Annotated in this window: 113 protein-coding genes and 12 tRNA genes (1 of these 125 cut by a window edge); 75 read left to right on the top strand and 50 right to left on the bottom strand. The window is 72.2% G+C overall.

Annotation, left to right across the window (positions count from 1 at the left end; translation table 11 throughout):
* The 3 genes from ACQPXB_RS31365 to ACQPXB_RS31355 form a co-directional block, all read left to right on the top strand.
* Positions 1–464, top strand: the 3' portion of a protein-coding gene (locus ACQPXB_RS31365) for a hypothetical protein (RefSeq protein WP_366582123.1). It extends 190 nt beyond the left edge of the window; 464 of the gene's 654 nt are visible here — the last part of the coding sequence; the start codon falls outside the window, past its left edge; it ends in the stop codon at positions 462–464.
* Between the two features lies 1 nt (position 465).
* Positions 466–918 (top strand): hypothetical protein, encoded by a 453-nt coding sequence (locus ACQPXB_RS31360; RefSeq protein WP_432845426.1) that lies wholly within the window; start codon positions 466–468, stop codon positions 916–918.
* 117 nt (positions 919–1,035) lie between these two features.
* Positions 1,036–1,542: a mycothiol transferase gene (locus ACQPXB_RS31355; protein WP_366582121.1), complete on the top strand. Its 507-nt coding sequence runs from the start codon at positions 1,036–1,038 to the stop codon at positions 1,540–1,542.
* On the opposite strand, the gene soxR is transcribed toward ACQPXB_RS31355, so the two are convergent.
* Positions 1,515–2,012 (bottom strand): redox-sensitive transcriptional activator SoxR, encoded by a 498-nt coding sequence (soxR, locus tag ACQPXB_RS31350; protein WP_366582120.1) that lies wholly within the window; start codon positions 2,010–2,012, stop codon positions 1,515–1,517. The two genes, ACQPXB_RS31355 and soxR, sit on opposite strands and share 28 nt — an antisense overlap.
* Positions 2,013–2,124: 112 nt before the next feature.
* On the opposite strand from soxR, the gene ACQPXB_RS31345 reads away from it, so the two are divergent.
* Positions 2,125–2,706: an NADPH-dependent FMN reductase gene (locus ACQPXB_RS31345; protein ID WP_432845425.1), complete on the top strand. Its 582-nt coding sequence runs from the start codon at positions 2,125–2,127 to the stop codon at positions 2,704–2,706.
* Positions 2,707–2,731: 25 nt separating this feature from the next.
* Here the strand turns inward: ACQPXB_RS31345 and ACQPXB_RS31340 are convergent, their stop codons facing one another.
* From ACQPXB_RS31340 to ACQPXB_RS31330, 3 genes are read right to left on the bottom strand one after another with little or no spacing between them, the layout of a single operon-like run.
* Positions 2,732–3,214 carry a hypothetical protein gene (locus ACQPXB_RS31340; protein ID WP_366582118.1) on the bottom strand — a complete coding sequence of 161 codons (483 nt, stop codon included), beginning with the start codon at positions 3,212–3,214 and terminating at the stop codon, positions 2,732–2,734.
* Entirely contained in the window at positions 3,211–4,641 is a 1,431-nt protein-coding gene (locus tag ACQPXB_RS31335; RefSeq protein WP_432845424.1) for an ATP-binding protein, read from the bottom strand. The genes ACQPXB_RS31340 and ACQPXB_RS31335 overlap by 4 nt, the downstream gene beginning before the upstream one ends.
* On the bottom strand, positions 4,638–5,324 hold the full coding sequence (locus ACQPXB_RS31330; RefSeq protein WP_386950019.1) for a response regulator: 687 nt from the start codon (positions 5,322–5,324) through the stop codon (positions 4,638–4,640). The genes ACQPXB_RS31335 and ACQPXB_RS31330 overlap by 4 nt, the downstream gene beginning before the upstream one ends.
* A gap of 111 nt (positions 5,325–5,435) precedes the next feature.
* Here ACQPXB_RS31330 and ACQPXB_RS31325 point away from each other — a divergent pair, with 111 nt between their 5' ends.
* Positions 5,436–6,341 carry a phosphatase PAP2 family protein gene (locus ACQPXB_RS31325; protein ID WP_432845423.1) on the top strand — a complete coding sequence of 302 codons (906 nt, stop codon included), beginning with the start codon at positions 5,436–5,438 and terminating at the stop codon, positions 6,339–6,341.
* Between the two features lie 73 nt (positions 6,342–6,414).
* On the top strand, positions 6,415–7,806 hold the full coding sequence (locus ACQPXB_RS31320) for a pyridoxal phosphate-dependent decarboxylase family protein (RefSeq protein WP_432845422.1): 1,392 nt from the start codon (positions 6,415–6,417) through the stop codon (positions 7,804–7,806).
* Here ACQPXB_RS31320 and ACQPXB_RS31315 read toward each other — a convergent pair.
* Both ACQPXB_RS31315 and ACQPXB_RS31310 read right to left on the bottom strand, forming a co-directional pair.
* Positions 7,784–8,755, bottom strand: a complete 972-nt coding sequence (locus ACQPXB_RS31315) for a pirin family protein (protein ID WP_366582113.1) — start codon at positions 8,753–8,755, stop codon at positions 7,784–7,786. The genes ACQPXB_RS31320 and ACQPXB_RS31315 overlap by 23 nt on opposite strands.
* A gap of 111 nt (positions 8,756–8,866) precedes the next feature.
* Entirely contained in the window at positions 8,867–9,322 is a 456-nt protein-coding gene (locus ACQPXB_RS31310; protein WP_432845421.1) for a hypothetical protein, read from the bottom strand.
* Positions 9,323–9,385: 63 nt separating this feature from the next.
* On the opposite strand from ACQPXB_RS31310, the gene ACQPXB_RS31305 reads away from it, so the two are divergent.
* Positions 9,386–10,213: an alpha/beta fold hydrolase gene (locus ACQPXB_RS31305; RefSeq protein ID WP_432845419.1), complete on the top strand. Its 828-nt coding sequence runs from the start codon at positions 9,386–9,388 to the stop codon at positions 10,211–10,213.
* Between the two features lie 15 nt (positions 10,214–10,228).
* On the opposite strand, the gene ACQPXB_RS31300 is transcribed toward ACQPXB_RS31305, so the two are convergent.
* The 8 genes from ACQPXB_RS31300 to ACQPXB_RS31265 form a co-directional block, all read right to left on the bottom strand.
* Positions 10,229–11,155, bottom strand: coding sequence for a Ku protein (locus tag ACQPXB_RS31300; RefSeq protein WP_432845418.1), 927 nt, complete (start codon positions 11,153–11,155; stop codon positions 10,229–10,231).
* Positions 11,156–11,217: 62 nt separating this feature from the next.
* Positions 11,218–11,637 (bottom strand): DUF6292 family protein, encoded by a 420-nt coding sequence (locus tag ACQPXB_RS31295; RefSeq protein WP_366582109.1) that lies wholly within the window; start codon positions 11,635–11,637, stop codon positions 11,218–11,220.
* Between the two features lie 183 nt (positions 11,638–11,820).
* Positions 11,821–12,195, bottom strand: a complete 375-nt coding sequence (locus tag ACQPXB_RS31290; protein ID WP_366582108.1) for a response regulator — start codon at positions 12,193–12,195, stop codon at positions 11,821–11,823.
* Positions 12,192–13,619, bottom strand: a complete 1,428-nt coding sequence (locus ACQPXB_RS31285; protein ID WP_366582107.1) for a PAS domain-containing sensor histidine kinase — start codon at positions 13,617–13,619, stop codon at positions 12,192–12,194. The genes ACQPXB_RS31290 and ACQPXB_RS31285 overlap by 4 nt, the downstream gene beginning before the upstream one ends.
* 43 nt (positions 13,620–13,662) lie before the next feature.
* On the bottom strand, positions 13,663–14,052 hold the full coding sequence (locus tag ACQPXB_RS31280) for an ATP-binding protein (protein WP_432845417.1): 390 nt from the start codon (positions 14,050–14,052) through the stop codon (positions 13,663–13,665).
* Positions 14,053–14,123: 71 nt separating this feature from the next.
* On the bottom strand, positions 14,124–14,774 hold the full coding sequence (locus ACQPXB_RS31275) for a response regulator transcription factor (protein WP_366582105.1): 651 nt from the start codon (positions 14,772–14,774) through the stop codon (positions 14,124–14,126).
* A 95-nt stretch (positions 14,775–14,869) separates the two neighbouring features.
* Positions 14,870–15,970: a carboxylate-amine ligase gene (locus ACQPXB_RS31270; protein WP_366582104.1), complete on the bottom strand. Its 1,101-nt coding sequence runs from the start codon at positions 15,968–15,970 to the stop codon at positions 14,870–14,872.
* Between the two features lie 17 nt (positions 15,971–15,987).
* Complete coding sequence (locus ACQPXB_RS31265) at positions 15,988–17,181, bottom strand: peptidase dimerization domain-containing protein (RefSeq protein WP_366582103.1); 1,194 nt, start codon at positions 17,179–17,181, stop codon at positions 15,988–15,990.
* A gap of 129 nt (positions 17,182–17,310) precedes the next feature.
* Here ACQPXB_RS31265 and ACQPXB_RS31260 point away from each other — a divergent pair, with 129 nt between their 5' ends.
* A complete protein-coding gene (locus ACQPXB_RS31260) occupies positions 17,311–18,237 on the top strand; it encodes a hypothetical protein (RefSeq protein ID WP_432845416.1) in 927 nt (308 codons plus the stop codon).
* Positions 18,238–18,982: 745 nt separating this feature from the next.
* On the opposite strand, the gene ACQPXB_RS31255 is transcribed toward ACQPXB_RS31260, so the two are convergent.
* The 6 genes from ACQPXB_RS31255 to ACQPXB_RS31230 all read right to left on the bottom strand — a co-directional run bounded on the left by ACQPXB_RS31255 (position 18,983) and on the right by ACQPXB_RS31230 (position 25,867).
* Entirely contained in the window at positions 18,983–19,906 is a 924-nt protein-coding gene (locus ACQPXB_RS31255) for an FUSC family protein (protein WP_432845415.1), read from the bottom strand.
* Between the two features lie 196 nt (positions 19,907–20,102).
* On the bottom strand, positions 20,103–20,816 hold the full coding sequence (locus tag ACQPXB_RS31250; protein ID WP_366581129.1) for a TetR/AcrR family transcriptional regulator: 714 nt from the start codon (positions 20,814–20,816) through the stop codon (positions 20,103–20,105).
* Positions 20,817–20,915: 99 nt separating this feature from the next.
* Positions 20,916–22,433: a pyruvate, phosphate dikinase gene (locus ACQPXB_RS31245; RefSeq protein ID WP_432845414.1), complete on the bottom strand. Its 1,518-nt coding sequence runs from the start codon at positions 22,431–22,433 to the stop codon at positions 20,916–20,918.
* Entirely contained in the window at positions 22,430–23,239 is an 810-nt protein-coding gene (locus ACQPXB_RS31240; protein WP_432845413.1) for an SDR family oxidoreductase, read from the bottom strand. The genes ACQPXB_RS31245 and ACQPXB_RS31240 overlap by 4 nt, the downstream gene beginning before the upstream one ends.
* Positions 23,236–24,657, bottom strand: a complete 1,422-nt coding sequence (locus ACQPXB_RS31235) for an aldehyde dehydrogenase family protein (protein WP_432845412.1) — start codon at positions 24,655–24,657, stop codon at positions 23,236–23,238. Before ACQPXB_RS31235 ends, ACQPXB_RS31240 begins: the two co-directional genes overlap by 4 nt.
* Complete coding sequence (locus tag ACQPXB_RS31230; RefSeq protein ID WP_366581137.1) at positions 24,650–25,867, bottom strand: cytochrome P450; 1,218 nt, start codon at positions 25,865–25,867, stop codon at positions 24,650–24,652. The genes ACQPXB_RS31235 and ACQPXB_RS31230 overlap by 8 nt, the downstream gene beginning before the upstream one ends.
* 150 nt (positions 25,868–26,017) lie before the next feature.
* On the opposite strand from ACQPXB_RS31230, the gene ACQPXB_RS31225 reads away from it, so the two are divergent.
* The gene (locus ACQPXB_RS31225) at positions 26,018–27,541 is read left to right on the top strand and encodes an AMP-binding protein (protein WP_432845411.1); all 1,524 of its coding nucleotides are present in this window, start codon (positions 26,018–26,020) and stop codon (positions 27,539–27,541) included.
* A 3-nt stretch (positions 27,542–27,544) separates the two neighbouring features.
* Complete coding sequence (locus ACQPXB_RS31220; RefSeq protein ID WP_432845410.1) at positions 27,545–28,165, top strand: MarR family transcriptional regulator; 621 nt, start codon at positions 27,545–27,547, stop codon at positions 28,163–28,165.
* Between the two features lie 69 nt (positions 28,166–28,234).
* Here ACQPXB_RS31220 and ACQPXB_RS31215 read toward each other — a convergent pair whose 3' ends face one another.
* The 3 genes from ACQPXB_RS31215 to ACQPXB_RS31205 are packed head-to-tail and all read right to left on the bottom strand — an operon-like array spanning position 28,235 to position 31,371.
* Positions 28,235–29,974, bottom strand: coding sequence for a PEP-utilizing enzyme (locus ACQPXB_RS31215; RefSeq protein ID WP_432845409.1), 1,740 nt, complete (start codon positions 29,972–29,974; stop codon positions 28,235–28,237).
* 56 nt (positions 29,975–30,030) lie between these two features.
* Positions 30,031–31,179, bottom strand: a complete 1,149-nt coding sequence (locus tag ACQPXB_RS31210) for an NAD(P)/FAD-dependent oxidoreductase (RefSeq protein WP_432845408.1) — start codon at positions 31,177–31,179, stop codon at positions 30,031–30,033.
* A gap of 3 nt (positions 31,180–31,182) precedes the next feature.
* Entirely contained in the window at positions 31,183–31,371 is a 189-nt protein-coding gene (locus ACQPXB_RS31205) for a ferredoxin (protein ID WP_432845407.1), read from the bottom strand.
* Positions 31,372–31,563: 192 nt separating this feature from the next.
* Between ACQPXB_RS31205 and surE the strand changes: the two genes are divergently transcribed.
* Both surE and ACQPXB_RS31195 read left to right on the top strand, forming a co-directional pair.
* Positions 31,564–32,340, top strand: a complete 777-nt coding sequence (surE, locus tag ACQPXB_RS31200; protein WP_432845406.1) for a 5'/3'-nucleotidase SurE — start codon at positions 31,564–31,566, stop codon at positions 32,338–32,340.
* 39 nt (positions 32,341–32,379) lie between these two features.
* Positions 32,380–33,261, top strand: coding sequence for an SMP-30/gluconolactonase/LRE family protein (locus tag ACQPXB_RS31195; RefSeq protein ID WP_432845405.1), 882 nt, complete (start codon positions 32,380–32,382; stop codon positions 33,259–33,261).
* Here ACQPXB_RS31195 and ACQPXB_RS31190 read toward each other — a convergent pair.
* Together ACQPXB_RS31190 and ACQPXB_RS31185 are read right to left on the bottom strand one after the other, a co-directional pair.
* Entirely contained in the window at positions 33,236–33,727 is a 492-nt protein-coding gene (locus ACQPXB_RS31190; protein WP_432845404.1) for a GNAT family N-acetyltransferase, read from the bottom strand. The genes ACQPXB_RS31195 and ACQPXB_RS31190 overlap by 26 nt on opposite strands.
* Positions 33,728–33,803: 76 nt before the next feature.
* Positions 33,804–34,253 carry an Lrp/AsnC family transcriptional regulator gene (locus ACQPXB_RS31185; protein WP_366581154.1) on the bottom strand — a complete coding sequence of 150 codons (450 nt, stop codon included), beginning with the start codon at positions 34,251–34,253 and terminating at the stop codon, positions 33,804–33,806.
* Between the two features lie 126 nt (positions 34,254–34,379).
* Here ACQPXB_RS31185 and ACQPXB_RS31180 point away from each other — a divergent pair, with 126 nt between their 5' ends.
* From ACQPXB_RS31180 to ACQPXB_RS31170, 3 genes are all read left to right on the top strand, one after another.
* Entirely contained in the window at positions 34,380–37,892 is a 3,513-nt protein-coding gene (locus ACQPXB_RS31180; protein WP_432856855.1) for an indolepyruvate ferredoxin oxidoreductase family protein, read from the top strand.
* Positions 37,893–38,005: 113 nt separating this feature from the next.
* Positions 38,006–39,859, top strand: coding sequence for an FUSC family protein (locus tag ACQPXB_RS31175; protein ID WP_432845403.1), 1,854 nt, complete (start codon positions 38,006–38,008; stop codon positions 39,857–39,859).
* A 147-nt stretch (positions 39,860–40,006) separates the two neighbouring features.
* Positions 40,007–40,423 (top strand): hypothetical protein, encoded by a 417-nt coding sequence (locus tag ACQPXB_RS31170; RefSeq protein WP_432845402.1) that lies wholly within the window; start codon positions 40,007–40,009, stop codon positions 40,421–40,423.
* 66 nt (positions 40,424–40,489) lie between these two features.
* Here the strand turns inward: ACQPXB_RS31170 and ACQPXB_RS31165 are convergent, their stop codons facing one another.
* Both ACQPXB_RS31165 and ACQPXB_RS31160 read right to left on the bottom strand, forming a co-directional pair.
* The gene (locus tag ACQPXB_RS31165; RefSeq protein WP_432845401.1) at positions 40,490–41,797 is read right to left on the bottom strand and encodes an MFS transporter; all 1,308 of its coding nucleotides are present in this window, start codon (positions 41,795–41,797) and stop codon (positions 40,490–40,492) included.
* A 30-nt stretch (positions 41,798–41,827) separates the two neighbouring features.
* Positions 41,828–42,757 carry a dihydrodipicolinate synthase family protein gene (locus tag ACQPXB_RS31160; RefSeq protein WP_366581163.1) on the bottom strand — a complete coding sequence of 310 codons (930 nt, stop codon included), beginning with the start codon at positions 42,755–42,757 and terminating at the stop codon, positions 41,828–41,830.
* Between the two features lie 88 nt (positions 42,758–42,845).
* Here ACQPXB_RS31160 and ACQPXB_RS31155 point away from each other — a divergent pair, with 88 nt between their 5' ends.
* The 6 genes from ACQPXB_RS31155 (at position 42,846) to ACQPXB_RS31130 (ending at position 47,746) form a co-directional block, all read left to right on the top strand.
* A complete protein-coding gene (locus tag ACQPXB_RS31155; protein ID WP_432845400.1) occupies positions 42,846–43,871 on the top strand; it encodes a LacI family DNA-binding transcriptional regulator in 1,026 nt (341 codons plus the stop codon).
* A 115-nt stretch (positions 43,872–43,986) separates the two neighbouring features.
* Positions 43,987–44,688 carry a phosphatase PAP2 family protein gene (locus tag ACQPXB_RS31150; protein WP_366581167.1) on the top strand — a complete coding sequence of 234 codons (702 nt, stop codon included), beginning with the start codon at positions 43,987–43,989 and terminating at the stop codon, positions 44,686–44,688.
* 117 nt (positions 44,689–44,805) lie between these two features.
* A complete protein-coding gene (murC, locus tag ACQPXB_RS31145; RefSeq protein ID WP_432845399.1) occupies positions 44,806–46,191 on the top strand; it encodes a UDP-N-acetylmuramate--L-alanine ligase in 1,386 nt (461 codons plus the stop codon).
* Between the two features lie 68 nt (positions 46,192–46,259).
* On the top strand, positions 46,260–47,045 hold the full coding sequence (locus tag ACQPXB_RS31140; protein ID WP_432845398.1) for a nucleotidyltransferase domain-containing protein: 786 nt from the start codon (positions 46,260–46,262) through the stop codon (positions 47,043–47,045).
* Between the two features lie 72 nt (positions 47,046–47,117).
* Entirely contained in the window at positions 47,118–47,483 is a 366-nt protein-coding gene (locus tag ACQPXB_RS31135) for a hypothetical protein (protein ID WP_386949962.1), read from the top strand.
* Positions 47,484–47,503: 20 nt separating this feature from the next.
* On the top strand, positions 47,504–47,746 hold the full coding sequence (locus ACQPXB_RS31130; RefSeq protein WP_386949960.1) for a hypothetical protein: 243 nt from the start codon (positions 47,504–47,506) through the stop codon (positions 47,744–47,746).
* Between the two features lie 54 nt (positions 47,747–47,800).
* On the opposite strand, the gene ACQPXB_RS31125 is transcribed toward ACQPXB_RS31130, so the two are convergent.
* Genes ACQPXB_RS31125 through ligD (ACQPXB_RS31115) form a run of 3 tightly spaced genes read right to left on the bottom strand, consistent with a single transcriptional unit; the run spans position 47,801 to position 50,009 of the window.
* The gene (locus tag ACQPXB_RS31125) at positions 47,801–48,169 is read right to left on the bottom strand and encodes a DUF5313 family protein (protein ID WP_432845397.1); all 369 of its coding nucleotides are present in this window, start codon (positions 48,167–48,169) and stop codon (positions 47,801–47,803) included.
* 32 nt (positions 48,170–48,201) lie between these two features.
* Entirely contained in the window at positions 48,202–49,068 is an 867-nt protein-coding gene (gene ligD / locus ACQPXB_RS31120; protein WP_432845396.1) for a non-homologous end-joining DNA ligase, read from the bottom strand.
* Positions 49,065–50,009: a non-homologous end-joining DNA ligase gene (gene ligD, locus ACQPXB_RS31115; RefSeq protein WP_432845395.1), complete on the bottom strand. Its 945-nt coding sequence runs from the start codon at positions 50,007–50,009 to the stop codon at positions 49,065–49,067. The genes ligD (ACQPXB_RS31120) and ligD (ACQPXB_RS31115) overlap by 4 nt, the downstream gene beginning before the upstream one ends.
* 211 nt (positions 50,010–50,220) lie before the next feature.
* Between ligD (ACQPXB_RS31115) and ACQPXB_RS31110 the strand changes: the two genes are divergently transcribed.
* The 6 genes from ACQPXB_RS31110 (at position 50,221) to ACQPXB_RS31085 (ending at position 55,808) form a co-directional block, all read left to right on the top strand.
* Positions 50,221–51,156 carry an alpha/beta hydrolase family protein gene (locus ACQPXB_RS31110; RefSeq protein ID WP_366581177.1) on the top strand — a complete coding sequence of 312 codons (936 nt, stop codon included), beginning with the start codon at positions 50,221–50,223 and terminating at the stop codon, positions 51,154–51,156.
* On the top strand, positions 51,141–51,929 hold the full coding sequence (locus ACQPXB_RS31105) for an ABC transporter ATP-binding protein (protein ID WP_432845394.1): 789 nt from the start codon (positions 51,141–51,143) through the stop codon (positions 51,927–51,929). The genes ACQPXB_RS31110 and ACQPXB_RS31105 overlap by 16 nt, the downstream gene beginning before the upstream one ends.
* Positions 51,904–52,773 (top strand): ABC transporter permease, encoded by an 870-nt coding sequence (locus ACQPXB_RS31100; RefSeq protein WP_432845393.1) that lies wholly within the window; start codon positions 51,904–51,906, stop codon positions 52,771–52,773. The genes ACQPXB_RS31105 and ACQPXB_RS31100 overlap by 26 nt, the downstream gene beginning before the upstream one ends.
* 415 nt (positions 52,774–53,188) lie before the next feature.
* On the top strand, positions 53,189–53,914 hold the full coding sequence (locus ACQPXB_RS31095) for an ABC transporter substrate-binding protein (protein WP_432845392.1): 726 nt from the start codon (positions 53,189–53,191) through the stop codon (positions 53,912–53,914).
* Between the two features lie 40 nt (positions 53,915–53,954).
* Positions 53,955–55,133: a CaiB/BaiF CoA transferase family protein gene (locus ACQPXB_RS31090; protein WP_432845391.1), complete on the top strand. Its 1,179-nt coding sequence runs from the start codon at positions 53,955–53,957 to the stop codon at positions 55,131–55,133.
* A gap of 57 nt (positions 55,134–55,190) precedes the next feature.
* A complete protein-coding gene (locus tag ACQPXB_RS31085) occupies positions 55,191–55,808 on the top strand; it encodes a TetR/AcrR family transcriptional regulator (protein ID WP_366581185.1) in 618 nt (205 codons plus the stop codon).
* 79 nt (positions 55,809–55,887) lie between these two features.
* On the opposite strand, the gene ACQPXB_RS31080 is transcribed toward ACQPXB_RS31085, so the two are convergent.
* The gene (locus tag ACQPXB_RS31080; RefSeq protein ID WP_432845390.1) at positions 55,888–56,583 is read right to left on the bottom strand and encodes a type 1 glutamine amidotransferase domain-containing protein; all 696 of its coding nucleotides are present in this window, start codon (positions 56,581–56,583) and stop codon (positions 55,888–55,890) included.
* Positions 56,584–56,681: 98 nt separating this feature from the next.
* A complete protein-coding gene (locus tag ACQPXB_RS31075) occupies positions 56,682–57,710 on the bottom strand; it encodes an NAD(P)H-dependent flavin oxidoreductase (protein WP_432845389.1) in 1,029 nt (342 codons plus the stop codon).
* 449 nt (positions 57,711–58,159) lie between these two features.
* On the opposite strand from ACQPXB_RS31075, the gene ACQPXB_RS31070 reads away from it, so the two are divergent.
* The 16 genes from ACQPXB_RS31070 to ACQPXB_RS30995 all read left to right on the top strand — a co-directional run bounded on the left by ACQPXB_RS31070 (position 58,160) and on the right by ACQPXB_RS30995 (position 61,314).
* On the top strand, positions 58,160–58,357 hold the full coding sequence (locus tag ACQPXB_RS31070; protein ID WP_432845388.1) for a hypothetical protein: 198 nt from the start codon (positions 58,160–58,162) through the stop codon (positions 58,355–58,357).
* A 111-nt stretch (positions 58,358–58,468) separates the two neighbouring features.
* Positions 58,469–58,639 carry a hypothetical protein gene (locus tag ACQPXB_RS31065; RefSeq protein WP_366581190.1) on the top strand — a complete coding sequence of 57 codons (171 nt, stop codon included), beginning with the start codon at positions 58,469–58,471 and terminating at the stop codon, positions 58,637–58,639.
* A gap of 185 nt (positions 58,640–58,824) precedes the next feature.
* A tRNA-Tyr gene (locus tag ACQPXB_RS31060) sits at positions 58,825–58,909 on the top strand.
* A gap of 5 nt (positions 58,910–58,914) precedes the next feature.
* Positions 58,915–58,989: transfer RNA gene (locus ACQPXB_RS31055), tRNA-Glu, on the top strand.
* A gap of 1 nt (position 58,990) precedes the next feature.
* Positions 58,991–59,064 (top strand) — tRNA-Arg (locus ACQPXB_RS31050).
* 13 nt (positions 59,065–59,077) lie between these two features.
* Positions 59,078–59,150, top strand: a tRNA-Asp gene (locus ACQPXB_RS31045).
* 135 nt (positions 59,151–59,285) lie between these two features.
* Positions 59,286–59,357: transfer RNA gene (locus tag ACQPXB_RS31040), tRNA-Glu, on the top strand.
* Between the two features lies 1 nt (position 59,358).
* A tRNA-Leu gene (locus tag ACQPXB_RS31035) sits at positions 59,359–59,432 on the top strand.
* Positions 59,433–59,475: 43 nt separating this feature from the next.
* Positions 59,476–59,549: transfer RNA gene (locus tag ACQPXB_RS31030), tRNA-Leu, on the top strand.
* A gap of 5 nt (positions 59,550–59,554) precedes the next feature.
* Positions 59,555–59,627, top strand: a tRNA-Gln gene (locus ACQPXB_RS31025).
* 10 nt (positions 59,628–59,637) lie between these two features.
* Positions 59,638–59,709, top strand: a tRNA-Gln gene (locus tag ACQPXB_RS31020).
* Positions 59,710–59,727: 18 nt separating this feature from the next.
* A tRNA-Ser gene (locus ACQPXB_RS31015) sits at positions 59,728–59,817 on the top strand.
* Positions 59,818–59,852: 35 nt separating this feature from the next.
* Positions 59,853–59,942: transfer RNA gene (locus tag ACQPXB_RS31010), tRNA-Ser, on the top strand.
* A 26-nt stretch (positions 59,943–59,968) separates the two neighbouring features.
* Positions 59,969–60,040: transfer RNA gene (locus ACQPXB_RS31005), tRNA-Arg, on the top strand.
* A 217-nt stretch (positions 60,041–60,257) separates the two neighbouring features.
* Positions 60,258–60,704 (top strand): hypothetical protein, encoded by a 447-nt coding sequence (locus ACQPXB_RS31000; protein WP_432845387.1) that lies wholly within the window; start codon positions 60,258–60,260, stop codon positions 60,702–60,704.
* A gap of 25 nt (positions 60,705–60,729) precedes the next feature.
* Positions 60,730–61,314, top strand: coding sequence for a uracil-DNA glycosylase family protein (locus ACQPXB_RS30995; protein ID WP_432845386.1), 585 nt, complete (start codon positions 60,730–60,732; stop codon positions 61,312–61,314).
* Positions 61,315–61,323: 9 nt separating this feature from the next.
* On the opposite strand, the gene ACQPXB_RS30990 is transcribed toward ACQPXB_RS30995, so the two are convergent.
* Together ACQPXB_RS30990 and ACQPXB_RS30985 are read right to left on the bottom strand one after the other, a co-directional pair.
* Positions 61,324–62,235 (bottom strand): glutaminase, encoded by a 912-nt coding sequence (locus ACQPXB_RS30990; protein WP_432845385.1) that lies wholly within the window; start codon positions 62,233–62,235, stop codon positions 61,324–61,326.
* A 48-nt stretch (positions 62,236–62,283) separates the two neighbouring features.
* Positions 62,284–62,733 carry a group II truncated hemoglobin gene (locus tag ACQPXB_RS30985; protein ID WP_366581197.1) on the bottom strand — a complete coding sequence of 150 codons (450 nt, stop codon included), beginning with the start codon at positions 62,731–62,733 and terminating at the stop codon, positions 62,284–62,286.
* A 275-nt stretch (positions 62,734–63,008) separates the two neighbouring features.
* On the opposite strand from ACQPXB_RS30985, the gene ACQPXB_RS30980 reads away from it, so the two are divergent.
* Positions 63,009–63,860 (top strand): hypothetical protein, encoded by an 852-nt coding sequence (locus ACQPXB_RS30980; protein WP_432845384.1) that lies wholly within the window; start codon positions 63,009–63,011, stop codon positions 63,858–63,860.
* Positions 63,861–63,925: 65 nt separating this feature from the next.
* Positions 63,926–64,813 carry an alpha/beta fold hydrolase gene (locus tag ACQPXB_RS30975; protein ID WP_432845383.1) on the top strand — a complete coding sequence of 296 codons (888 nt, stop codon included), beginning with the start codon at positions 63,926–63,928 and terminating at the stop codon, positions 64,811–64,813.
* A 38-nt stretch (positions 64,814–64,851) separates the two neighbouring features.
* Here the strand turns inward: ACQPXB_RS30975 and ACQPXB_RS30970 are convergent, their stop codons facing one another.
* Positions 64,852–66,612 carry a sulfatase gene (locus ACQPXB_RS30970; protein WP_432845382.1) on the bottom strand — a complete coding sequence of 587 codons (1,761 nt, stop codon included), beginning with the start codon at positions 66,610–66,612 and terminating at the stop codon, positions 64,852–64,854.
* A 161-nt stretch (positions 66,613–66,773) separates the two neighbouring features.
* Between ACQPXB_RS30970 and ACQPXB_RS30965 the strand changes: the two genes are divergently transcribed.
* Both ACQPXB_RS30965 and ACQPXB_RS30960 read left to right on the top strand, forming a co-directional pair.
* The gene (locus ACQPXB_RS30965) at positions 66,774–67,205 is read left to right on the top strand and encodes an OsmC family protein (RefSeq protein ID WP_366581207.1); all 432 of its coding nucleotides are present in this window, start codon (positions 66,774–66,776) and stop codon (positions 67,203–67,205) included.
* A gap of 162 nt (positions 67,206–67,367) precedes the next feature.
* Positions 67,368–68,102 (top strand): VIT1/CCC1 transporter family protein, encoded by a 735-nt coding sequence (locus ACQPXB_RS30960; RefSeq protein ID WP_366581209.1) that lies wholly within the window; start codon positions 67,368–67,370, stop codon positions 68,100–68,102.
* A gap of 12 nt (positions 68,103–68,114) precedes the next feature.
* On the opposite strand, the gene ACQPXB_RS30955 is transcribed toward ACQPXB_RS30960, so the two are convergent.
* Entirely contained in the window at positions 68,115–68,798 is a 684-nt protein-coding gene (locus tag ACQPXB_RS30955) for an SDR family NAD(P)-dependent oxidoreductase (protein WP_432845381.1), read from the bottom strand.
* A gap of 101 nt (positions 68,799–68,899) precedes the next feature.
* On the opposite strand from ACQPXB_RS30955, the gene ACQPXB_RS30950 reads away from it, so the two are divergent.
* The gene (locus tag ACQPXB_RS30950) at positions 68,900–69,745 is read left to right on the top strand and encodes a helix-turn-helix transcriptional regulator (protein WP_432845380.1); all 846 of its coding nucleotides are present in this window, start codon (positions 68,900–68,902) and stop codon (positions 69,743–69,745) included.
* Between the two features lie 3 nt (positions 69,746–69,748).
* Here ACQPXB_RS30950 and ACQPXB_RS30945 read toward each other — a convergent pair whose 3' ends face one another.
* Positions 69,749–70,531 carry an inositol monophosphatase family protein gene (locus ACQPXB_RS30945; protein WP_432845379.1) on the bottom strand — a complete coding sequence of 261 codons (783 nt, stop codon included), beginning with the start codon at positions 70,529–70,531 and terminating at the stop codon, positions 69,749–69,751.
* Between the two features lie 83 nt (positions 70,532–70,614).
* Here ACQPXB_RS30945 and ACQPXB_RS30940 point away from each other — a divergent pair, with 83 nt between their 5' ends.
* Complete coding sequence (locus tag ACQPXB_RS30940; protein WP_432845378.1) at positions 70,615–71,550, top strand: AsnC family transcriptional regulator; 936 nt, start codon at positions 70,615–70,617, stop codon at positions 71,548–71,550.
* Between the two features lie 3 nt (positions 71,551–71,553).
* Here ACQPXB_RS30940 and ACQPXB_RS30935 read toward each other — a convergent pair whose 3' ends face one another.
* Together ACQPXB_RS30935 and ACQPXB_RS30930 are read right to left on the bottom strand one after the other, a co-directional pair.
* Positions 71,554–73,176 (bottom strand): class I adenylate-forming enzyme family protein, encoded by a 1,623-nt coding sequence (locus ACQPXB_RS30935; RefSeq protein WP_432845377.1) that lies wholly within the window; start codon positions 73,174–73,176, stop codon positions 71,554–71,556.
* Between the two features lie 16 nt (positions 73,177–73,192).
* On the bottom strand, positions 73,193–74,842 hold the full coding sequence (locus ACQPXB_RS30930) for a class I adenylate-forming enzyme family protein (protein ID WP_432845376.1): 1,650 nt from the start codon (positions 74,840–74,842) through the stop codon (positions 73,193–73,195).
* A gap of 125 nt (positions 74,843–74,967) precedes the next feature.
* Here ACQPXB_RS30930 and ACQPXB_RS30925 point away from each other — a divergent pair, with 125 nt between their 5' ends.
* From ACQPXB_RS30925 to ACQPXB_RS30915, 3 genes are read left to right on the top strand one after another with little or no spacing between them, the layout of a single operon-like run.
* Positions 74,968–76,353: a phytoene desaturase family protein gene (locus tag ACQPXB_RS30925; protein WP_432845375.1), complete on the top strand. Its 1,386-nt coding sequence runs from the start codon at positions 74,968–74,970 to the stop codon at positions 76,351–76,353.
* Positions 76,354–77,475: an LLM class flavin-dependent oxidoreductase gene (locus ACQPXB_RS30920; RefSeq protein ID WP_366581222.1), complete on the top strand. Its 1,122-nt coding sequence runs from the start codon at positions 76,354–76,356 to the stop codon at positions 77,473–77,475. It begins immediately after the preceding gene.
* Positions 77,472–77,843, top strand: a complete 372-nt coding sequence (locus tag ACQPXB_RS30915) for a nuclear transport factor 2 family protein (protein WP_432845374.1) — start codon at positions 77,472–77,474, stop codon at positions 77,841–77,843. Before ACQPXB_RS30920 ends, ACQPXB_RS30915 begins: the two co-directional genes overlap by 4 nt.
* Here ACQPXB_RS30915 and ACQPXB_RS30910 read toward each other — a convergent pair.
* Entirely contained in the window at positions 77,838–78,947 is a 1,110-nt protein-coding gene (locus ACQPXB_RS30910) for a hypothetical protein (RefSeq protein WP_432845373.1), read from the bottom strand. The genes ACQPXB_RS30915 and ACQPXB_RS30910 overlap by 6 nt on opposite strands.
* Positions 78,948–79,143: 196 nt before the next feature.
* Here ACQPXB_RS30910 and ACQPXB_RS30905 point away from each other — a divergent pair, with 196 nt between their 5' ends.
* The 7 genes from ACQPXB_RS30905 to ACQPXB_RS30875 are packed head-to-tail and all read left to right on the top strand — an operon-like array spanning position 79,144 to position 84,790.
* The gene (locus tag ACQPXB_RS30905) at positions 79,144–79,311 is read left to right on the top strand and encodes a hypothetical protein (RefSeq protein WP_432845372.1); all 168 of its coding nucleotides are present in this window, start codon (positions 79,144–79,146) and stop codon (positions 79,309–79,311) included.
* Positions 79,308–79,718: a nuclear transport factor 2 family protein gene (locus tag ACQPXB_RS30900; protein ID WP_366581229.1), complete on the top strand. Its 411-nt coding sequence runs from the start codon at positions 79,308–79,310 to the stop codon at positions 79,716–79,718. Before ACQPXB_RS30905 ends, ACQPXB_RS30900 begins: the two co-directional genes overlap by 4 nt.
* A gap of 31 nt (positions 79,719–79,749) precedes the next feature.
* Positions 79,750–81,315, top strand: coding sequence for a class I adenylate-forming enzyme family protein (locus tag ACQPXB_RS30895; protein ID WP_386949890.1), 1,566 nt, complete (start codon positions 79,750–79,752; stop codon positions 81,313–81,315).
* Positions 81,312–81,764, top strand: a complete 453-nt coding sequence (locus ACQPXB_RS30890; protein ID WP_432845371.1) for a VOC family protein — start codon at positions 81,312–81,314, stop codon at positions 81,762–81,764. Before ACQPXB_RS30895 ends, ACQPXB_RS30890 begins: the two co-directional genes overlap by 4 nt.
* A gap of 22 nt (positions 81,765–81,786) precedes the next feature.
* Positions 81,787–83,139, top strand: a complete 1,353-nt coding sequence (locus ACQPXB_RS30885) for a phytoene desaturase family protein (protein WP_432845370.1) — start codon at positions 81,787–81,789, stop codon at positions 83,137–83,139.
* A 60-nt stretch (positions 83,140–83,199) separates the two neighbouring features.
* Positions 83,200–83,961, top strand: a complete 762-nt coding sequence (locus ACQPXB_RS30880; protein WP_432845369.1) for an SDR family NAD(P)-dependent oxidoreductase — start codon at positions 83,200–83,202, stop codon at positions 83,959–83,961.
* Positions 83,962–83,989: 28 nt separating this feature from the next.
* A complete protein-coding gene (locus ACQPXB_RS30875; protein ID WP_432845368.1) occupies positions 83,990–84,790 on the top strand; it encodes an SDR family NAD(P)-dependent oxidoreductase in 801 nt (266 codons plus the stop codon).
* A 9-nt stretch (positions 84,791–84,799) separates the two neighbouring features.
* Here ACQPXB_RS30875 and ACQPXB_RS30870 read toward each other — a convergent pair whose 3' ends face one another.
* Complete coding sequence (locus ACQPXB_RS30870) at positions 84,800–86,563, bottom strand: acetyl/propionyl/methylcrotonyl-CoA carboxylase subunit alpha (protein ID WP_432845367.1); 1,764 nt, start codon at positions 86,561–86,563, stop codon at positions 84,800–84,802.
* A 159-nt stretch (positions 86,564–86,722) separates the two neighbouring features.
* Here ACQPXB_RS30870 and ACQPXB_RS30865 point away from each other — a divergent pair, with 159 nt between their 5' ends.
* From ACQPXB_RS30865 to ACQPXB_RS30835, 7 genes are all read left to right on the top strand, one after another.
* Positions 86,723–88,303 carry an acyl-CoA carboxylase subunit beta gene (locus tag ACQPXB_RS30865; protein ID WP_432845366.1) on the top strand — a complete coding sequence of 527 codons (1,581 nt, stop codon included), beginning with the start codon at positions 86,723–86,725 and terminating at the stop codon, positions 88,301–88,303.
* Positions 88,300–89,109 (top strand): enoyl-CoA hydratase/isomerase family protein, encoded by an 810-nt coding sequence (locus tag ACQPXB_RS30860; RefSeq protein WP_432845365.1) that lies wholly within the window; start codon positions 88,300–88,302, stop codon positions 89,107–89,109. The genes ACQPXB_RS30865 and ACQPXB_RS30860 overlap by 4 nt, the downstream gene beginning before the upstream one ends.
* On the top strand, positions 89,109–89,924 hold the full coding sequence (locus ACQPXB_RS30855; protein ID WP_432845364.1) for a nuclear transport factor 2 family protein: 816 nt from the start codon (positions 89,109–89,111) through the stop codon (positions 89,922–89,924). Before ACQPXB_RS30860 ends, ACQPXB_RS30855 begins: the two co-directional genes overlap by 1 nt.
* A gap of 10 nt (positions 89,925–89,934) precedes the next feature.
* Positions 89,935–91,224 (top strand): cytochrome P450, encoded by a 1,290-nt coding sequence (locus ACQPXB_RS30850; protein ID WP_432845363.1) that lies wholly within the window; start codon positions 89,935–89,937, stop codon positions 91,222–91,224.
* Complete coding sequence (locus ACQPXB_RS30845; RefSeq protein ID WP_366581245.1) at positions 91,221–91,415, top strand: ferredoxin; 195 nt, start codon at positions 91,221–91,223, stop codon at positions 91,413–91,415. Before ACQPXB_RS30850 ends, ACQPXB_RS30845 begins: the two co-directional genes overlap by 4 nt.
* Positions 91,412–93,328 (top strand): FAD-dependent oxidoreductase, encoded by a 1,917-nt coding sequence (locus ACQPXB_RS30840; RefSeq protein WP_432845362.1) that lies wholly within the window; start codon positions 91,412–91,414, stop codon positions 93,326–93,328. Before ACQPXB_RS30845 ends, ACQPXB_RS30840 begins: the two co-directional genes overlap by 4 nt.
* A gap of 153 nt (positions 93,329–93,481) precedes the next feature.
* Positions 93,482–94,174, top strand: coding sequence for a TetR/AcrR family transcriptional regulator (locus ACQPXB_RS30835; RefSeq protein WP_432845361.1), 693 nt, complete (start codon positions 93,482–93,484; stop codon positions 94,172–94,174).
* A 42-nt stretch (positions 94,175–94,216) separates the two neighbouring features.
* On the opposite strand, the gene ACQPXB_RS30830 is transcribed toward ACQPXB_RS30835, so the two are convergent.
* The 3 genes from ACQPXB_RS30830 to ACQPXB_RS30820 all read right to left on the bottom strand — a co-directional run bounded on the left by ACQPXB_RS30830 (position 94,217) and on the right by ACQPXB_RS30820 (position 97,244).
* A complete protein-coding gene (locus ACQPXB_RS30830; protein WP_432845360.1) occupies positions 94,217–95,017 on the bottom strand; it encodes an alpha/beta fold hydrolase in 801 nt (266 codons plus the stop codon).
* Between the two features lie 91 nt (positions 95,018–95,108).
* Positions 95,109–96,257 carry an acyl-CoA dehydrogenase family protein gene (locus tag ACQPXB_RS30825; protein ID WP_432845359.1) on the bottom strand — a complete coding sequence of 383 codons (1,149 nt, stop codon included), beginning with the start codon at positions 96,255–96,257 and terminating at the stop codon, positions 95,109–95,111.
* Positions 96,258–96,509: 252 nt separating this feature from the next.
* Entirely contained in the window at positions 96,510–97,244 is a 735-nt protein-coding gene (locus ACQPXB_RS30820) for a LysM peptidoglycan-binding domain-containing protein (protein ID WP_386949874.1), read from the bottom strand.
* 442 nt (positions 97,245–97,686) lie between these two features.
* On the opposite strand from ACQPXB_RS30820, the gene ACQPXB_RS30815 reads away from it, so the two are divergent.
* Positions 97,687–98,292, top strand: a complete 606-nt coding sequence (locus ACQPXB_RS30815; RefSeq protein WP_386949871.1) for a nitroreductase family protein — start codon at positions 97,687–97,689, stop codon at positions 98,290–98,292.
* Positions 98,293–98,307: 15 nt separating this feature from the next.
* Here the strand turns inward: ACQPXB_RS30815 and ACQPXB_RS30810 are convergent, their stop codons facing one another.
* Positions 98,308–99,036 carry an SDR family NAD(P)-dependent oxidoreductase gene (locus tag ACQPXB_RS30810; RefSeq protein WP_432845358.1) on the bottom strand — a complete coding sequence of 243 codons (729 nt, stop codon included), beginning with the start codon at positions 99,034–99,036 and terminating at the stop codon, positions 98,308–98,310.
* Positions 99,037–99,115: 79 nt separating this feature from the next.
* Here ACQPXB_RS30810 and ACQPXB_RS30805 point away from each other — a divergent pair, with 79 nt between their 5' ends.
* Both ACQPXB_RS30805 and ACQPXB_RS30800 read left to right on the top strand, forming a co-directional pair.
* Entirely contained in the window at positions 99,116–99,814 is a 699-nt protein-coding gene (locus tag ACQPXB_RS30805; RefSeq protein WP_432845357.1) for a TetR/AcrR family transcriptional regulator, read from the top strand.
* An 888-nt stretch (positions 99,815–100,702) separates the two neighbouring features.
* Complete coding sequence (locus tag ACQPXB_RS30800) at positions 100,703–102,193, top strand: glycosyltransferase family 39 protein (RefSeq protein ID WP_432845356.1); 1,491 nt, start codon at positions 100,703–100,705, stop codon at positions 102,191–102,193.
* Between the two features lie 4 nt (positions 102,194–102,197).
* Here the strand turns inward: ACQPXB_RS30800 and ACQPXB_RS30795 are convergent, their stop codons facing one another.
* Positions 102,198–103,067 (bottom strand): LysR family transcriptional regulator, encoded by an 870-nt coding sequence (locus tag ACQPXB_RS30795; protein WP_366581263.1) that lies wholly within the window; start codon positions 103,065–103,067, stop codon positions 102,198–102,200.
* A gap of 78 nt (positions 103,068–103,145) precedes the next feature.
* On the opposite strand from ACQPXB_RS30795, the gene ACQPXB_RS30790 reads away from it, so the two are divergent.
* Together ACQPXB_RS30790 and ACQPXB_RS30785 are read left to right on the top strand one after the other, a co-directional pair.
* Positions 103,146–104,045 (top strand): EamA family transporter, encoded by a 900-nt coding sequence (locus ACQPXB_RS30790; RefSeq protein ID WP_432845355.1) that lies wholly within the window; start codon positions 103,146–103,148, stop codon positions 104,043–104,045.
* Positions 104,042–104,686 carry an NAD(P)-dependent oxidoreductase gene (locus tag ACQPXB_RS30785; RefSeq protein ID WP_432845354.1) on the top strand — a complete coding sequence of 215 codons (645 nt, stop codon included), beginning with the start codon at positions 104,042–104,044 and terminating at the stop codon, positions 104,684–104,686. The genes ACQPXB_RS30790 and ACQPXB_RS30785 overlap by 4 nt, the downstream gene beginning before the upstream one ends.
* Before the next feature lie 8 nt (positions 104,687–104,694).
* Here ACQPXB_RS30785 and ACQPXB_RS30780 read toward each other — a convergent pair whose 3' ends face one another.
* Complete coding sequence (locus ACQPXB_RS30780; RefSeq protein ID WP_432845353.1) at positions 104,695–105,228, bottom strand: DinB family protein; 534 nt, start codon at positions 105,226–105,228, stop codon at positions 104,695–104,697.
* 76 nt (positions 105,229–105,304) lie between these two features.
* Here ACQPXB_RS30780 and ACQPXB_RS30775 point away from each other — a divergent pair, with 76 nt between their 5' ends.
* From ACQPXB_RS30775 to ACQPXB_RS30765, 3 genes are all read left to right on the top strand, one after another.
* Positions 105,305–105,592, top strand: a complete 288-nt coding sequence (locus tag ACQPXB_RS30775) for a hypothetical protein (RefSeq protein WP_432845352.1) — start codon at positions 105,305–105,307, stop codon at positions 105,590–105,592.
* A 119-nt stretch (positions 105,593–105,711) separates the two neighbouring features.
* The gene (locus ACQPXB_RS30770; RefSeq protein ID WP_432845351.1) at positions 105,712–106,620 is read left to right on the top strand and encodes an LLM class flavin-dependent oxidoreductase; all 909 of its coding nucleotides are present in this window, start codon (positions 105,712–105,714) and stop codon (positions 106,618–106,620) included.
* A gap of 68 nt (positions 106,621–106,688) precedes the next feature.
* Complete coding sequence (locus ACQPXB_RS30765; RefSeq protein WP_432845350.1) at positions 106,689–107,132, top strand: hypothetical protein; 444 nt, start codon at positions 106,689–106,691, stop codon at positions 107,130–107,132.
* 119 nt (positions 107,133–107,251) lie between these two features.
* On the opposite strand, the gene ACQPXB_RS30760 is transcribed toward ACQPXB_RS30765, so the two are convergent.
* A complete protein-coding gene (locus ACQPXB_RS30760; protein WP_432845349.1) occupies positions 107,252–107,836 on the bottom strand; it encodes a TetR/AcrR family transcriptional regulator in 585 nt (194 codons plus the stop codon).
* A 106-nt stretch (positions 107,837–107,942) separates the two neighbouring features.
* On the opposite strand from ACQPXB_RS30760, the gene ACQPXB_RS30755 reads away from it, so the two are divergent.
* Positions 107,943–108,992: an aldo/keto reductase gene (locus ACQPXB_RS30755; protein WP_432845348.1), complete on the top strand. Its 1,050-nt coding sequence runs from the start codon at positions 107,943–107,945 to the stop codon at positions 108,990–108,992.
* A gap of 65 nt (positions 108,993–109,057) precedes the next feature.
* Here the strand turns inward: ACQPXB_RS30755 and ACQPXB_RS30750 are convergent, their stop codons facing one another.
* Together ACQPXB_RS30750 and ACQPXB_RS30745 are read right to left on the bottom strand one after the other, a co-directional pair.
* Positions 109,058–109,339 carry a hypothetical protein gene (locus ACQPXB_RS30750; RefSeq protein ID WP_432845347.1) on the bottom strand — a complete coding sequence of 94 codons (282 nt, stop codon included), beginning with the start codon at positions 109,337–109,339 and terminating at the stop codon, positions 109,058–109,060.
* 28 nt (positions 109,340–109,367) lie between these two features.
* Complete coding sequence (locus tag ACQPXB_RS30745; RefSeq protein ID WP_366581283.1) at positions 109,368–109,727, bottom strand: HPF/RaiA family ribosome-associated protein; 360 nt, start codon at positions 109,725–109,727, stop codon at positions 109,368–109,370.
* Positions 109,728–109,790 lie beyond the last annotated feature (63 nt).

Here is a 109,790-nt window from a genome sequence, read left to right as displayed (position 1 = left end):
GCCACCGGGACCTCGACATCCGGCCGCTCTCGGCGTCGGCACGCGAGCGCTACGCCCAGCACTGGTCGCTGATCCAGGAGAAGTTCGTGGACCAGCCCGCGGGTGCGCTCGACGAGGCCGACGACCTGCTCGTGGCCGTGATGTCCGAGCGCGGCTACCCGACCGAGGGCTACGACCAGCAGCTTTCCGATCTGTCCGTGCGCCACTCGCGCACGCTGGAGCACTACCGCGCGGCGCACGAGACGCATCGCCGCCACGCGGAGACGGCACTGTCCACAGAGGAACTGCGCTCGGCGATGGTCCACTACCGCACCGTGTTCGAGGACCTGCTGACCGACGACACCGGTGCCGAAAGCCGTGGCGACACGCGCACCGACGACGACACCGTCGAGCGCCGCCGCGAGCACACCGCCGCGCGCGGCGGCAACCACCGCGGCGCCCACGAGCGGAACGGAGAACGCTGACATGACCGGCCAGGAGACCCGGGGACTGAGCACCGCTGACCTGGCGGGTGCGGCCGAACAGCCCCGAACTGAGGAACGCCGGGACACCCGCTCCCGTGAAGTGTCCGATGTGGACACCGAGGTGCGAGAAGCGCAAGATCGTGGCGCGGACCGGAACACCGCGGACCGAGGCGCCCGCACCGATGGCGCCCCGCCGCTGTTCGAAGGCGGCGACGTCGACCGCTTCCGCCACCGCTGGCAGGAAGTGCAGACCGGCTTCGTCGACGACCCGCGCCGCGCGGTGCGCGACGCCGACGAGCTCGTCGCCTCCGTGATCAGCTCGCTAGCCGAGACCTTCGCCGAGCACAAGGGTGAGCTGGAAGCGCAGTGGCGCGACGGCGAGCCCGCCACGGAGGACCTGCGGATCGCGCTGCGCCGCTACCGCTCGTTCTTCGACCAGCTGCTCGGCACGTAACAGGGCCGCCGGCTCGGCCCGCCGCCGCGCCCGACCGCCGGAATTCGGTGGTGGCGCGGCGGTTTGCGTGCGGCATGATCGGGGTAGCAGGCAGGAACGAACCGAGGAGGACTACGGATGAACGTGGCCGATCTGCTCGTGGACGGCTTCGGCCGGATCCAGGAGGTCGTGCACCAGTCGGTCGACGGCCTGACCGGCGACCAGCTCGTCGCGCGGCCCGGGCCGGGCGCCAACTCGATCGCCTGGCTGGTCTGGCACCTCACGCGGGTGCAGGACGACCACGTGGCCGACGTCGCGGGCACCGAGCAGATCTGGACGGCGCAGGACTGGCACCGCCGCTTCGGCCTGCCCTTCCCGCCTGCCGACACGGGGTACGCGCACAGCAGCGACGACGTCGCGGCCGTGCAGGTGGACGACCCCAAGCTGCTGACCGGCTACTACGACGCCGTGCACGAGCAGACCGTGGCGTGGGTCGGCGGCCTCGACGGCAAGGCGCTCGACGCCGTCGTCGACGAGGGCTGGGACCCGCCGGTGACGCTGGGCGTGCGGCTGGTCAGCGTGCTCTCCGACGACCTGCAGCACGCCGGGCAGGCCGCCTACGTGCGCGGTCTCGTGCTGGGCTGAGGGTCCGCGTAGCCGTCCCCGCGATGGTCCGGAAGCCTTCGCGGCCCGGGACCCTCGCGGCCGAGGCGGTCGCCGGGGTTCGCGAGCCGGCACTTGGTGAGCGACATGCAGCCGCAGCCGATGCAGTCGGTGAGCTGGTCGCGCAGCTGCTCCAGCTGCCGGATGCGCTCGTCGAGGTCCTCGCGCCAGCAGTGGGAGATGCGCGCCCAGTCGGTGCGGGTCGGGGTGCGGTCGTCCGGCAGCAGCGCGAGAACCTCGCGGATCTGCGACAACGGCATGCCCACCCGCTGCGACATCCGGATGAACGTGACGCGCCGCAACGTGTCGCGGCGGTAGCGGCGCTGGTTGCCCGCCGTGCGCCGGCTGCGGATCAGCTTCTCGTCCTCGTAGAAGCGCAGGGCCGACGCGGGCACCCCCGTGCGGTGCGCCAGCTCGCCCACGGTCAGCTCGGGCAGCTCGGTCTTGGTCATGGCAGCGAGGATAGAGGCGCGCGGACGGGTTGACTTCAAGGGAGCTTGAAGTTCCAGACTCGGTTCCCGTGCGGGACACCCGGTCCCGCACGGGGATTCGAGGAGGACCATCGTGTCGGAAGTTCCCGTCCGGGTTGCCGTGATCGTCGGCAGATTCCGGGAAGGACGGTTCGCGCCGACGGTCGCGAACTGGTTCACCGGCGAGGCCGCCGCGCACGGCGGGTTCGAGGTGGACGTGGTCGACTGCGCCGATCCGGCCCTGCCACTGGCGTTTCCGGCGTTCGGGTCCGAGCCCGCGCCGGAGGTGGGGCGCCTGGCGGCCCGGCTCGCCGCGGCCGACGCGTTCGTGGTCATCACGCCGGAGTACAACCACAGCTACCCGGCCTCGCTCAAGAACGCCGTCGACTGGTTCCGCTCCGAGTGGCAGGCCAAACCCGTCGCTTTCGTGGCGTACGGCGGGCTTTCCGGCGGCCTGCGCGCGGTGGAGCACCTGCGTCCGGTCTTCGCCGAGCTGCACGCCGTGACCATCCGCGACACGGTGAGCTTCCACGGCGCCCACGGAAGATTCGACGAGTCCGGCAGCCCCACCGACGCCGAAACCACCGGTGCGGCGGTGAAGCAGCTGCTCGACCAGCTGGAGTGGTGGGCGCGTTCGCTGGCCGACGCGCGGGCCTCGCGGGCATACCCCGTCTGAAGACAGGGGCTCGGGAAGACAGGGCTCAGAAGGTGCAGAGCGCCGGGCCGATCCGCGAATCGGGCGTGACCACCGAAACGCCGCGCAGGTCCACGGGCAGCCCCGCCGCCGACATCGCGGCGACCGTGGTGCAGACCACTTGGTCCACGCCGAGGTAGAGCGGCTTGATCGCGAACGGGATGGTCACCGTCGGCGGCACGCTGGTGGTGTCGATGGAGACCTGGCCGTCGCCGGGGAACAGCAGCGAGTAGTAGCCGCTCTTCTGCTCGGCCGGGGTCGGGCCCTGGAACAGCTCGTTCACCGCCAGCTCCGGCGTGACCGGGCTGCCCCAGCTGCGCACGACGGGCGTCAGCTGGCCGTCGACCAGGAAGTACAGCGTGAGCTGGTTGGCGCGGGCGCTGGGGCCCAGCGCGGTCGGGGCGGGGCCGGCGGGCACGACGACGGTGGGCTGGATGCCGCACGCGCTCACGAGCAGGAGCACGGCGAGTGCGGCCACGAGCTTCTTCATCGCGCCTCTCCGGGCCGGGGGTGGCGGGGCAGCCACAGGGTGAACCGCGCGCCGGAACCGGTGTCGGCGGCCTCGACGTCGCCGCCGTGCAGCCGGGCGTTCTCGCGCGCGATGGACAGGCCGAGCCCGCTGCCCTCCGAGCGCGCCCGCGCGGAGTCGGCCTTGGTGAAGCGGTCGAACACGTGCGGCAGCACGGCCTCGGGGATGCCGGGACCGTGGTCGGTGACCTCCAGTGTCACGGTGTGGGCGTCGGCGGCCAGGTGCACCTCGACCGGCGGCTCGCCGTGGCGCAGGGCGTTGCCGACGAGGTTCGCGACGACGATGTCGAGCCGGCGCGGGTCGACCGTCGCGACGACGCCGGCCGGCAGGTCGGTGACGATCCCGTCGGCGGCCGTCCAGCCGCGGGCGGCGAGGCTGTCGGTCACGCCCTGCGCGACGTCCCACTCCTCCAGCCGCAGCTCGGCGCGCCCGGCGTCGAAGCGGGAGATCTCCACCAGGTCCTGCACGAGCCGGGTCAGCCGGCGGGTCTCGGCCGAGACCAGGCGCGCGGCGACGGCGGTGTCGGCGGGCAGCTGCTCGGCGTCCTCGTCGAGCACGTCGGTGACCGCGTTCATCGCGGCGAGCGGGGTGCGCAGCTCGTGGGAGACGTCGGCGACGAAGCGGCGCGCGTCGGCCTCCATCTCCCGCAGCGTGCCGACGGTGCGCTCCAGCTCGGCCGCGGTGCTGTTGAACGTGGTCACGAGCTGGGCCAGCTCGTCGGAGCCCTTGGCGCGCAGGCGGACGTCGAGCTGCCCGTGGCCGAGCTTGCGGGCGGCGGTGTTCAGCGCGCGCACCGGGCGCAGCACCTGCCGGGCGGCCAGCAGCGCCAGCGCGACGGCGATCGGCAGCGCGAGGGCGGCCGTCTGCCACGCGCGGGTGGCCAGCCGGTCGATCGCGGTCTGCTGGGCGGCCAGCGACACCATGGAGTAGACCTCGACGCCGGTGTGCGCCACCCCGTTGTCGCCGCGCTGCAGCACGGGCATCCCGACCAGCAGCAGCGGGGTGCCGCCCGTGATCACCCGCTTGAACTGGATCGTGCCGCCGGTCGCGACCTCCTGGCGCAGATCGGCGGGCAGCGTGGCCGGATCGAACCCCGACCGGGAACGCAGGTCGCCGTAGATCGCGACGGTGGTGCCCTTGAGATTGTCGGCGAGGTTGTCGAGCTGGCGCTGGTCCGGCGGCAGCGTCATCTGCGGCAGGTACGCGGTGACCTGGTCGCGCAGCTGGACCATGGCCGGGTCCTGCACACCCTGCAGGATGGTCGTGCGCGCCGTCACGTAGCTCGCGCCGGCCGCCGCGGCCGCGCCGACCAGGGTCATCGCCGCGAAGGACAGCACCAGGCGCGGCCGCAGTCCCGAGAGCCACGGCCGCAGCCGGGGAACCCTCACGAGCGGCCGAACCGGTAGCCGAAGCCCCGCACGGTCTGGACGTGGTCGGGCCGCGCCGGCACGTCCTCGATCTTGGACCGCAGCCGCTGCACGCAGGCGTCGACCAGGCGCGAGTCGCCGAGGTAGTCGTGGTCCCACACCGCGGTGAGCAGCTGCTGGCGGCTGTAGACCTGGCCCGGCGTGCGGGAGATCTCGAGCAGCAGCTTGAGCTCGGTCGGCGTGAGCGCCACCTGCTCGCCCCGTTTCGTCACGAGCATGCCGGCGCGGTCGATCACCAGCTCGCCGTGGCGCTCGACCTCGCCCGCGCGCGCGTCGTGATCGCTGACCGCGCGGCGCAGCACCGCGCGGATCCGCGCGTCGAGCACCCGCGGCTCCACCGGTTTCACCACGTAGTCGTCGGCGCCGGCCTCCAGGCCCGCGACCACGTCGAAGTCGTCGCTGCGCGCGGTCAGCATGATGATGGGCACCTCGCCAAGGGCGCGCATCCGGCGGCAGGTCTCGAACCCGTCCATCCCGGGCAGCATCAGGTCGAGCACCACGATGTCGGGCAGGTGCTTGCGCACCTGGTCCAGCCCCGCCTCGCCCGAGCCCGCGGTGTGCACCGCGTGGCCCTGCCTGCGCAGGGCCAGCTGCAGCCCTTCCCGTACGGCCGCGTCGTCCTCGACCACCAACACCTCTGCCACCCCGGCCATTATTCGGAAAACCGCAGCGTGGGGCGAACCGGGGCGATCTTGTAGCAAAACCATGACACGGCACTGACGCGACCACTAAATCCCGCGCCGAGACTCGGGTCCATGGCAGTGACGTTCCCCGAGGCACCCCCGATCACCCCGTCCGGCTCCCCGCGCCACGCGCTCGAGGTGCGGACCCCGTCGCGCACCGTGCTGCTCGTCGCGAGCGCGGTGGGCTGCGCGGTCGCGTTCGTCGTGGCGTACCTGCTCTTCGTGCGCACGGCGGCGGGCCAGGAGGCGGAGAACGGCGTGGTGCACAGCGCGCAGGCCACCGGATCGTCCACTGTGGACTGGGCCGCGCCGCTGCGTGACGTGGATCTCGTGGTGCTGCTCGGCGCGGTCGCGGTGCTGGTGCTCGTGCTGGCACTGGTGCGGCGCCGGTTCGCCCTGGGCGTGACGGCGCTGGTGCTGCTGGCGACCCCGCTGGTCGCCGCGCAGCTGCTCAAGATCTACGTGCTCGACCGGCCCGCCGGCCTCGACGGCTACGCGGTCGCGAGCCACAACAGCTTCCCGAGCGGGCACGTCAGCGCGGCGACGGCGGTGCTGTTCGCGCTGGCGGTGGTGCTGCCCGCCCGGATGCGCACCTGGGTGCTCGCCGTGGGTTCACCCGGCGTCGCCTGGGTCGCCGCGGCGACCGTCGCGCTCGGCTGGCACCGGCTTTCCGACACCGTGGGCGGCTGCCTTCTCGTGGCCGCAGTGGTGTGCGCCGGCGCGGCGGTCGTCTCGGCCCGGCGGCCCGACGGGCGGCGGGTCCCGGTGCTCGCCACGCTGGTGGCTTCGGCGGGCCCGACGGTCGTGGTGCTCGCCGGGTTCGCGGTCCTGGCCTCGGCCACGTCGGAGGCCGCGCAGTTCGTGGCCGCGCTGGTGCTGGCGGGCGTGTCGGCCGTGGCGCTGGTGCTGCTGGTCGCCGGTCCGGTGCGCAAGGTGAACTTCGACCCGGGCCGGGCGCGGACGCGGCTGAGCCGCTGAGCGGGCCAGTTCCCGGGGATTGGCCTGCGACGGCCGCCGCCGCGCGCGGCTAGGGTCGCCGCAGGAGGTGGCTGTGTACTCGAAGCTGGGCGAAGACCTCGCCGGCCTGCCCGCGCTGCTCGACGCCGCGCGTGCGCAGGCCGGCGAGCTGCTCGCGGGGGTGGCGGACCGTCCGGTGGCGGTGCCGCCGAGGACGGTCGAACCCGCGGAGCTGCCGGAGAACGGCGTGGGGGCGCGGGCCGCGCTCGCGGAGTTCGGGCGCCGCTGGGCGCCGGGGTTCGCCGCGAGTGCCGGGCCGCGGTACCTGGGGTTCGTCACGGGCGGCGCGACGCCCGCGGCGGTGGCCGGCGACTGGCTCACGGCCGCGGCGGACCAGAACCCCGTGTCGTCGCTGGATTCCTCGGCTTCGGACCTCGAACGCGAGACGGTGGGCTGGCTCGCGAAGCTGTTCGGGCTGGGGCCCGAGTTCAGCGGCGCGTTCGTCTCCGGCGCGACGATGTCCAATGTGGTCGGTCTGGCGATCGGGCGCGAGTGGCTGGGGGAGCGGCTGGGCGTCACGGTCGCCGACGCCGGGGTCGTGGCGCTCGGCCCGGTCGAGGTGCTGAGCGGGTCGCCGCACTCCAGCGCGCTCAAGGCGATGTCCGTGCTGGGCCTCGGCCGCTCGGCCCTGCGGCCGGTGACCGTGCGGCCCGGGCGCGAGGCCGTGGACGTCGAGGCACTCGAGCGGGAGCTCGCCGCGCTGGGCGGGCGGCCCGCGATCGTGATCGCCAACGCCGGCACGGTCAACACCGTCGACTTCGACGACCTGCGGGCGATCGCCGCGCTCAAGGCGAAGTACCCGTTCTGGCTGCACGTCGACGCGGCGTTCGGCGGGTTCGCGGCGCTCTCGCCGGAGCACGCGGGACTCGTCGACGGGCTGGAGCTGGCCGACTCGGTGTGCGTCGACCTGCACAAGTGGCTCAACGTGCCCTACGACTCGGCGATCCAGTTCAGCCGCCGCCTCGACCTGCAGGTGCGCGTGTTCCAGAACTCCGCCGCCTACCTCGGCCACCCGGGCGAGAACCCGGACTTCGTGCACCGCACGCCCGAATCGTCGCGGCGGCTGCGTGCGCTGGCCGCGTGGTGCACGCTCGCCGCGTACGGCCGGGCGGGGCACCGCGAGATCGTCGAACGCTGCGTCGCCCACGCCCGGGACCTCGGCGAGCGCCTGGCCGAGACGCCGCAGTGGCGGCTGCTCGCGCCGGTGCGGCTCAACGTCGTGTGCTTCACACTGGCCGAAGACCCGACGCAGGAGCGCATCGACGCCGTGGTGCGCGCCGTCGCCGCCGGGGGCGAGACGTTCGTGACGCCGACGGTCTACGCGGGCGTGCCCGCGCTGCGGGCCGCGTTCAGCAACTGGCGGACCGAGCGCGAGGACGTGGACCGGATCTTCGCCGCGCTGGTCAGGGGTTCCGGCGCGGCTTGATCCGCACTCCCGGCAGCACGGGCGCGGGCAGCCGCGCGGGGTCGCCGGGCACCTCGGGGATCGCGCCGAACTGCGGCGATTCCGCCTGCCACGCCTCGCGGTACTCCACGATCTCCTCGTGCGTGCGGGCCACGAAGTTCCACCACATCACGATCTCCTCGCCGAACGGCGGCCCGCCGAGCAGCATCACGCGAGCGCGGCCTTCGCCGGTGTTCGCGAGCTCGAGCGTGGCGCGGCCGGTGCCGAGGTACCCGAGGTCGGTGCTGTGCAGCGCCGAGCCGGCGAAGGCGACCTCGCCGGTGTCGACGAGCACGCCGTGCTCGTACTCGGGGTCGACGTCCAGCGTGACGTGGGCGCCGGGCTCCAGGACCAGCTCGGCGCCGAGCAGCGGCGTGAACGTCTTGACCGGCGACGTCTCGCCCGCGAGCGTGCCGAGGAAAACGCGCGCGGTGGCGCCGCCGAGGTCGGTGGCGGGCGGGGCGTAGTGCTGGAAGTCGCGCTCGGCGTGGCGGTGGGCGTCGGGCAGCGCGACCCACAGCTGCACGCCGTGCAGCGTGGTGGTCTCCGGTGTCGAGACCTCGGAGTGGCAGATGCCGTGGCCGCCGGTCATGAGGTTCAGCTCGCCCGGGCGGATCATCGCGTGGGAGCCGAGGCTGTCGCGGTGCTCGATCTCGCCGGCGAACAGCCAGCTCACGGTCTGCAGCCCGGTGTGCGGGTGCGAGCCGACGGACATGCCGCCCGTGGTCCTCGGGTCGTCGGGCCCGTAGTGGTCGGCGAAGCACCAGGCGCCCACCAGCGAACGCTTGCGCTGCGGCAGCGTGCGGCGCACCTTCATCGCGCGCGGCCCGCCCAGCGGCACGTCCCGCGCGCCGAGGACCTCGACGCCGCCGTGGCCGGCCGCGTCGTCCCCGCAGTCCAGCACGGGTGGCTCGGTCTCGACGTTGCTCATCCTGGTGCCTCCACTCGCGCGGCCGGTTCACCGAAACCTTAGCGGGAAGGCTTGTGCCGCGTCGTTTTCGAGGCGGCGTGGGTTCGAGGGGCAGTGGGGTCGAGACCGTGCTCAGTCGGGGGAGTGAGGCGTGGCCTCGTGTCCGGGCAGCCCGGGCGTGCGGTTCTCGCGCTTCACCCGGGCCTCGGCGAGGTGGCGGACGCCGCGGGTGAGCTCGCGCACGCGCGTCTCGTGGTCGCGGAACACGCGGTAGTAGGTGGTGTCGTACTCCTCCACGATCTGGAACGTCCAGCGCCCGTGCAGCACGTTGCGGCCCAGCAGGTGCTCGGCGAGGCGGTCGGCGTGGCCGGAGTGGCCGGCCGCGCGCAGCATGGCGATGCCGTCGGAGAGCTTCTCGTCAGCGGAGCCGCTGAGCTGGTGGAACTCGTAGAGCCGGCCGCGGGCGATCTCGACGGTCTCCATCGCCTCGGTGATCTTGCCGACGGCTTCGAGCGTCGCGCGGTCGGGTTCCAGCTGCTCGGCCGCGGTGTCGTCGAGCCGGAGGTCGGGGTGCGCGTCTGGGTCCATACCTCGCGAGGTACCCCGTGAACGCCGTTCCCTCACGCACCCGAGCCGCTAGAGTCGCGCCGCATGGGGACCTCACATGATCTGACTCTCGCCGGCGACCGTGTGCTGCGCGTGCACGACAGCGGCCGCGGCGACACCCTCACCGTGGTCTGGTTCCACGGCACGCCGCAGACCGGAGCGCTGCTGGCACCTGTCCTGCAGGCCGCGGACGCGCGCGGGATCCGTGTCGTCTCCTACGGCCGCCCCGGCTACGGCGGGTCGACGGTGGTGCCGGGCCGCACCATCGGGTCCGCGGCCGAGGACGTGCGCGTGCTCGCCGACGCGCTGGGGCTCGGCCGCTTCGCGGTGGTCGGGGCTTCGGGCGGCGGGTCGCACGCGCTGGGGGCTGCGGCGCAACTGCCGGATCGCGTCACCGCGGCCGTGGCGCTGGCCGGGGTCGCGCCGTACACCGAGGAGTTCGACTGGTTCGCCGGGATGGCCGACCCGACCTCGCTGCGCGCCGCGCGTGAAGGCCGCGAAGCGCGGATGGCCCACGCGCTGGCGCACGAGTTCGACCCGGAGAGCTTCGTCGCGACCGACTGGGCCGCGCTGGACGGCGCGTGGGGACCGCTCGGCGCGGACGCCGGGGAAGCCGGCGGCGCGGGCCACGACGGTGAGGTCGACGACGACGTCGCCTACGCGTCGGGCTGGGGCTTCGAACTCGCCGAGGTGCGTGTGCCGGTCCTGCTGGCGCAGGGCGGCGCCGACCGCGTGATTCCCGCGTCGCACGCGCAGCACCTGCTGGCCCACCTGCCCGACGCCGAGCTGTGGCTGCGGCCCCGCGACGGGCACATCTCGATCCTCAACGCGTTGCCCACCGCGCTGGACTGGCTGCTCGCGTTACCCCGGTGAACGCCGAGGCGACGGTCAGGACGCCTCTTCCAGCGCCCGTTCCAGATCCGCGCGCTTCATCTTCGAGCGGCCCTTGATCTCGCGTTCCTTGGCCAGCTCGTCGAGCTGCGCCTTGGTGAGGTCCGCGAGCTGCGGCCCCTTGTCCTTCTTGCCGCGCCGCTTCCCGTTCTTCACGCTGCGCTGCAGGGCCTCGAACAGGTCGACCACCTTCGTCGGCTCCGCGGCCTCGGCGGCCGGCGTGACCTTGTCGCCCTTGCGCTTGGCCTCGATGAGCTCGTGGACGCGGTCGGTGTAGGTGTCGCGGTAGTCCTCGGGCCGCCAGTCCTCGGTGAGCGCGTCGATGAGGTTCACGGCCATGTCGAACTCCTTGCCGCGCGCCGGCGCCTTCTCCGGCAGGTCCGGCAGCGACTTCTCCCGGTCCCGCAGGTCCGCGGCGAAGTGCAACGTGTCGAGCAGCATCACGCCGTCGCCGGCCCGCACCAGCGCCAGGTACTCGCGCCCGCGCAGCACGAACTTGGCCACGCCCGCCTTGTCCGTCTTCGCCATCGCCGCCAGCAGCAGCGAGTACGGCTTGTCGTAGTCGGAGCCCGCGGGGGCGAGCCAGTAGGTGCGGTCGAAGAACATCGGGTCGATGTCGGCGAGGTCGGCGAACGCCTCCACGTCGAGCGACTTGCTGCGCCCGGGCGCGATCTCGTCGAGTTCCTCGGGCTCCACCAGCACGTAGTCGCCGTCGTCGAGCTCGTAGCCCTTCACGATCTCGGCCAGCTCCACCTCGTCGCCGGTGCGCTCGTTCACGCGCCGGTAGCGGATGCGGTCGCTCGTGCCGCGCTCGAACTGGCGGAAGTGCACGGTGTGGTCCTCGATCGCGCTGTAGAGCCGCACCGGCACCGTCACCAGGCCGAGGGTCAGCGAGCCGCTCCAGACGGGCCGTTTCGGTGCCATGACGCACTCCTTTCCCGACCGGGGACTACCCGCTTTCGCCCGCGCCGACGCATCACCCCGCGTCAGGCCAGGCGGTCCAGCAGTTCGTCGTGCCCGCCCGCGCGGCGCAGCTTGCGCGGGTCGGGGCGGCCGAGGGAGTGGTCGGCCGCGCGCAGCGCCCCCAGGAAGCGCTCGACGGCGGCGGGTTCGGCGAGCACGTCGTCACCGTCGAGGTAGGCCAGCACGATCAGGTCCTCCCCGCACGAGGCCTCGATCGCCGCCGACCAGCCGTGCACCTCGTCCCACAGCAGCGCCAGGTCCCGGTCGGGGAAGCGGCCCAGCCGCCGGTCGAGGGCGATGTAGGCCGAGACGGGCAGGTCGAGGTCGACCGTGCAGGACTCCAGTCCCACGCCCACCGCGGCGGCCACCCGCGCGAGGTAGCCGCGCAACGCGCGGTCGAAGCGGTGGTCCACGCCGAGGTCCGCATCCACGAAGCTGCTCACGACGCAACCCTCTCTGTCGCCGGGGAAGGGGATCGCCCTGTGGGGCGAGCATCGGCTACCCCGTTCCGGGTCGCCTCACACCCCATTTTCGGGTGAATTTCCTGCCACACGGGCGATCCCGCGCAAGTGGCTCCGATCGGACGCACGCGGTCCCGGCGACCGGGACCCTTCGTGAGCGCGTGGCTACCGTCCGGCCAGCCGCCGCACCGCCGCGACGATCTCGCGGTTCGGCACACCCTTCGTGAGGTACTCGACGGCACCCGCGGTCTCCATGGAGGCCATGGACGCGTGGTCGGAGTAGGCGGAGAACGCGAGCACCGCCGTTCCCGGGCAGCGGGTCACGATCTCGCGCGCGGCGCGGGCCCCGCCACCGCCGGGCATGCGCACGTCGAGCACCGCGACGGCGGGCCGGTGGCGCTCGGCGAGCGTGATCGCGTCTTCCGCGTCGCGCCCGACGCCGACGACCTCGATGTCGGGCTGCTCCTCGAGCACTTCGCGCAGGGCGTCGCGGATCATGTCGTCGTCGTCGCTGATCACGACGCGCAGGGGGCCGGTCACCGCTGCTCGTCCGGGGCGCTCGGCAGCCAGAACTCCACACTCGTCCCTTCGCCGGGCTTGCTGGACATGGACCACCAGCCGTGGGCCGACTCGGCGCGTTCGCGCATCTCGATCAGCCCGAAGTGGTCGCGGCCCGGGTCGGTGCCGGTCACGGCGGTGCCGATCCCGTCGTCGGTCACGCGGAAGAGTGTGCCCCTGTCCACTGTGGACAACGAAACCTCCACTCGTGACGCGCGGGCGTGCTTGTGCACGTTGGTGAGCGCTTCCTGGCAGATCCGGTATCCCGTCACGGCGGCTTCCGAGGTGGGTTCGGCCGTGAGGTCGTGGCGCAGCGTGTACTGGAGCCCCCAGCCGGGCAGGACCTCTTCGAGGTGACCGGTGAGCGCGACCACGAGCCCGTGGCGGTCCAGGTCGGGCGGCCGCAGCCGGGAGACGAGCGCGCGCAGCCGGCCCACCGCCGCGCGCACCGACTCGTCGAGCGCGTGCACCCCTTCGCGGTGTTCCTCGGGCAGCCGGTCGGCCAGCAGCTGCAACCGCATGCCGACGGCGACCATCGACTGAATCGAGTCGTCGTGCACGTCCCACGCGATGCGCCGGCGCTCGACCTCCTGGGCGTCGACGAGGTGCCCGACCAGCCGGCGCCGCTGCACCAGGGCCTGTTCGGCGGCGCGGCGTTCGCTCATGTCGCGGGTGACCTTGCCGAAGCCGCGGTGGTTGCCGGCGTCGTCGAACAGGGCGGTGATGACGACGTTGGCCCAGAAGCGGGTGCCGTCCTTGCGGATGCGCCAGCCCTCGTCTTCCAGGCGCCCTTCGGCGAGGGCGGTTTCGAGCTCGCGCGCGGGTTTGCGGGCGGCGATATCCTCGGCGGGGTAGAAGACCGAGAAGTGCCGGCCGATGATCTCGTCGGCGTGATAACCGTTGATGCGCTGGGCGCCGGCGTTCCAGCTGACGATGCGGCCGCCGGTGTCGAGCATGAAGATGCCGTAGTCGGAGACGTCCTGCACCAGCAAGCGGAAGCGTTCCTCGCTCTCGCGCAGCGCTTGCTCGGCGGTGCGGCGCTCGGTCATGTCGCGGGTGACCTTGCCGAAGCCGCGGTGATTTCCCTCGTCGTCGAACAGGGCGGTGATGACGACGTTGGCCCAGAAGCGGGTGCCGTCCTTGCGGATGCGCCAGCCCTCGTCTTCCAGGCGCCCTTCGGCGAGCGCGGTTTCCAGCTCCCGCTCGGGCTTGCGCGCGGCGATCTCCTCCGGCGGGTAGAACACGGAGAAGTGCCGGCCGATGATGTCCTCGGGCCGGTAGCCCTTGATGCGCTCGGCGCCCGCGTTCCAGCTCAGGACGCGGCCGGCCGGGTCGAGCATGAAGATCGCGTAGTCGAGGACTCCCCGCACCAGCAGGCCGAGGTCGTCCACCGCGGGGTCGTCCATGCCCCAACTCTGCCCCATCCGGCTCACGCGGGCAGCTTCCGGTTCACCCGCGCGGAGCCCGGCCGAGCTCACACCACACGACCTTTCCCGACTCGCCGGGTGTGACACCCCACGCCAGCGCCAGCTCCTGCACGAGCCGCAGGCCCCAGCCGCCGTCCGGACCGGACTCGCGGGTCGCGGGCAGCTCGGCGCTGTCGTCGGCGACCTCGAGCCGGACCACCGCTTCGCCGTACTTGAGCCGCAGCACGGGTTTCCCCTCGCCGTGCTGCACGGCGTTGGTGGCCAGCTCGGTCACGATCAGGAGGGCGTCGTCGGCCACGGCACCGAAGCCCCAGCCGGTCAGGGTCGCCCGCGTGAAGTCGCGCGCCGACGCAAGACCGGCCACCGATTCGGGCAGCACGCATTCGACGTCGACGGGCGAAGGGACCTTCACGTCCCCACTCTGCGCGAAACGCCCGCCGTGCGGCAGACGCAGATCACCACCGCGTCACTGACGCAGGTGCATCAATCCAGCAGGCCCTCGCGCCGCGCGAAGGCGACCGCTTCGAGCTTCGAGCGCGCGCCGAGCTTCTCCAGCACGCGCTGCACGTGGTTGCGGGTGGTGTTGCGGGTGACGCCGAGGCGGTCGCCGATCTCCTCCGTGCTCGCGCCTTCCGCGAGCAGCTGCAGCGTCTCGCGTTCCCGCGCGGTCAGCGCCGAGCCGTTGCCGCCGGCGCGGCCGGTGAGCCGGTCGAGCACCCCGGGCAGCAGGGCGGCGTCGAACACGACCTCGCCTTCGGCCACGCGCTGCACGGCCGACTCCAGCTGGTCGAGCGGCGCCGACTTGAGCAGCAGCCCCCGGCCGCCGGCCTCGGCCACGCGCGCGGCGACGGCCGGAGTGGCGTCGCCGGTGAGGACGAGAACCTGCGAGCCGAGTGCGGCGAGGTCCCCGATCGCGGCCACGGCGTCGCCGTCGGGCAGGCGCCGGTCGAGGACCACGACGTCGGGCCTCAGCCGGGCCGTGTCGGTCGTCGCGGCTTCGCGCGAGCGGACGCGCCCGACCACGGAAATCGCGGGCGAGCGCTGCAGGGCGAGCTCGAGAGCCTGGGCCACCATGTCGTGGTCTTCCACGAGCAGCACCCGCACCGGGCCGGCGAACCGAGGCTCGACAGGCATGTCGCTGCCTTTCCATTGGCGCCGGGGACTGGGGCGGGTTTCCGAACTGACCACTCATCGTAACCGGGTGCCGGCCTGGCCACCGTCCGGGCGGGTCAGGCCGTCGCCGGTCTCGCCGCGCCGGCCGGGACGGCGAAGCGGTCGACGACGTCGAGGGCGTTTTCCCGGTTCGCGAAGAGCTGCCGCTGGCGGTCGGCTCCGCCGCCGTCGCGGGCGAGCCGAGCGAGGCCTTCGCGGGCGAACACGGTGTCCCCGGCGGCACGGAGGGCGGGTGCGCAGAACTCGGTCAGCCGCCTGAGCACCTCGACGGCAGGGAGCAGGTCGCCGGTGCCCGGGTCGGAGCAGTGGCCCGTGACGCCTTCGCGGGAGGCGCGCCAGAGCCGGCCGCGCAGCACCTCGTTGGACAGGTGCGGGGGATCGCCGGCGTCGAGCACCGTGGCCACGAGCGCCCGGCACAGCACGCCGAGCAGCGTGGCCTCTTCGACGGTGGCGGCGACGTCGGCGACCCGGAACTCGATCGTCGGCTGCTGTTCCGACAGGCGCACGTCCCAGTAGACCATCCCGCGGTCGAGGATCGCGCCCGAGCGCAGCCACGCGTCCACGACGCCCTCGTAGTCCGCGTGCGAGGCGAACCGCGGCGGCGGCCCGGCCGAGGGCCAGCGCGCCCACTCCTGGTGCCGCCAGCTGCAGTACTCGGTGTCGCGGCCGTCCGCGATCGCCGAGTTGGCCGTGAGCGCCAGCAGCGCCGGCAGCCACGGCCGCACGTGCCCGAGCACGCGCGTGCCGGTCTCCGGGTCCGGCACGGCGACGTGGACGTGGCAGCCGCAGGTGAGCGTGGTCTGCGCAGTGGCGCCGAAGTGCGCGGCCATCCGGCGGTAGCGCGGGGTCGCGGTGATGGCGGGGAGCTCGCCGGAGGAGACGGGCGAGCTGCCGCAGGGCAGGATCCGCAGCCCGCGCCGGTCGGCCGCGCGGGCGAGCGAGGTGCGCATCGCCTGCAGCTGCTCGACGGCTTCGTCGTGGGTGACGCAGATGCCGGTCGCGGTCTCGGCCTGGGCCTTGGTGAGCTCCTGCTGGAACTCGCCCGCGCCGCTGTCGTCCGCCGACTCCAGGACGGCGGCGGCCGCGTGCGCCGGACGGCCCCGGTCGTCGACGACGAGGAACTCTTCTTCGATCCCGAAGGTGAGCACGTCGGCCATGGTGGGTCCTTTCGGGGTCAGCCCGTGCGCTCGGCACGGGCCTGGTCGGCGAAGCAGTCCCACGCCTGGCTCACCAGAGCCGGGTGCGCCAGCAGGTCCACAGTGGTCCGGCCGAGTGCCGCGGCCGAGGCGAGCAGCACCGAACGGGCCCGTGGTGACGCGGCCGCCGCGGCGAACTCGGGCGTGCCCTCGGCGTGACCCGGGTCGAGGATCGCGACGAACGGGTGGATCGTGGGCACCTTCAGGCTGACGTCACCGACGTCGGAGGAACCGGGGAACACACCCGGGTCCGGCGGCGTCGCGTGGATGCCGCGCGCGGCGAGGTGGCGGGCGAAATGGCTCGACAGCACGGGGTTGTCGCGGAAGTGCGCGCAACCGGGGCCGAGCCGGTCGGTCCGGGCTTTCGCACCCGTGGCCAGGGCCGAGCCCTCGGCGCACGCCGTCACGTCGGACACCAGCCGCTCCAGCGCCGCGGTGGTCGGCGCGGACAGCCCGAACCGCGCCTCGGCCAGGCCGGGCACGACGGCGGTCGACTCGCCGCCGCGCGTGATGATGCCCTGCACGTGGAAGCCGGCGGGCAGGCGTGCCTGCAGCGCGGCGACGGCGGTGAAGGTCTGCACGAGCGTGGCCACCGCGTCGACGCCGCGGCGGGGCTCGGCGGTCGGGTGCGCGGCGCGGCCGTGGACGGTCACGCGCACGTCGGTGCGGGCGGTCAGCGGTGCCCACGTCCAGGTGTGCGTGCCGGGGTGAAAAACCAGTGCCGCGTCGACGTCGTCGAACACCCCGGCCGCGGCGAGAGCGGCCTTGCCCGTGGCCGGTTCCGCGGCGGGGCAGCCCACGACGAGGATCGAGCCGCGGTCGTCGCCGGTGACGGCTCGGGCGGCGAGCGCGGCCCCGAGACCGGCCGCCGCGACGAGGTTGCGCCCGCTCGCGTGGCCGAGGCCGGGCACCGCGTCGTACTCCAGCAGCAGAGCCACGCACGGCCGGGTTTCGCCGCGGCGCGCGGTGAACGCCGTGGCCAGGCCGGCGACACCGTGCTCGACGGCGAAACCCGCCTCGGCCAGCTCACCGGTCAGCGCGCGGACGGCCTCGTGCTCGGCGTCCGCCGGCTCGGGCCCGGCGTGCAGCGCACGGGCGATCGACCACAGCCGCTCGTCGAGCCGCTCGATCTCCTCGTCGACCCGCTCGTGCCGGGTTTCGTCCGCTTCCATGCGCCACACATACCCACCCTCCTCCGATTCGATACCGGCGGGGTCGGCGAGTGGGTAATTCGGCCGTGTGCCGGGCGCGGTCGGTGGGGAATTCTCGACGGGAAAGCAGCCGAGTCGGACGGAGCAGGCATGACAGCGGGAAGCTACCGGGTACTGCCGGCCGAGGTGTCGTCGATCGTCAAGAACGTGGAGAGCCTGGGCTCTTCGGCGTTGTCCTCGACGCGCGACCTCGAGTCGCTCGTGATCGACGCGCTCTCGTTCGCCGGGATCGGCAGCGGGGTGGCCGCGGCGAACTCGACGCTGCAGTCGCAGCTGGTCTCTTCGCTCGGCAAGTTCGTGAGCCTCATCGGTGAGGTGAGCGGCAAGGTCCAGTCGGCGGTGCAGGGGTACACCGATGCGGACACGGCCGTGGCACAGGGTCTCGGCGGGGGTACGCAGGCTGCTCCGGCTGCCGGGGGTGGCGCCGCCGCGCCGTCCGCCGCTCCGACGCAGCTGGACGATCGGGTCGTCGACTCGATCATGCGCTCGGAAGGCGCGACCGGCGAGCAGGGTGGGGTGCCCGAGGTCTACGGCTTCCGGCGGAACATGCACAACGGCTACGACGAGATCATGGCCGCGCGCAACCAGTACGGCATCGGCAGCCCCGAGGAGCACGCCGTCGTCGCGCGCCTGATGTCCGCCAACGCCCGCACCGCCGGCGCCCTCAACTTCACCGACGCCGGCACCCAGGCCGCCGTGATGTCCGGCGCCCACATGCGCGGCGCCGGCGGCGTGCGCGCCATCCTCAACCACATGGGCGGCGCCGACATCGTCCGCAGCGCGCCCACCCTCGACCCGGCCGCCGTGCAGCACATCCAGGGCCTCACCCCCCAACAGTTCCAGCAGGACTTCCACGACGCCCGCATCGAGTACGACCGCCAGGTCTACGGCGCCACGACCACCACACAGGGCGGGCACACCCAGAACTGGTGGGACCGCTACGGCAACGGCCTCACCCAACGCTACGACCGCGAACAGAACGAATTCCTCGGCCTTTCCCGGCCCGCGGCCCAGTAGCCGTTCGCCACCCAGTCAGCCGCCCCGCGAGATCGCGCCGGTTTCCGGATTCGGGCCGGTGCGATCGGCCCCCGGCCGATCCGAGCCCGCGGCCCAGTGGCCGTTCGGCATCCAGTCAGCCTCCCCGCGAGATCGCGCCGGTTTCGGGATTGGGGCGGTGCGATCGGCCCCCGGCCTTTACCACCCCGCGGCTCAGTGGTCGTTGGCCATCCAGCCGGCCGCCCCGCGAGATCGCGCCGGTTTCCGGATTCGGGCCGGTGCGATCGGCCCCCGGCCGATCCGAGCCCGCGGCCCAGTGGCCGTTCGGCATCCAGTCAGCCTCCCCGCGAGATCGCGCCGGTTTCGGGATTGGGGCGGTGCGATCGGCCCCCGGCCTTTACCACCCCGCGGCTCAGTGGTCGTTGGCCATCCAGCCGGCCGCCCCGCGAGATCGCGCCGGTTTCCGGATTGGGGCCGGTGCGATCAGTCCTGGGTCTTTCCCGGCCCGCGGCCCGGTAGCCGTTCGGCATCCAGCCGGCCACCTCGCGAGATCGCGCCGGTTTCCGGATTGGGGCCGGTGCGATCGGCCCTGGGCCTTTCCCAGCGCGCGGCCCAGTAGCCGTTCGCCACCCAGCCGGCCACCCCGCGAGATCGCGCCGGTTTCCGGATTCGGGCGGTGCGATCGGCCCCCGGCCGATCCGACCGCCCGAATCCGGAAGCCGGCTCAAAGGCGATCTCGCACGCCCCGGCGGAGCCGGGGCCAAAATTACAGCTCCCGCAGGAGCGCGGCGATGCGACGGAGCGGCCGTCGCGCGATGGCGCCGAGGCGGGTGCCGTCGGTTTCGGCGTTGTGCAGGATGGCGGCTTCGGCGGTGGCCAGGGCCGGGGGGTCGGGCGTGCCGGTGAGGACGGCGGTCACGGCGTCGGAGAGGGGGCCCGCGACTTCCGACGTGTCGGTCGGTTCGCCGCGGGTGGCGAGCTCGGTGGTGTCCTCGAAGTGGATGCGCACGAGGGTGCCGATGTCGGAGGCGGCCTGGGCGAGGGGCACCAGGGCGGCGAGGTGGTCGGTCTCGGTGCGGCGCCACCACGGGTGGGAGCGCACGGCTTTGCGTGCCAGCGCGAGCTTTCCCGGCAGCGCGCGGGCGCGGGTCTCGACCGCGCGCACCGCCTCCTCATCGAGCGGCGCTCGGAGGTTCTGGGCCAGTTCGGCCGCGGTCTCGTGGAGTTCTTTCACGAACGTGCGGGCCGGGTTCGCCGGCAGCAGCAGCGGCGCCAGCATCACGGTCACCCCGGCGCCGACGGCCGTCTCCCACAGGCGCGACAGCGCGTAGGAGTCCGGGTCGGTGCTGGCGAACACCAGCAGCGCCGACACGGCGACCTGGATGTTGAGCGTGCCGCCGATGCGCAGCACGATGCCCACGGCGAGCGCCAGCGCCAGCACGAGTGCGAGCGCCCCGGCGGACGGGTGCACCACACGCAGCACGAGAATCCCGATCGACAGCCCGCACACCACACCGGCCACGCGCGCCAGGGACACGTTCAGCGTCGAGTACGGCGCGTCCCGGATGGACACCAGCGGCACGATCACCGCGTACACCGGAGGCTGCCGCGCGCCCAGCCACACACAGATCTGCCACGCCACGGCCGCCGTCACCACGATCCGCAGCGCGAACGGCCCGTCCGTGCGCAACAGCTCGCCCGCGCGGCTGTGTTGTCTGCCCCGGCTCCGCCGAGGCGTGCGAGATCGCCTCAAGCCGGCTTCTTCCCTCCCGGTTTTCGCCCAGCCCGGGGGCTGCGCGAAAACCGCTCAGTCCGGAAGCCGGCGCGATCTCGCCGGGTGTCGGTCGTCGTCATCGGCTCATCCTCGGGCCGAACGGCGGATCCGTCTAGCGGTCGGCCACGAACGGCAGAGACCGGTACCAGATCTGGCCGATCACCGAACCGAGGTCCTGGATGCGTTCGGGCCGGGGCGTCACCGGCAGAAGTCCGATGTGGACGTAGGCCATCTGCTCGATGAGCGAGCCGAGGGCCTCGGCGTGGAGCTCGTAGTGGGTGGCCTCGATGACGCCGCTCTCGTGGAGCCGCCGCAGCCAGCGTTCGGTGCGGTGGACGAAGCCGGAGCGCACCTGGAGCCACAGTTTGAGGAAGCCCTCGTTTTCGCTCGCGGCCGCGGCTTCGCGCATCACGCGCAGCAGGTGGCGGTTGCGGGCGTACGAGTGGAGGTACGCGATGGTCTGCTCCACCAGGTGGTGCTGCTCGTCGCCGGAGCGTGGTGCGGTGGCCGAGGCCGCCGCGAGCTCCTCCAGTGCCGGTTGCAGGGCCGCGAGGAAGATGTCGTCGAGGCTGGTGAAGTGGCGGTAGAAGTTGCCCTGCGCGGTGTCGGCGCGGTTGGTGATGTCCGAGACGCGGGTGCGTGTGTAGCCGTACTCGGAAAAACACGCCGTGGCGGCCTGCACGAGCTTGTCGCGGGTCTGCGCGCCGCGTTTGTTGGGGCGCTTGTCCACGGCGTCGGGCTGCAGCGCGGCGATCAGTTCGCGGACGCGCACGCGCGCGGCCTCCGCCCGGTCCTCGCCGGTCGTCTCCTGCGTGCTACTGCTCATCTTCTGCTCACCCAACCGGTCATTCGCGTCCGCCGACGATACTGTGCACATCGTTGCCAATCCGACCACAGTCACGGCCGAATGACTTCGCGGCAACGGTTACGTGCCGCGCGGGGGGCCGGCCTGCTTTTCGGCCGGATCAGTACTGTGCACCAGCGCGAGCAGCTCGGGCAGCGCGCCGTCGCCGCCGGTCCGGGCGGCGGCCCACTCCGTGAGCGTCGCCGCGGGACCGTCGACGGTCGTGCCCGCGCCGCTCGCGCGGTCGCCGTCGAGCACCGCACCGGTCGTGCCGTCGACCGTCACCAGGCGGCCGCGCAGCGCGTCGACGGTGCCGTCGCCGCAGCCGACCACACACGGGATGCCCGCCTCCCGGCACACCAGCGCCGCGTGCGAGGTCGACCCGCCGTGCTCGGTCACGACGGCCGCCGCGGCGAACATCGCCGGCACGTCCTCGGGGGACGTGAACGGCCGCACGAGCACCACGGCGGTCCCGGCGTCGGCGGCGTCCAGCGCTTCGTCCGGGTCGGTCACGACCTGGCCCACACCCAGGCCGGGGCCCGCGCCGGTGCCGCGGGCGAGCTCGACGCCCTCGGCCGCGCCGGCCGTCTCCAGCAGCTGCGTGGCCTGGGCCGGGGTCACGCGCGTGAGCGCCGTGTCGACGTCGATCAGGCCCTCGCCGACGAGGTCCACGGCGATGCGCGCCGCCGCGCCCGGCGTGCGCTTGCCCGCCCGGGCCTGCAGCACGTAGAGCGTGCCGGACTCGATCGTGAACTCCACGTCGACCATGTCGCCGTACTCGCGCTCCAGCACCCCGGCCAGGCGGAGCAGCTCACGGTGGTTGCCCGGCTGCGTGCGCGCCAGCTCGTCGAGCCGCACCGGGGTCCGCTCGCCGGACACGACGTCCTCGCCCTGCGCGCGGGCCAGCCACTCGCCGTAGACGCCGGGCTCGCCGGTGCCGGGGTCGCGGCTGAACAGCACCCCGGTGCCGGAATCGGCGTCGCGGTTGCCGAACGCCATGGCCTGCACGGTCACGGCCGTGCCGCCGAGATCGGTGATGCCGTGGTGCTCGCGGTAGCTCACCGCGCGCGGCGAGAACCACGAGCGGAACACGGCGCCGATCGCCGCACGCAGCTGCTCGCGCGGATCCGCGGGCGGCGGGCCGCCGACGATGCCGGAGTACGAGCGCTCGAACCGCTCCCACGTGTCCGCGGCCCACTCGGGGTCGCCCGACTGTTCGGCCAGCGTGTCGCGCAGCTCGGCCGTGAGGCCGAGGTTGAGGACGGTGTCCATCATCCCGGGCATGCTGCGGGCGGCACCGGAACGCACGGACACGAGCAGCGGCCAGCCCGGTCCGCCGAAGCGGCGGCCGGTGCGTTCCTCCAGGTGCGCCAGGTGGTCGAGGACCTGCGCCCAGACGTCGTCGGGCAGCGTGCCGCCCGCGTGGTAGGCGGTGCAGACGTCCACGGTGATCGCGAACGCCGGCGGCACCGGCAGGCCGAGCGAACGCATCCGGTTGAGGCTGTGGGCCTTGCCGCCCACGAGGTCGCGGCCCAGCGGGCGCGTGCCGTCGAGGGGGAGCACGGTCTCGGTCGACTCGGGAGGCGCCGTGGTGGTCACCGGGTGGTCCTTTCGGTGCTGGGCTCGACGGTGCCGGGCTCGGCCACCGCGGCCAGGTGCGTGCGCGCGGCGGCGAGGCCGCCTTCGACGGGCAGGTCGATGCCGTTGACCCACGAGGCCGCGGGGCTGAGCAGGAACGCGGCCGCCGCGGCGACCTCGCCGGGTTGTCCGTGCCTTCCGACCACGGCGCCGGCGCGGTCGATCGACTCGGCGCCCATCGACTCGCGGAAGTCGGCCAGGATCGGCGTGTGCACGGGGCCGGGGCTCACGCTCACCGCACGGGCGCGCGGCAGCAGCCGGGCGGCCAGCCGCGCGCTCCAGGCGACGAGCGCGGCTTTGGACGTGTCGTAGGCGGCGGCACCCGAGAGCGGGAACTGCGCGAGCCAGTCCGCCAGCTCAGCGTCGCTGTCCACAGCGCACAGCCGGTCGAGGGCCTCGGCCGGCAAAGTGTTGCGGTGGGCGGCGATGGACGCCACCGTCACCACGGCGCCGCCCTCGGCCAGGCGCGGCAGCAGCGCTTCGGTGAGCACGCGGGTGCCGACCACGTTCACCGCGAGCACGGTCGCGGCGGGCGCAGTGCCGGGCACACCGGCGACGTTGGCGATGCCGTCCAGCTCGGCGACGCTCGCCGCGGCCTCGCGCACGGCGGCGAAGTCGGTGAGGTCCACCCGCAGGGCCCGCTCCACGGGCACGGGGATCTCGGCGCGGTCGACGCCGATCACGGCCACGCCGTCGTCGGTCAGCTGCTGGGCCAGCGCGAGGCCGACGCCGGACGCGGCGCCCGTGACGAGGATCCGGCGCGTCATCGCAGCACCGCCTGCACCGCGGTGAGGTCGGCGATGCCTTCGGCGCCGAGTTCCCGTCCGTAGCCGGAGTTCTTGCGCCCGCCGAACGGCACACCGAGGCGTTCGCGGGTGCGCACGCCGTTGATCTTGACCTGGCCCACGCGCAGCGTCCGCGCGAAGCTCTCGGCCCGGTCGGGGTCGGCCGACCAGACCTCCGCGGACAGCCCGAAGTCGCTGTCGTTCGCGACCGCGGTGGCGTCCGCCTCGTCGGTGTAGGGCTGCACGACGAGCACGGGACCGAACACCTCCTGGCGCACCAGCGGATGCCGGGCGTCGAGTCCGAAGTAGACGCGCGGGCCGACGAAGAACCCGTGCGAGGGCAGCAGTTGCAGCGGCGGTGTCACCGCGCGGTCGTCGCCGGCGGTGTCGAGCAGGTGGCGCACGCGCTCGCGCTGGCGCGCCGAGGCCAGCGGCCCGAACGTGGTGACCGGGTCACGCGGGTCGCCGGCGACCACGGCGTCGAGTGCGTCGATGACCAGTGCTTCCACGTCGGCGAGCGCACTGCGCGGCACCACGATCCGCGTGGTCGCGTTGCACGCCTGCCCCGAGTTCACGAGACCGCTCTTCACCGCCGCCGGGACGGCGCGCGCCAGGTCCGCGTCCGGCAGCAGCACGGCGGCCGACTTGCCGCCCAGCTCCAGCGTGGTCGACGCGGTGTGCCCGGCGGCGAGCGCGGCGACCGCCTGCCCGGCCGGGACGCTGCCGGTGAATGACACATGGGACACGCGCGGATCGGCCACGAGAGCCTCCCCGGTCACCGGTCCGGTGCCTTGCACGACCGAGAACACGCCCGGCGGGAAGCCCGCTTCCAGCGCGGCGGCCGCGATGAGGTTCGCGTCGAACGGCGTGGCCTCACTCGGCTTGAGCACCACGGTGTTGCCGGCGGCGAGCGCCGCGCCGACCTTCGCGATGATCTGGTGCGCCGGCATGTTCCACGGCGTGATCGCGCCGACCACGCCGAGCGGCACGCGGTGCAGCTGCGCGCCGTCGATCTTCTCGGTCCACCCGAACGCCCGCGTGGCCGTGGCGAACGCGCGCAGCACCCGCGGCGGCAGGTCGCCCTGGCTCGCCGCCGCGAGCGTGGCGGGCATGCCCATCTCGCGCGTGATCAGCGCTGCGAGCTCGCCCGCGCGGGCCTCGAGCAGGTCGGCCAGCCGGTCGAGCAGGTCGGCGCGGTCGGCCGGGCCGGTCCGTTCCCACTCCGGGAGCGCCGCGTCCGCCGCGGTGACGGCCTCGGCCGTCAGCGAAGGGCCGGCTTCGGCCGTTTCGCCGATGGGCTGCTCGGTGTACGGGTCGACGACGGGGATCGCGGGCCCGTCGGGCGTCCGCCACTCACCGCCGACGAGGCACGCCGCGCGCCCCAGCCACTGCTCAGCCACGGTCGTTCACCAGCCGCACCGGCAGCCGCTTCACACCGCGGAAGAAGTTGCTGCGCAAGCGTTCCGGCGGCGCCTGCACGTCCACGCGCAGGGCGCGCTCACGCAGGCGGCGCAGGAACAGCTGCGCTTCCAGCCGCGCGAGGTGCGCGCCGAGGCAGGCGTGCACGCCCCAGCCGAAGCCGAGGTGCTCGTTGGGCGTGCGCTCGGCGCGGAACTCGTCGGGCGCGGTGAACACCGTCTCGTCGCGGTTGCCCGAGGCGAACCACAGCACCACTTTCTGCCCGGCCTCGATCGTGCGGCCGTGCAGCTCGACGTCGCGTGTCGCGGTCCGCCGCATGCACAGCACCGGCGACACCCAGCGCACCATTTCCTCGACGGCGCCCGGGATCCGGTCCGCGTCGGCGCGCAGCGCCGCCCACTGCTCCGGGAACGCGCCGAAGGCGATCATTCCGCCGGTGAGCAGGTTCCGCGTGGTCTCGTTGCCGGCGACCATGAGCAGCAGGTAGTACGCGTCGAGCTGGCCGCGGTTGAGCGGCTCGCCGCCCGGCGCGGCGTGGGCGAGCACGCTCACCAGGTCCTCGGCCGGGTTCGCGCGTCGCTCGGCTTCCAGCTCGTGGAAGAAGGCGAAGATCTCGTCGCGCGCCCGGGCGGCGGTCTCCGGACCCGTGCTGTACTCGGGGTCGTCCGACGCCATCTGGTTGGTCCAGCGCTGCATGTGCGGGCACGCCTCGGGCGGCGCGCCGAGCAGCCGGCTGATCACCAGCAGCGGCAGCTGCGCGGCGACCGTGTGCACGAAGTCGAAGGTGCCGCCGTGCTCCAGCGCGGTGTCGAGCAGCCCGTCGATCACCGTCACGATCTCGCCCTCGAGCGGGCGGACCTTCGCGGGCCGCACGTGCGGCACCACGAGCTTGCGCAGCGCCCCGTGGCGCGGCGGGTCCATGTTGTGGATGCTGGGTTCGCCGTGCCCCTCGGCGCGGCGGTCCGGGATCTGCGTCCCTTCGGCGGAGGAGAAGCTCTCGTGGTCGGCGGCGATGCGCTTGATGTCGGCGTACCGCGTGACCGACCAGAAACCGCGGCCGCCGGGTTCGTCGTTCCAGTGCAGCGGATCGTGCTCACGCAGCTCGCGGAACGCCTCGTGGTCGGACCCCGTGGCGAACAGGTCCAGATCCATGAGGTCGACGGCTGTCGCGCCGGACGTCTGTTCGGACACCGCTGTCCCTTCTGTCGCGCCTTGCTGGATTGCGAACGCTCAATCACTACAGCACATCACGTCCGAGAACGGAAGAGCTAAGCAAGGGCGTTGCGGTGGCGCTCGTTCGTGACATAGCATTCACAAACAGTCGAGAAGGAGGTCGATGGCGTGTACCCCGCCCCGATTGCGCGCGAGCGGCCCGGCGCCCGGGCGTACGTGATGGCGCCGAGCGGCGAGAGCCTCACCTACGCCGAGCTCGAGGCCCGCTCCAACCAGGTCGCGCACCTGCTGCGCGAGCGGGGGATCGGCCCCGGCGGCACGCTGCTGCTCGTGCTCGAGAACCGGCTGGAGTGGCCGGTGCTCGTCGCCGCGGGCATGCGCTCCGGACTCTACGTGACCCCGGTGAACTGGCACTTCCGCAGCGGCGAGCTCGGCCCGCTGCTCGCGGAGGCGGTGGGCGACGGCGGCTCGAGCGCGATCGTCACCAGCGCCCGCTGTGCCGACGTCGTCGCCGAAGCTTTGCGCGAGGTGGAGAAACCCGCGCTGCTGCTGTCCGTGGACGCGGGCGGCGACCTGGAATTCCTCGGCGACGCGGTGGCCGGCCGGCCCGAGACGCCGATCGACGGCGAGCTGCTCGGCGCGCGGGTGCTCTACAGCGGCGGCAGCACCGGGCGGCCCAAGGCGTTCCGTCAGCAGCTGCTCGGCGTGCACCCGGCCGACGCGCCCGCCCGCCACGCGGGGCTCGCGGCGAAGCTGGAGCTGGCCGCCGACACCGTGTTCCTGTCTCCGGCGCCGAACTACCACGCCGCGCCGTTCACCTTCCAGCTCATCACGCTCTCGCTCGGCGGGACCGTGGTGTGCCTCGACCGGTTCGACGCGGAGGGCTCGCTCGCGGCGATCGCGGCCCACGGCGTGACGCACTCCCAGTGGGTGCCCACGATGCTGCTGCGGCTGCTGCGCCTGTCCCCGGAAGCCCGGGCGCGCCACGACCTGAGCAGCCACCGCGTCGCGTTCACCTCCGGCGCGCCGTGCCCGCCCGAGGTCAAGACGGCGATCATGGACTGGTGGGGGCCGATCCTGCACGAGTACTACGGCGCGTCCGAGGGCTACGGCCACACCTACGTCGGCCCGCACGACGCGCTGGCCCACCCGGGCACGGTGGGGAAACCGTTGTCCGGCAGCGTGCACGTGACCGACGACGCCGGGCGCGAGATCCCGGCGGGCACCGTCGGGAAGGTGTGGTTCGCGCCGGGCGGCTCGGCCTACCGCAACGCCGGCGACGCGGGTGCCGACTTGCGCAGCGTCGGCGACCTCGGCCGCCTCGACGAGGACGGGTTCCTCTACCTCGTCGGCCGTGAGGGGCACACGATCATCTCCGGCGGCGTGAACGTCTACCCGACCGAGATCGAGGACACCCTGCTCACGCACCCCGCGGTGGCCGACGCCGCCGTGATCGGCCTGCCGGACCCCGAGTTCGGTGAGGGCGTGACCGCGGTGATCGAGCCCGCCGGCGAGGTGAGCGGGGCCGAGCTGATCGAGTACTGCCGCGAGCGGCTGGCCGGGTTCAAGGCGCCGCGGCGCGTCGAGTTCGTGGTGAGCCTGCCGCGGCTGCCGACGGGCAAGCTGAACAAAACCCTGCTGCGAGACCGGATCCTGTCCGGCGACTCCGGTCCATCCGGCGAAGGAGCGTGACCCATGACGACGTCCACCCGAGCACGGTTCCTCGTGCTCCACGCGTTGCGCGTGAAGGGCCTGGCCCCCGACCCCGTGCTGCAGGCGCTCACGGGACTGCCCGCGGACGAGGTGGCCGCCGAGGTCGCCGCGCTGGTCGACGACGGGCTCGCGGTGCGCCGGGAAGGCCGGCTCGCCGGAACCATGCCGACGCCGGCCGGCCGCGCCGCCCACCCGGAGCTGCTCGCGGCCGACGTCGCGGGCTCCGCCGAGGCGCTTTCCGTGGCGTACGAAGCGTTTCTGCCGGTGAACGGCGAGTTCAAGCGCGTCTGCTCGGCCTGGCAGCTGCGACCCTCCGGCGAGCCCAACGACCACGCCGACGCCGCGTACGACGCCGAGGTGGTCGAGTCGCTGGCGGAGGTGAACGCGAAGGTGACCGGCCTGCTCGACGCACTGACCGCGTCGGCCGGCCGGTTCGGCACCTACCCGGTGCGCCTCGCCGGAGCGCTGGAGCGGGTGCGGGCCGGCGAGACCGCGGCGTTCGCCCGGCCGATGGCGGACTCGTACCACGACATCTGGATGGAACTGCACCAGGACCTCCTGCTGTCCGCCGGCCGGGAACGCTCGGCTGCCGACGAAGGCTGAACAAACGTCCGTGCCCCAAGGGAAAGGGCCTGCACCCACGCGGAGTGCAGGCCCTTTCCCTTGCCGGAGCTAGACTTCCAGCACCGTGACGGTGCCGGTGGTGCCGTCGACCTCGATGAGGGCGCCGTCCGGGATCCGGGCCGACGCGGCCGTCGCCGAGACCACGCACGGGATGCCGAGCTCGCGGCTCACGATCGCGGCGTGGGAGAACGGCGCGCCGACGTCCACGACCACCGCGGCGGCGGGCACGAACAGCGGCGTCCACGACGGGTCGGTCAACGGGGCCACCAGGATCTCACCGGGCTCCAGCGCCGACGGGTCGTCGGCGTTCGTGACCACGCGGGCGCGCCCGCGCGTCGAGCCGTTGCAGCCGGGCACGCCCTGGATGATCTCGCCGGCGACGGCGGGCTGCACCTCGCGGCCCGAGCGGCGCGGCCAGTTCTCCACGGGCTCCGGCTGGCCCACGACCACGAACGGCGGCTCGCGGTCGAACAGGTCCAGGTAGGCCGCTTCGCGGTCGCGCAGCGTCGTGGTGAAGCTCGCCGGGTCGGCCAGGAACGCGTCGAGCTCGTCGGCGAACAGCATGAAGATCTGCTCGGGGCGCTCCAGGTGCCCTTCGGCGGTGAAGCGGCGGCCCAGCTCGAGGGCGGGCAGGCGCAGCTCGTGCATGACCATGGCGCACGACGTACGGCCGCGTTCCCGGCCCCGCAGCCACAGCGCGGCCGCGTGCAGCACGGCCTCGAACTGGCCCAGCGCCTCGTCGTTGCCCGCCAGCGCGGCTCGCACGCCGGCGGAGGCCGCCTCGCGCTGCTCGACGCGTTCGGCGTTCTTCACCGCGGGCGACGCGGAGTCGTCGGCCTGGCGCATGCGGTCCACAGTGGACAGCACGAGCGAAGGCTTGACGCCCCACGTCTTCGCGCGGATCTCCCACTCCGACGGGCCGCGGAAGTCCCACGCCGTCAGGAACTCGTCGAGCTGACGGGTGAAGGCCACGACCTCGGGATCACTGCTCGCGTGCAGACGCTCGACCAGGCCGTCCTGGCCCTCGTCGAACAACGCGGCCACCGGGCCGGTGCGGGCCAGGCGCGAGAGCGCCCACATGCCGGTGGACGGGCCGGTCGAGTCGATGTCGCCGATGCCGGCCACCAGCGTCAGCGCGAGCTCGGGCTTGCCGATCGCCTCGGTGAACTGCGCGACGGCACCCAGGCCGACGCCGGCCTTGAGGCTCGCCTCGATGTGACGGCTCAGCAGCGGCCGCAGCACGTCGTTGAACGAGGTGATCCGCTCGCGCAGCTCCTGGTTGCCCAGGTCGGCGATGGCGGGGCGGTTCTTGCGGATGTCCTCGACGGTGCGCCGGTCGGCGTCGTAGGCCGCGAGGTCCGTGGCGCCGAGGACCTGCTCGGCCAGCCACTGCCCGGCCGTGGCCTCGAACTCGGGGTTGTCGTCGAAGTCGCGCTTTTCGCTTTCGTACGAGGGGATCCCCGGCAGGTCGCCGAAGTACTGCAGGTCCACGGCTTCCGGCGTCATGCCGGGCACGCGCACGCCGAACAGGCGCATCAGGGACATGTTGATGTAGAGGTAGCTGCCGAACGCGGGGAGCACGTTGTGCTGCACGGCGGAGTCGTAGGTGGCGTGGTCCCACACCCCGCACGCGACGAACGCGTCGTCCCAGCCGGGCGAGAGGTTCGCCTGGAAGCCCGCCGAGGCGTTGAGCGGGCTGATCGGGTCGGGGAAGATCTCGCCGATGTTGGCGCGCGAGTAGATCGGGAAGACCGCCGACGCCTTGTCGTAGATGGGCCACTGGGTCATGGAGACCTCTTCTCGTCATTGAGTGGTGTGGGTGTGGTTTCTTGCGGTGCGGTGACTCAGGCGGACGTGAGCCGCCGCCGTTCGAGGGCGAGCTGCTTGGGCAGGCCGAACGCGACGGAGCCGACGTGCCGGCCGCCGGCCGAGTAGCGGGCGACGAACTTGTCCCCGGCGAGGCTGCCGTGCACGAGCTCCACCTGCTCGCCGCGGCCGGGAAGCCCGACGCCCTGGATGCGCAGGCCGCACTGGTCGGACCAGAACGAGGGCACGGCGTCGAACGGCGTCTGCGGGCCGTGCAGCAGCGTGCGCGCGGCCGCGGCGGCACCGAGCGCGGCGGTGGTCCAGTGCTCCACGCGCACCGGCGCGCCGAGCAGCGGGTGGGTCCAGCGGGCGACGTCGCCCGCGGCCACGACGTCCGGCACGACGGCGCCGGATTCGTCGAGCACGCGGAGGTATTCGTCGCAGCGGACACCGCCGGACACGTCGACGCCGCTGCCGGCGAGCCAGCCGGTGGCCGGGCGGACGCCGGTGGCGATCACGACCACGTCGGCGCGCACCGCGCGGCCGTCGGACAACACCGCGCCGGTGACGCGGTCCCGGCCGAGGAACTTCACGACCTGGGTACCGAGCAGCCAGCGCACGCCGCGTTCGCGGTGCAGCCGCTCGACGCGCCGGGCGACGTTCTCGCCGAGCACGCGGATCAGCGGGTGGGGGAGCGGGTCGGCGACGGCCACGGGCAGACCGAGGTCGCGGCACGTCGAGGCGAGCTCGCAGCCGATGAAGCCGGCGCCGAGCACGAGGACGCGGCCGGTGAGGTCGGCTTTGAGGGCGCGGGCGTCGTCGAGGGTGCGCAGGACGTGCACGCCGGGTGGGCGGGTGAGGCCGGCGGGGATCACCGGGGCCGAGCCGGTGGCGATCACGAGCCCCGTGAAGTCGAGCTCTTCGCCGTCTTCGAGGACGACGGTGCGGCCGCGCAAGGCCGCGACGGGGTTGCCGAGGCGCCAGGTGACTTCGGTGTCGCTTTCGGACAGCGCCAGGGCGGATTCCCCGGTGGCGCCGGTGAGCAGGCCCTTCGACAGCGGCGGCCGGTCGTAGGGCCGGTGCGCCTCGGCGCCGGCCACCACGATCTCGCCGCGGAACCCCTCGGCGCGCAGTGCTTCGGCGGCCCGCCAGCCGGCGAGCCCCGCTCCCGCGACCACGATCCGCACGGGCTACTCCGAGATCCGGATCGCGCGGGTGGGGCAGGCGCGGGCCGCGCGGTGCACCGCTTCGCGCAGGTTCGCGACCGGCCCGAGGTCGATGTGCAGCACCGCTTCGTCGTCGAGGCTGAACACCTCGGGCGCGGCGAACTCGCACTGCCCGTGGCTCTCGCACAGCACCGGGTCGACTTCGACGTTCACGGGTCACTCCTCGCGGCCAGTTTGTGACGTGCAGATCACATAATGCGGACCCGGGGGCTTCTGGTCAAGGGGGTGACGTGCGTATCTTGGCTGGACACGTTCCTTTCTTCAGGGTTGGGCGTGGACACAACAGCGAACGTGTGGTCACAATCTAGCGATCCGAACACTCCGACGAACCGGGAGCGGGCGACTGTGCGGGTACTGCTCACGAACGACGACGGCATCGAAGCCCCTGGCCTGCTCGCGCTGGCCCACGCCCTGCGGGACGCGGGGCACGACCTCGTCGTGGCCGCGCCCGCGGGGGACAGCAGCGGCAGCGGCACGTCGCTCGGCGCCATCGACCACGGCACGATCGTCGCGTGCGAGCCGCACGCGCTGCCCGGCCTCGACGGCGTGCCGGCGCACCGCGTGTCCGCGCCGCCGGCGTTCGCCGTGCTCGCGGCCTGCTTCGGCGCCCTCGGCCCGCCGCCCGACGTGGTGGTCGCGGGCATCAACGACGGCCACAACACCGGCCGCTCCGTGCTGCACTCCAGCACCGTCGGCGCGGCGCTCACCGCGTCGACCGCCGGCCGCTCGGCCCTCGCCGTCAGCTGCGGCGACCGCCCGGGCGCGCGCTTCGACACCGCCGCCGCGGTGGGCGTCGCCGTGCTCGACTGGCTGGTCGCCCACGCGCCCAAGCGGACCGTCCTCAACGTCAACGTGCCCGACGTGGACCTCTCCGACCTGCGCGGCGTGCGCTGGGCCCGGCTCGGCCGCGTGGGCTCGTCGGGCCTGATGATCAAACCCGCCGCCGACGGCCTGCGCCTCGAACGCTTCCCGACGGCCCAGGACGTGCTGTCCCTGGAAGAGCACGCCGACACCGACGCCGCCCTGGTGGCCGCCCGCTGCGTCGCGGTGACGGGCCTGCTGGGCGGGCCGCGGGAGGTCTCGGACCTGGGTTCACTGGAGGGCGTGCTGCCCGTCGGCTGAGTAGGCTCCAGGCCGGGAAATCCGGCGGCTGGGGGCCAGATGTACGTCGAAGCGGAGTTCGAGAGGTTCGACGAGCGGTTCGGGCGCGTCGGCGGTGACGCGCGGCTGGAACGGCTCTACGACGGCTGCCGCTGGGCCGAAGGCCCGGTGTACTTCCCGGCGGCGCGCTCGCTGGTGTGGAGCGACATCCCCGACGACCGGATGCTGCGCTGGGACGAGACGACCGGCGCCGTCGGCGTCTTCCGTCACCCGGCGGGCTACGCGAACGGCAACTCTCGCGACCGCCAGGGCCGGCTGCTCACGTGCGAGCAGGGCCCGCGCCGGGTCACGCGCACCGAGCACGACGGCTCGATCACCGTGCTCGCGGATCGCTTCGAGGGCAAGCGGTTCAACAGCCCCAACGACCTCGTCGAGGCGGCCGACGGCGCGGTCTGGTTCACCGATCCGCGCTACGGGATCTCCAGCGACTACGAGGGTTTCCGGGCCGAGAGCGAGATCGGCGGCGACCACGTGTACCGCATCGACCCGTCAGGCTCGGTCACCGTGGTGGCCGACGACTTCGAGCGGCCCAACGGGCTGGCGTTCTCCCGCGACGGCTCGCAGCTCTACGTCGTGGACACGCAACGCGGCCACCTGCGCCGCTTCGACGTGACCCCGCGCGGCACGCTGACGGGCGGTGCCGAGATCGCGCGCTGCCGCCAGGGCAACTTCGACGGGCTGCGCCTCGACGACCAGGGCCGCCTCTGGGCGGCCACCGGCGGTGGGGTCGACTGCTTCGCCCCCGACGGCACACTGCTCGGCGGCCTGAAGGTGCCCGAACCCGTCGCGAACCTCGTGTTCGGCGGCCCGAAGCGCAACATCCTCTACATCTGCGCGACGACGTCGATCTACTCGATCATGCTGACCGTGACGGGTGCCTGAGGCCCCGCACCATCTTCAGTGCGGGTCGCCGGTAGTGCACCGTGCCTTCTTCGAGGAAGCCGCACCGGCGGTAGAGGGCGATGGCCGCCGCGTTGTCCTCGAACACTTGCAGCCGCACGGTGCGGGCGTCCTGGAGTGCGGCCCACTGCGCGACGGCTTCGATGAGCGCGTCGCCGACGCCGTGGCCGCGCGCGAACGGCGCGACGTACATCGAGTGCAGGTCCACGACGCCCTCGTCGTCGGGGGTTGTGCCGCTGGCCATGCCGGCGTCGCGGCCGTCGACGGAGGCGAGGACGTTGAACGGCCGGTCCGTGAGCCGCGCGCGCCAGCGGGCCTCGGTGTCGCCGTCGCCCTGCCAGTCGGCGAGCTTCGCCCCGAACGCGTGGGGCGCCTCGGACAACGCGGTGAGCCGCAGGGCCCGCCACGCGCGCCAGTCGTCCGCCGTCAGTTCCCGGATCTCTGCCACGCCGTCCACGATCGCGGCCCCGAACCCCGGCCCGCAAGGAGATTTCCGTATAACGACATATACCGCAGCCTGGGGATCAGCCGGCTTCCACGGCCTCCGTCGAACTGCCCAGCGTGATGAACGTCTTCGTGCCCACCACGCCGCCCGACACGCGGATCGCGTCGATGACCTGGCGCAGGTGGGTCACGTCGCGGGCGCGGATGTGGCACAGGGCATCCGGATCGCCGGCGATGAGGTACACGGCCTGGACCTCGGGCAGGTCGCGCGCGAGGCGTTCGATGTCCGGGGGCCGGGTGCGGCCGGTGTAGCGCAGCTCGGTGAAGGCCTCGATGTTCCAGCCCAGCTTGGTGTAGTCGATCTGCGCGGTGAAGCCGGTGATCACGCCGGTGGCCTGCAGTCGGTCGACGCGGCGCTTCACGGCGGGCAGGGAAAGTCCGACTTCGGCCGCCATGTCCGCATACGAACGCCGGCCGTCGACGCGCAGGAACTCCACGAGGCGCAGGTCGATGTCGTCGACGCCGGCCATGGCACCTCCTGGCAAGAAATTAAAGTGGATACCAGGTGCACGTTACATAGTTGCGTCATCGTGGCCAGGCCGCGCACCGATCTTGCGCCGTGAGAGGCTGAGGTTTCTCCTGTGTCCCACGTAACTGTGCCCGTCCCACCGGGCCCCCGCCACGCCCCTGCGAGAGGAGCGCCCCACGTGCTCACCGAACCGGTTTCGCTGGACGACAAGTACGTCGCCGACCACGGCCGCGCGCTGATCTCCGGCGTCCAAGCGCTCGTGCGGCTCACGCTCGAGCAGCGCCGGCTCGACGAGGCCCGCGGCCTCGACACGCGCGTGTTCGTCTCCGGCTACCAGGGTTCCCCGCTCGGCGGGCTGGACCAAGAGCTCGCGCGTGCCAGGAAGTTCCTCGACCCGGCCGGCGTCGTGTTCCGGCCCGGGGTGAACGAGGAGCTGGCCGCCACCGCCGTCGCCGGCACGCAGCTGCTCGGCAACGTCCCCGGCCGCCGCCACGCCGGCGTCACCGGCTTCTGGTACGGCAAGAACCCGGGCCTCGACCGCGCGGCCGACGCGATCCGCCACGGCACACTCGCCGGCACCGCCTCGCTCGGCGGCGCGGTGGCGTGGATCGGCGACGACCCGGCGTGCAAGTCCTCGACGGTGCCCAGCTCGTGCGAGCCGATGGCGCAGAGCCTGGCCATGCCGCTGCTCGCGCCGGGCAGCGTCGCCGAGATCATCGAGTTCGGCCTGCACGCCGTGGCGCTCTCGCGCGCGAGCGGGCTGTGGACCGGCCTGAAGATCGTCGCGGACATCGCCGACGCGTCGGCCACGGTCGACATGGACACCCTGGCCCACGGCATCCCGATGCCGCCCGAGACCCTCCGCCCGACCGGCCGCGCGCTGGTCGGCGCGCCGGCGCTCGACGCCGAGCACGACATGTTCACCCGCCGCCTCGACCTGGCCCGCGCCTACGCCCGCGCGACCGGCCTCAACCGCGTCACCTTCACCGCCCGCGCGGCCAAGCTCGGCGTGCTCGCGTCGGGCACCGGCTACGCCGTGGTGCAGCGCGCGCTGCAGGACCTGGGGCTCGACGAGGCCGCTATGGAGGCGCTCGGCCTGCGGCTGATCCGCCTGGCCATGCCCTACCCCGTCGACGCCGACGTGCTGGCCGAGCTCACCGAGGGCCTCGACGAGGTGCTCGTGGTCGAGGACAAGGTGCCGTTCCTCGAAGGCCACCTGAAGGAGGCCCTCTACCGCCGTCCGGGCGCGCCGAACGTCGTCGGCCGCCAGGACGAGAGGGGCCGGCCGCTGCTCACCGGCCGGGGCCAGCTCGTCGCGGAAGACGTGGCGAAGGCGCTGGTCAAGCGCATCGAGGCCGTCGTCGGCCCGGACCGGTTGCCGCGCACCGCCGCGGTGCACCTGGACGCGATCACGCCGCCGCGCCCGGCGCGCATCGCGCTGCCCACCGCCACCGCGCCGCGCACGCCGTTCTTCTGCTCCGGCTGCCCGCACAACGTCTCCACGCGCACCGGCGACGACACCCTCGTCGGCGTCGGCATCGGCTGCCACGCGATGGTGGCCATCGACGGCGCGGGCCGCGGCCACCAGATCGGCCTCACGCAGATGGGCGGCGAGGGCGCGCAGTGGCTCGGCCTCGCGCCGTTCACCGACGACCGCCATTTCGTGCAGAACCTCGGCGACGGCACGTTCCACCACTCCGGCTCGCTCGCGATCCGCGCGGCGGTGGCCGGCGGCGTGACCATGACCTACAAGCTGCTCTACAACGACGCGGTCGCCATGACCGGTGGCCAGCGCGCCGAGGGCCGCCTCGACGTCCCCGCCATCACGCGCCTGCTGGCCGTCGAAGGGGTGCGGCGGATCGTGATCACCACCGAGAGCCCCGCCGACTACCGCGGCGTGTCGCTCGACCCGATCGCCTCGGTACGCCACCGCGACGATTTCGCCGAGGTCGAGGCCGAGCTGGCCGCGACCGACGGTGTCACCGTGCTGATCCACGACGACCGGTGCGCGGCCGAGGAACGCCGGCTGCGCAAGCGCGGCCAGCTGCCGACGCCGGCCGAGCGCGTGGTCGTCAACGAGCGCGTGTGCGAGGGCTGCGGCGACTGCGGCGACGTGTCCACCTGCCTGTCGGTGCGGCCGGTCGAGACGGAGTTCGGCGCCAAGACGCGCATCCACCAGTCCTCGTGCAACAGCGACTTCACCTGCCTCAAGGGCGACTGCCCGTCGTTCCTGCTCGTGACGCCCGGCACGAAGAAGCCGCGCCGCGAGGTGCCCGAACTCCCCGTGACGCTGGCGGAACCGGCGGCCCGGCTGTCCGAAGTGGACACCGTGCTGATGCGGATGCCCGGCATCGGCGGCACGGGCGTGGTCACGATCTCGGCGGTGCTGCAGATGGCCGCGCACCTCGACGGCCGCTTCGCCGCCGGTCTGGAGCAGACCGGCCTGGCGCAGAAGGGCGGCCCGGTCGTCTCCGACATCCGGATCTCGAAGTCGCCGGTCACCGGTTCGCTGCGGGCCTCGCGCGCGACCGCCGACGTGCTGGTGGGCTTCGACCTGCTGGGCGCGGCCGACGCGGGCAACCTCGCCACCGCGCGGGCGGGCCACACCGTCGCCGTGGTCAACACGGCGCTGGTGCCCACGGCCGCGATGGTCACCCACCGCGTGGTGCTGCCCGGTTCGAACGACGACGCGCTGGAGAAGATCAGCGCGGTCACGCGCGACCTCGTGGCGCTCGACGCGAACGAGCTGGCCGAGGAGCTCTTCGGCGACCACATGCCGGCCAACATGCTGCTCATCGGCGCGGCCTACCAGCACGGCGTGGTGCCGATCTCGGCCGACGCGATCGAGGCGGCGATCCGCCTCAACGGCACGGCCGTGGAGAAGACACTGGCGGCGTTCCGCTGGGGCCGCGCCGCGGTGGTCGACCCGGCCGCCGTGCGGGCCGCCGCGATCGCCCCGGCCGTCGCGGAGGTGCCGGTGGACGCCGTGGCCGCGACGATCGCCGCCGGTGACCTCGAGCAGGTGCTGGCACCGCGCGTCGCCGACCTGATCGGCTTCCAGGACGAGACGCTGGCGCGCCGTTACGCCACCCAGGTCCGGAAGCTCGCCACGGAGGCGGCCGAACGCACGGATGCCGACACGGGCGCCCGCATCGCTTCCGCGTACGCGCGCGGGCTGCACAAACTGCTGGCGTACAAGGACGAGTACGAGGTCGCGCGCCTGCACCTCGACCCGGTCGAGCGGGCGCGGCGCGAGGCGGAGTTCGGCGCGGACGCCGACGTCGCCGTGCTGCTGCACCCGCCCGTGCTGCGCGCGATGGGCATGAAGCGCAAGATCCGCCTGCGCGGGCGCACCGCCACGGTGGCCTTCCGCACGCTTCGCGGCGCGCGCCGCCTGCGCGGCACGCGGGCCGACGTCTTCGGGTACGCCAAGGTGCGCCGCGTCGAGCGCGCGCTGCCGGGGGAGTACCAGCACCTCGTGGAGCGCGGCCTCGCCCACCTGACCCCGAAGACGGCCGACGCGTTCACCGAGCTCGCCGCGTTGCCCGACGTCGTGCGCGGCTACGAGGACATCAAGCTCGCCAACGTCGAGACCTTCCGCACCCGCGCGGCGGAGCTGCTGGCCACGATCACCGCCTGAGCCCCTGCCCGTCCCGCTCCACAAAGGACTCGGCCACAAAGGACCCGGACCGGGAGTGGCGCCGCCGCGGCCGGGGTGCGAGGCTTCCGCGCGAAGATCGCGGAGACGGTGGGGTGCGAGTGAACGTTCTGGCGCGCGGCGGCGGTTTGCTCGTCGTGATCCCGGTGGTGGTCGGCGGCACGGCCGGGCTCGGGGCCGTGCTCGGCCTCGGCGGCACGATGATCCTCGCCGGGCTGACCGCGTTGTTCTGCTTCATCGCGGCCAACGGCGGTCCGCTCGTGCCCGATCTCAAGCTGCTGGCGGCGTTCGCGCCGGCGGTGGTGATCGGCGCCGCCGGGCCGCGGCTGCTCGGGCCGGTCTCGCCAGTCGCGGCGATCGCGTTGCTCGTGGTCGTGGTGTTCTGCGCGGCGCTGCTGCCGGCACTGGGCGCGCGGTACGTGACCGTGGGCCTCGGGCTCGGGATGTCGTCGGTGTTCGGCTACGGCTTCCAGCTCACGGGCACGGCGAGCGTGGTGCAGATCCTCGGCGCGCCCGCGCTGGCCATCGGCGTGGTGTTCGTGCTGCGGCTGCTCACCGGCCTGGGCGACCCGGGCAAGCCGACCCGCGCCGCGCTGGCCGACGCGCTGGCCGGGCCGGACCGCGAGAGCGCCGAACGCGCCGTGCGGCTGTGGCTGGCCGACCGGCCGCTGCGCTGGCAGGCGCGCGTCGTCGCGGCGGGCCTGCGCTGCCACGGCACGGCGGCGGTGCTGCGCGACCGGCTGCGGGTACTGGACGCCGAGCAGGCGGCGGCCGTCACGGCGGTGCTGGCGGCCGTCGATGCGGCCCTGACGCAGCTCGCGGACGCGGTGCGCGCCAAGAACCTCGACCCGGCCGACGTGCCGGAGGTCGAGCGCGTCGACCCGGAGATCGGCCTGCCGGGCGACACCCGCGTGCTGATCGACGACCTGTGGACGGCGGTCGCGGCCGTGCGCGAGGCGGCCTCGACGCGCGACGAGTCCCTCGTGGACTTCCCCCGTCACATCGTGCGCACCGCGTTGCGCCGCGAGGCCGCCGGCGCGTTGTCGTGGCGCTCGGCCCAGCTGCGCCACGCCGTCCGGTGCGCGCTGGGCATGCTGCTGGCCGTCGTGATCGCCTCGTTCCGCCCGGGCGACCCGCTCACGGTGTCGTTCCTGATGACGACGTTCGCGATCATGCAACCCGAATGGCGCGACACCCTGGCGAAGGTCTGGCAGCGCGTGGCCGGTTCGGTGGCCGGGGCGGTGGTGCTCGTGCTCGCGCTGTGGCTGCTGCCGCATTCGGCGCTGCTGCCGCTGGGGCTCATCGCGTTGCTGGTCGGGTTCCCGTTCATGCAGGCGAAGCCGATGGTGTTCAACGGGTGCATCGTGCTGATGAGCGTGAGCGTCAACGCGGTCACCAAGCACCTCGACCCCGGCGCCACGCTCGCGGAATACGTGCTGCTGGTGGCGCTCGCCGTCGCGATCGCGCTGCTGTTCGGGTTCGCCGCGGTGCCGGGGGTGCCGAAACCGCCGGTGGCGCAACGCTTTTCCGAAGCGACCACGGCGATGGGCGAGCTGCTCGGATCAGTGGCCGCGCGTCTGCGCGGAGAACCGGGTGGCGACGCGCGCGAGGTCGGCCCGCGCTTCCGCACGGCCGTGCGCACGCACCAGGACCTCCTCGCGCCCGAACCCGGCAGCCGTGGCCCGGACTCCGCGCAGCGCGACGCCCTCGACGAGTCCGTGGAAGGCCTGCGCGGCCTCGCGGCGTCGGCCGGCGCGATGCTGCAGCGCCGCACCGGTTCGGCCGAGCTGGCCGGCTTCACCGCCGACGCCGCCGCGGCGCTGACCACCGGCGCGCCGCCGCCCGCGCGACCGGACCTGCCGGACGAGGAGGAGCGCCTGCTCGCCGATCTGGTCCTCGCCGACGTGCTGCGGATCAGCCACGGACGCGCGGTCCTGACCCCGGCGTGAGTACGTTTCATTTTCCACGGAGGAATTCATGGCAACCCTAAGTCATTCCTAAATGACCTCATTCGAGGTGCGCCGCTCGCTCATTCCGTTGTACGTTCTGTTCGCGGCGAGATGATCTTGCCGCTCCTACTGGAGGGAACCGAACACATGGGGAAGCGGATTTCGCGGATCGGTGCGCTCGTCGCCACGGTCGCGGCGGCCGGCACGCTCGTCGCGGGCGCGGGGGTCGCGAACGCGGCGCCGGCCAACGCGTGCACCGACCCGCACCAGGCCTCGGGCATCATCGGGAAGTGGGGCCCGGTCAGCAAGTCGAACTGCGCGATCTTCGGCCGCCCGGGGTTCCGCGCGGGCTACGGCTGGAACGTGCAGGAAGGCACCAACCAGTCCGCGTGCGTCCAGGGCTGGGGCTTCGACGCGAAGCACCCGAAGGGCGGCTGGTTCAGCCTCGGCTGCGGCAAGAGCGGCAAGATGACGGTGCCGTGGGGCAACATGGCCGCCAACCCGCAGGTCCGGGTCAAGAGCATGGGCGGCAGCATCGCGGTGATCGTCGACTGGCGCCAGTGACGTGATTCCGGTGCCCGCCGGCCATTCCCCGGCGGGCACCGGAACCAATCCGAAAACCGTCATTCGCTATTCGATGGCGACGATGTGGCGTCCGGTTCGGTCGGGCGCGATCGCGGAGAAAACAATCCCCGCCAACGGGCCCAGAATACCCAGTGCCAACGCGAGCGGAATGCCGCCGCCCGCCAGCGTCAGCGCGAAAAGCGGATACACGCCGGCACCCAGGCCGCGGCCGACGTAGTAACTGCTGTTCGCGCCCGTGGACCGGATGCGGGTCGGGTAGTACTCCGACATCCACACGCCCAGCACGCCGAATCCGCCGCAGGCCGCGGCCGACCACATGAGCGCCCAGAACGTGGCATCGCCCCAGAAGGACGTGCTCACGTGGTCCGTGCCGCTCAGGACCTGGCCGAGGAACCAGCCGAAGCCCGCCACCCCGAACACGCAGCTGGCCAGGAACGCGTACTTGCGCCGCACCAGGTCCGACAGCGCGCCCGTCGCCGAGTACGCGAGGATCGTGAACACGTACCCGATCAGCACCACGCCGCTCGCCGTGCCCAGCGGCAGGTGCTGCACCTTCAGCAGGTACGTGGACAGGTACACGCCGACGGAGTTGGTCGTGAGGAACATGGCCGTGGACAGCACCATGAAGATCACGCTGCCGTAGACCACCTTCGAGCGGAACACGTCCAGGATCGGCACGCGCGTACGCCGTAGGTCGGGTGGCAGGGTGCCTTCGCGCAGCCGCCGTTGGTACTCGAGCCAGTGGCGCGACTCCGGCAGCAGCCGGAACGCCGCGAGCCCGATCACCACGCTCACCACGCCGATCACGACGTAGCCGGTGCGCCAGCCCAGATCGTTGCCGAACCACGACAGACACGCATACAGCACGCCGACCGTCACGATCTCGCCGAGGAAGTACATCGACTGGATCAGCCCGCCCATCGTGCCGCGGCGGGTGGTTTTCCAGCACTCGGTGAACATCGAGAACGACAGGCCGAACAGGCCGCCCATCCCGAGCCCGGCCAGCAGCCGGGTGACCAGGAACGTCCCGAAGTTCGGCGCCAGCCCGCCGAGCACGGCGGCGATGCCGAAAGCGAGCACGGAGATCGCATACGTGCGGCGGCGCCCCAGCGTGTCACCGAGCCAGCCGAACAGGAAGCCGCCCGCGATCGAGGCGAAGCCCTGGAACGTCGCCACGCTCACCAGCGTCACCGTGGACACGTGCAGCGAGCCGGACAGGTAGGTGAGCGGGTAGCCGACGAGGTTGAGCTCGGCGCCGTCGAACAACGAGCCGAGGAACGCGAACACGAGGATGAACCGCAGCTCCCGGCGGCTCCCGGTTCTCGGTGGTGCCTCTGCTGACACAGCGGTCATTGGTGTGCCTTCCGAAGCGGTGGGGAGGGGTCAGAGCACCTTGCCGAGACCGGCGTGGGCGAGGGCGGCGGCGACCTCGTCGTCGGCCTCCGGGGCGAGCGGCAGCAGCGGCGAGCGCACGTAGGCGTTGGGGATGACCCCGCGCTGCACCAGGCCCAGCTTCAGCGCGACGCTGCCCTCCATGTGCGAACCGCGGTGGTACACGGCCTTGGTCAGCGGCAGCAGCCGGTCGTGCACCGCGCGCGCCGCCGGGTAGTCGCGGCGCTTGCCGGCCTGCAGCAGCTCCCACATGCCCTCGGGCGCCAGCGCGCCGTAGCCGACGAGCGCGCCGTCGACGTCGAACATGGTGTGCAGCAGGTACTCGTCGTGGCACGTGAGGATCTGCAGGTCGGGGAACTCCTTGCGCAGCACCGGGACCTCGGTGTCCCAGCGGCGCATGTTGCGCACGCCGTTCTTGATCGCGAACACGGAGTCGAGCTCGGCGATCTTGAGCTGCTCGGTGAGGTTGTAGCTCGCCTTTGTGACATCCGGGTACTGGAACAGGATCTGCGGCAGACCGGAGATCTCGCCGACGATGCGGTAGCGGTCGGCGGCGGCGCCGGGCTGGAAGCCGAAGCGCAGCCAGCTGTGCGCCGGGTAGAGCAGCACGCCCGCCGCGCCGGCCTCGCCGTAGCGCTTCGCCTCTTCACCCGCGACGCGGCTGCCGTCGCTGATCACCCCGGTGATGATCGGCTGCTTGCCCTCCACGGCGCCGACCAGGGTTTTCACCACGTCGCCGCGCTCGGTCTCGGTCATGCTGGCGCCTTCGCCGGCGTGCCCGTTGCACACGATGCCCTTGACGCCCGGCAGACCGGCGAGCCAGCGCCCGTGCACGGCCAGGGCTTCGTGGTCGACGTCGCCGCTCTCGGTGAACGGGGTGACACACGCCGGGACGAGGCCGCGCAGATCGAGAGACTTCATGACACTCCCTTGTTTCAGGCTGTGCAAACGATGGGGGAATCGGTTGCACAACGGTAGGCTGCGGGTTGCGCGAGAGTCAAGGAGCCGCATGAGCGAGCGAACACCGGAGAGCACCCGGGAGCCGGGGGTCCGTCCGACGATCAGCGACGTCGCGCTGGCGGCCGGCGTCAGCAAGTCGACGGTCTCGCGCGCTCTCAACCCCGAGCACCGGTTCTTCCGCAGCCCGTCGGCGGCGCGGATCCGCGAGATCGCCGAGGGCGTGGGCTACGAGCCGAACCCGGTCGCCGCCAACCTGCGGCGCCGGCAGACCAACACCTTCGGCGTGCTCGTGCCGCGGCTGACCGACACGGTGATGGCGATGTTCTACGAGGAGGTCGCCTCGGCGTGCACGCGCCGCGGGTACCACGCGCTGGTCGCGACCTCGCACGACGAGCCGGAGCTCGAGCGCGAGAACGGCCGGATGCTGCTCGGCCGCCGCGTCGACGGCCTGATCCTCACCACCGCGCGCACCGAAGGCGGCTTCTGCCAGGAACTGCTGGAGCGCGAGGTGCCGCACGTGCTGGCGATGCGCACGTTCGGCGACAGCGCCGCCGCCGTGGGCGACGACCGCCTCGGCGGCTACCTCGCCACGCGGCACCTCCTGGACCTCGGGCACCGCCGCATCGCGCTGGTCGCCGGCCCGGACTACGCGTCCAGCGCGCTCGGCCGCCGGGCCGGGTACGAGGACGCGTTGCGCGAAGCCGGGTTGCCCGCGTTCGTCCTGCCCTCGACGTTCAGCATGGAGAGCGGCGAGCACGCCGGCCGGGCCCTGCTCGCCCTGGACCCGCGCCCCACCGCCGTCTTCGCCGTGAACGACAACACCGCCGTCGGGCTGCTCTCGGCCGTGCAGCGCGCCGGCGTGCGGGTGCCCGACGAGCTGTCCGTGGTGGGGTACAACGACATTCCCCTCGCCGCGCGCCTGCCGGTGCCGCTCACCACCATCCGGGTGCCGTTCACGGAGATCGCCGGCGCGGCCGTGGACCTGCTGATCGACGTGGGCGCCGGCGTGCCGGCCAGCACGCGCCGGTTCGCGCCGACGTTGATCCCGCGCGGCACCACGCTGCGGGTGGGGTGAGGGGGCCCACGTCCGTCCACAGGGGACGGGTCCGTGCGGAACCAGTGCGCAGTTGTTGCAGACCCATGACATTTCCCGGCCCCGCCGCGGACGAAGCGTTGGCAGGCTGGACGGGGTGAACAACCGAGTGCTCAGCATCGCCTGGCGGCTGGTGGCCGCCGTCCTCCTCGTCGTGGCGACGGGGGTGACGTACTTGCTGCTGGTCCGCACGGAGTCCGGCCAGGAGGCCGACCAGCGGGTCCTGGAGACGTTCGACCCGTCGTTCACCCGCGCGTCGGGGGAGGTGCCGCTGCCGCTGGAGGTCCCGGTGCCGGCGCTGTTCGCCCTCGCGCTCGTGCTGGTCGTGGTGATCGGCCTGGTACGGCGCGCGTACCGGCGCACGGCCGCGGCCGTCGGGCTCATGGTGGTGGTCGCGGGCTTCGCGCAGCTGCTCAAGGTCGCCCTCGACCGGCCGAACCTGGCCGAGCGCATCCACTCCACCAGCAACAGCTTCCCCAGCGGCCACGTGACGGTGGCCGCGATGAGCGTGTTCGCCCTGCTGCTCGTGCTGCCGCGCGTCGGGCGGTTCGTGGCGGCGCCGCTGGGTGTCGCGTGGATCGTCGCGGTCGGCGTCTCGACGCTCACCGTGGGCTGGCACCGCCCCAGCGACTGCCTCGGCGGCTTCTTCCTCGCGGCGGCCGGCTACGCGCTGGCCTCGGCGTGCGTCGTCGAACGCCGCGGCCCACGGCTGCCCGCCGACGCCGCGACCGTGGAACTGGCTGTACCGCGGCCGGCGCCGGGGCAGCAGGACCGGCAGCCGTTCTCCGTACCGCGCTGACGGATCGGTACCCGGCTGTTGCCCTGCCGCGACAGACAGCTCGCGGTCCGCGGACATGCCGGCCGCACCCTCGAACCCGGGGACAGGGAGTCCTCACCGGAAACAAGAGGGTGCGTGATGAACGAGCTGACCGTGCGGGACCTGGGCCACGTGTACCTGATCGGCATCGGCGGGGTGGGGATGTCGGGCCTCGCGGAGATCCTGCTGCGCCACGGAGTGCCGGTGAGCGGCAGCGAGGTGGGCGACCGGCCGGCGCTGGCTTTGCTGGAGGAGCTGGGCGCGACCGTGCACCGCCGGCACTCGCCCGGGCACCTCTGGAACGCCGACACCGTGGTGTACTCGACAGCGATTCCCGGCGACCACGTGGAGCTCGTCGAGGCCCGCGACCGCGGGCTGCCGCTGCTGCACCGGTCCGAGGCCCTCGCGGCGGTATTGGCGGGGCGTCGCGCGATCGCGGTCGCGGGCACGCACGGCAAGACGACCACCACCGCGATGATCACGGTTGCGCTGCGCGCCGGCGGGGCCGACCCGTCGTACGTGATCGGCGGCGACGTCCGCACGCTGGGCTCCGGCGGCGTCGGCTCGGGCGAGTACTTCGTGGTCGAGGCCGACGAGAGCGACCGCTCGTTCTTCGCCTACACGCCCGAGGTCACGGTGGTCACGAACATCGACTCCGATCACCTCGACACCTACGGCGACGTCGAGGGCCTGCAGCAGGCGTTCCTCGACTTCTGCCGCCGCGTTCGGCCCGGCGGCTTCGTGGTGACCAACGCCGACGACGAGCGGTGCCGCCGGCTCGCCGCGGCGCTGCGGGCGGAAGGCCGGACCGTGTACACCTACGGCGAGGCCACCGACGCCGACCTCATCGTGGTGGGGCTTTCGCCGGTGACCACGGGGATCCGCTACGACGCCGTGCTCGACGGTGCCCTCGTCGGCGCGGTGCACGTGCCGGTGGTGGGCAAGCACCTCGGCCTCAACTCCGCGGCCGCGCTGCTCGTCGCGCAGCGGCTGGGCCGCACCGGCGCGATCCCTGGGTTACGCCGGTTTCCGGGCGTGCGCAGGCGGTTCGAGCTCCGCGGCGTCGCGCGCGGCGTGCGAGTGTACGACGACTATGCGTGCCACCACACGTCGATGGCCGCGTCGCTCACGGCATTGCGGTCGGTCGCGCGGGAGCACCGGCTGGTCGTGGTGTGCCAGCCCAATCGCGCGTACCGCGTGCGGCAGTTCCTCGGCGAGATGGCCGAGTCGCTGAGCCTGGCGGACCAGGCGGTGGTGCTTCCGGTGTTCGGCCCCGGCGAGACCGTCGCGGCGGGATTCGACGGCGAGGCGCTCACGGCCGCGATTCCGTTGCCGGAGAAGGACAAGGTGTACGCCGGGTCCGGCTCCGTGGCCTTGACCGAGGTGGTCCGGCGCGTTCAGCGGGGCGACGTCGTGGTGACCATCGGGTCGCCCGAGATGGCGACGCTCGCGGGCCGCATCGTCGAGGCGCTGCACGAGGGCTGAGCGCTTATTCGTGTGCCGGCCGGAGCGGTGGCGTGCTACTTTGCCCTGCTCCCAACGAAAGGAAGCTCATGACCGTTCCCGCGCCGCACCGCGAGTTCCTCGACGACGTACTGCCGAAGATCCGCCGCGACCCGCGCGTGGCCGGGGTGGCCGTCGGAGGCTCAATCGCCCACGGCGAGCCCGACGAATACTCCGATGTGGACATTGTCGTGGTCGTCGACGACGCGGCGTTCGAAGCGGTGCTGGGCGAGAGGTTCGCGTTGATCGGCTCGTGGGCCGACCTCGTCGCCGCCTTCACCGGCGAGCACGTCGGCGAACCGCGGCTGGTCATCAGCCTGACCGGACCGCGCCTGCTGCACGTGGACTTCAAATTCGTGCGCGTGGCGGACTTCGGCGAGCGGACGAGCGACCCGAAGATCCTGTGGGAACGCGACGGTGCGCTGACTCAGGCCCTCGCCGCCGCGCCGCTCGCCAAGGAGCCGCTGGACGAACAGTGGCTCGAAGACCGCTTCTGGGTCTGGGTCCACTACGCGGCGACGAAACTCGGGCGCGGCGAACTGTTCGACGTCCTCGGGTTCCTGGCTTTCCTGCGCGAAACGGTGCTGGGGCCGCTGATCGCCGTGCGTGCCGGCCTTGCCCCTCGGGGCGTGCGCCGGCTGGAGTTCGTCGCCCCGGACGCGGCGCGCGAGCTGCAGGCCACCGTCTGCGGGTACGACGCGAAGGAGGCCGCGTCGGCGGTGCTGGCGAGCGTGGAGCTGTACCGGCGGTGGCGTGGCGCCGTCGAACGGAGTGCCCGGGCCGAGGAGCTCGCGGTGCGGTACCTCGCCGACGTCGTCGGAGCGGGTGGCCGGTAGCGGACACGCTCGGGAGGGCTCCCGCCGCCCGCGGTTACCGTCCCCGGTGCTCGACCGGAGGAGGGGTGCGTCGTGGGCGGGTGGCGGGTCAGGACCGCGCGGTGGGTGATGGCCGTGCAGGCCGTGGCGTCGATCGGGATCTGGGTGGTGCAGCTGCTCACGGTGCTCGAACGGCTCGACCACGGCCAGGACGTGCCGGGTTCGGTGTGGCTCGTGCTCGTGCTGAACCCAGTCATCGCAGTGCTCGTCGCAGTCGCCGCGGCGTTCCTGCCGCGGCGCGAGTGGGCGGCGACGCTGGGGGTGGCCATGGAGGTGATCGGCGTGGTGAGCGCCGTGATCAGCGTGACCACCGGATACCCCCAGGCCGTGGTGGCGATCGTGCTGGCCCTCGCCGTGATCACGCTGATCGTCCGCCGCCGGCAGCCCGCCGTCGTCTGAGCCCGGGAAGGGGTTCCGCCGTGTCACGCTCGCGTCTGGCCGTCGCGGCCGCCGCCGTCGTCCTGCTCGCCACCGGCTGCGCCGGGCCGCCGCCGCCCGAGCAGTGCGACGGGCTCATGTGCGAGACCGTCGGCTACTGGCCCAGCACCGAAACGCAGATCGAAAACGGTTTCGTCGCCGTGCTCAGCGCCCTCGGCATCGTCCCCATCGTGCCCCGCAGCGCCAACGGCCCGGCGCGGCGCACCGTCACCATCGGCGGGTAGCTGCTGTTCCCGGAGAGGGCCCGGTCGGGGTGTCGTGACAGGGTCCTGCCCCGGTCAGGGCCAGGTGGCGGCCCCGCCTCGGCGTTTGCGGACTGCTTTGCCGGTGCCCGGCGGGTAGCCGTGCTTGGCCAGGCGCACTTCGGCGAGCTCGTCGGCGCTGCCGAGGGTGAGGAACAGGCCCAGGACCAGGGCCATGAGCAGTCCGAGCAGCACCAGCCCCGCGGGCAGCGGCGTGAGGAACACCAGGAGGAGGAACGCGGCGGTGAGCCACGGCAGCGCCTCGAAGAACACGCGGAGCGCGAACCGCAGCACCCACGTCCGGGCGGTCGCGTCGTGTAGCACCCACGGGCGGTACTCATCGGCCAGCCGAGCGCCGTAGACGTAGCGCAGCCACCGGATCGGACCTGGTCGTGGGGTCACCATAGTCACTCCAGTGTGCGCTTCCCGCCGTCGTTTCACTCCAGCGAAGCCAGCGCCGCCTCCGCCGAGCCCGCGTGCTTCGCCAGGTCCCGCCACGGGTCGGCCTTGCGCGCCAGGCGTTGCTTCTGCTTCGCGGGCGGCCAGCCGTCCGGGTCCGCCTTGCCGAGCTCGCGCCAGTCGAGCGGCGTCGCGGCTGCCGCGCCGGGGCGGGCGCGCAGGGAGTACGGCGCGATGAACGTCTGGGCGTAGCCGTTGCGGTTGGCGTCGAGGAAGATCCGGTCGCCGCGGCTGTCCTTGCGCTGCGCCGTGGTGAGGTGGTCCGGGTCCTCGTCGGCCACGCGGTCGGCGAGCGTGCGGGCGAGGTCCAGCACGACGTCGGTGTCGGAGCGGGCGTCGAGCGGGGCGAGCACGTGGAAGCCGCGCCCGCCGGTCGCCTGCACGAAGGCGGTGAGGCCGGCTTTCTCGTAGTGGCCGCGGATCTTGCGCGCCACCTCGCGCAGGCGGGCCACCGGCGTGCCGTCCGGCGGGTCGAGGTCGAGCACGAGCCGGTCCGGCTGCCCGGGACTGTCCACGGTGGACAGCCACACGTGGAACTCCACCGTCCCCTGGCCGGCGAGGTAGACGAGGGCGTCGGTGTCGTCGCAGACCACGTACTCGTCCGTGCCCCCGCCGCGCCGCGGCACGCGTTCCACGCGCAGCCACTCCGGGAAGTGCTCGCCGGGGTGCTTCTGGAACCAGCCCTGGCCGTCGATGCCGTCGGGGAAGCGGCGCAACGTCAGCGGGCGTCCGCGCAGGTGCGGCACCATCACGCCGGCCACCGCACGGTAGTGCTCGACGACGTCACCCTTGGTGAGCCCGTCCGCGGGATAGAACACCTTGTCGGGATGGGAAACTTCGATCACGGCTTCTCCCGCACCACGTCGGCCGGCTTCTTGTCGTCGCGCAGGCCCAGGAACCGCGGGTGCCGCAGCCGCCCGTCGCGGGTCCACTCCGAGAACCCGATCTGCGCCACCAGCTCCGGCCGCACCCAGTGCGTCGCCTGCTCGCGCACGGCATCGGCGAACGGCGACCGGGTTGTCTCGCGCTGCGTCAGCTGGTCGTGCAGCGACGCCAGCAGCTTCTCGCCGAACCCGGTGCCGACCTTGCCGGCGTACCGCAGCTCGTCGCCTTCGTAGTAGCCCAGCAGCAACGCGCCGAAGCCGTGCCGCGCGCCCTGCGGGTCGGTGAACCCGGCGACCACGAGCTCCTGGCCCTGGGCGCACTTGAACTTCAGCCAGTCCGCCGACCGTCCCGAGTGGTACGGCGCGTCGGCCCGCTTCGCGATCACGCCCTCCCAACCGCGCCGGCAGGCCTCCTCGAAGAACTTCTCCCCGTCGGTGTCCCGGTGCGCCGACAACCGCAGCGGATCCGCGAACTCGAACGCGTCCTTCAGCAGGGCCTTGCGTTCGCGCAGCGGCAACGGCGTGGCGTCGTGGCCGTCGAAGTGCAGCAGGTCGAACAGGTAGTAGTACACGCGCACCCCGGTCGCCCGCGCCCGCGCCGGATCCGTGAGGTGGATCCGCGGCTGCAACGCGGCGAAGCTGGTGCTGTCGCCGTCGAACGCGACGATCTCGCCGTCCGCCACGAACCGCGGGCCGCCTTGGCGGTCGAGCGCCTCGACGAGCTCCGGGTAGGCGTTGTCCATGACCTTGTGGTTGCGCGAGTAGAGCGTGGGCGTGCCGCCGTCGCGCACGCAGAGCGCGCGGACGCCGTCGAGCTTGCGCTCGAACATCCAGCCCGCGTCGGAGAACCGGCGGTCGGTCAACGTCGCGAGGGTCGGTTCCCGCCAGCCTGGCGTGGTCATCGCGTAGTCCTTTCGACACCTCGCTTCGGAGTGCCCGGCCCACCGTCGTTCGAAACTCCAGCTCAGCGCGCTGCGGAACCGGCCCGCGGCGGTCCCGGTGCCCGCTTCGCAGCCACGGAGAGTGCTCGCGTCCGGTCACTTGCGCGACGAGTCTTGTCAACGCCGACTAACTAGCATTACGTTACTAACAAGTCGCTAGTTAGGAGCCAGCGTGGGCTGCAACGAGCACGCGGACCCCCGGTGGGCCCGGCCGGGCCGCAACAGGGTCGTCACGAGCGAAGTCGACGAATGGGCGACCGCCGACGGGCAGCGGGTCGCCGTTTTCGCGCAAGAACCGGACCGTGCCGGGGAAAAGCCGGTTGTCGTCCTGTGCCACGGGCTGGGCGGGAGCCACCGCGGCTACGCGGGCCTCGGTCACCACCTCGCGTCCCACGGCTACGCGGTGCTGCACCCGCAGTTCCGCGACGCCTTCGATCTCGCCGGACCGGAGCTCGGACTGTCCGGTGTGGACGAGCGGACCTGGGCCGCGGATCCCGTGGCCAGGCAGCGGATGCACGCGCTGCTGTTCGACCCGGAACACTGGCTGTCCCGGGTCGACCGGGTGCACGCGGTGCTCGACGCGCTCGCCGCCAGGCCGAACCTGAACCCCGACGGCGTCCTGCTCGCCGGGCACTCCTTCGGCGCCTACACCGCCCAGCTCCTCCTGGGCACGCGCCTGACCGGCTACGGGACCTTCGCTCACCCGGCCGTCGCGGGCGGAATCCTGTTGTCACCACAGGGAAGCGGCGACCGTGGGCTCACCCCGAGCTCCTGGCAGGACGTCGAGCTGCCCCTGCTGGTCGTCACCGGCACGCGCGACTTCGGCGCTCGCGGCGAGGGCGTCGAATGGCGCCGCGAGCCGTACGACCGGGCGCGCTCGCGGGTCAAGCACCTCGCCGTGGTCCACGACGGCGACCACCAGCTCGGTGGAATCCCGCGCCACGAAACCGAGAACAGCCCGACCGCGGCCGCGATCTGCGCGGTGGCCACGGCGTTCGCCGACCGCGTGCACGGCGACCGGGCCGCGGGGGAGTGGCTCGCGACCGCGCCCTTCGCGACGATCCTCGACCACACCCACCAGGAGGAGGCCGCATGTCCGACGTCGTGATCAGCGCGACGGGCGTCGAGCGGACGTTCGTTTCCCGCGGCCACGCGGTCCACGCGCTGGGCCCGGTCGACTTGACCGTCGAAAGAGGACAGTTCGTCGCGATCGTCGGCCCGTCCGGCTGCGGGAAGTCGACGTTGCTTCGGATCGTCGCGGGGCTGGCCGCACCCTCGGCCGGCGAGATCGTGATCGACCGCGCCGACGCGGACTCGCCGCTGTGCTCCATGGTCTTCCAGGACTACGGCATTTTCCCCTGGAAGACCGTGCTCGCCAATGTACGGCTCCCGCTCGACATCGCCGGCGTCGCACGGGCGAGGGCCAACGAGGTCGCCCGCGACTGGATCGAACGCGCCGGCGTGGCCGGCTTCGAGTCCGCTTACCCGGCCACGCTGTCCGGCGGCATGCGCCAGCGCGTCGCCCTGGCCCGGGCGTTCGTGGCCAACCCCGAGATCCTCCTGATGGACGAGCCGTTCGCCGCCCTCGACGCGCAGCTGCGCCTCGTGCTGCAGCAAGAGCTGCTGCGGGTGTGGGAGGCGCACCGGCGCACGATCCTGTTCGTCACCCACGCCATCGACGAGGCGCTGCTGCTGGCCGACCGCGTCGTCGTCATGTCGTCGCGGCCCGGGCGCATCCTCGACGACATCGAGGTCCCGTTCGCCCGGCCGCGCACCCGCGCCGCGCGTTCGGCGGCCGAGTTCGGCGCTCTCGAAGACCACATCTGGCGGCTCCTGAAAGGTGAGGTGGAAGAACGTGAGCACGCTCATGACGTCGCATGACCGGCTCGGCGGTCGCGAGCTCGTCCGGCGCACGCCCGGCCCCGCCGAGCTGGCGCCCCAGCGGCACGCCCGGCGCCGCCGCGGCGTGACCATCACCCTGGCCTGGGCGACCCCGGTGCTGATCATCGTGGTTTGGGAGCTGACCGCGCAGTTCGGCATCCTCGACACCCGGTTCTTCCCGGCCCCCAGCGTGATCTGGCAGGCGGGCGTCAAGTCCATTCAGGACGGTGTGATGACCGACGCCATCGTCGACACCGTGCGCAAGCTCGTGATCGGCTACGGGATCGGCGTGGTGGCCGGCGTGGCGCTCGGCGTCCTGCTGGGACTGTCGTGGATCGTCCGGGCGGCACTGGAACACACGCTGGTCGCGCTGTACACGCTGCCGAAGCTCGCGCTGTTCCCCGTGTTCCTGCTCGTGTTCGGTCTCGGTGGGCTGCCGCAGATCGTGCTGGTCGGCGTGTCGGTGTTCTTCATCGTGGTGCTCGCCTCGACCACCGCGGTCCTGTCGGTCGAGCAGGGCTACCGTGACGCGGCCGAAGTGCTCGGCGCCAAGCGCACCCAGCTGCTGCGCCACGTCATCCTCCCGGCCGCGCTGCCCGCCATCGCGACCTCGATCCGGCTGACCGCGGGCATCGCCATCCTCGTGATCGTCGGCATCGAGATGGTCTCAGGCGACAGCGGCCTCGGCTACCTGATCTTCCAGCGCTCCCAGGTGTTCGACCCCGCGACGATGTACGCCGGCGTGATCATCGCCGGGGTGATCGGCGTGGCCTTCACCGGCCTCGTCACCCTCGCGCTGAAGTTCGCCGTCCCCCAGCAGCGGCCGCGCCTGCGCCGGTCCTGAGTCCCTCGTCTCCCCAACGCCCCTTTTTTCCTCAGGAGAGCCATGTCCAGAACCACCCGGGCGCTCTGCGCCACCGCCGTCGCGGCCGGCCTGGCGTTCGCGAGCGCGTGTGCCCCGTCGTCGCAGCAGAACCAGGCCACCGACGCCCGGCAGGTGTCCGTGTTGCCGGCCGGCGTGAGCCTGTCGGGCAAGGCGGGCACGCCCGCGCCCAAACCGCTGGCACAGCGCACCTCGCTCAAGGTCGGCATCCCGTCCAAACTGGAGCTCGAAGCACCGGCGCTGCTCGCCCAGGTCTACGGCGAGTTCGGCAAGGAGAACCTCGACGTCACCTTCGTCACCGACACGGTGCCGAACCTGCTCACGTTGCTGGGGCAGGACAAGATCGACCTCGTCTACGCGGAGCGCGCAGGCCCTGGTGTTCAACGCGCTGCGCCACGGCGTGCCGATCCGCTGGGTCTCCGGTGTCGCTTCGTCCTCTCCGGACAGTGGTGTCTACATGAGCACCAAGTACGGCAGCAAGGCGAGCGATTTCAACCCGGCGTCGCTGAAGGGCAAGAACATCGGCGTCAACCCCGGTGGGCTGGCCGCTCCGTCGGAGTACGGGCTGTACGACCTGATCACCAAGGGCGGCCTCAAGCCCGACGACGTGCGGATGACACCGTTCAGCGACATCGCCGCGATGGTGCAGGCGCTCAACAACGGGTCGATCGACGGCGCAACCCTCGGCCCGCCGTTCACCGCGAGCATCAAGCCGGGCACCGCGTTCAACGCCGAAGGCGGGTACCCGGACAGCATGCAGATCGCCGGCTACTTCGCGACCACCGCGCTGCTGGGCGAACACCGTGACGCGGGCGTCGCGTTCTTCCGCGCGGTGGAGCGGACGGTGAACACGCACCTGTCCGGTGACTACCACCAGGACACCGACGTGATGACCAAGATGGCCCAGCAGCTCGGCACGACCGTCGAGACGCTGCGGGTCGCGCCGTCGGTGCCGTTCGACTTCAACGTGCCCGCCGAATCGGTGGCGAGCCTGCAGAAGATGTACCAGGCGGTGCCGAACACGCTGCAGATCGACTCCCCGGTGAAGCCCGAAGAGCTGATCGACCTGTCGCTCGTGATCGACGCGGCGCAAGGCAAGTGAACCCCCGCATCCCGACGCGAGCACGGAGGACAACCACACGATGAGCGACGCGCTGGCCGGTGTCCGGGTCCTCGACGCCGCGACCGTCCTCGCCGGACCGGTCTCGGCGACGATCCTGGGCGACTTCGGCGCCGAGGTGGTCAAGATCGAAGACCCGAAGGTCGGCGACTTCACGCGCAGCGGCGGGCGGTCGCCGGGCTGGCTGCAGGAGGGGCGCAACAAGAAGTCCGTGGCGCTCGACCTGCGCACGTCCGAAGGCCAGGCCGTGTTCCACCGCCTGGTGCCGCACTTCGACGTGGTGGTCACGAACTTCCGCCCGCCGACGCTCGAGCGCTACCGCATGCTGCCCGAGCACCTTCAGCCCCTCAACCCGCGGGCGATCCTGTTGTACCTCACCGGGTTCGGCCTCACGGGGCCGTACCGCGACCGCGGCGCGTTCGACCGGATCGCGAGTGCCTACAGTGGACTGACCTACGCCACGGGCGAGCCGGAGCGGCCGCCGGTGCGCAGCGGGTACTCCGTGATCGACTACATGAGCGCCTACCTCGCGGCGTTCTCCGTGGTGTCCGCGCTGTACCACCGCGACCTCGGTTCGGGCTCGGGCCAGGTCATCGACCTGGCGCTGTACGAGGCCGCGTTGCGGTCCAGTGAGGACTCGGTGACCGCCTACGGCCTCGACCGCCAGGTCCGGGAACGGCTGGGCAACAAGAACCCGGCCATCGTCCCGGCGTCGGACTTCGTGACGTCCGACGACCGCCGGGTGTCGCTGCACGCGGGCACCGACTCGCTGTTCCGGCGCCTGTCGGCGGTGATGAACCGGCCCGAGCTGGCCGACGATCCGCGCTTCGCCGACCGCCCCGCCCGGATCCGCCACCAGGACGAGCTCTACCCGCTGATCAGCGAATGGGTTTCGCGGCTGACCGCTGACGAGGTGGTGAAGCTGCTGAGCGACGCCGACATCCCGGCGTCCCCGATCATGAGCGTCGCCGACCTCATGAACGACCCGCACTGCCGGGCCCGCGGCTCCGTGATCACCGTGGACGACGCGGAGTTCGGTGAGGTGCCGATGGTCGCGCCGCTGCCGCACCTGAGCGCGACGCCCGGCAGTGTCCGCTGGGCCGGCACGACGTTGGGCGCGCACACCGACGAGGTGCTCGGCGGGCTGCTGGGCCTGTCCACCGCGGAGCTCGACGCGTTGCGGGACCGGGGGGTGGTGTGAGCGATCACTAGACTGCGAGGCCGGAGGCAGGTGAGAAGAGTGCACAGGGGAGATGACGTGAACGACACCGCCGGGCAGGCGTCGAACCGGCGCGGGCGCGACCGGGCCCGCACCGAGGCCGACCTCCTCCAGGCGACGTTCGACCTCCTCCAGCGCGACGGGATCTTCGCCGGGCTGAACCTGCAGGAGGTCGCCGACCGCTCGGGGGTGAACCGAGGCCAGATCTACCAGTACTTCGGCGACCGGCGCTCCCTGCTGAGGGCGGCCGTGGCCCACCGCGCGCGGGAATGGGCGGCCGGCGCGAAACGGCACTGGGAAGCGTCGTTCCTCGGCCGCCGCAAGGCGATGTTCCGCAGCGCGCTAGCCAACCCGGCGCCCACGCTGGTCGAGGCCCTGCTCGCGATTGACGGCGACCCGGACTACCACGCCCTGCCCGAGATCGAGAAGACCCGAGCCGCCCTCGAACGCGACCAGGCCACCGGTGCCCTGCCCGCCGACGCCGACGCGATCGCGATGCACGTGTTCATGGTCGCGGCCTACAAGGGCTACCTCATCTTCCGCGAAGCGCTCGCGCGTGACGTCGGCGTGCCGGTCGAGGAGCTCGACGCCCGCGTGCTGGCCGTGCACGACCAGGCGGCCGCGGCGATGACCGAGGACGACGCGCGAGACCGGTGAGTTTCACGGCGGCAGGGACTGCCGATCGCACGGTCGCCGGCGGAGCCCGCGTGGCCGCGCACCCCGCCGGCGATCGTGTCTACTTCAGAGCGTTGAGGAGTTCCTGCGCCAGCGGTGCGGCCGAGGCCGGGTTCTGTCCCGTGTAGAGGGTCCGGTCGACGACCGTGTACGGCTGCCAGTCCGGCCCGCGCTCGAACGCGACGCCGAGCTTGCCCAGCTCGTCCTCCAGCAGCCACTTGGCCTTCGGGCCGAGGCCGACCGCGTTCTCCTCGTCGTTGGTGAACCCGGTGACGCGGTAGCCGGCGAACGGGGACTCGCCGCGCTCGTCGCGCGTCGCCAGCAGCGCGGCGGGCGCGTGGCACACCACGGCGAGCGGTTTGCCCGAGGCGAGGGCGGCGTTGAGCAGAGCGCCGGAGTCGGCGTCGTGGGAGAGGTCCTCCATCGGGCCGTGGCCGCCGGGGTAGTAGACGGCGTCGTAGTCCGGCAGGTGCACGTCCGCGAGCACGATCGGCTCACGCAGCTCGCCCGCGGACTCGATGACCCGCGCGAGCTTCGCCGCCTCCTCCTCGCCGCCGGCCATGTCCGGGTTCAGGCTGCCCTGGTCGACGGCCGGCACCACACCGCCCGGGGTCGCCACCACGATCGTGTGGCCCGCGTCCTTGAGCGCGGTGTACGGGGCGGCGAACTCCTCGGCCCAGTACCCGGTCGGGTGCCGGGTGCCGTCGTCGAGCGTCCAGTGGTCGGCGCCCGTCATGACGAACAGGACTCGTGCCATGGTTCTCGTTCTCCTCCGGTCGATGACGGATTGCCCGCGTGGGGTACCCGTTCCGGCGGCCGCCGACCTGTCGCCGATCTCACCCGTCCGGTTGAGGGCTAGAGCCGGTGCGACAGCCGCGTGAGGATGTCGGCGGCGGGTTCGGCGGTGGCCTGCCGGTAGCCGGTGCCGGCCCACAGGTGCACGCGCTCGGCGTCGCCGGCCTGCACGGCCGCCTTGCGCAGCCCACTGGTCAGGTGGTGCAGGGCCGGGTACCCGGCGGGGGCCTCGGCCGAGTGGTCGTCGGTGAACGCGTTGCGCAGCCCGCGCGCGGGGCGGCCGGTGAACGCGCGCGTGACAACTGTCTCCCGGCGGGCCGGGTCGGCCAGCGCTTCGCGGTGGGGCTTCGAGGCGCCGCTCTCGTCGGACCGCAGCAGCACGGTGCCGACGGCCACGGCGGTGGTGCCGGCGTTCAGCGCTTCGGCCACGGCCTCGGGGGTGGCGAGCCCGCCGGCGCCGACCAGGGGCAGCGACACGGCGGCGCGGATCTCGCCGAGGAGCTGCGGCAGCGGCACCGCCGGCGGGACGCGGTCGGGCGTGAGCGTGCCCGAGTGCCCGCCCGCGGCTGCGGCCTGCACGAGCAGGAGATCCGCACCGGCGTCGGCGGCCAGCCGCGCTTCGTCGTCCGAGGTCACGGTCTGCGCGACCACCGTGCCGGCGCGGCGCAGCCGGGCGAAGACCGACGCGTCCGGCAGGCCGAAGGTGAAGCTGACCAGCGGGACGGGGCCGGCCAGCAGGAGGTCGAGCTTGGCCTGCCAGTGGTCGTCGTCCTCGGTGATCGCCTGCGGGAGGTCGACGCCGTAGCGGTCGGCGTCGGCCCGCAGCGCGCCGGCGTAGCGGCGGTAGGCGTTCGGGTCGACGGGCACCGGGTTGGGCGCGAACAGGTTGACCCCGAACGGGATGCCCAGCGCGCGGACCTGGGTGATCTGCTCGGCGAGCGCTTCGGCCGTCTTGTACCCACCGGCGACGAAGCCGAGGCCCCCGGCGCTCGCCGCCGCGGCCACCAGGGCGGGCGTGGTGCCCCCGCCCGCCATCGGCGCCGCCAGGACCGGCGAGGTCACCCCGAGACCGGACAGCGAGCTGTGCATGTCGAACCCCTTATTTCTTCGCCGAGTCAACCCTTCGCCTCCACGCTAGGCACCCACGGCCGCGTTGGGAAACGCGTCGGGGCGCCGCTCCGCGGGCGTGGCCGAGGGCACACCGGCGGGCCTCGGCGGTGTGCACGGCCGGCGTTGCTGCCGGGTACGAACGGGCCGGTGCAGTCCACGTACGCCGCCCAGGAGCTCGTCATCAAGCGGCCCGCGCTCAGCCGGACCGTGCTCCGGCTCGGAGGAGCTGCTGCGCGTGAGACTGCGGGACCGCTCGTCGCGGCAGGTGGAGCTGACGGACGTGAGCCGGGGGTTTCTGGGCCACGTCCTGGGGAGGTGCTGGGGGAACTCGACCGCCGTGTCCGCGCGGCGCGGCGCCGTGAAGCCGGGAGTTCAACTGGCTGCCGCCCGCGGGCGCAGGAGACCGTGACGCGGTTCGAACGCGGAATGTGGACGTCGCGCTCGCGCGCAGGTCCGTGCGTTCACTGCGGCTGCAGGGCGTGCACTTCTTCGCGGAGGACAGGGCGGCCGTGTTCGCGGAGACGTCCCGCTCGCCGGTGCGCCGCGTATTCCGGTCGCGGCCGGCGTTCCTGCCGGGTACGAACGGGCCGGTGCCGCGGCGGTTCTCGGAAGCGGCGCTCGGGTGAGGAAATCGGCTCGATAATAAAGATTGACACCCGGGTGTGGGTTCGCGATTATGTAATGGAGCTGAACGCAAGAGCTCATCGAACCGGCACAGAAACTCAGAAGGAGTCGTCGTGGCGAGCATGGAGAAGCGAGGGTCGCAGCGCCGCTATCTCGGCGATCTGCGCGATGCGCTGCGCTCGTCGGATGCGCTGTCATCGATGCCGCGCCGGCCGCAAGAGCGGCTCAGTGGCTCGATGCTGCCTGAAGAGCAGCTGCTGAGCACCGGGGGCTCCCCACCGTGACGTGAGTGACGTCATGACCGGGAGCCGCCCATCGGGAAACCGATTCGGGCGGCTTTCTCTATTTCGGGCACCCGAAAAATGGTGCGAAATCTATTTGTTGGATGTGCTGCGCCCATTTCTTCGGCGCTTGGTCTTTGTCAACTACACAGCGGAGCAGAAACACGCTCGCCGGCCGCGGCGAGCACGGTGGGGCTGGGCACAGGTGAGCCCACCCGGCTGTAACCCGGACGCCCTTCGGCGGCTTTGACGGTTCGACTCCGTCCCCCACCACGCGAGGCCGATGCGACTGCTGGCTAGGTCACCGCCCCTTCAAGGCGGGGGACCGGGATCGATACCCGGATCGGCTGCCACACCCCTGTAGCTCAGCTGGACAGAGCGCCGGATTACGGATCCGGAGGTCCCAGGTTCGAGTCCTGGTAGGGGTACGCAGGTTTTCAGGCTCACGTGGCCCAGTGGCGAGGGCAGCTCCTTGTCGAGGAGACGATCGCGGGTTCGAGTCCCGTCGTGAGCGCGGGTCCGGCACCCGAGGGGGGTGCCCGGCCGACGAGTGCGAGGGAGACGGGAACCCATCCGCTTCGGGAGCGGAAGACACCGCGTTCGACTCGCGGGCACTCGACTGAGCCCGGTGTGAAGACGTCACCGGCACGGCGCGTTGGTCCAGCGGAACGGACACCGGCCCCTCAAGCCGAAGACGCGGGTTCGACTCCCGCACGCGCTACGCGGTTGTAGCCCAACTGGCAGAGGCACCTGGCTGAGGGCCAGGCCAGTCGGGGTTCGAATCCCCGCAACCGCACGCAGCTCCACCGAAGACGGGTCCCCGCGCGAGGGGACCCCGCGCCCTCGTAGCCCAACCGGCAGAGGCACCGGACCCAGGCTCCGGACAGTCCAGGTTCGACTCCTGGCGAGGGCACGCTTTCCCGGGTGGTGTATCCGGTGAACACGGCGGATTTTGGTTCCGCAGAGCCAGGTTCGAGTCCTGGCCCGGGAGCGCTGCGCGATGCCCGTTCGTCCAACCGGCAGGACTTCGGACCCTGGATCCGGCAACCGAGGTTCGAATCCTCGACGGGCAGCTTCACGCGGCAAGACGAGGAGGGCTGGCCGAGTGGCAAGGCACCGGATTGCTAATCCGTGGTCCGGGACTCGACGTCCCGGCGCGCGTTCGATCCGCGCGCCCTCCGCGCACGACGGCGGCACGAGAGTGCCGCCGGGCCAAGGAGGATTGGCCGAGTGGTAAGGCAGCCGTTTCGAAAACGGTGGTCGGGTGTGCTGAGCACCCGCGTGGGTTCGACTCCTGCATCCTCCGCACCTCGCCGGCGTGTACCCGGCGAAGCCCTCGTGGTCCAACGGACACGACTCCGGCGTCCGAAGCCGGGAACGCAGGTTCGACTCCTGCCGGGGGCACCGCGGCACACCGCGACGCGCGGGGCCCAGTGGCCGGCCGGGGCTCATATCCCCGGATCGCCTGGATCGACACCAGGACGCGCGACCCGACTCTGCTCCGCTGGTAGTTGCCGGGCACACCACCGTCGGGCGCATGCATGCCCTGCACACCTGCGGGTTCCTCGCGCGCCGGCCTCGCTACGATCCCGCGATCGCCACACCGAGGGGGGACTCGCCAATGCCGGAACTGCTGGGCGCGATCGACAGCGGCATCACGGTCGAGTACGGCCAGTTCGTGCTGCAGGAGATCTCGATGAACCGCAGCACGCTGTCCGTCGGGGAGCCGACGGGTGACTGGCTCGTCGTGGGCGGGGCCGGGGGACTGCTGCTGCACAGCGCCGGGAACGACCACAACCCGGCCGTGCGGGTGGAGCTGTGGGACACCGAGCCGCCGGCGGCGCACGGAGAGTGGGACCGGGTGGTCACGGTCGCGTGCGACCTGGGCGAGGGGGTGCGCCTGCAGTCCGTCACCGCGGCGATGTCGCCCGACGTTCTCACGCTCGCCCGGTCCGGCCCGCACCACGCCCGCGTGCACGGGGGCGGCCGCGCCGCGACGGCGGAGCTGGGCGAAGGGACGTTCGCCCGGGGGGCCGAGCGCTGGCTGATCCAGCTCTGGCCCGCGTGAGGGGCCCGGATATTCTCGCCGGACCATGACGAACCTCGACCGGATCCGCGCCGACCTCATCGCCGACCCCGACAACGCGTGGGCGAAGGAAGCCGGCTACGAGCCCCTCTACACCGCGGAGCCGTCGGCGAAGGTGGCGCTCATCGGCCAGGCGCCGGGGCGGAAGGCGCAGGAGAGCGGCGTCCCCTGGAACGACGCCAGCGGCGTGAAGCTGCGCGGCTGGCTCGGGGTGACCGACGGGGAGTTCTACGACCCCGCGCTGTTCGCGATCGTGCCGATGGACTTCTTCTACCCCGGCAAAGCGGCCTCCGGTGACGCGCCGCCGCGGCGCGGGATCGCGGAGAAGTGGCATCCGCGGATTTTCGCCGAGCTGCCCGAGATCCAGCTGACGGTGCTCGTCGGCAGCTACGCGCAGAAGCACTACCTGCACGCCGGGCGCTCGCGGAGCCTCACGGAGACCGTGCGGTCGTTCCGGGACTACCTGCCGTCGACGATCCCGCTGGTGCACCCGTCGCCGCTGAACGTGGGGTGGCACCTGCGGAACCCGTGGTTCGAGCAGGAGGTCGTGCCGGAGCTGCGGATGCTGGTGGCGGACGCGCTCAAGTCCTGAGTGGACGCATCAGAAGATGCTGAGCCCCGTGACGTTGCCGAACGTCTCGAGCGCCATCGCGGCGGACACGGAGTTGCCCTTCTCGTCGAGTCCCGGCCCCCACGCGGCGACCGCGCAGCGGTCCGGCACGATCGCGAGGATCCCGCCACCGACGCCGCTCTTGCACGGCAGCCCCACGCGGTAGGCGAACTCGCCGGCGGCGTCGTAGGTGCCGCACGTGAGCATGATCGCGTTGATGCGCCGGGCGTCCTGTTTGGACAGCAGGCGCGTGCCGTCGTGGCGGACGCCGTGGCGCGCCAGGACCAGCCCCGCGCGGGCGAGCTCGACGCACGAGGCCATGATCGAGCACTGGCGGAAGTAGTGGTCGAGCATCTCGTCGACGGGGTTGAGGACGTTGCCGAAATCGGCCATCAGGTAGGCCAGCGAACGGTTGCGGTTCCCGGTGCGCGTCTCGGACTCGGCCATCGCCGGGTCGTAGGTGAGGCCGGGGTTCCCGGTCTCCGCGGCCATGAACGCGCACAGCGCACCGCAGGCGTCGCCCGTGTCCGCGAGGAGCTGGTCGGTGACCAGCAGCGCGCCCGCGTTGATGAACGGGTTGCGCGGCACGCCGCGTTCGATCTCCAGCTGGATCAGCGAGTTGAACCGCGTCCCCGACGGCTCCCGGTTCACGCGCCGCCAGATCGACGCGTCGTCGTGCCCGAGCACGTGCGCCAGCGCGAAGGCCTTCGAGATGCTCTGGATCGAGAACGGCACCTCCGCGTCACCCACCTGGTGCAGCTCGCCGTCGACGGTCGCCACCGCGAACCCGAACTGCCCCGGGTCCACGCAGATCAGGTCGGGGATGTAGTCCGCCACCTTGCCCGCCCCGATGTGCGGCCGCGTGGCCGCCCACACCTCACCGACAGCGCGCTCGTAGTCCACCGGCCGCCCTTCCCGCACGTGATCCCAGCGGGCTCGATGATGTCACGCCTACTGCGGGTCGTCGCCGGCCCAGGTCCAGCGGGGAACCTCGCGCAGGGGATGGAGGTCGGCGTCGGTTTCGGCGTGCGAGTTCTGCAGGGCGACCTGAGAGCCGAACTCGACGTGTTCGCGCACGGCGTCCCGGAAGGGCGCGTCGGCGGGCATGCCCGCGGTGTCGAGGGCCGCGAGGTAGAGCTGCACGAACCGCTGCCGCTGGGCCTCGGTGATCTTCAGCCCCCGGTGGACGGCGATGAGGTGCGCGAACCCCAGCTCACGCGAGAAGCGCTCCGGACCGCCGAACGACTCGGCCGTGAACGCCGTCAGGTGCTCGACGTGCCTCGGCTGCCCCGCGCCGAACAACGGCTGCAGCAGCGGGTCCACCAGCACGCTGTCGTAGAACACCTGCTCCAGCCGATGGAGGGCCGCTTCGCCGCCGGCGTGCTCGAACAGTGAGGGCATGCACCCAGCCTAGGCCCGATATCGCCCACGACGGGCAATTTCGCCGCCGGCGTAGCCGGTGATGAACCACCCGGCCCCAGCCGCGGTGACCGACTGACCCTCACAAGCGTCACTACCGCCTCGGCGAGCGCGGGAGCCCCTGACTGATCACGGCCCGCAGTCGCCGTTCGACCGTGCGCGAAACCGGGATCTCCGCATGGCGGATTCCTCGGCCGCCCATTGCCGGGTACAGATGGTAGTCGACCTGTTACGTTCTGGCGCCTGGGGAGGGCGAGTTGAACGACTACTTGTCCCTGTTGCCATCGACATTGCAATGGGTGTCGAACCGGCTTGGGTCTGTGTCGGACGTGCCGTGGCCGCTGTGGATCGGTCTCTTGTTCCCGGTCTACGTCGCGGCGATTTCGGTGGTGATCTGGTTGTTGCGCGGTCGCTTCTGGTTGGTGCACTGCGCGTATCCCAAGACCAGCAAGGGCTGGGAGTGCCGGAACTGGGTGCCGGGCGAGTGGTCCCGGTGCAGGCATCACAACCGGCGGCGGAACTACCGGTTCGGACACTCGGTGAATCCCGGCATTCAACGATGGCAGACCTTCGGCAAAGGCGACGTGATCGTCGACCGGCCGGAACGCGGCGTCGGCTTGGTACGGCTCCGGCCGGCCGGTGCGACGTTGCTCTACCAGCGCGGGTATCCCCGCCCACCGTTGCTGGTGCTGCGGCAGCTGCCGGCCACGGCTGCGGCAGCGTGGCGTCGGATCCGCCAGGCTCGGATCAAACGCCCCGCAGGCAGCCAGCGGGTCGAGGTCAGGCCTGGTGATGTGCGCACAGATGTCGCGGCGGGGCTCGAGCGCGTGGTGGCCGCGACCCGATTCGCCATGGTCGCGTTCGTTGCGGCAATCGTGCTCACGGGCGTGGCGGTCCTGGTCAGCGGTGCGGCGCAGACGGTGCTGCAGTACCTGGCGACGCTGGGCTTCGTTCTGGCTTGGGCCGCGACGAGTTCTGGGATCTACAGCCGCAGCGAGACGTGGTTGCGGGGTGCCTGCCTGAAGGGCTTGAAGTGGTGGTTCTTCACCTTCGTCCCGGTCGCAGTGCTCAACCTGGTCTTCACCGTCGCGAACAGTGCGCCGGCCTGAGGCCGGCACGGTGCGCCGGCCGGCGGGTTACAGTCGATCATGAAGCCGCCCCGTCGGAGGTGTCGATGAGTGTTCCCTTGCCGGAGGAGTTCGGGTATCGGCGGGTCGACGTGGGGGGCGTGCGGATCAACTGCGCGGTCGCCGGGGAGGGGCCGCCGGTGTTGCTGCTGCACGGGTATCCGCAGACGCACCTGATCTGGCACCACGTCGCGCCGCGGCTGGCGGAGGGGTTCACCGTGGTGCTGACCGATTTGCGCGGGTACGGCGACAGCGACAAACCGGCCGGGGGCGACCACGAGTACACCAAACGGGCCATGGCGGACGACCAGTTGCAGGTCATGGCGAAGCTGGGTTTCGACCGTTTCGCCGTCGCCGGGCACGATCGGGGCGGGCGGGTGGCGCATCGGCTCGCGCTCGACGCGCCCGGGGCCGTGAAGGCGGTGGCGGTGCTGGACATCGTCCCCACGCGGTACGCGTTCCAGCACGCCGACAAGGACTTCGGCCTCGGGTACTACCACTGGTTCTTCCTCGCCGCGGGCAACGGCATCCCCGAGCGGCTGCTCGCCGGTGACCCCGGGTTCTGGGTCACCTCGCGCATGCACTCCCGCCACGACGGCGGCACGCCCTTCGACCCCGCCGCCGTCGCCGAGTACGTGCGCTGTTTCTCCACGCCGGAGGCGATCGCCGCTTCGTGCGCGGACTACCGCGCCGCCGCGGGCATCGACCTCGAGCACGACGACGCGGACGCGGCGGCGGGTCGGCTCGTGACCAGCCCGCTGCTCGCGCTGTGGGGGAGCAGCAGCTTCGTCGGCCAGACCTACGACGTGCCCGCGGTGTGGCGCGAGTACGCGACGGACCTGCACACGCTCGCCGTCGAGAGCGACCACTACCTGCCGGAGGAACAACCGGAGATTGTCGCCGGAGCGTTGCGGGACTTCTTCACGGAGACCTGAGCCCCGGCACCGGTCCTGGCCGACGTCAGCGGATCCGGTCAGGAAGTCGCGGGGATCTCCGGCTGCGACAGCCCGGCGTCGAGCGAGCGCAGAGCCCGGGCCGTGAGGCTGGGAGTCGTGGCGGCCAGTTCCCACACGGACAGCGCCGCGACCGAGGCGGCGAAGTCGTCGTCGGCGAGCATCGGCAAGTGGCGCGCGAGAACTTCACGGACGGCCGGGGCCAGTTCGCCGATCGGGGTCCGGACGGCGGAGCCGAACTCGGACGCCGGCGGGAGCTCCTCCAGCACGGCGAGGGCGTTGTCGCGCTGGGCGCGGACCAGGAGGTGCGCCCGGGTCACCGGTCCGTCGGCGGGCAGGCCGAGGCGTTCGAACTGGGACGCGGGCGCGTCGGCGGCCCGCATCAGGTCGGCCAGCCGGGTGGCCATGGTCAGCTCGAGGTCGTCGTCGACCAAGGGGTTGTGCTGGCCGGGGTCGGTTTCGAGGTCGAACAGCAGGGTGCCGAACGCGTGCGGGTCGCCCCAGGCGTAGCCGGGCAGGCGCAGCACCGGCGCGCCCTTGGTGAAGGGCAGGGGCGGGATCAGTTCGGCGTCGCGGAGTTCGGCGGGGGAGAAGCGGGTGTTCATGTGGGTGGGCATGAGGGTGTGCTCGAACAGCGGCTCGTTCGCGGGGGTGGCGGAGGCTCGCAGGTAGACGTACCGGCCGTCGGTGACGTTGACGTGGGCACCGAAGCTGCCGAACAAGCAGGCTTCCCGCGTGGTCGCGCCCGTCAGCGGGAGGCCTTGCATGTCGGGAGGCCTTGGTACGCCGAAGAAGTCGAGCAAAGTCGGTCCGAAGTCGACGGTCTGCACCAGCTCGGCCCGGCGCTCGCCGCGGGCGCAGGTGCGCGGGTCCCAGACGAACAGGGGCGTGTGGATGTTCTCGTCGTACCACGGTTGCACGTTCTTGCCCCACCAGCCGTGCTCACCGAGCAGCAGGCCGTGGTCGGTGCAGACGATGAGGAGGGTGTCGTCCCACAGCCCGTGGGATTCCATCGCGTCGAGGACCCGGCCGAGGGAACTGTCGCACATGGACAGCAGGGCGCGGTACTCGTCGCGGACCCGCACCGTGTCGCCGGGTTGTTCGGTGACGCGGCGGTAGCCGGGCCAGTCGTACTTCGGGCCTTCGTGCTGCAGCGAATACCGCGCGCGGTGGTCCTCGGTGGCGACGAACGGTTCGTGCGGGTCGAAGCACTCGATCTGGAGGAACCAGTCCTGCTCGCCCGCGTTGGTGCCGAGGAACTCCAGCCCGGCGTCGACGGTGAGCGTCTGCGGGTGCTGCCCGGGTTTGAGGAAGTGCTGCCGGTTCACCCAGTGCTGGCGGATCATCGCAGACGCCCGCCGCGCCCCGACCGCCGGTTCCGGAATGTCGGGATCGGCGACCTGGCCCTTCCAGCGGTCGCCTTCCTGGCCGCGGAAGAACTCGTAGGTGTCGAAGCGGTTGTGGTAGGTCGCGCCGCCGTCTTCCCAGTAGTGCTGGTGATCCGTCACGAGGTGGGTGTGCACGCCGTGGCGCGAGAGCAGTTCGGGCACGGAGTCGTCGAACGGTTCCAGCGGACCCCACGACCGGTGCAGGAAGTTGTAGCGGCCCGTGTGCAGCTCCCGGCGCGCCGGCATGCACGGCATGCTGCCCGCGTAGCAGTTGTCGAACGTCACGGCCGCGTCGGCCAGGCGCTCGAACTGCGGCGCGTGCACCCCGGTCGCCCCGTACGGCGGCAGGTACCTGCGGTTGAGCGTGTCGAACAGGACGACGATCGCGCGCATGCGCCGGGCTCCTCCTCGTCAGGCGGGTTCCACCCCGCCCAGCCTAGGGAACCCGGGGGACGCGCAGCGGCCGAACTTTGGCGAACGCGGCCCCCGCCTGATTGACTGTGGCTGCCCGGCTCGGCCGGGCACCAGGCACCCAAGACGATTCTGGAGGACGCATGCCCGTCTCGAAGGCGCACGCGAACTGGAACGGCGACCTTCCCACCGGATCCGGGCAGTTCACCGCCGGGGGAGGCAGCATCACCGGGAGCGTGACCTTCAAGTCGCGCTTCGAGGACGGCCCGGGGTCGAACCCGGAACAGCTCATCGCCGCGGCGCACGCGTCGTGCTTCTCGATGGCGCTGGCCAACACGCTGGCGACCGCGGGATTCCCGGCCGAGTCGATCGAAACGGACGCTTCGGTCACGCTGCGTCCGGTCGACGGCGCCCCGACGATCATCAAGATCGAGCTCGTGACGGAGGGCCGCGTGCCCGGCGTCAACGAGGAGCAGTTCAAGGAGTACGCGGCGCAGGCCAAGGCCGGCTGCCCGGTCAGCCGCGCGCTGGCGGGCGTCCCCGAGGTCACGCTGGACGCGTCGCTGGCCGGCTGAGCCACGCGGGCGCTCGCTCCCGCGCGGGGCGAGCGCCCGACCAGTCCGGGACCCCACGACCCGTCCCGTCGCGGCGGCCGAGGCGATCACCCCGTGACGCCGCACCGCGAACGAGCCAGATCCCGGCGGGCGGACCCGGAACGCCCCGGTGAGAATCGGGGCATGAGTGAACGCTCCGAGCCCGGTGGTCGCCGGGCCGCGACCACCGGCTGGGCCCACCGCCACCGGGACGTCTCCGGTGGCTGGCTCCGCCCGACCGTGTTCGGCGCGGTCGACGGCCTGGTCACCAACGCGGCCCTCATCGCGGGTGTCGGCGGCAGCGGCGTCGCGCCGCACACGATCGTGCTCACCGGGCTGGCCGGCCTGGTCGCCGGGGCGTTCTCGATGGGTGCCGGCGAGTACGTGTCGGTGACCAACCAGAACGAGCTCGTGCAGGCCGAGGTCGCGCTCGAAGCCGACATGCACGCCCGCTTCCCGCAGCAGGAGCACGACGAGCTGGTCAGCCGCTTCGTCTCCTACGGCGCCGACGACGACACCGCCCGCCGCATGGCCGAAGCCGTCGCGCGCGACCCCGACCAGGCGCTGCGGCTGCACACGCGCGAGGAGCTGGGTGTCGACCCGCAGGACCTGCCGTCCGCGCTGCTGGCGGGCAGCGCGTCGTTCGTCGCGTTCTCGATCGGTGCGCTGCTGCCGTTGCTGCCGTACCTGCTCGGCGCGAGCACGCTGGTCGTGTCGCTGATCCTGACGGCCCTCGCGCTGCTCGCCGGAGGGATGACGGTCGGCAGGCTGACCGGGCGGCCGTGGGTCCACTCCGGACTGCGGCAGCTCGTCCTCGGCGCGCTGGCCGTCGCCGTGACCTACGGAATCGGCCAGCTGATCGGCGCGCCGGTCAGCTGAGGACGCCCGTGGTCACCAGCCCAGCTCGCGGTCGTCCTCCTGGAAGGTGCCGGTGGGGCCGTCGGTGCCGATCGTGGCCATGCGGACCACCGCGCGGGCGCTGACCTCGACCGGGCGGCCCTCGCTGTTGGCCATGCCACCCAGCTCGGTGGCGGTGTAGCCCGGCTCGACCGCGTTGACCTTGATCTCCGGCACGGCCCGCGCGTACTGGACGGTGAGCATGGAGACGGCGGCCTTGCTCGCGCCGTACACGATCGCGGACACGTGCGACGCGGGGCGGGCGGGGTCGTGGTTGGCCGCGAAGGAGCCGAGCGCGCTGGAGATGTTGACGACGACCGGGTTCGCGGACCGCTTCAGCAGCGGCAGCGCGGCTTCGGTGACGCGGACGATCGAGACGGCGTTGGTGTCGAACACTTTCAGCGCGTCGGGGCCGTTGAGGGCGAGCAGGGCGATGCCGGCGTTGTTGACGAGGACGTCGAGCCCGCCGTCGGCGTCGATGCGGGCGAACGCGGCGGTGACGGAGGCGTCGTCGGTCACGTCGAGCCGCACGAATCGCGCGCCGATTTCCGCGGCGGCGGCGCGGCCGCGGGCTTCGTCGCGGGCGCCGAGGTAGACGGTGTGCCCGGCGGCGACGAGCTGGCGGGCGGTTTCCTTGCCGAGGCCGCGGTTGGCCCCGGTGATCAGTGTTGTGGTCATGCCTCGAGCGTGCGCTCCGGTCGCGGCAGCAGACAGCCGTCGCGTTTTCCTGGGACTGGCGGGGCCAGGACAACGGCGGCGGCCGGGGGCAGACTGACGGGGTGGAGTCGTGGGAGTTCGGGCGGATGGTGCGCCGCTGGCGAGACCGGGTGGCGCCCGAGACCGTCGGCGTGCCGGTCGGGACGCGACGGCGGGCGAGCGGGCTGCGGCGCGAGGAGCTCGCCGCACTGGCCGGGATCTCGGCCGACTACCTGACGCGCCTCGAACAGGGCCGGGCGACCGGGCCGTCCGCGCAGGTGGTGGAGGCGCTCGCCCGGGCGCTGCGGCTATCCGACCAGGAGCGGGACCTGCTCTTCCGCCTCGCGGGCCACGCGGCGCCCGGGCTCGACGTCGTCACTTCGCGGGTCACGCCGAGTGTCCAGCGCCTGCTCGACCGTCTGGCCCACACCCCGGTCGTCGTCTACGACGCCACCTGGACCCTCCTGCTCGCCAACGCGCCGTACGACGCGTTGATGGGCGAGACCTCGACGTGGCGCGGCATCGAACGCAACGCCGTGTGGCGCAACTTCGTCGGGCCGCGCAATCGCATCGTCCACAGTGCACAGGAGCAGGCCGACCACGAGGCCCGGCTGGTCGCGGACCTGAGGCTCACCGCCTCGCGGTACCCCGCGGACCACGCCCTACGGCGGCTCGTCGGCGAGCTCGCCGACCAGAGCCCGCGCTTCGCCGAGCTCTGGGACGCCGACGCCCCGATGTCGCCGCCGGACCCGGCGCGGCACAAGACCGTGGCGCACCCGGCGGCCGGGCCGATCACCCTCGACTGCGACACCCTCGTCGTGGCCGGCGACGACGTGCGGATCATGGTGTACACCGCCGAACCCGGTACCGAGGACGCGGAGCGCTTGGCGTTGGCGATCGTGCTGGGCACGCAGACGCTGGTCGAGTAGCGATCACGCGTTTTTCAGCAGGTCCAGGAAGGCGCCGTGGAGCTGGGCGGGCGCGGCGAGGAACGACGTGGCCTGCGGGTGCCAGGAGTTGCCGTCGGCGTCGGTGACGACCGCGCCGGCCTCGCGGGCGATCAGGCTCGCGCCGAGGAGGTTGCCGGCGTCGCGGCCGTACAGCCAGAAGCCGTCCATGCGCCCGGCGGCGACGTCCGCGATCTGCAGGGAGGTCGGGCCCAGGTTGCGGACGGCGCCGACGTGGGGGAGGACGGCCGCGAGCGAGCGGCCGGCCTGCTCGGCGGCGTCGGGCTGGGCCGCGATGAACGGCGGCTGGCTGGTGCCGACGAGCGTGACCGGGAGCTCGGCCGTGGCGGACGGGGTGAGGCGCTCGCCGTTGAGGAACGCGCCGAGGCCGGTCGCCGCGTGGTGGGTCTCGCCGCGGACTTCGCTGTGGATCACGGCGGCGACCGGGGCGGCGTCCTCGACGAGGGTGATGCTGACGCACCAGTGGGGCAGGCCGCGCAGGTACTGGACGGCGCCGTCGGCGAGGTCGACGACCCAGCGCTGCTCGCCGGGCGGGACGGCGGTGTCGATCTCGTCGGCCCAGGCCACGCCAGGCCGCAGTGCGGTGAGCCGGGCGCGGACTGCGCGTTCGGCCGAGTGTTCCAGCGCGTCGAAGGTCTGGCGGAACTCGGCGAAGGTGGTGGGGGCCGTGGGCCTGGGCCGGGCGGCGAGGAGGCGGCCGGCTTCGCGGGCCGCGGTGATCATGCCGTCGATGAGGGTGGTCGTCATGGGACAAGCGTGCTCCCGGGTGGGTGCCAGGTACGGATTTCGACGGCATTTTCGATCGGATTTGGTGCCATCATGAGCTGGTGGTGAGCGATGACGTCCTCGAAGACGACGATCTGCGGCTGATCGCGGCCCTGCAGTGCGACGGCCGCGTGACGATCGAACGCGCGGCGGCCGTGCTCGGCCTCACCCAGCGCACGGTCCGCCGGCGACTGCGCGTGTTGCTGGACGGCGTCGTGCGCGTGGTCGCCACCCGCCCGCGCGCCGCGTTCCCGGGCGCGACTCTGCTGCGGATCCGGGTGCTGCGCGGCAAGATCGACGTCGTCACCGCCGCCCTCGCAGCCCGCGACGACGTCCTCTACCTCGACCTCTCCCACGCCGGCGACGAGATCTCGGCCGCCGTCCTGTCCGACCCGAGCCGCCGCAACGCCCTCGTCTTCCGCCAGCTCCCCGCGACGACCGCCGTCACCGAGATCCACGCCGAAACCGTCATGCACGTTTTCTCCGACGCGAGCGACTGGCGCCTCGACGTGCTCACCGTCGCCGAACGAGCGGCACTCACCGTGGCGGCCACTCCGGACGCCGCCGGCCCCCTCGACGCCGTCGACTCCGCGATCCTCACCGCACTGGCCCGCGACGCCCGCCTGCCCGCGGCGACCGTCGCCGCCGAGGTGCGCCACCCCGAGTCCACCGTGCGCCGCCGCCTCGCCACCCTCCTCACCGACGGCCGCCTCCTCACCCAGACCTTCGTCGACCCGCACCGCCTCGGCCTCCGCATCGACGCGAACATCACCATGCAGGTCCCACCCGCGAACCTCGACCACGCCGGCCGCACCCTCGCCCACCACCCGGCCGTTCACGGCGCCCTCGCCACGACCGGCCGCGCCAACCTCCACGCCGCCGTCTGGCTGCGCGATCTGGACCACCTGTACCGCTTCGTCACCGAGGATCTGGCGCAACTGGGGGTGGAACGGGTGGAGACCTTCCTGGTGGGTGAGGCGGTGAAACGGCCGGGAAAATGAGGCCTAGCCGGTCTGCTTCGAGCGCGACGACAGCCGGGGCGCTTCGGTGATACCCGCGGTGCGCAGTTCCGAGGCGATGGTCTCCCGCAGGCGGAACTTCTGCACCTTCGTGCCCGACATCGGCCAGTCCGTGACGAAGCGGATGTAGCGGGGCACCTTGAACGTCGCGATGCGGCCGAGGCAGTGGTCGATCAGGGTGCGTTCTGTGGCGTGCGCGCCGGGGCGGAGCTGGACGAAGGCGGCGGCCACTTCGCCCAGGCGGGCGTCCGGGGCGGCGACGACCTGGACGACGCCGCAGGCGGGGTGGGCGGCGAGGCAGTCTTCGACCTCGGCGGCGGAGACGTTTTCGCCGCCGACTTTGAGCATGTCTTTGAGCCGGGAAACGAAGGAGAGGCGGCCGGCGGAGTCGGCGACGACCAGGTCGCCCGTGGAGAACCAGCCGGCGGGGTCGAGGCGTTCGGCGGTCAGCTCGGGGTCGCGGTGGTAGTGGGAGAACAGGGAGGTGCCGCGGAACTGGAGCTCGCCGCGGGTGCCGGCGGGGACCGGTGCGCGGGTCGACGGGTCGACGACGCGGACTTCCATGTGCCGCAGCACTTTGCCGCTCGTGGTGGCGCGGACGTCGGCCGGGTCGTCGGGGGAGCCGACGCAGCAGAAGCCGAGGGATTCCGTCGAGCCGAGGGACGACATCTGCACGGCCGGGGCGATCCGGGCCTGCATGGCGCGCAGCCGTTCGGGCGCGCCGACGTTGAGGACCAGGCGCAGCGCGGACAGATCCGTACGGGCGAACTCGGGGTGGTCGAGCACGCGCAGCCAGATCGTCTCGAAGGCGGGAAACGCGACCGTGCACCGTTCTTCGGACAGCTGACGCAGCGCCGGACCCGGCTCGAACGGTCCGGTGTGGACCATCGCGCACCCGGCCGCCAGGGCCGCGAGGACGACGTCGTAGCCGCCGCAGTGGAACATCGGCAGGGCGGTCCAGAAGCGGTCCGCCGCGGTGAGACCGAGCCGTTCGGCGACGGCTTCCCCCTCGGCCACCAGCGAAGCGTTGTCGTGCACACAGCCATTCGGCCGCGCGGTCGTGCCGGAGGTGTAGAGGATCAACGCGGGATCCTCGGCGCGCACACCGGCCCGGGCCGCGGCCACCGTTCCGGCGTCGGCGGAATTCGCCGAGAACGCGGCACGCGACAGCCAGCCGGCGGGCACCGGGCCGTCGTCCACGGCGACGACCGCACGCAGCACCGGCGCCCCACGCAGGGAAAGCTGCCCGGAACACGCCGCGAGCCCGGGCAGGGCCGACGCGAGGACCGGCCCGAGCGCGGTGTCGGCGAACAGCAGCCGCAGGTCCGCGTGCTCCACCACGTACGCCAGCTCGGCGGCCTTCAGCCGCGGGTTCACCGGGACGGTGACCGCGCCCAGGTATGCGATCCCGAGCCAGGTCGTCACACTCGCGATGCCGCCCGGCACCAGCACGCCGACGTGGTCCCCGGGCCGGATTCCCCGCGCCCACAGCGATCCCGCCAACCGCCGGGCCTCGACGGCGATCTCGCCGTAAGTCAAGCGCCCGTCCGGGAACACGACTTCGCGCCCGGCGGCGCACGACTCGAGCAGATCCGGGATGGTGGACATGGCCCCTCCAGAGCGACTACTGGCCGACCCGCGGCGCTTCCGTGATGCCGGCGGCCGCCAGCTCGTCCGCGATCCTCTTGCGCAGCTCCGCTTTCTTGATCTTCGTCCCCGACATCGGCCACTCGGTCACCCAGCGGACGTAGCGCGGCACCCGGTAGGACGCGATCCGCCCGACGCAGTGCTCGATCAGCTCCCGCCCGGTCACCGACCAGCCCGGCTTGAGCTGGACGAACGCCGCCGGCACCTCGACGTACCGCGCGTCCGGAGCCGCCACCACGGCCACGATCGCCACGGCCGGGTGCGTGAGCAGGTGCCCCTCGACCTCGGCCGCCGCGACGTTCTCGCCGCCCACCTTGAGCATGTCCTTGAGCCGGGAGACGAACGTCAGCCGCCCGTCGGAATCCGCGACGACCACGTCGCCGGTGTGGAACCAGCCGGCCGGGTCGAACACGCGCGCGGTCAGCTCGGGGTCGCGGAAGTACCCGTCGAACGTGTTGGGGCCACGGAAAAGCAGCTCACCCGGCACGCCGGCAGGCACGTCGAAACCCGAGGGATCGACGACCCGGCACCGCATCCCCGGCATCGGGTGCCCGCCGGTTTCCACGCGTTTGTCCGGCGGGTCGTCGAGCCGGTTGAGCGTGAGGAACGCCGCGGACTCGGTCATCGCCACGCAGGACACGTGCACCGCGTCCGGGAGCCGCGCCGCCATCGCGCGGAGCCGTTCGGGCACGCCGACCACCATCACGACCCGGATCCGCGACAGGTCGTGCGCGGCGAAGTCCGGCCGGTCGAGCACCGGCAGCCAGATCGTCTCGAACGCCGCCAGCGCGACGGTGACGCGCTCGCGGACCAGGAGCTCCAACGTCGTGGCGGGGTCGAAGAACCGCGGGTGCACGAACGTGGCGCCCGCCGTGAGGCAGGTGAGGACGAAGGTGATCCCGCCGCCGTGGAACAGTGGGATCGCCGTCCACACCCGGTCTTGCGCGGTCAGCGGCATCCGCTCGCCGGCGATGCCGTCGGCCAGCCGAGTGAGTGCTTCGTGGCTGAGCATCGCGCCTTTGGGCGCGGCCGTCGTCCCCGACGTGTAGACCAGCAACGCGGTGTCGCGGACCCGCACGCTCGCCGCCGCCGCGTCGGCTTCGGCCGCAGTGCACGGGGTCGCGAAGAACTCCGCGGACGACATCAGCCCGCCACCGCCGGGACCACTCAGGTGCACGACGTGCTCCAGCTCGGCCGCAGCTCCTTCGGCAAGCCCCGGAAACGTCCGGTGCAGCAGCTCGGCGAAGTCGGGCTCGCCGGCCTGCGGGGGAGCGGTCACGAGCACCCGCATTCCGGAGTGCGTGACGATGCCTTCGAGCTCCACGGACTTGAACCGCGCGTTGACCGGCACCGCGATCGCGCCGGCTTCGGTCGCGGCCACCAGCATCGCGACGAGGTCGACCGACGCGGGCAGCAGGATCCCGACCCGGTCGCCGGGCTGGACTCCCAGCCCCAGCAGTGCCCGGGTGAACTCCCGGACGCGGTCGGCGAGGGCGCCGTAGGTGGCCCGTTCACCAGGGAAGACGAGGGCTTCTCGGTCGGGATGCGCCAGCGCGCCACGGCGCACCAGATCGCCCAGCGTGGTGGCAGCCACGGGCCGGACGGATCCGGCGGCTCTGCTCGTCATCGGCGACTCCCCGCTCTATCTACCGACCGTTTGACAAACTAGCGCGCTTACTCGATGGTGGACAAGCCGGAAAACCCAGCCGCGACAGTGCGTTCAACGCGACTGCGGCGAAGAAAGGTGATGCCGTGTCGAGCTACGACGTGGTGGTGATCGGGGCGGGCGCGGCCGGCCTGTGCGCGGGGGCGCTGCTCGCGCGCGAGGGCAAACGGGTCGTCGTGCTCGACCGCAGCCCGTACCTGGGCGGACGAGCCATGGCCGTGCCGGACGAGGGGTTCACCGTCAACCTCGGCGGGCACCTGATCGAAGACGGCGGATCCGGCCTCACCAAGGTGTTCGAGCACGTCGGCAAGGAGCTGATCCACGGCGAGGTCAGCAAGGAGATGCCGATCTGGGAGAACGGGTCGGGCTGGGGCTCGATCCGCGACCGCTACACCGACCGCGCGGAGCTCAAGAAGGTCGTCAAGGCGCTCGCCGACACCCCGTACTCCGAACTCGACGACTGGGACGACCGGCCGCTGCGCGAGTGGATCCACCAGCACACCTCCGACCAGGGCGTGGTGGACCTGTTCGAGTACATCTCCGTGCTGGAGTGCATGACCGACAACTGGTACGACCACTCCGCCAGCGACAACCTCTACGTGCGCAAGATGCACTACGAGGAGCGCAACACCGCCGCCTACTCGTGCTGGCCCGGCCAGGGCTGGGACGGGCTGTGGCGCGACCTCGCCGACGCGATCACCGGGCACGGCGGCGAGCTGCGGCTGGGGACCTCGGTCGAGCGCGTGATCGTCGAAAACGGTGCGGTGCAAGGCGTCGCGGTCGCACGCGAGCCGAAGGTGCTGCCCAACGAGTTCTTCGAGGAGGAGATCCTCGAGGCCCCCGCGGTGATCTCCACGCTGCCGGTGTGGCACGTGCTGAACGTGGTGCCGCGCAGCGTGCTCCCGGAGTGGTACGCCTCGCAGATCGAGTTCCTGGCGCAGGACAAGTTCCGCATCGCCTGGCTCGGCCTCTACCTCGCCACGGAGGAGCCGGTCACGCGGTTCGACCCGCGTGAGCTCTCGACGTGGACCGCGACCCCGTCGACGGACTGCTCCGGGTTCATGTTCGACCAGTCGGCGATGGACCCGTCGTGCTCGCCCGAAGGCACGCACCTGCACGTGCTGGGCGCGATCATCCCCGGCGCGAAGGGCCGCGACCGCGAATGGTGCCGCGCCACGATGCAGGCCTTCGAACGCGACGTCGAGACGATGTGGCCCGGCCTGGTGAACCCGGTCTGGCGGCGCCGGCACCTGGTGTTCGAGCCGAGCTTCGGCGTGATCCAGATGCCCGGCCTGGTCGGGAAGTACCGGCCGCACTGGCGCGCACCCAACGTCGAGGGGCTGTGGTTCGCCAGCGAGACCTTCCGCAGCCGTGGCGTCGGCACCGACCGTGCGGCCCGCGCCGCCCTCACGTGCGTCGAGGACTACCTCGGGGCGCGGATCCCGACGTTCGGCGATGGATGGAGGTACTGAGTGGAGCGTCTGCAGCTCGGTGTGCCCGGTCAGATCATGCCGCCCGCGGACGCCGCGGTGAAGTTCGCGCGCCGCAGCGAGGCCGAGGGCTTCGACGCCGTGTGGTGGCCCGACCACCTCATGGGCTGGCACGCCGACACCATGTGGACCGAGGATCTGACGCCGCTGGCCGCGGTGCAGCCCAACCCGCACGCGTACTTCGACCCGCTGATCATGATGGGGGTGGTCGGGGCGCAGACCGAGCGGATCAAGGTCGGGGTCGTCGTCACCGACCTGATCCGGCGCAACCCGGCGATGGCCGCGGCCAGTGCGCTGACGCTGGACCACGTCACGAAGGGCCGCGCGATCATCGGGCTCGGCTCGGGGGAACGGCTCAACATCTCGCCGTACGGGATGTCGTTCGACAAGCCCGTCGCGAAGCTGGGCGAAGGCATCGACGTGATGCGGCTGCTGTGGGAGGCCGACGGACCCGTCGACTACGCCGGGAAGTTCCACACCCTGGAGAACGCCGTCCTCGGATTGCAGCCCTACCAAGGAAAAGCGCCCGAGATCTGGACGGCCGCGCACGGCCCGCGGATGCTGGAGCTGACCGGGGCCAAGGCCGACGGGTGGCTGCCCACCAAGATGTCACCCGCGGAGTACGCCAAGTCGCTCACCACGATCCGCCAGTCGGCGCAGGACGCGCGCCGTGATCCCGGGGCGATCACGCCCGGCATGCTCGGGTACCTGCTCATGGGGCCCGACGAGGAGACCGTGCAACGGCTCACCGAAGCGCCGCTCGTGCGCGCGCTGTGTGTTTTGCTGCCCGCACAGGTCTTCCGCGACCTCGGTGTCGAACCGCCGCTCGACGCCCGCCCGGGCGGATCCGGGTTCCACGACTTCATCCCCACGGCCGTGTCGCGGGCCGAGTCGCTGCGGATCATCGACGCGATCCCGCCGAAGGTCGTGCGGCACTATGCGTTCTGCGGCACCCCGGCCCAGGTGGCCGAGCAGCTGGCGGAGTACCGCGAGGCCGGGCTGCGCCACCTCGTCATGTGGAACATCACCGCGTTCGGCGACCCGTCGCTGGCGAGGTGGTCGTTCCAGGCGATGACGGAGCTGAAGAAGCTGGTCGGGTCGTGAGCCGGGCGGCGGTGGAGGCGTACTTCTCCGCGATCAACGCCGAACGGTTCGCCGAGCTGGCCGGGGTTTTCGCCGGCGACGTGGAGATCCACACCGTCGGCGCGGCCCCGGTCGTCGGCCGGGACGCGGCGATCGCGCACTTCACGAAGCTCCTCGCGGGCTATGCCGAGCACGACGACCGCGTGACGCGGTGGATCGAAGCCGGCGACGCCGTCGCGACGGAGATCGACTTCACGGGCCGCCTGCGCGACGGCCGGCCGATCGTCTTCACTGCACTCGACGTGTTCGACCTACGCGCGGGACGGATCGCGAAAGTTGCCACCTGGTACGACACCCGCGACGTGCGCCGCCAGGTGCTGGCGTCATAGGGCGCGGCCTTTCGCGGTCTGCACCATGTCCATCCGCTCGATGCCCGCCCCGAACGGCGCGGCCTGCGCGGCGAGACTCGCCAGCGCCTGCTCGTAGGCGGCCACCAAGGCGTCTTCGGCCGGGTAGTCGAAGGGGTCCGTGGTGCCCGACGCCCGCAGGAGCGGTTCGTTCGCCAGCATCCACTCGACGGTCTCGGCGATCCCGTCGGGCACCGAGACCACGTCGCGGTAGCCGAGGTCCTCGCGCAGCCGGGTCGTGTCCACAATGGACGTCGGCGATTCCTGGCCGCCGAACGTCGAGACCGCGAGGCCGGGGTTGGGCAGTTCTCGGGGCAGTGACCGGATTTCCAGGTCGCGGCCCGCGGCGCGGGCGACGAGCTGCGCCCACTGCCGCACGGTGAGCAGGTCGTCGTCGGCGACGTTGTACGCCTTGCCCGCCGCGATCGCCGGCCGGTCGACGGCCAGCAGTACGGCCTCGGCCGCGTTGCGCGCGGCGGCGCGGGAGTGGATGCCGTGCCCGCCGTCGGCGAGGACCAGCCACTGCCGTCCGTCGAGCACGCGGCGCACCACGTTCCACTCCCACGCATACGGGTTGCGCGGCCCGTAGACGGTCGGGTAACGCAGATAGGTCGCGGCGAAGGAACCCTTGGTGCCCAACGAGAAAACGTGGTCTTCGGTGCGCCGGATCGGGCCGGTGCTGTAGCCGGCGAAGCGCGGCTCGTCCGGCGCGACGAGCGGGTGCGAGTCCTCGCGCACGGGCAGCTGCACGCCGTACGGGAAACGCGAACCCGGGTTGACGTAACCCTGGTAGACCGGCACCCCGCCGACCACGACCAGGTGCGCGCAGCGGTTCGCGACCGCGTCGGCGATGAGCCGGACCCGGCCGTAGGTCGCGACGACCACGTCCCACCCGCCCTCGCCCACGGCACGCGCGATGTCGTCCGCCTCGAACGGGCTGCCGTGGACGTGCGGCACGTCCGGCAGTTCCGCGACCTCGTGGCGGCCGGTGTGGAACACCGTCACGTCGTGTCCGCGGGCGAGCAGCCCGGCCACGATCGGGGGACCGGTCGGGCCGGTGCCGCCGACGACGAGCGCGCGGCTCATCAGGCCAGGGCCGTTCGGGGGAAGCCTTCCGGCCTGCCGTCGTCGTGCACTGCAGCCTCCCTGGGCGAGTCCTGTCCGCAGCATGGCAAGCCCGATCTTCACTGTCAAACGGTTGGTTGACAGACCCTTGTTGGGGCTCCGGTGTGGTGCTAATCTCACCGCTACCAAACGGCCGTTAGTCAGTGACGATGACGTCATGGAGGACGCCGATGTCCGCAGCCGCCACCGCTGGTGCAGCTCGATCATGGCCTTCCTGCCGAACCTCTCGGGCGCCGAGCAGGTGACGGCCGAGCGCGGCGTGTTCACCCCCGCCCCCACTTCGCTGCCCCTGACCTTCACGCCGCCTGAGGAGGCACCCGCATGACCGCACGCGCCGAGATCGAAAACGTCCTGGGCAAGGCTTCTTGGGGCTACGACGAGAACGACGTCGACCTGATCGCCGATCAGTTCACGGAGACGGCCACGATGACCATGCAGATCGGCCGCGAAGGCGACCCGATCGGGCCGTTCGAGGGCCGCGAGGCGATCCGCAAGCTGCACGCCGACTCGCTGGCCGCGCAGACCGACCAGCGTCGGCACAACCTGTCGAACCTGGTGCTCACCAAGGAAACCCCGGACAGCGCGGCGACGACCGCGAACCTCACCCTGCTCTCGATCGAGAACGGCGCGGTGCGCGTGCTCTCCAGCGGCTGGTACCGCGACGAGCTGGTGAAGCAGGGGGACCGCTGGCTGATCGCGACCCGGCACATCTACCTCGACCTGCCCTACTGATCCCCGCACCGGCACCTACCAGAGGACACCCATGGTCAACATCGGACGGATCCCGGAGAAGTGGGCGGCGCTCACGCCGGCCCGGGACGCGATCGTCGACGCCCCGAGCGGCCGGCGGATGGACTGGAGAACGCTCGACGAACGCGTCCGCAGGCTCGCCAACGGGCTGGCGGGCGAGGGCGGTCTGGGTCTGTCGCAAGGGGACCGGGTCGCGATCCTGGCGAAGAACTCGATCGAGTACCAGGAGCTGTACTACGCCGCCGGGCGCGCCGGGCTCGTCACGCAGCCCCTGAACTGGCGGCTCGGCGCGGGCGAGCTGACCCGGATCGTCGCCGACGCGGCGCCGAAGGCGGTGATCGCCTCCGACGAGTGGCTCGACACCGCGAAGCAGCTGCAGGCCGCGGTGGACGTGCCGAACTGGCTGCAGTACGGGGAATCGGGCGACGGCAGCTACGAGGACCTGCTGGCGCGCAGCAGCACCGACGAGCCGGTGCAGTCGTCGTCGGTCGGTGACGCCGACCCGTTTTTCATCCTTTACACCGGCGGCACCACCGGCGAGTCGAAAGGCGCGTTGCACAGCCACACGAGCGTGTCGTTCGGGATGCTCAACCAGACTGTCGCCGAGCGCATCGTCGCGACCGACGTCTACATGCTGACCGGGCAGATGTACCACATCCCGGTGGTGCTCTCGATGAACTACCACCGCCACGGCTGCCCGCTGGTGCTGATGAACTTCGAGGCGCGCACGGCGCTGGAGCTCATCCAGGAGGAGCGCGTCTCGGCGTTCCTCGGCATCACCACGATGCTCAACTGGATGATGGCCGTGCCGGGCTTCTCCTCCTACGACATCTCGGCGCTGCGCAACATCCAGTACGGCGGCGGGCCCATGCCCTCGTCGGTGGTGAAGGCGGCGCTGGACCAGTTCCCCTGCACGCTGATCCAGGGTTACGGGCAGACCGAGGGCACCACGATGTGCTTCCTGTCGCAGGAGGACCACCTCGACGCCGTGCGCGGCATCCACCCGGAGCGGCTGATGTCGTGCGGGCGCGAGGGTTTCGTCACGCAGGTCCGCGTCGTCGACCCGGACGGGCGTGAGGTGCCCAAGGACGGCCGGACCGCGGGCGAGATCATCGTGCGGTCCGAGGCCAACATGCTGGGGTACCTCAACCGGCCCGACCTCACCGAGAACACGATCCGCGACGGCTGGATGTGGACCGGCGACATCGCCACCTGGGACGCCGAGTCCTACGTGTTCATCGTCGACCGCGCCAAGGACATGATCATCTCCGGCGGCGAGAACATCTACTCGATCCAGGTCGAGGAGGCGGTGAACAAGCACCCGTCGGTGCTGGAGTGCGCGGTGATCGGCGTGCCCGACGACGAGTGGGGCGAAGCGGTGAAGGCGTTCGTGGTGCTCAAACCCGAGACGACGGCCACCGAGGCCGACATCATCGCCACGGCGAAGCAGCACCTCGCGTCCTACCAGAAGCCCCGGTCCGTCGAGTTCGTCGACGCCCTGCCCAAGGCGCCCACGGGGAAGATCCTCAAGCGCGACCTGCGCCGCGCGTACTGGGCGGACCGCGGCCGGTCGGTGTGACGGCGGGACTGCACCACCTCGGCGTGCGCGTGGCGGAGCTGGAGCGGGCGGTGGCCTTCTACCGCGAGCTCGGCGCCGAACCGCTCGCAGGTGAGTTCACGCTCGACCCCGGTGCGGCCGCGCTGGCGATGAACACCGACCGCGAGGTGCGCGTCGCCCTGCTCGGGTTCCCGGACGGCAGCGGGATCGAGCTGTTCGAGTTCGGTGAGCCGGCGCCGCAGTGGTGTGCGGCACCGGAGCCGGCGGCCCGGCTGCCGCACCTCGGCATCCGGGTCGACGACGTCGACGCCGCCCTGGCCCGGGCCGAGGCGGCCGGCGGCGAGCGGCTGTGGAACCGGCCGAAGCAGTGGGGTCCGGTGCGGGTGGTCTACCTGCGCGATCCGGACGGGACCGTGCTCGAACTGCTCGACGCGCCGCTTCGGTCGGTCGCCGACGTCGTCGCCCCGTGAACACCCGGCTGGAGGAGGGTTCTTGTCCTACGACGTGATCGTGCTCGGTGCCGGCGTGTCCGGCCTGGTCACGGCGTCACTGCTGGCCGAGCAGGGCCAACGCGTGCTGCTGCTGGAAAAGCACGCGTACCTCGGCGGGCGGGCGCGCGAGTACCGGTACCGGGGACACCAGCTCGGCCTGGGCAGCCACCTCGTCGAGGATCCCGGCGACTCGCTCACGAGGGTGTGCGCGCTGATGGGGCTCGACCTCGTGCACTCCGAACGCAGCGACTCCATGCCGTTCTGGACCAACGGCCGGGGCTGGGCGCCGATCCAGGAGCAGTACGCGGGCAGCGCGAAGCAGGGCCTCAAGCGGTGCATCCAGGCGCTGAACGAGACGTCGTACGAGGAGCTGGAGAACTGGAACCACGCATCGCTGCGGGAGTGGATGGCGCAGTACACCTCGGATGAGGGCGTGTACACCGTGTGGGAAGCCATCTCCGTGCTGGAGCAGATCACCTTGCGGCCGTGGGAGCACTCGGCGTCGGAGAACCTCTACACGCGCAAGCTGCACTACTCGACGCGGCGCACGGCCGGCTACTCGTTCTGGCCCCTGGGCGGCTGGGATGCGTTGTGGCACAACATGGTCTCGGCGTTCGAGGCCCACGGCGGTGAGCTGCGGCTGTCCGCGCCGGTCCGCCGGGTCGACGTGCGCGACGGCGCCGTGCGCGGCGTGACGCTGCGCGACGGCGAGGAGATCGAGGCGCCGCAGGTGGTCGTGTCGGCGCCCGTGTGGGATCTGCTGCGGCTGTTCGACGACGACGTGCTGCCGTGGGACCTCGCGGCGCGCATCCGGATGCTCGCGGCCAACCGGAACCGCGCTTGCTGGATCGGCTACTGGATCGCCGCGAAGGAGCCGGTGATCGCGATGACCGAGCGCGAGATGGCCTCGTTCCTGTCCACACCCCGGTGCGGCCTGCCCGGCTTCACCCTCAACTTCACCGGCTACGACGGCGGGGTCTCGCCCGCCGGGGAGTACCTGACGTGCGTCGGGGCCTCGTTCGACGCGACCACCCACTACGGCGACCGGGCCTGGCTCGACCGGAAGTTTGCCGAGCTGTGGGAGGACATCGAGGAGATGCTGCCCGCGGCGCGCGGTGCACTGTGGACGAAGCCGCACGTCGTCACCAGCTACGGCGTGATCACCAAACCGGGCCTCGTCGGTCCGGTCCGGCCCGACACCGAGGTCCGCGGCGTCGAAGGCCTGTGGCTGACCGGCGACACGACGCGCGCCCGCGGCATCGGGATCGACAAGGCCGCGCGCTCGGGCATCACGGCGGCCGAAGCGGTGCTCGGGCGGCGGCTCGACGCGTTCGCCGGGACCATGCGCTATTGACCGGAAATCTGGGGACGGCAACGACTTGCAGGAGACAACCATGGCGGGAAAGGCGTTTGCATGAGGATCGAAGGGTCCGTCGGCCTGGTCACCGGCGGTGCGTCGGGTCTCGGTGCCGGCACCGCGCGGCGGCTGGTCGCCGGGGGCGGCCGGGTGGGCATCCTCGACCTGGCGAGCTCGGCCGGCGCGGAGCTCGCGGGCGAGCTGGGCGAAGCCGCGCTGTTCGTGCCCACCGACGTGTCAGACGAATCGGCGGTGGAGAAGGCGGTCGGCGCGGTCGCGGAGCGGTTCGGGCGCCTCGACGTGTGCGTGAACGCGGCGGGGATCAGCCCGGCCGCGCGGGTGCTGTCGCGCAAGGGCGAGCTGCACCCGCTCGACCTCTTCCGGCGCACGCTGGAGATCAACCTGGTGGGCGCGTTCGACGTGCTGCGTCACGCCGTCGCCGTGATGGCGCGCAATGAGCCGGGGCCCGACGGCGAACGCGGGCTGATCGTCAACGTCTCGTCCGCCGCCGCGCTGGAAGGGCAGGCCGGGCAGGCGGCATATTCGGCGTCGAAGGGCGGGCTTGTCGCGCTGACGCTGCCCCTCGCGCGGGACCTCGCGATCTGGGGGATCCGCGTGATGACGGTGTGCCCGGGGATCATGGACACGGGCATGCTGGCCGGCGCCGACGAGAAGCGCCGCGCCGCGCTGGTGGACCTGCACGTGTTCCCGAAACGCCTGGGCCGCCCCGAAGACTTCGCCCGGCTCGTGACGAGCTTCATGGAAAACGAGCTGCTCAACGGCGAGGTCGTCCGGCTCGACGCCGCGACCCGCCTCTGACCGCCCGATCGACGACGAGGAGTTTCCGATGTCCCGCAACGCCACGCCGCTGGCGGGCCGCATCGCGCTGGTGACCGGCGGCTCGCGCGGTGTGGGCCGCGCGATCGCGACGCGGCTGGCGGTCGACGGTGCCGCCGTCGCGGTCAACTACCGGCGTGACGCCGTCGCGGCCGAGGAGGTCGTGGCGGGGATCGCGGCCGAGGGCGGGACCGCGGTCGCCTACCGCGCTTCGGTGGACGACGAGGCCGCCGTCGGCGCCATGGTGCAGCGGGTCCGCGCCGACCTCGGCCCGGTCGACCTGCTCGTGAGCAACGCCGGGACGGCGAGCCGCGGCACGCCGATCGCGGACACCGAGGAGCAGGAGTACCTGCGGCTGCTGCGGGTGCACACGCTGGGACCGCTCGCGTTGATCCGGGCCCTGCTGCCGGGGCTTCGCGCCGCGGCCCGGGGTGACGTGATCGTGGTGTCGAGCGCGATCGTCGAGACCACGCCGGCGGGTGGTGCCGCGTACACGATGGCGAAGGCCGCGATGGAGACCGCCGCGCGGACCCTGGCGCACGAGGAGCGGCCGCACGGCGTGCGCGTCAACATCGTCGCGCCCGGCCTGGTCGCGACCGACATGGGCGAGCGGCTCGTCGCGGCCTCCGGCGCGCCGGCGATCGCCGACCTCGACGCGCGCTACCCCTTCGGCCGTGTGGCGCGGCCCGAGGACGTGGCCGGCGTGGTGGCGTTCCTCGCCTCCGCCGACGCCGATTACCTGACGGCGCAACGCATCCTCGTCGACGGCGGCGGCCCGGACGTCCCGATCGTCGCCGCGCCGCAGCGGTGACCGCCGGGCTCAGCCGAGCGTGATCAGCGGTGCCCCGGCGGCGACGGACGTGCCGGCGGAGACGAGGACGGTCCCGACGACACCACCGACGTCGGTGCGCACCTGCATCTCCATCTTCATCGCCTCCAGCACCGCGACGACGTCACCCGCGGCGATCTCCTGCCCGGGCTCGACCCGGACCTCGACCACGGTGGCGTCCATCGGCGCGGTCGGCGGTCCGCCGGCGGTCGCGCCCGCGGCGCCGCCGGATCCGCTGTCGCGCGCCGGGCGTTCCGACAGCGCGGCAACCACTCCCGGCCGCGCGGCGCGCCCGTAGACCGCGATCTCGACCGGACCGCGGTCCGTGGCGATCCGGACCAGCCGGGCGGGCACGGCGTTCGTCGCGGCGGCAGGCGGAGCGGGGGGAGCGGCGGGAGCGGGGGGAGCCGCGGCCGGCACCCACTCGCGTTCGACGGATCCCGTGTCGTGCCTGCCTTCCGTGAACGACGCCGATTCGAGGATCGTGCGCAGGTACGGCGCGGTCGTCGGCGGACCCGCGACCCGCAGCTCGCCCAGCGCGCCCACGAGCCGCCGCCGTGCGGTGTCGCGATCGGTGCCGTGGGCGAGGACCTTGCCGAAGAGCGAGTCGTACATCGCCGGCACCGCGTCGCCGGCCTCGACGCCGAAGTCGTTGCGGATTCCTGGCCCCAGCGGCAACGCCAGACCGGTCACGGTGCCCGGCGCCGGCCGGAAGCCCGCCGACGGGTCCTCCGCCGCGATGCGGGCCTGGATCGCGTGCCCGCGCACCACTACGTCGTCCTGCGTGAAGGGCAGCGGCTCACCGAGCGCGACCCGCAGCTGCGCCGTGACGAGGTCCAGGCCGGTCACCAGCTCGGTCACGCCGTGCTCGACCTGCAGCCGGGTGTTCATCTCCAGGAAGAAGAACTCGCCGGTCTCCGGCAGCACGAGGAACTCGACCGTGCCCGCGCCGACGTAACCGACCTCGCTCGCCAGCGCCACGGCCGCCTCCCGCAGCGCGGTCCGCACGCGGTCCGGCAGGCCGAACGCCGGTGCCTCCTCGATCAGCTTCTGGTGCCGGCGCTGCACCGAGCAGTCCCGGTCGGCGAGGTGGACGACCGTGCCGTGCGCGTCGCCGAACACCTGCACCTCGACGTGGCGCACCGGCTGCAGGTAGCGCTCCAGGTGCACCTCCGGCCGGCCGAAGGCGGCGCCCGCCTCCCGCGCGGCCGCGGCCATCGCGTCGGCGAGCCCGTCGGCCGACGTCACGACGCGCATGCCCCGCCCGCCGCCGCCGAACGAAGCCTTGACCACCAAGGGAAACCCGGTCCGGTCCGCCTCGGCCGCCGCCTGTTCGACGGTGAGATCCGCGGTGCCCGGCGGCACCGGCACACCGCACTTCTCCGCCACCGCGCGCGCCGCGACCTTGTCGCCCATCCGCGCGATGACCGCCGCGGACGGCCCGACGAACGTCAGCCCCGCCGCGGTGACCGCCTCGGCGAACGCGGCGTCTTCGCTCAGCAGGCCGTAACCCGGGTGCACGAGGCGCGCGCCGGCCGCCTTCGCCGCGCCGAGCACGGCGTCGATGTCCAGGTAGGACGCTCGCGCGGGTGGCGGCCCGATCCGGTGGGCTTCATCGGCGAGCCGGACGTGCAGCGCGCCGGCGTCCGCGTCGCTGTGGACGGCGGCGGCTCGCAGGCCGAGCTCGTGGCACGCGCGGATGACGCGCACGGCGATCTCACCGCGGTTCGCCACCAGGACGGTCGCCTCTGGCATGTCGGTTTCCCTCACGTCCGTGGTGTCGCTGCACACCCGTCTTGGGGGTTCCGTCGCGGACGACGAGCACCCCGTGGAGAACTGTCTACCAACCAGTCGTCTGATAGTCTAGGGTCGGCTCCGGGGACGGACCACCCGATCCCGGCCAGGGGAGGTCCCGTGACGACGAGGAGCACCGTGCGCGACGACTCGGGTGACGACACCGCCGAACCGGCCGAGGTCACGATGGCCGACCGGCTCGCCGTCCTCCGCGAGAAGCAGGCGGCGGCCCACGCCAGCGGCGGGCCGGAAGGCCTGCGCCGGCACCGGGAATCCGGCCGGCTGCCCGTGCGGGAGCGGATCGAGCTGCTCGTCGACTCCTGCTCGTGGTTCGAGATCGGCGCGCTCGCGCTGCCGGAGCTGCGCCGGGAGAAGCCGATTCCCGGCGACGCCGTGGTGACCGGCTTCGGCCTGCTCGACGGCCGGCGCATCGGCGTGATCGGCATCGACTCCTCCGTGGTGGCCGGCACGACTGCGCCCATCAGCATGCGCAAGCAGGGCCGGCTCATCGAGCACGCGCAACGCCACGGATTCCCCCTCGTTCTCCTGTGCGACGCCGACGGCGGCCGGATGCCGGACGTCTCCGGCTGGCGGTTTTCCGGTCTTCCCCTGGACTTCACCACGTTCCTCAAGCCCCCGCCCGGTCAGCCGGTGGTGCCGAGAGCCGCGGCCGTGCTCGGCCCGAGCTACGGCGACTCCGCCCTGCACGCCTCGACCGCCCACTTCGTGGTGATGGTGCGCAGCGGGTCGATCGCGCTCTCGGGTCCGTCGGTCGTGGAGCTGGCGATCGGTGAGAAGGTCACCGACACCGAGCTGGGCGGCCCGGCCGCCGCGACGGAAGCGGGCAACGCGCACCTCGTCGTGGAGACCGAGGCCGACGCGATGGACGCCATCGCCGCGTTTCTCTCCTACCTGCCGCAGAATTCCACGCTGAAGCCGCCGCTCGCCCCGCCGCGGCCGCCGGCCCGCGACCCGCGTGAGCTCGAGTCGATCGTGCCCCTCGGCCCGCGCTCGGGTTACGACATGCGCGACGTGTTCGCGTGCATCGCCGACGAGGCGAGTGTGCTGCCGTGGGCCGACGGCTGGGGGCCGAGCCTGCTGTGCGCCCTGGCCCGGATCGAAGGGCGGCCGGTCGGGCTCATCGGCAACCAGCCGATCGTGCGGGCCGGGGCATTGGAGCCGCCGACGCTGGCGAAGGAGCGGACGTTCGTGAAGCTGTGCGACACGTTCGGCCTGCCGCTGGTGTTCCTGCACGACGTGCCCGGCCTGATGATCGGCACCCAGGCCGAGCGCGGTGGCATCCTCCACGGCTACGAAGGGCTCGTGTCCGCCATCGCCGAGGCCACCGTGCCGAAGGTCGGCGTGGTGCTGCGCAAGGCCTACGGCGGCGGGCACTTCGCGATGGGCGGGCGCCCGACCAAACCGGATTTCCTCTACGCGTGGCCCAGTGCGGAGCTGGGGTTCATGGCGCCCGAGACCGGCATCCGCACCATCCACCGGCGCCGGCTGGAACGCGTGCTGGCCGAAGAAGGGCCCGAAGCGCACGCGGCGCTCGTCGCCGAGCTGACCGAGGAGTGGATCAGCGAGGCCGAGCCGTGGGAGGCCGCCGCGCACCTGTCTCTGGACGACGTCATCGAGCCCGCCCGCACGCGGGAGGTCATCGCGACGAGTATTGAGATCGCTTCGGGAGGACTTGCGTGAGCACCTGGAATCCCGCCGCGGCCCGCACCCTGCGCGTCGAGGTCGACGACACCGGCGACGGCCCGGGTGCGGTCGCGGTGCTCACCCTGGACACCCCGGGCAAGCTCAACGCGATGGGCCGCGAATTCTGGCCGGAGCTGCGGGAAGCGCTGTCCCACTTGGCCGCCGACGGCCGCACCCGCGCCGTGATCATCACCGGCGCCGGCGACAAGGCGTTCTCGGCCGGCGGCGACATCGCGAGTTTCGCCGACCTGACCGACGTGGTGGCCAAACGGGAGTTCCAGCAGGACTGCATGCGCACCTTCGCCGCGGTGGAGGAGTCGCCGCTGCCGATCGTCGCGGCCGTCAACGGGTTCGCCCTCGGCGGCGGGTGCGAACTGGCCCTGGCGTGCGACGTGGTGGTGGCCGCCGACACGGCGACGTTCGGGATGCCGGAGTGCGGCGTCGGGCTGGTGCCGGGGTTCGGGGTGCTGCGCGCGCCGTCGGTCATCGGGCGGCACTGGACGAAGCTCATGATGTTCGGCGGCGAACGGGTCGACGCGGCCACGGCGTTGCGGATCGGCTTGGCGCAGAAGGTGGTTCCCGCCGCCGAGCTGATGAGCGCCGCGCGCGAGCTCGCCGGGCGGTTCGCGGCGATGGCCCCGCTCGCCGTGGCCAGCGGCAAGAACCTGGTCAACCGCGGTGTCGACCGCGGCGAGTTCGACCACTCGACCGCCGCGCTCACCACCCTGCACGCCACCGCCGACGCCGCGGAGGGCATCGCCGCCTTCCTCGGCAAGCGGCCGCCGAAGTTCGAGGGCCGCTGATGACCGCCCGCCCGGATCCCTTCGTGGCGCTGATGCGCCGCTACGTCAACGACTACACCAACCGCCACGACGTGTCCGTGTGCGCGGAGATCATGGAACCCGGCTACGTCCTGCGCATGGGCCCGCACGAGGTCGCCGGGCGCGACGACGCGTACATCCCGGCGGCGCAGCGGCAGTTCGAGCAGTATCCCGGGCTGTGCCTGACGGTCCACTCGATCGTCACCGACGGCCGGAAACTGGCCCTGCGGTTCTCCGAGCACGGCCGGCGCGCCCGCGACGGGCGGGTCGCCGTGTGGACGGGCATCGGGCTGTACGGCTGGAACGGCCGCCGGCTGGAGACGAACTTCGTCGAACAGGACTACCTCTCCCGCCGCCGTCAGCTGAGCTCCGGGAACCCGTCGCCGGTCGACGCGCCCGCGTCGGCGCCGTGGGACACCGAAGCCGAACCGGCGAACCCCGCGGCGGAATCCCTGGTGCGGCAGTGGATCGCGGCCGGCGGGGCCGTTCAGCCCCAGGACTCCGCCGCCATCCGCTTCGACGACGGCGACGCCGGGCCCGCCTTGCTCACCGACGTCACGTCGAGTGTCGACGAGCTGTTCTCCGCGGGCGAGCACGTCGCGTTCCGGATCACCGCCACGGGCGCCTACGCCGGCGGGCTCGGTCCCGACGGCGGCGAGGCGGCCGTCGGCACGCCCGCGACCCTGCACCTCGTCGGTCTGGTCTCCGTCGCGGGAGGCCGGATCGGCGGCTGGATCGTCCGCGACCGGCTCGGGCTGGCCCGCGGCCTCGCGCAGCCGGCCGCCGCCGGCTCCTGAGAGGACACTCATGTCTGCCACCGAAAACCCCGCTGTCACCGAAAATCACACTGTCACCGAAAATCACGCCGTCCCCGACGACCTGCTCGAGCCCTCGGCGAGCGCTGACCCGTACCCGGTGCTCCACGAGTTGCGTGCCGCGGACCCGGTGCACTGGAGCGACAAGCACCGCGCGTGGCTGCTGACGCGCTACGACGACGTCTCGGCCGCGTTCCAGAACAAGGCGTTCTCGAGCGACCGGGTGCGGCCGCTGCTCGCCGCGCGCGCCGAGCGGCCCGGCCAACCGGAGGCGACGACCGCGGTGCTCGGGCTGATGGCGAGCTGGATGGTCGTCTCCGACCCGCCGGCGCACACCCGGCTGCGCAAGCCGGCGGCGGGCGCGTTCAAGGGCCAAGGGATCGCGCGGATGGACGGCATGATCACCCGGATCGTCGACGAGCACATCGACGGTTTGCTCCGCGGCTCCGGCGAGCAGGACCTGATCGAGCACATCGCGTATCCCTTGCCCACCACCGTGATCGCCACGATGCTCGGCGCGGCGCCCGAGGACCGCGACCGCTTCCGCGAGTGGTCCGACGAGCTCGCGCTGGTCGCGTTCGGCGCCGGCGGCACCGCGCGGGCCGAGCGCCACGAGCGGGCGTTGCGCGGCCTGCGCGAAATGGACGCCTACATCCGCGAGCTCATCGCGAAGCGCCGCACCGACCCGGGTGAGGACATGCTCTCCGCGCTCATGGCCCACGACGGCGACGCCGACCACCTCTCCGACGACGAGCTCGTGGCCATGTGCGCCCTGTTGCTGTTCGCGGGCCACGAAACCACGACCAACTCCATCGCCAACTCCCTGCTGGCCTTGCTGCGGCGGCCGGACCAGCTCGACCGCCTGCGCGAGGATCCGGCGCTGATCGGGCCCGCGGTCGAGGAGCTGCTCCGGTTCGACGGGCCGATCAAGGTCCTGATCCGCTGGGTCGTCGCGGAGACCGAGGTCGGCGGCCGGACGATCTCGCCCGGGGAACGCGTCCACCTCGTGCTGGCCGCCGCCAACCGCGACCCGGCGAAGTTCACCGACCCCGACTCCCTGGACCTCGGCCGAGCGCCCAACCCGCACCTGGCGTTCGGCAAAGGCATCCACGCCTGCATCGGCGCGCAGCTCGCGCGGATGGAGACGCGGATCGCGGTCAGCCGGATCCTTGCCCGTATGCCCGGGCTCGCGCTCGCCGGCGATCCACAGTGGAAGGCGAGCCTGGCGTCGCGAGCCATGGAGACGCTCCCCGTCACGCACGGCGCCGGGAGGACCGCGTGAAGATCGGCCAGGTGCCCGGCGTCTGCCAGGGCCACGCGCAGTGTTACATCATCGACCCGGACCTGTTTCCCCTCGACGACAACGGCTTTTCGGGCGTCGCCGCGGAGCAGGAGGTGCCGCCGGGGGAGGAGGACACCGCGGAGATGGGCGTGGAGGCCTGCCCCGTCGCGGCGCTGCGGATCCTCCGGTGAGCGCGCCGGACGTGTTGTTCACGCCGGTCCGGGTGGGGCGGCTGACGTTCGGCAACCGGCTCGTGATGGCGCCCATGGGCACGTGCCTGGACCAGGGCGGCCACATCACCGACGACACCGTGGCCTACTACCGCCGCCGCGCCGAGGGTGGCGTCGGCGCGATCACCGTCGAGGGCTGCCTGGTTTCCGCGGACACGGTGGGGCCCGAGCCGCGGCTGTGCGCGCCGGAGTACGTGCCGGGGCTGCGGCGGATCGTCGAGGCGGTGCGCCCGCACGGAACCGTGGTCGGCGTGCAGCTCATGCACCCGGGCCGCCAGGTCGTGGCCGGCCCGTCCGTGGCGCCGTCGCCGGTCCCGCTGAACTCGGCCGCGCCCACTCCGCACGAGCTGACCGGGCCCGAGATCGAGCGGATCGTCGCCGACTACGCGCGGGCGGCGCGGTTCGCGGCCGAGGCGGGATTCGACTACCTGGAGGTGCACGGCGCCCACGGGTACCTGCCGTCCAACTTCCTTTCGCCCCGGCACAACCTGCGCACCGACGGCTACGGCGGGCCGCTCGAAAACCGCGCCCGGTTCTCCCTCGAGGTGGCGCGCGCGATCGTCGCGGCCGTCGACCTCCCGCTCGTCTGGCGGCTCAACGGGACCGACGCCGAACCCGGCGGCTTCGACCTGGATTCCGCCGTCACGGTGGCGAAGCTGCTGGAGGACGCGGGCGTCGCGGCGATCTCCGTGTCTTCGGGCACCTGGCTGACCCTGCACGAGACGCTGGCGCCGATGGCCGTGCCGCGCGGCCACATGCGCCCGCTCGTCCAGGCCGTGCGCCAAGCCGTGTCCGTGCCGGTCATGGCCGTCGGCCGGCTGGACGACCCGGCGCTGGCCGCCGAGATCGTGGCCTCCGGCGACGCCGACCTCGTGCTGCTCGGGCGCGGCCTGATCGCCGAACCGGACTGGCCCGACCTCGTGCGGGCCGGCCGGCTGGCCGAGGTGCGCCCGTGCATCGCGTGCAACGCCTGCGTGGACCTGGTCGGGCGGGGCGAGCGGGCGCGCTGCTCGGTGAACCCGGAGGTGGGCCGTGAGCTCACGTGGTCCGTCGAGCCGGCCGCGGCGGCGCGAAACGTGCTGGTGGTCGGCTCCGGGCCGTCGGGGCTGGAGGCCGCGCGGATCGCCCGGCTGCGCGGGCACCACGTCTCGGTGTGGGAGGCCGACGACGCGCTCGGCGGCAAGCTGTCCGTGGCGGGAGCGGCGCCGAGCAAGCGGGAAGTGTTGCGGTTCCGGGATTTCCAGGCGCACCGGCTGGCCGAGCTGGGCGTCGAGATCCGCACGTCGTCACCGGTCTCCGCGGCGACGGTGGCCGAGGAGCGGCCGGACGTCGTGGTCGTGGCGACGGGCGCGGTTCCGTGGGTGCCGCCCGTGCCCGGCATCGACGGGCCGGACGTGCACGACGCGCAGCGGCTGCTGCGCGGGGAGATCGACGTGGCGGCCGGGACCCGGCTTGTGGTCGTCGGAGGCAGCGCGACCGGTTGTGAGACGGCGGAGCTGATGCGCGCCCGGGGCGCCGAGGTGACTATCGTCGAGATGCGCGGCAGCATCGGCCGCGGCATCGAGGCAATCACGCGGCGGGAGCTGGTGAAACAGCTGCGCCACGACGGGGTTCGCGTTCTCACCAACGCCGTGGTCGTCGGAATCGAGCCGGGTCTGGTGCGCTGGCGCCCGGCCGACGAGGACACCGCGGCCGAAGAGACCGTCGAGGCCGATCTCGTCGCGCTGGCCATCGGCTGGCGCGCGACGGGACCGCAGGTCGCGGCCGAGCTCGCGGCCGACGGCGTCGACGTCCGAGTCCTCGGCGACGCCGAAACGCCGGCCGACTTCGTGCGCGCGATCAACGCCGGCGCCGACACGGGACTCGCCGTCTGAAGGCCGGCCGCTTGCCGACGGTAGCGTGATCGCCACCCGCCGGGACCTCGGCCGGTGGTTGACTAATCGGTCGTTTGGTAGATTGATGGTTTCGAAAGGTCCGCTCGTGCCCAGTGCGCCCGGCGGCGAAGCTCACGAATGAGGGTGGTCCGGGTGCGGCAGCCGGCGGGCAGGGCGGAGCGGCGCGGCGGTGGTTCGCGCAAGCCCCGTGAGGAACGGTGGGCGGAGCTGTTCGCCGTCGCCACCGAGGTCTTCTACGAAAAGGGCTACGAAGGCGCTTCGCTGCAGCACATCGCCGACCGGCTGGGGCTGCTCAAGGGGAGCCTCTACTACTACATCCACTCGAAGGAAGACCTGCTCTTCGAGGTCATGAGCGAGGTCCACCGCCAGGGGCTCGCCAACATCGTCGAACTGGCGAGCCGGCCGGGCGATCCGTTGCAGCGCCTGCGCAACGTGGTGATCGGGCACGTCGACCACATGTGCAACAACCTCACCGGGACCACCGTGTTCCTGCACGAGATGGCGGCGCTGCCGGAGGAACGGCAGGCCGAGATCCTCGGCGGCGAGCACGCGTACCGCTCGGTGTTCCTCGACCTGGTCCAGAAGGGCAAGGCCGAAGGCCTGGTGCGCGCGGACATCGACCCGAAGCTGGCGAGCCTGTCGATCCTCGGGTCGGTGAACTGGGTGTACCGCTGGTTCCGGCCCGGGGGCGAGTTCACGCCGAAGCAGATCGGCGAGCACTTCGCGGATCTCATCGTCCACAGCCTCGCGGCCGACGGCGTGCTGCCGGCCGAGAAGCCGGCCAAACCCAAGCGGGGCAAGGAAACCACGGCCCCGGAAAGCTGACTCACCGCGAGCCGGGTGGTCCCGGCCCGCGGCGGGGGAGCGTCAGGCGTCGAGGAACTTCCGCAGCACGGTGTCGAACTGCTCGGGCTGCTCCAGGAACGGGCAGTGCGCGGCCCGCTCGATGATCTCCAGCCGGGACCCGGCGATGTGCTCGTGCAGGTAGGGCGCGTTGCCCGCCGGCACGGCGACGTCGTCGGCGCCCGTGACGACCAGCGTCGGGACGTTGATGAGCGCCAGCACGTCGCGGTAGTCCTGGATGATGAAGTCCCACGACGCCAGCGCCATCGCCGCCTGATCGCAGCGGCGCATCTCGGCCAGCGTGGCTTCGCGGTCTTCCGGCGCGAGCGGGGCCGCGAAGAACGCCGGCAGCAGGCTTTCCGCCGCGGCGCCGAAGTCGCTGCCGACCAGCCCGACCCAGCCCAGCAGGCCTTCGAGATCGGCGAACCCCAGGTCCCAGCCCTCGGACTTGAGCAGCTTCGAGCTCGCGCCCACCAGCGTCAGCGTGCGCAGGCGCTCGGTGCCGAACAGCTCGACGTACTGCAGGGCCGTGGAGCCACCGCCGGACCAGGCCACCAGGTGCACCGGCTCGTCGCCCGTCCACGCCACGACCTCGGCGAGATCCGCCGCCAGCCGCGCGGTGCGCTGGCCGCGGGTGGTCTTGTCCGACTCGCCCTGCCCGCGCGGGTCGTAGGACACGACCCGGAACGAGGCGGTGAGCGTCGCGAACTGCTTGCGGAACCACCACGTCGAGACACCCCAGCCGGGCAGGAGCAGCAGGGTGGGGCCGGCTCCTTCGTCCCGGACGTGCAGCCGGGTGCCGTCGCGCATCGTCAGGTCGGGCATCGTCGCCTCACTCGAATCTACCGGTCGTTTGGTGGCCGAGCTTAGCAGTGGGCAGGGCCACATCCAAGACGCCCGCTGTCGCCCGCCCGGGTCAGAAACCCAGTGAACGGCCGATGATCTCTTTCATGACCTCGGTGGTGCCCGCGTAGATGGTCTGGATCCGGCTGTCGGTCCAGGCGCGGGCGATGGGGTACTCGGCCATGTAGCCGTAGCCGCCGTGCAGCTGCACGCCGCGGTCGACGACCCGCCGGCACAGCTCGGTGGTCCACCACTTCGCCTGCGCCGCCTCGACGGCGTCCAGCTCGCCGCGGCTGTGGGCGAGCAGCAGCCGGTCTACGTAGGACTGCGCGATCTCGGTCTCGGTCTTCATCTCGGCCAGCACGAACCGGTTGTGCTGGAACGAGCCGATCGGACTGCCGAACGCCTCGCGGCTCTTCGCGTACTCCACGCACAGCTCGTAGGCCCGGCGCGCCTGCGCGGTGGCCTGCACGGCGACGGCGAGGCGCTCCTGGCTGAGGTGATTCATCATCAGGTAGAAGCCGCGGCCCTCCTCGCCGAGGAGGTTGGCCGCGGGCACGCGGACGTCGTCGAAGAACAGCTCGGCCGTGTCGGCGGCGTGCTGGCCCACCTTGGCCAGCTTCGCGCCGCGGCGGAAGCCCGCGCGGTCGGTCTCGACGACCAGGAGCGAGATGCCCTTGCGGCCCGCCGCGGGGTCGGTCTTCACCGCGGTGATGACGAGGTCGGCGTTGAGGGCGTTGGTGATGAAGGTCTTGGCGCCGTTGACGACGTAGTGCTCGCCGTCGCGCACGGCCCGCGTGGTGATCGCGGCGACGTCGGAACCCGCGCCGGGTTCGGTCATCGCCAGCGCGAGGACGGTCTCGCCGGCGACCACGCCGGGCAGCCAGCGGGCGGCTTGCTCGGGGGTGCAGTGGTCCACGAGGTAGGGCAACGCGATGTCGGCCTGCAGCGACAAGCCGAGCCCGGCGCCCAAGACGTCCGCGGCGGCCAGTTCCTCGCTGAGGATGGCGTTGAAGCGGAAGTCCGCGCTGCCGCCTCCGCCGTGTTCCTCGGGTGCGCAGATGCCGAGCAGACCGACTTTCCCGGCGGCGCGGAACAGTTCGCGGTCGACGCGGCCGGCGGCTTCCCACCGCTCGCGGTGCGGAACCACCTCCGCCGCCACGAACCGCCGGATGCTGTCCCGGTACGCCTCGTGTTCGGCGTCGTACACCGCGCGTTGCACCGCCCCACCCCGCTTCTGTCGGCTGGGGCGAAACTACCTGACGTCTGTTTGGTGAGTAAAGCCGTGGGCTGCCGGCGGGGACGTGCGGGGTAGGCGGGCCGGTGTTCCCACGACGAGAGCCCGCTTACCCCGCGCGCCTTCCGCCGCGAACTCGCCGAAGGTGCCCGAGCGCACCCGCGGCGGGGGATCCGCGGTGGCTCGCCGCCCGCGTCCGCGGCGCCCGGGGGAAAGCGGCGCGGACGCGGACGGGGGTCACTTCGTGGCGATCTTCTGCCCGACCAGGATCAGGTTGGCATCGGGGACGTACGCCGAGTTCAGCTGCTGCAGGTGCTGCCAGCCACCGGCGACGCCGGTGCGCGCGGCGATGCCCGACAGGGTGTCGCCCGCGACGACGGTGTAGTCGCCGTTCGGGTTCGACCGCGTCGCGCCGGTCGCGGGCGCGCTCTTGACCTGCGGCTTGACCTGCGGCTTGACCTGCGGCTTCGCCTTGGCCTTGAGCTTGGTCTTCGCCTGCGGCTTGGCCGCCTTGGCCTTGCTGTGGCCGGTGGCCGCACCGCTGTCGGCGGACCCGGTGCTCAGCTGGCCCGAGAACGAGCCGAAGCCGGCCGGACCGGAGCCCGTGCTGCACTCCCACGGCGCCGAACCCGACTTGGCGTAGATCCGGTCCGCGACGACCTGCTGCTGGGCCGGGGAGGCCTTGTCCGCGGTCGGCGCGAACTGGCCGCCGCCGTTCGCGAGCCAGGTCTTGGTGACGATCTGGAACAGACCGGCCGGACGTCCGGCGCGCTGGCCGGCCGCGGTGTTGTTGACCGCGGTCGGGTTGCCGGAGCTCTCGCACTTGACCAGTCCGGCCTGCCCGGGGAAGGCGTTGGCCGGACCGGCGCCGACGAGGCCGATGCCGCCGAGCGTGGCGCCCGCGAGAGCCGCGGTGGCGCCGGTGCGTTTCAGGACGGTTTTGGTGTGGCTGGGTTTGCTGTGTCGCCCCACGGGGGTGGGCTCCTTCTTTTTCACACCGCACGCCCGGCTCCGCGCCCGGGGAGGGGCCGCGTCTGCCGGAGTCTCGCGGTGGCTTCCGGCCGCTGATCCTCGGGGGTGGATCGCAGGTCACCGCGAAAGCACGACGAGGTTAAGAACAAGCAACGACATGTGTACAGAGTCCGTGGGAAGCGACACAGATCAACTGGCGGCGTAGCGGTAACGCGACAGTGTGTCATGTCAAATCGGCGTCAGTCGGTGGGGAGATCTTGGCTCAACAACAACGAAAAGCTGTCGGGCGGGCGATCGTTTGGCGCGTAACCGGTCACGGAGAAAAATTTCACACTTGTCGAGTTGTCCGTCAATCGGCACCGGTTTCGGCTGCTCGCGGGTCACGGTTCGACTGATTTCGAAACTCCAGCGGGCGCGGTGGATCTTGCGCCATGCTGATCGCATGGAGTTCTCCGAGGTTCTGCGCCACCGCCGGATGATCCGGGCCTACCGGTCCGACCCCGTGCCCGAAGACGTCCTGCGCCGCGTGGTGCGGGTGGTCCGGCGCGCGCCGAGTGCCGGGTTCAGTCAGGGGCACCGGCTCGCGGTGATCACGGCGCCCGACGTCCGCGCTCGCATCGCCGAGATCGCCGAGCAGCCGTACGTCGATTTCGGCCTTCCCGCGTGGATCTCGAAGGCGCCGGTGCACATCGCCGTCGGCATCCGGGAAGCGTCTTACCACGCGCGCTACCAGGAAGCCGACAAAACCGACGACGACGGTGCGGAATACGCGTGGCCCGTGCCGTACTGGTGGTTCGACAGCGGTGCGCTGCTGTCCCTGCTGCAACTCGCCGCCACCGACGAGGGGCTCGCCTCGGGCTTCTTCGGCCTCGGTGACCAGGGCCAGTTCGACGCGGTCCACGCGCTCACCGGCTTTCCCGAGGACGTCGTGCTGACGGGCGTCCTGACGCTCGGCTACTCCGCCGAGGACCCGGGCGCGCCGCCGAGCGGCAGTGCCGGCAAGCGCGCGAAGCTGCCGATGGACGAGCTGATCACCTGGCTCGGCTGAGCTTTCAGGCCGGGTTCAGGCCAGGTTCAGGCCGCCGTCGACGGTCAGCACGGCGCCCGTCGTGTACGGGCTGTTCAGCAGGCTCCGCACGGCGGCCGCCGCGTCTTCGGGCGCGCCCAGCCGGCCGAGTGGCGCCCGCGCGCCGGCGTTGTCGCGCAGGTCGGTCCAGTCGTGGGTCAGTGGCGTGTCGATGTAGCCCGGCGCGATCGCGTTGACGCGGATTTCCGGTGCCAGCGCGACGGACAGCAGCTTGGTCAGGTGGATCAGCCCGGCTTTGCTGACCGCGTAAGGGATCGAGCTGCCGCTCACCGTCAACCCGGCCACCGATGCCACGTTCACGATCGCGCCGCGGCTCGCTCGCAACGCGGGCGCGGCCGCGCGCGAGACGTGCCACGGGCCGAGCAGGTTCACGCCGAGCACCTGGTCCCACCACTCGTCCGGTACGGCGTCGAGGTCCCGGTGCGGGATCCATCGCGCGATGCCGGCGTTGTTCACGACCACGTCGAGCCGGCCCCACCGCTCGACGGCCGCCGCCACCAGCCGCGGCGCCGCCGCGGGGTCGGAGATGTCGCCGTCGACGTACACCGCGTCGGGCAGCTCCGACACGAGGGCGTCGCCCGCCTCGGGTTTGCCGAAGTCGTGCACCACGACGCGGTGCCCCTGCGCGGCCAGCGCGCGGCACACGGCGGCGCCGATGCCCCCGGCCGCGCCGGTCACCAATGCGACCGGGCTCTTCGTTGTCATCTGACCGCCCCCTTCGTTCTGGCCCATTGTAGTGCGCCGAACTCTTGACTGACTCAGTCAGTCAATCAATACTGGGCTCGTGCGAGGGAGAGTGCCGGCGCGGCCGGTGGGGGAGATCGCCGAGGCGGCGGCGCGGGTGTTCCTGGCCAAGGGCTACCAGGCGGCCGGGGTGTCGGACGTGTCCGCGGCCCTCGGCCTGAGCCACGGCGCGGTCTACACCTACGCCAAGAGCAAGGAAGCGTTGCTGTACCTGGCTTTGCTGCGGCTGATCCGGCCGGATGCCCTGGAGGCCATGGCGACCCCGGTGCCCACGCCGAGGCCGGAGGAGATCGTGGCGCTGATCGACGGCTGGGCCACCGACGGCAGCGGCCTCCCCGCCCTGGCCGCGGCCGCCGGCCGGCGGCAGGGACCCGTCGCCGACGAGCTCGGCGCGATCGTCGACGAGCTCTACGGCTTCATCGAACGCAACCGCCACCTGCTCGCCCTGGTCGAACGGTGCGCCGCCGACCTGCCCGAACTCGCCCAGTACTACTTCGTCCAACGGCGCCGGGGCATGCTCGACCAGCTCGCCGACTACCTCACCCGGCGCACCCGCTCCGGCGCACTGGGCGCCGTCCCCGACATCCCGGCCGCGGCGCGCTTCATCGTCGAGACCATCGCCTGGTTCGCCTGGCACCGCCTCGGCGACCCCGACTCCGCCCACCTCACCGACGACGCCTGCCGGGCCACCGTGCGCCACCTGGTGCTGGCGGCGTTCGTACCCCGTCCCTCGTCTTGACCGCGGAAGGCCGAGATGTCCTTCGCGGCAAGGGAACGTTCGGGAGAGGCCGACCGGCCGTCCACGCTTGCCGGTAGACGGTCCGCCCTGGATTCTTGGCCGCGTTCGTCCCCATCCCCGTCCTGACCGGAAGGCGTAATGCCATGCACGACACGGGAAAACTCGAAACCGACAGACGGCCGTCCACGTCTGCCGGGACCCGGTGCGCCCCGTGGTGCTGGCTGCGTTCGTGCCTTGTCCCTCGTCCTGACTGGAAGGCCGAGATGTCCTTCGTGGCAAGGGGAAGTTCGCGAGGGGCGGCCCGGCCGTCCGCGCCGGTCGGGCCATGGTCCGCACCCGGATCCCGGCTGCGCTCGTACCCCGTCCCCGTCCTGACCGGAGGGTCGAGATGTCCTTCGTGGCAAGGGAAAGTTCGGGAGGGACGGACCGCCAGTCCGCGTCTGCCGGGCCGCGGTTCGCCCTCGGATCCTGGCGGTGTTCGTGCGCCCGTTCCTTGCCCTGACTGGAGGGTCGAGATGTCCCTCCTGGAAGGGGAAGGTTCGCGAGGGGCGGACCGACAGTCCGCGTCTGCCGGTCCGCCCCTCGGGTCCCGGCGGTGTTCGTGTCCCGTCCCTCGTCCTGAGTGGAGGGTCGAGATGTCCCTCCTGGAAGCGGAAGGTTCGGGCGGGGTGGCCCGGCCGTCCACGTCCGCCGGGCCGCGGTTCGCCCTCGGGTCCGGCGGGGTTCGTGCCCCGTCCCTCGTCCTGACCAGAAGGTTGAGATGTCCTTCGCGGCAGCGGAAAGTTCGCGAGGGGCACACCGGCCGTCCGCGCCCGCCGGGCCGCGGTTCGCCCTCGGATCCCTGCCGCGTTCGTACCCCGTCCCCGTCTGACCGGAAGGCGTGAAGCCATGCATGACACGGGAAAGCTCGAAACCGACAGACCGGTCGCCCCCGCGGGGCGGCTGGCGTGGCGCCCGATCCTGGCGGTGGTCGCCGTCGCCGGTGGCGTGCACCTGGCGGTGGCGGCGCGCTTCGGCTGGCACCGCGACGAGTTCTACTACGTGATCTCCGGCCGGCACCTCGCGTGGGGTTACCCGGACCAGCCGCCGTTGACGCCACTCCTGGCGCGGCTGGCCGCCGACCTGCCCGGCGGCGTGCTGCCCCTGCGGCTGCTCGCGATCGTGGCCCAGCTGGGCTGCGTCATGCTTGCCGCCAAGCTGGCGGCCGAGTTCGGCGGACGCGCTCGCGCCCAGACCATCACGGCCGCGGCGGTCGCGGCGTGCCCCGTGTTCGTGGCGGGCTCGATGTTGTTCGGCACCACGGTGACGGACCAGTTGGCCTGGGCCGCGGTGTTCGTCACGATGGCGCGGGCGCTGCGGTCGGGCACCGTCCGCGCGTGGCTCCTGGCCGGTGCCGTGGCCGGGGTCGGGCTGGAGAACAAGTACACCGTCGGGGTGCTGCTGCTCGGCATCGTCGTGGGGTTGGCGCTGTTCCGCCGAGGCGTGCGGCGGACGCCCGGGCCGTGGCTGGCCGGTGCGCTGGCGGCACTGCTGGTCGCGCCCAACGTGGTGTGGAACGCGCAGCACAGCTGGGCGCAGTTCCGCATGGCCGGCGTGCTCTCGGCCGAGCAAGGCGGTCCGCTCGGGGCGCTGCCGAACGTGCCGCTGCTGCTGTTGGTGCTCGCCGGCCCGCCGCTGATCGCCCTGTGGATCCTCGGCGTGCGGTGGCTGGCGGGGAACCGTGAGCACCGGTGGGTGCTGGTCGTCGCGGTGATCGCCCTGGTCGTCTTCACCGCGGGCGGCGGCAAGAGCTACTACGCGGCACCGGCCTTGCTCGGCTTGTTCGCCGCCGGCGGGGTGTGGGCCGAAACCCGGGCCGCGGTCACCCCGCGACGATGGCAGGTCGCGATCGCGCTCTCCGCGGTGTTCGCGGTGCTGATCGGACTGCCGGTGCTGCCGGTGAGCGCGGAACGCGTGTTCGCCTCGGTCAACCCGCAACTGGTGGAGACCTACGGCTGGCCCGACTTCGTCCACCAGGTCACCGCCGTCGCCGACACCCTGCCGCCCGGCGCAAGCGTCTTCACCAGCAACTACGGCGAAGCCGGCGCCCTGACCCTCCTCGGTCCCGACGCGGGCCTGCGGCTGCCGGTTTCCAGCGCCCACAACGGTTACCTCCTGTGGGGCCCGCCCGCCGGCATCCCGGACACCGTGCTCTGCGTGGGGGAGTGGGGCCCGGACTACCTGCGCCGCTTCTGGTCCGACGTCCGCGAGATCGCCCCCGTCACCACCCCCGGCGGCGTCCCGAACGAAGAAACCACCAACCACGCGGCGATCTACCTGTGCCGCCAACCCCACGGCACCTGGGCGCAGCTGTGGCCCGGCCTGAGTCACCTCGACTGAACGCTCACCGCGGCCGTACCTGATCCAGAAACGCTTGTGCCGCAGGGGAAGGGTTGAACGAGCTCCACGCCAGGTACTCGATGCGGCTCGGGCCGTCGCTCACCGGAATCCTGCGCAGGTCCGCGTCGGCCGCGACGACGAAGGGCGAGAGCAGGCTGACGGCGAGGCCGTGCCGCACGAGGTCGAGGATGAGGGTGGGGCTCATGGCCTCGAAGGCGACCTCGCGGTGGACGCCGGCGGCCTGAAACGCTCGGTCGGACGGAATGCGGCCCGGGGTGCCGGCGGGGAAGTCGACGAAGGTCTCACCGGCCAGGTCGGCCAGTTTCAGCCGGCGGCGGCCCGCGAGACGATGATCCGCGGACACGACGGCGACGAGGCGTTCGCGCGCCAGCTCGCGCGTGGCCACTCCTTTCGCGGACGTCGGCTCGGGCAACCCGAGAAGGGCGACGTCGACACTGCCCTCGGCGATGGCGGTGATGAACTCGGCGCTGCCGCCGCTCTGGAGCCTGATGCGCACGGCCGGGTGCGCCCGGTGGTAACCGCCGAGCGCGGCGGGCAAGTCGAGGGCGGTGACGGTGGGGATCACGCCGATCGTCAGGGTGCCGCGGACCTGCCCGGTCGCGGCGGCGGCGTCCGCGACCGCGCGGTCCGCCGCTTCCAGGCTCGCGCGCGCGGCCGAGAGAAACGCCTCGCCCGCGGCGGTGAGGTCGACGCGCCGGCTCGTCCGCGCGAACAGCGTGAGGCCGAGCTCCGTCTCCAGCGCCTTGATCTGGTGGCTGAGCGCGGACTGCACGACGAAACAACGTTCGGCGGCGCGGGTGAAGCTGCGCTCCTCGGCCACCGCGACGACGTACCGCATCTGCTGGAACTCCATGCACCGATTATCGCTGTTCATTGCTGCGATGACATCCATGTGTTGGACTCATCGGTCCCACCGGCCGACGATGGACCGGTGACCACGACTGCACGTCCCGCCGCCACACGCGTCGGGTGGACCGCACTGACGGCCCTCGCACCCGCGGTGTGGGGCACCACCTACCTCGTCACGACCCACCTGCTGCCGGCCGGGCATCCGCTGTTCGCGGCGCTGATGCGGTCGTTGCCGGTCGGGCTGATCGCCCTGCTGCTCGCGCGCCGCCTGCCGCGCGGGTCGTGGTGGTGGAAGAGCGCGGTACTGGGAGTGCTGAACATGGGGGCGTTCTTCCCGCTGCTGTTCCTGGCCGCGCAGCACCTGCCCGGCGGGGTCGCGGCGACGCTGGGCGCGGCGCAGCCGGTCGTCGTCGCGTTCCTCGCGGTCGCGATCCTTCGCGAACGGCTCTCCACCTGGCGGGTCGCCTGGGGTGTCGTCGGGGTTTTCGGCGTCGCCCTCGTCGTCCTCGGGCCCGACGCGGCGCTCGATCCCGTCGGCATCCTCGCCGGCCTGGCCGGTGCCACGTCCATGGCCACCGGCGTCGTGCTGACGAAACGCTGGGGCCGGCCCGAAGACGTCAGCGCGCTCGGCCTGGCCGGGTGGCAGCTCACCGCGGCCGGGCTCTTCCTCCTGATCCCGGCCCTGGTGTTCGACGGTGTTCCGGGCGACATCGACGGACCGGCCGTCGGTGGATATCTGTGGCTCGGGCTCGTCGGCGCGCTGCTCACCTACACGCTCTGGTTCGCCGGCATCCGCCGGCTGCCGGTCACCGCCACCGCGTTGCTCGGGCTGCTCTCGCCGCTCGTCGCCGCGGTCCTCGGCGCCGCCGTCGCCGGGGAAGCACTCACGCTCGTCCAGCTCGCCGGTTTCGCGTTCGCCCTCACCGCGACGGTCGCCGGGCAGCTCAACCCACCGAACAAGAAGGAAACCAGCCTGTCATGAGAATCGCAGTCTTCGGCGGCACCGGAATGGCCGGCCGCGCCGTCGTCACCGAGGCCCTCACCCGCGGGCACACCGTCACCGCCGTGGCGCGCCGGCCGCCCGCCCCGGACCACGGTCGGCTCAGCGTGCTCGCCCTGGACGTCGGGAGAACCGAGGACCTGGCGCCGGTGCTGACCGCCGCGGACGCCGCCGTCCTCGCCGTCCGCCTCGCCCCCGGCAGTGAGCACCTGCTGGCGCCCCTGACCCACGGCTTCCTCGACGCGGCGCAGCGCTGCGGCACCCGGGTCCTCGTGGTGGGCGGCTCGGCACCGTTGCGTTCCCCGGACGACGCCGGCCGCCTCCTCATCGACGATCCCGCCTACGTCCCCACCGAGTGGAAGACCATCGCCCAGGCCAGTCTCGACCAGTTCCGCGTCTGCCGGGACCATCCCCACGACGCCTGGACGTACCTCAGTCCGCCGGCGATCCTCGAACCGGGCACGCGCACCGGCGGCTACCGGCGGGGGCGCACCACGCTCCTCACCGACGGGACGGGCGACTCGCGGATCACCGCGCCCGACCTCGCGCTCGCGGTGCTCGACGAACTCGAAAACCCGCGCGGCGAACACCACTTCACGGTCGCCCGAAGCCTCGCGGAGTGATTCGCGAGTCACCCGAGGGCGTCGAGGACCAGATACCCGTCGAGGCGCTTCACCTGGTCGGTGTCGGGGTCCGGCGGCAGGGCGTGCCCGAGGTTCTCGGAGCGGACCTCGCCGATCCACTGGTCGTGCTGGTACTCGTGGTTGATCAGCGCGATCAGCAGGTGCCGGCCGACGACGGTGAGCTGGTCGGGCGCGCCGACCTGGCCGCCGGCGATGGCGCCGAGCCGCGCGTGGACGCGGGCCGCGACGGTTTTCCGGAACGCGGTGAGCCGCTCCACCGTCGGCAGCGCGCCGCGGAACTGCTCGGGCTGAGCCGAGTCCATGAGCCCGTCGAGCTCGGGGTCGGGGCTCGGCTCGGCGGCGGTGAGGTTGCGGACCATGAAGTGGGCGACGTGGGCCTGGTGGCCGAGGTGCCAGCCGATGGCGCTGGAGTTCTCGTTCGGGCGCCACGTCACCTCGTCGGCGCTGAGGTCTTTCCACAGCAGGTCGGTGTAGGCGCGGGCCCGGTCGTACTCGCGGAGGAGCCCGGTCACTTCGTGCATCGTGATCACCTGGGGTGTGTGAGGTTGCCGGCGACGCCCGGTGCGGGCGCCCCACCCAGTGTGGCGGGCCGCTGCCGTGGATCAACTTTTTCGCTTCGTCACTCGGCCGACCGGCTGGCCGACGAAGGTCCTCATCCGCACGGACCTCGGCGCGGCGAGCCTCATCGCCCGCCAGGCGCCGATCGTGTTGAGCCCCAACGGTCACGACTCGCTGCTGGCGCAGTTCCTCCTGGAATCGGTGACCGTGGGGGTTTTCGGCGGCTTGCTCGGCGGCAGCGCGGGGATCATCGCCGTGGTGGTCGTGTCGGCGGTGAACGGCGGGACGCCGGTGCTGGATCTGTCCCTCGCGGCGGCCGCGCGGTGACGGGTGCGCTGGTGGGGCTGCTCGCCGGCCTGTACCCGGCGATGCGGGCCCCGCGCCTGGAACCGGTGGAGGCGCTGCGTTCGGGCACCTGAGGCGCGCCGGCCGTAGGATCGGTGATCATGAGGTACGCGATCGCGATTCCGCAGTACTACGCCGACGGCTCGTTCGACCCGGGTGCGTTCCGGGACTATCTGCAGCGAGCGGAGGCGGCCGGCTTCCACAGCGCGTGGACGCAGGAGGCCGTGTTCGGCAAGCGCCCGCAGCTGAGCCCGCTGGAGGCGATGACGTTCGCCGCCGCGTGCACCGACACGTTGCGCCTGGGCTGCACGGTGTTCGTGTCCACGCTGCAGATCCCCGCCCAGCTGGCGAAGAGCACCAGCAGCCTCGACCAGCTGTCGCGGGGGCGCCTGGAGGTCGGCGTCGGCTCCGGCGGCAAGAACCGGCCGTTCCCGGCGTTCGGCATGCGGCCCGAGCGCTACCTGGCGCGGTTCACCGAGGGCGTCGAGCTGGTCAAGAAGCTCTGGACGCAGGACGGCGTCGACCACGACGGCGAGTTCTGGCAGCTGTCCGGCGCGACGATCACGCCCCGCCCGTACCAGAAGCCGCACCCGCCCCTGTGGTTCGGCGGCAGCGGCCCGAAGGCGCTGCGGCGCGCCCTCGACCTCGGCACGGGCTTCTTCGGTGCGGGCTCGGCCCCGACGGCCGACTTCGCCGAGCAGGTCCGGTTCGTCCGCGCGCAAGGCCCCCGCCCGGACTTCGAGATCGCCAAACGCGTCTACATCGCCGTCGAATCCGACCCCGCCCTCGCGCGCGAACGCGTCAACGCCGAACTCACCGGCGTCTACGGCGGCCTCCCACCCGCCATCGAGGCGGCCGCGATCGCCGGAACCCCGGACGACTGCGTCACCGCCGTCCGCGAGGTCATCGACGCCGGCGCCGAACTCGTCCTCTTCACCCCGCTGTACGACCAGGCCCGGCACGCGGACGTGATCGCGAAGGAGATCATCCCGGCGCTGTCCTCGAGGTGACCCTCACGCCGTTGCCTTGAAACGACTTACGTGGTCACCTCTGGGTGCGCCGTCGGAAGGATGAACGGGTGAGTTTCAGGAGGGTGGGCTTCTTCTCCGAGCTCGAAGAGCGGAGGCCCGATGTGTTCCAGGGGAGCATATTCGAGGTGATCTGCAGGAACCGGGCTCCCTGTGAGAGCAATGTGGTCGCGTACCTGCAGGGCGGGCATTTTTTGATCGCCATCATGGAGGGCACCAGCGACGTCGTAGCCAACGACGGTTCCGGTGTTTCGGGTGGCTCGTCGCTGATGACCGACGGGGTTTGGGTGTGGCGACTCGATCTGCCGTACTTGGTCAAAAAGCATCACCTGGAACTCGACCCGGAGTTTGTCTGGCACGCTGCTCGGAACGGATACGTCGTGCCTGATGTGCCAGATGAGCGAATGGCCCAGCTGGCTCCCGAGGCGGCCTGGGAGATCTACGGGATGCGAAGGCCTCGTTTTGAACCCGGCGAGGTCCGTGTCGTTGAGTAGTGCTTCCCGCAAAGGAAGCCGAAGCCGGCGCATCCCTTTCTTGACCCTCGACTCCCGCGGCGACCCGACCGGCCAGGCGATCGCCCTCGACGGATCCCGCCCGAAAACGCCACCACGCCTCAGCTCACCTGCGGCGGTGCCGCCAACCCCGAAAACACCGCCGCGACAAGACGCCGCCCCTGTGCCGCGCCGGTGTCGTTGTTCGGGACTCGCCACAGGAAGCTCATCAGCAGGATGATGTCCGCCGGGTCGTGGCCCGGCGCGATGGTGCCCTCGGCGACGCAGGCGTCGACCAGCTTCGTCACCGCCGCGGTGGCCGGGGCCCAGGAGGCGGTGATCAACTCCTGGGCCGCGGCGCTGTGGAGGGCGTCGCCGAGGCCGTGCTTGATGCGGATGTACGCGGCGAGCGTCTCGAACCACTCGATGAAGGCGGCCTTCGCCGACGGCTGACGGGCCAGGACCTCGTCGGCGGTGGTGGTGAGGCGCTCGATGTCGTGTTGATAGGCCCCCAGGATCAGGTCCTCGCGGGTGGGGAAGTGGCGGTAGAGCGTCCCGGCGCCGACGCCGGCGCGCTTGGCGACCTCGCTCAGCGGCACGAGGGGGTTCTGCGCGAACAGCTCGTGCGCGGCTTCGATGATCGCGACCCGGTTGCGCGCGGCCGCTTTGCGCTGTGTGCCGTAGGTGCCCGGCGTCCCGTCGGTCATGGCTCCGATCATGCCCCACCTTTGACTCGCGGAGAATCCTCCGCTAGTTTCTAGAGTACTCGCGGAGAATCCTCCGCGAGTTTGCCTCGACAGGAGACCCCCGCTCATGCGTTATGTGAAGCTCGGTACCACCGGCCTCGACGTCTCGCCCATCGCGATCGGCGCGATGACCTACGGCGAGCCGGACCGCGGCCACCCCGTCTGGTCGCTGGGCGAGCCGGACGCCCGTCCGCTGATCAAGCACGCGCTCGAGGCCGGCATCAACTTCTTCGACACCGCCAACATGTACTCGAACGGGTCCAGCGAAGAGATCCTCGGCCGCGCGCTCAAGGACTTCGCGGACCGCGACGACGTCGTGATCGCCACCAAGCTGCGCCACCCGATGCGCCCCGGTCCGAACGGCCGGGGGCTCTCGCGCAAGGCGATCATGTCCGAAGTGGACCACTCGCTGCGGCGGCTCGGCACCGATTACCTCGACCTGTACCAGGTGCACCGCAACGACCACGCCACACCGCTGGAGGAGACCCTCGAGGCCCTCTCCGACCTCGTGAAGGCGGGCAAGGTGCGCTACCTGGGCGCGTCCTCCATGCACGCCTGGGAATTCGCGAAGGCCCTGCACCTGCAACGCGAGCACGGGTGGGCGCGGTTCGTGTCCATGCAGGACCACTACAACCTGCTGCAGCGCGAGGAGGAGCGCGAGATGATCCCGCTGTGCCTGGACGAGGGCGTCGGCACGATCATCTGGAGCCCGCTGGCGCGCGGCCGCCTCGCCCGCGCCTGGGACGACGCGAAGGCCACCGCGCGCGCCGCGACCGACGGCGACTACGCCGACCTGCTCTACTCGCCTGCGGAAGAGGCGTCGAACCGCGCGATCGTCGACGCCGTCGGCGTGGTGGCCGCCGCCCGCGGTGTGAGCCGCGCGCAGATCGCCCTGGCCTGGCTGCACCGCCAGCCGGTGGTGACCGCCCCGCTCGTCGGCGCCGGCTCGGTCCAGCAGATCGACGACGCCGTGGCCTCCCTGGACCTCACCCTCACCGACGACGAGGTCCGCACGCTCATCACCCCGTACACCCCGCGCCACGACTGGCAGGGCATCTCCGACGAGGCCGAGCTCGACGCCATCCGCGCCCGCGTGCCGGGCATGGCCCTGGCGTAGCGGACCGGCGGGTGCCCGGCCGGGTGACGGGGCTCAGGTGGCTTTTCACGGGCGCCCCGGTGCGCCTAGTTCGTCAGCCGGGCCTTCAGCTCGGCCATGAAGTCGGGGTTTTCGTTGCTGAGGTGATCCAGGTCGATGTCCTCCGGCAGCTCGTCGCCGGACTCGCGGTCGAGCAGGTACCTCACCGTCTCCCGCGCCACGGCGTGTGTGTCGAGGTCCGGGATCAGCAGATCGTCGAGCACCGAATGCGACATCGTGATCCGGTGCTGCGTGGTGTCCAACCCGTCCTGCACGACAGCGCGATACTCCATCGGCCCCGTCCGGGTGACTTCGACGCGTTCGCTCATCGGCAGAGTCTAGCTCCGGAAGACCTGCTCAGCGGTGGTCGTCGCTCGGCAGGTGCCGGATGGAGTCGCCGCCCTTGTGGTGGCCGGTGCGGCCGAACAGGCCGGCGAGGACGTGCTCGATCCGGGACACCGCGCCGTTGAACGCGTCGTGCACCGAGCCGGCGCGGTTCGTGACGACGACCGGCTCTCGCGCGGCCGGGAAGGCTTCGATCACGCACCGCAGGTCTTCGCCGTCGGTACCACCGCCCATTTCGTCGCTCAGGTGGACGTCCACCCGGGTGAGGCGGTCGCTGAACCGCGCGAGCTTGGATTCGAGATCGGCCTCGAAGCCCTGGATCACATCCGCGCCGCCGCGCAGGTTTCTGTCTGTGCTGATCTGGATCTGCATTCCCTGGTTCCCTTCCGCACGCGCGAGCACAGCGGTGACAACGAGCAGGACATCGCACGACAG

Source organism: Amycolatopsis sp. CA-161197 (assembly GCF_050942255.1).
GTDB lineage: Bacteria > Actinomycetota > Actinomycetes > Mycobacteriales > Pseudonocardiaceae > Amycolatopsis.
This window is presented reverse-complemented; position numbering and strand designations above follow the sequence as displayed.

Bases quoted from the DNA above. Each gene is read 5' to 3' on its own strand.
- ACQPXB_RS31360 (WP_432845426.1), top strand. From the start codon at position 466: ATGACCGGCCAGGAGACCCGGGGACTGAGCACCGCTGACCTGGCGGGT.
- ACQPXB_RS31355 (WP_366582121.1), top strand. From the start codon at position 1,036: ATGAACGTGGCCGATCTGCTCGTGGACGGCTTCGGCCGGATCCAGGAG.
- soxR (WP_366582120.1), bottom strand. From the start codon at position 2,012: ATGACCAAGACCGAGCTGCCCGAGCTGACCGTGGGCGAGCTGGCGCAC.
- ACQPXB_RS31340 (WP_366582118.1), bottom strand. From the start codon at position 3,214: ATGAAGAAGCTCGTGGCCGCACTCGCCGTGCTCCTGCTCGTGAGCGCG.
- ACQPXB_RS31325 (WP_432845423.1), top strand. From the start codon at position 5,436: ATGGCAGTGACGTTCCCCGAGGCACCCCCGATCACCCCGTCCGGCTCC.
- ACQPXB_RS31315 (WP_366582113.1), bottom strand. From the start codon at position 8,755: ATGAGCAACGTCGAGACCGAGCCACCCGTGCTGGACTGCGGGGACGAC.
- ACQPXB_RS31310 (WP_432845421.1), bottom strand. From the start codon at position 9,322: ATGGACCCAGACGCGCACCCCGACCTCCGGCTCGACGACACCGCGGCC.
- ACQPXB_RS31305 (WP_432845419.1), top strand. From the start codon at position 9,386: ATGGGGACCTCACATGATCTGACTCTCGCCGGCGACCGTGTGCTGCGC.
- ACQPXB_RS31300 (WP_432845418.1), bottom strand. From the start codon at position 11,155: ATGGCACCGAAACGGCCCGTCTGGAGCGGCTCGCTGACCCTCGGCCTG.
- ACQPXB_RS31285 (WP_366582107.1), bottom strand. From the start codon at position 13,619: ATGGACGACCCCGCGGTGGACGACCTCGGCCTGCTGGTGCGGGGAGTC.
- ACQPXB_RS31275 (WP_366582105.1), bottom strand. From the start codon at position 14,774: ATGCCTGTCGAGCCTCGGTTCGCCGGCCCGGTGCGGGTGCTGCTCGTG.
- ACQPXB_RS31270 (WP_366582104.1), bottom strand. From the start codon at position 15,970: ATGGCCGACGTGCTCACCTTCGGGATCGAAGAAGAGTTCCTCGTCGTC.
- ACQPXB_RS31265 (WP_366582103.1), bottom strand. From the start codon at position 17,181: ATGGAAGCGGACGAAACCCGGCACGAGCGGGTCGACGAGGAGATCGAG.
- ACQPXB_RS31260 (WP_432845416.1), top strand. From the start codon at position 17,311: ATGACAGCGGGAAGCTACCGGGTACTGCCGGCCGAGGTGTCGTCGATC.
- ACQPXB_RS31250 (WP_366581129.1), bottom strand. From the start codon at position 20,816: ATGAGCAGTAGCACGCAGGAGACGACCGGCGAGGACCGGGCGGAGGCC.
- ACQPXB_RS31240 (WP_432845413.1), bottom strand. From the start codon at position 23,239: ATGACGCGCCGGATCCTCGTCACGGGCGCCGCGTCCGGCGTCGGCCTC.
- ACQPXB_RS31220 (WP_432845410.1), top strand. From the start codon at position 27,545: ATGACGACGTCCACCCGAGCACGGTTCCTCGTGCTCCACGCGTTGCGC.
- ACQPXB_RS31215 (WP_432845409.1), bottom strand. From the start codon at position 29,974: ATGACCCAGTGGCCCATCTACGACAAGGCGTCGGCGGTCTTCCCGATC.
- ACQPXB_RS31195 (WP_432845405.1), top strand. From the start codon at position 32,380: ATGTACGTCGAAGCGGAGTTCGAGAGGTTCGACGAGCGGTTCGGGCGC.
- ACQPXB_RS31185 (WP_366581154.1), bottom strand. From the start codon at position 34,253: ATGGCCGGCGTCGACGACATCGACCTGCGCCTCGTGGAGTTCCTGCGC.
- ACQPXB_RS31170 (WP_432845402.1), top strand. From the start codon at position 40,007: ATGGGGAAGCGGATTTCGCGGATCGGTGCGCTCGTCGCCACGGTCGCG.
- ACQPXB_RS31165 (WP_432845401.1), bottom strand. From the start codon at position 41,797: ATGACCGCTGTGTCAGCAGAGGCACCACCGAGAACCGGGAGCCGCCGG.
- ACQPXB_RS31160 (WP_366581163.1), bottom strand. From the start codon at position 42,757: ATGAAGTCTCTCGATCTGCGCGGCCTCGTCCCGGCGTGTGTCACCCCG.
- ACQPXB_RS31155 (WP_432845400.1), top strand. From the start codon at position 42,846: ATGAGCGAGCGAACACCGGAGAGCACCCGGGAGCCGGGGGTCCGTCCG.
- murC (WP_432845399.1), top strand. From the start codon at position 44,806: ATGAACGAGCTGACCGTGCGGGACCTGGGCCACGTGTACCTGATCGGC.
- ACQPXB_RS31140 (WP_432845398.1), top strand. From the start codon at position 46,260: ATGACCGTTCCCGCGCCGCACCGCGAGTTCCTCGACGACGTACTGCCG.
- ACQPXB_RS31125 (WP_432845397.1), bottom strand. From the start codon at position 48,169: ATGGTGACCCCACGACCAGGTCCGATCCGGTGGCTGCGCTACGTCTAC.
- ligD (WP_432845395.1), bottom strand. From the start codon at position 50,009: ATGACCACGCCAGGCTGGCGGGAACCGACCCTCGCGACGTTGACCGAC.
- ACQPXB_RS31105 (WP_432845394.1), top strand. From the start codon at position 51,141: ATGTCCGACGTCGTGATCAGCGCGACGGGCGTCGAGCGGACGTTCGTT.
- ACQPXB_RS31090 (WP_432845391.1), top strand. From the start codon at position 53,955: ATGAGCGACGCGCTGGCCGGTGTCCGGGTCCTCGACGCCGCGACCGTC.
- ACQPXB_RS31080 (WP_432845390.1), bottom strand. From the start codon at position 56,583: ATGGCACGAGTCCTGTTCGTCATGACGGGCGCCGACCACTGGACGCTC.
- ACQPXB_RS31075 (WP_432845389.1), bottom strand. From the start codon at position 57,710: ATGCACAGCTCGCTGTCCGGTCTCGGGGTGACCTCGCCGGTCCTGGCG.
- ACQPXB_RS31000 (WP_432845387.1), top strand. From the start codon at position 60,258: ATGCCGGAACTGCTGGGCGCGATCGACAGCGGCATCACGGTCGAGTAC.
- ACQPXB_RS30995 (WP_432845386.1), top strand. From the start codon at position 60,730: ATGACGAACCTCGACCGGATCCGCGCCGACCTCATCGCCGACCCCGAC.
- ACQPXB_RS30985 (WP_366581197.1), bottom strand. From the start codon at position 62,733: ATGCCCTCACTGTTCGAGCACGCCGGCGGCGAAGCGGCCCTCCATCGG.
- ACQPXB_RS30975 (WP_432845383.1), top strand. From the start codon at position 63,926: ATGAGTGTTCCCTTGCCGGAGGAGTTCGGGTATCGGCGGGTCGACGTG.
- ACQPXB_RS30970 (WP_432845382.1), bottom strand. From the start codon at position 66,612: ATGCGCGCGATCGTCGTCCTGTTCGACACGCTCAACCGCAGGTACCTG.
- ACQPXB_RS30965 (WP_366581207.1), top strand. From the start codon at position 66,774: ATGCCCGTCTCGAAGGCGCACGCGAACTGGAACGGCGACCTTCCCACC.
- ACQPXB_RS30960 (WP_366581209.1), top strand. From the start codon at position 67,368: ATGAGTGAACGCTCCGAGCCCGGTGGTCGCCGGGCCGCGACCACCGGC.
- ACQPXB_RS30955 (WP_432845381.1), bottom strand. From the start codon at position 68,798: ATGACCACAACACTGATCACCGGGGCCAACCGCGGCCTCGGCAAGGAA.
- ACQPXB_RS30945 (WP_432845379.1), bottom strand. From the start codon at position 70,531: ATGACGACCACCCTCATCGACGGCATGATCACCGCGGCCCGCGAAGCC.
- ACQPXB_RS30935 (WP_432845377.1), bottom strand. From the start codon at position 73,176: ATGTCCACCATCCCGGATCTGCTCGAGTCGTGCGCCGCCGGGCGCGAA.
- ACQPXB_RS30930 (WP_432845376.1), bottom strand. From the start codon at position 74,842: ATGACGAGCAGAGCCGCCGGATCCGTCCGGCCCGTGGCTGCCACCACG.
- ACQPXB_RS30910 (WP_432845373.1), bottom strand. From the start codon at position 78,947: ATGAGCCGCGCGCTCGTCGTCGGCGGCACCGGCCCGACCGGTCCCCCG.
- ACQPXB_RS30905 (WP_432845372.1), top strand. From the start codon at position 79,144: ATGGAGGACGCCGATGTCCGCAGCCGCCACCGCTGGTGCAGCTCGATC.
- ACQPXB_RS30900 (WP_366581229.1), top strand. From the start codon at position 79,308: ATGACCGCACGCGCCGAGATCGAAAACGTCCTGGGCAAGGCTTCTTGG.
- ACQPXB_RS30895 (WP_386949890.1), top strand. From the start codon at position 79,750: ATGGTCAACATCGGACGGATCCCGGAGAAGTGGGCGGCGCTCACGCCG.
- ACQPXB_RS30880 (WP_432845369.1), top strand. From the start codon at position 83,200: ATGAGGATCGAAGGGTCCGTCGGCCTGGTCACCGGCGGTGCGTCGGGT.
- ACQPXB_RS30875 (WP_432845368.1), top strand. From the start codon at position 83,990: ATGTCCCGCAACGCCACGCCGCTGGCGGGCCGCATCGCGCTGGTGACC.
- ACQPXB_RS30870 (WP_432845367.1), bottom strand. From the start codon at position 86,563: ATGCCAGAGGCGACCGTCCTGGTGGCGAACCGCGGTGAGATCGCCGTG.
- ACQPXB_RS30855 (WP_432845364.1), top strand. From the start codon at position 89,109: ATGACCGCCCGCCCGGATCCCTTCGTGGCGCTGATGCGCCGCTACGTC.
- ACQPXB_RS30850 (WP_432845363.1), top strand. From the start codon at position 89,935: ATGTCTGCCACCGAAAACCCCGCTGTCACCGAAAATCACACTGTCACC.
- ACQPXB_RS30830 (WP_432845360.1), bottom strand. From the start codon at position 95,017: ATGCCCGACCTGACGATGCGCGACGGCACCCGGCTGCACGTCCGGGAC.
- ACQPXB_RS30815 (WP_386949871.1), top strand. From the start codon at position 97,687: ATGGAGTTCTCCGAGGTTCTGCGCCACCGCCGGATGATCCGGGCCTAC.
- ACQPXB_RS30810 (WP_432845358.1), bottom strand. From the start codon at position 99,036: ATGACAACGAAGAGCCCGGTCGCATTGGTGACCGGCGCGGCCGGGGGC.
- ACQPXB_RS30800 (WP_432845356.1), top strand. From the start codon at position 100,703: ATGCATGACACGGGAAAGCTCGAAACCGACAGACCGGTCGCCCCCGCG.
- ACQPXB_RS30795 (WP_366581263.1), bottom strand. From the start codon at position 103,067: ATGGAGTTCCAGCAGATGCGGTACGTCGTCGCGGTGGCCGAGGAGCGC.
- ACQPXB_RS30785 (WP_432845354.1), top strand. From the start codon at position 104,042: ATGAGAATCGCAGTCTTCGGCGGCACCGGAATGGCCGGCCGCGCCGTC.
- ACQPXB_RS30780 (WP_432845353.1), bottom strand. From the start codon at position 105,228: ATGCACGAAGTGACCGGGCTCCTCCGCGAGTACGACCGGGCCCGCGCC.
- ACQPXB_RS30770 (WP_432845351.1), top strand. From the start codon at position 105,712: ATGAGGTACGCGATCGCGATTCCGCAGTACTACGCCGACGGCTCGTTC.
- ACQPXB_RS30760 (WP_432845349.1), bottom strand. From the start codon at position 107,836: ATGACCGACGGGACGCCGGGCACCTACGGCACACAGCGCAAAGCGGCC.
- ACQPXB_RS30755 (WP_432845348.1), top strand. From the start codon at position 107,943: ATGCGTTATGTGAAGCTCGGTACCACCGGCCTCGACGTCTCGCCCATC.
- ACQPXB_RS30750 (WP_432845347.1), bottom strand. From the start codon at position 109,339: ATGAGCGAACGCGTCGAAGTCACCCGGACGGGGCCGATGGAGTATCGC.
- ACQPXB_RS30745 (WP_366581283.1), bottom strand. From the start codon at position 109,727: ATGCAGATCCAGATCAGCACAGACAGAAACCTGCGCGGCGGCGCGGAT.